Raw genomic sequence first — 112,268 nt, forward strand, 5'->3', positions numbered from 1 at the left:
GGTCGGGTGAATGGTGACGCTGCGTCGGTGCACAGCAGGGATGCACAGACCTGATGCAAAACAAGATGGCCCCAAGGGGCCACCTTGTTTTCAGGGGGACGGGAGCCTAGAGCTTGACCATGATATGCCGCGGCACCGTGTAGTCCTCCAGCGCATAAAGGGAGAGATCCTTGCCGTAACCGGACATCTTCATGCCGCCGTGGGGCATCTCCGAGGTGAGCATGAAGTGGGTGTTGATCCAGGTGCAGCCGTACTGCAGGTGGCTGGCCACCTTGCTGGCAAGGCCGAGATCCCGGGTCCAGACCGAGCTGGCGAGGCCGTAGTCGGAGTCGTTGGCCCACTGCACCACCTGTTCGGCGTCGGTGAAGCGGGTCACCGACACCACCGGGCCGAACACCTCCCGGCGCACGATTTCATCTTCCTGACGGGCGTGGGCGATCAGGGTCGGCTCGAAGAAGAAGCCGTTGCCGGGGCGGATCTTGCCCCCCGCCGTCACCTCCACGTGACCGCTGCTCTGGGCCCGCTCCACGAAGCTGGCCACCCGGTTGCGCTGCCGATCCGAGATGAGCGGCCCCATCTCCACCCCCTCCTCACGCGGACCGCCCACCTTGATGGAGGCGACCGCCTCCGTCATGGCGGCGACAAACTTGTCGTAGATCTTGCCCTGGGCATAGATGCGGCAGGCGGCGGTGCAATCCTGGCCGGCGTTGTAGAAGCCGAAGGTGCGAATGCCGGCCACCACGGCCTCCAGATCCGCATCGTCAAAGATGATGACCGGCGCCTTGCCCCCCAGCTCAAGATGGGTGCGCTTCATGGTGCGGGCGGCGCTCTGCAGGATCTTCTGGCCGGTGGCGATGTCACCGGTGAGCGACACCATGCGCACCAGCGGGTGCTCCACCAGCGGTGCCCCCACGCTCTCGCCCCGGCCGCAGACGATGTTGATGACGCCGCGCGGGAAGAGCTCGCTGGCGAGCTCCGCCAGGCGCAGGGCGGTGAGCGGGGTCTGCTCGGAGGGTTTGAGTACCACCGTATTGCCGGCGGCGAGCACGGGGGCCATCTTCCAGGCCGCCATCATCAGCGGATAGTTCCAGGGGGCGATACTGCCAACCACCCCGATGGGGTCGCGGCGGATCATGCTGGTGTGCCCCTCGATATACTCCCCCGCCAGTGGCCCCTGCAGGCAGCGGGCGGCGCCGGCGAAGAAGCGGAAGCAGTCCACCACCGCCGGCAGCTCGTCATTGAGCACCGCCAGATAGGGTTTGCCGCAGTTGAGGGATTCGAGCGCCGCAAACTCCTCGGCGTGGCGCTCGATGGCATCGGCCAGGCGCAGCAGCAGGGTACTGCGCTGGGCTGGCGTGGTGCGGCTCCACTGGGCGAAGGCGCGTTGGGCGCCGTTCACCGCCCGGTTCACCTGCTCGAACGAGGCTTCTGGCACCGAGGCGAGCAGCTCGCCGGTGGCCGGGTTGAGGATGGGCTCGGCCTGGCCGTCACCGGTGACGAACTGACCGTCGATCAAGAGTTGGGTAGAGAGTTTCATGGTTGCATCCTTGCGCACGCGTTGAGTCGTTATTTGCCACTGCCGGCGACGTCCTGGCCGTCGCGGGTGAGGTAGTAGGCAAGCAGAATGGGAATGGTGGTGAAGGCCACTATGATGAGCGCCACCACGTTGGTGACCGGCCTGTCCCGTGGCCGGATCAGCTCCTGATACATCCAGATCGGCAGCGTGGTCTGCTGGCCGGCGGTGAAGGTGGTGACGATCACCTCGTCAAAACTCAGCGCAAACGCCAACATGCCCCCCGCCAGCAGCGCGGTGGCGAGGTTGGGCAGGATCACGTAGCGCAGGGTCTGGAAGCCGTCGGCCCCGAGATCCATCGACGCCTCGATGAGGCTCTGGTTGGTGCGGCGAAAGCGAGCCAGCGCATTGTTGTAGACCACCACCACGCAGAAGGTGGCGTGACCGATGACGATGGTCCAGAAGCTGAAGGGGATCTCCATCACCCCGTAGGCGGAGCGCAGCGCGATGCCGGTGACGATGCCGGGCAGGGCGATGGGCAGCACCAGCAAGAGCGACACCACCTCCTGGCCGAAGAAGCGGCTGCGGGCGATGGCCCCCGCTGCCAGGGTGCCGAGCACCATGGCCACCAGGGTAGCGAGCCCGGCCACCTCCAGCGACAGCTGGATGGCGCGCCACACGTCGGGGCGGTTGAGGGTCACCTCGAACCACTTGAGGGTGAGCCCGGGGGGCGGGAACTGGTAGCTCTTGCTCTCGCTGGTGAAGGCGTAGAGGAAGATGAACAGGATCGGAAAGTGCAGGAACAGGAGGCCGCCGATGGCCGCGTACTTGAGCAGGCCGGAGGGCTGGCTGCCATGGTCCCGTTTCATGGAAGTATTAGAGCGCATCGAAGGCCCCCAAGCGTTTCGCGATGGTCAGGTAGATGGCGATGATGAGGATCGGCACCAGCGAGAAGGCGGCGGCGAAGGGCAGGTTGCCCGCCGTGCCCTGCTGCATGTAGACCACCTGACCTATGTACATGGTGGAGTTGCCTATGATGCCGGGGATGATGTAGTCCCCCAGCGTCAGGGAGAAGGTGAAGATGGAGCCCGCCACCACGCCGGGCAGGGCCAGCGGCAGGATCAGGGTGCGAAAGGTCTGGGCCGGGGTGGCGCCGAGATCGCCGCTCGCCTCCAGCAGGGAGCGCGGGATCCGCTCCACCGCTGCCTGGATAGGCAGGATCATGAAGGGCAGCCAGACGTAGACGAACACAATGAAGGTGCCGATGCGCGAAAATGACAGCGACGGCCCGCCGATCACAGGCAGCGAGAGGATGGCGTCCAGCAGCCAGTCCAGTCCCAGAGTATCTGCCAGCCAGCTGATGACCCCCTCCTTGGCCAGGATCAGCTTCCAGGCGTAGACCCGCACCAGATAGCTGGACCAGAGCGGCAGCATGATGCCGACGTAGAACAGGGCCCGGGTCTTGCCGCTGGTGTAGCGCGCCATGTAGTAGGCCACCGGAAAGCCGAGCAGGGCGCAGGCCAGGGTCACCAGCAGCGACATGCCGACGGTGCGCAGGATCACGTCCAGGTTCTCCGCCCGTAGCAGGGCGACGAAGTTCTGCAGCCCAAGCTCGTGGCGGATCTGGCCGCTGAACTCGTCCAGTCCGAAAAAGGCGTTGGAGAGCAGCATCAGCAGGGATCCGACATAGATGATGCCGAGCCAGAGCAGCGGTGGCCCCAGCAGGATGGCCAGCAGCAGGCCTGGCCGCCCGTAGAGCAGGGTGGAGAGGCGCCGCAGCGGCCGATAGGAGAGGGGGGCGGTGGGTTGGCTCATGGCAAGGCTCGCACTGTGGGGGGCACTCATGGTTGAGCTCCCTGAGGGGCGGTGTGCAGGCGATGGATCGCCTGCTCCGGCCAGCTGAGGCTGACCCGGGCGCCACGGGGCAGGCGGGCCTGGCCCTCGTTGGGGTGGTTGACGATAAGCTCGAGCTGCTCGCCGAGATCGACCCGGTAGCGCACGAAGGGGCCGAGGTACTCCACCTCACGCACCTCCCCTGACCAGCCCGGCGTGCCGGCCTCGGCGAGGCGGATCCGCTCCGGGCGCACCATCATCTGCTGAGCATCGCCGCACAGCCGGCGGGCCTGCTCCCCCTCGAACAGGTTGACGGTGCCGACGAAGCGGGCGACGAAGGGGGTGGCGGGGGCGTCATAGATGGTATCCGGCGCGGCGATCTGCTCGATCTTGCCCTGATTGAAGATGCAGATCCGGTCGCTCATGGAGAGCGCCTCCTGCTGGTCGTGGGTGACGAAGATGAAGGTGATGCCGAGCTGGCGCTGCAAGGCTTTCAGTTCGAGCTGCATCTGCTCGCGCAGCTTGAGGTCGAGGGCCCCGAGCGGTTCGTCCAGCAGCAGGATGCGCGGCTGGTTGATCAGTGCCCGGGCGATGGCGATGCGCTGGCGCTGGCCGCCGGAGAGCTGGCCCGGCTTGCGGTTGCCGACGCCGGGCAGGCGCACCAGTTCCAGCATCTCGTCCACCTTGCGGTAACGCTCCGCCTTGGCGACGCCCTTGAGCATCAGGCCATAGCCGATGTTGTCGCGCACATCCATGTTGGGAAACAGGGCGTAGTCCTGAAACACGGTATTGAGGTTGCGATCGTAGGGGGGCACGGTGGAGCAGGGCTCGCCGAACAGCCGGATCTCCCCCTCGCTCGGGTATTCGAAGCCCGCGATCATCCGCAGGCAGGTGGTCTTGCCAGAACCGCTCGGCCCCAGCAGGGTGAAAAACTCGCCGGCCGGGATCTGGAAGGAGATGTCATCGACCGCCTTCACCTCGCCATAGTGGCGGCTGACCCGGTCAAATTGTACGGCATTCATGGGGCGTCCTTGTCTGTGTGGGAAGCGGGCCGGACTCCTGTCCGGCCCCATATCGGCATTTACTGAGGCACCTCAGCGACCACCCAGGATGGCGATATAGTCCGAAACCCAGCGGTAGCACAGAGGACACGCAGGTCCCCTGCCGCTGGGATATGGCCTTGTTCTACCAGCATCAGCGGCCACCCAGAATAGCGATATAGTCCGAGACCCAGCGGTAATACGGCACGCAGGTTCCCTGGCTCTTGCACTGGGAGACGGGAGTTCGCCAGAAGTGCACGCGATCGAAGTTGTCGATGCCGTTGGTCTTGCACCCCTCTTTTCCGAGCAGGGCATTGCCCTCGCAGGCGGCCGGCACCACGGGTACGGAGCCGAACCAGGAGGCGAGATCCCCCTGCAACTTGTTGTTGAGGGAGTGCTCCAGCCACTGATAGGCACAGGTGAGGTTCTTCGCCTCGCTGTGCACCATGCTGGTGTCGGCCCAGCCGGTGACGCCCTCCTTGGGCACCGTCGTGGCGATGGGCTGCTTGTCGGCGATCAGGGTATTGGCCTGGAAGGGCCAGGAGCCAGAGGCCACTACCCCCTCGTTCTTGAAGTCGTCGATCTGGACGAAGGCATCGTGCCAGTAGCGTCCCACCAGCTTGCGCTGCTGGCGCAGGAGGTCGAGGGCGGCCTTGTACTGATCCTCGTTCAGCTCATAGGGATCCTTGATGCCGAGCGCGGGCTGGTGGCTCATCAGATAGAGGGCGGCATCGGCGATGTGGATGGGGCCGTCGAACGCTTGCACCCGACCCTTGTTGGACTTGCCGTCCGGCAGGGTCTGCTCCTCGAACACCACGTTCCAGGAGTCGGGTGCCTTGGGGAACACCTTGGTGTTGTACATCAAGATGTTGCCGCCCCACTGGTAGGGCACGCCATAGTGCTTGCCGTTCACCGTGTGCCAGGGGGCATTCTGCAGGCGGGGGTCTATCTTGCCGTAGCTCGGGATGAGCGCCAGGTTGAGTGCCTGCACCTTGCCGCCGGCGATGAGGCGCAGGCTGGCGTCGCCGGAGGCGGTCACCAGATCGAAGCCCCCCTCGTTCATCAGCGCCACCATCTCGTCCGAGGTGGCGGCCGTCTTGACGTTGACCTTGCAGCCGGTCTCTTTCTCGAAGCCGGTCACCCAGTCGTAGTTCTTGTCGGTCTCGCCGCGCTCCACGTAGCCGGCCCAGGCCACGATGTTGAGCTGGCCTTCACCCTTGCCGAGGGTAGTGGGGGCAGCCTGGACCTGGCTTGCCAGCAGGGCGGGGATCAGGGCCAGGGTGAGGGGGGTCAGTTTCATCTTGCTCTCCTTGCTGGGGCGGGCACGGTTGTGATGCCACGCTGACAATTAACATCCTGTTAACCAGCCATGAGCGTAGGAGAAGCCGTGAGCAATGAGAATTTCAATTTTTAACGCCAGAGGTATCTGCTAAATCGATATCGAGTGCAGATGAATCTGATTTTTTTGCCGGAGTCACGGCTGTTCAGGCTCAGTCCTAGCGGGGGAGGTGCTGGCGGGCCCGCAGCCGGCTCTGATCCCTGGCGATGTCGATGAACTCGCGTGCGGCCCAGTCAAGGCGCGAGCCGCGCCGCCACACCAGACCGATGTCGATGGCGGGGATGGGCTCCTTGATGGCGCGGGCCTCGACCCGCTCCTGCTCCAGGGACCAGGGACGGTAGGCAAAGTCCGGCAGCAGGGCGAGCCCGAGCTGGCTCGCCACTAGGCTGCGCACCGCTTCCACCGAGGCGGTCCGCAGCACGATGCGCGGCGCGATACCGTAGCGGCGCAGGCCGCCGCCGATGATCTGGTCCAGCTGGTCGGCGGTCAGCGAGATCATGGGCTCCTCGCCGAGCGCCTTGAGGGAGAGGGTCGACTCGGCGCAGAGGGGGTGGTTGGCGGCGAGCCAGACCCGCAGCGGCGAGCGGGTCAGCAGCTCGGTATCGAACGCCTCCTGGCGGATGGTGCGGTTGGTCATCAGGATCCCCACATCCACCTCGCCGTTGACGATCTGGTGTTCGAGATAGGGCTGCTCATCCTCCTTCACCTCGATCTGTACCGCCGGGAAGGCGCGGCGAAAGCGGCCGAGGGCCTCCGACAGGTAGTAGCCGGCCACCAGCGTGGTCACGCCTATGGTGAGCCGCCCCTGATCCTGCTGGGCCACCGCCTTGAGGGACTGGCCGGCTTCGGTCATGGCGCTTAGGATGCGACGGGCGTGCAGCAAAAACTGGTGACCCTGGGTGGTGAGGCTGACCCCGCGCGGATTGCGCTCGAACAGGGCGGCGCCGAGCTCGGTCTCCAGCTCGCGGATGGCGCTGGTGACCGCCGACTGGGAGATGTGCAGCTCGGCGGCTGCGCGGCTCACCGAGAAGCTGTCGGCCACCGCCACGAAATAGCGGATCTGGCGAAAGGTGAAGTTCATCTGGGCGTCCTGCCACGTGGGATCAAGGTGAGTGCCAGCTTAACCTCGAATCACGGCCAGACAAAAGGCGCCGTGATGGCGCCTTTGTCGTTGTTTTTACGGAAATTAGCGGGCTGTCACCGCCTCTGTGACCGGTACACGGTTCACTCCCTTGCCCAGATAGGCGAGGGTGATGGTCACAATGATGCAGGTGAAGCTGAGCCACATGTAGGGCAGGTAGTCGAGGGTCGCTACCCCGAGGACCCCGGCCATGAAGATGCCGTTGTCGCTCCAGGGCACCATGCCGCAGGTGAGGGTGCCGCCAAACTCGGCGTTGCGAGAGAGGTTCTTGCGCGCAAGCCCCAGCCGGTCGTAGTTCTTGGCCATGATCTTGGGGGTCAGGATCAGCGATACATACATGGCGGAACCGAACACGTTGGCCAGGAAGGCGGTGCCTATGGTGTGGCTGGTCAGGCTGCCGGCGCTGTTGATGCGCTTCTCGAAGGCGCTGGCGATCACTTCCAGGATGCCGACCTTCTCCAGCAGACCGCCGAAGCCCAAGCCGAAGATGATGACGGCCACTGAGCCCAGCATGGACTCCATACCGCCACGGCCCAGGATGTTGTCGATGAAATCGACGCCTGAGGTGATGGCAAAGGGGCTGTAGGCGGAGTGCATCGCCTTCACCGGATCCATGTCCTGGAAGACGATGGCCCAGACAAGACCCAGCAAGGCACCGAAGCTGATCACCGGGAAGGCGGGCTTGCGGTTGGCCAACAGGCCCAGCACCAGCACCACGGGCACTATGGCCATGGGGGTGATGTTGAACTGCTTGTCGAGGGCGTCCATCACCAGATTGACCTGCTCCAGGCTGACGTTGCCGGAGTACTGCATGCCGACCACGGTGAACAGGGCGGCGGTGATGACGTAGGAGAACAGACTGATGGGCAGCATCCCCTTGATGTGTTCCATCACGTCGACGTTGGACATGGTAGAGGCCAGCACCACGGAGTCGGAGAGCGGGGAGAGCTTGTCACCGAAGTAGACGCCGGAGAGCACGGCACCGGCTACCAGCGGCGCGGGTACCCCCAGGCTGTGACCTATGCCCATCATGGCGATGCCGGCGGTGGCCGCCGAGCCCCAGGAGGTGCCGGTGGCCAGCGAGGTGAGAGAGCAGATGATCAGGGTCGCCAGCAGGAAGATGGAGGGGTGTATCACCTTGAGGCCGAAGTAGATGATGCTGGGGACGATACCGCCGGCAATCCAGGTGCCCACCAGGGCACCGACGGAGATCAGTATCAGGATGGCCCCCATCCCCTTGGCGACGCCGTCGACTGCCGCCTGTTCCAGGGATTTGTAATCATGGCCGAGCTTGATGCCGAGCCCCATGATGACGAACCAGGCGATGAACAGTGCCAGCTGGATTGGCAGATCCAGCATGCTGGTGAAGGAGAAGGCCAGGGCCAGGAAAATGGCCAGGCAGGCAAATACTTGCGACATACCCGGCAATCGGATGTGGTGTTGTTGGTTTTGCATAGACGCTCCCTAAACTCTTGCTCGCCAAGGTCAGCCCCTCTCGTCCTGCGGATGCGTCGATCCCGAGAGGCTTACCAAAAGAGGGCGCAATCTACCATAAAGCGGAGGTGTAAAATCCCTGCTTATTCGGCAAAACAGCTTTAAAATTTTAAAATCCCACAAAATAGTTGATCTAATCGGCATTTTTCACTGTTCAATCGACACCGTTTGATAGCCGGAGATCCATAGGCAAGTTCGATTGCAGATGGCAACACCAAAGATGATAATGGTTATCATTAATGTTTTTTCGGACCAATGCCAATGAACTGGATAGCACGCGCTCTGCTCTTGGCCGCCCTTCTGGCGGTGCTGGTCTGGGGTCAGGAGAAGGAATACGGGTTCTGGAGCCTGGGATTCTTGCTGGCTGCCTGGGTCATGCTGGAACCCAGGCTGAGACCGGTGTTGATCCTGCTGCCGGTTGCGGGAATGACAGGGGTCGTCACTCTGCTCTGGCAGCAGGGCTGGCATTAAGCCTGGCGAGTGGGGACGGCCTGGATCTTGTCGTAGGCCTGGCGCAGGGAGGCGATGACCTTCTTCTCCATCTCGCTGCGTTCGGCGTCTGTCGTGAAGTAGATCATGTCGACATCGTGACGGATGTAGTGGGAAGGAAGCTGGTTGAGTGTCAGGCAGCAGAGGTCTGCCAGCTGATAGGGGGTCAATGTTCGAGCCAACCCCTGTTTTTCTATCTCCTTGAGCACCAGATGCTCATAGAAGTTGTGAATATCGGTATCCAGGATCATGGGAAAACCCCCGTGGTGGCGCAGCATCTTCAACAGCATAGCCATGGGGCATGAAAACACAAAAGGCCCGTTACTCTCGTAACAGGCCTTTGCAGAATGATGGTGCGAAGAGAGGGACTCGAACCCTCACATCCGTGGGACACTAACACCTGAAGCTAGCGCGTCTACCAATTCCGCCACCTTCGCACACTGATTTTCTCCAGCTGGTTTTTAAATGCGGTTGGAGCGCATTTTCTGTGTTTTACATGCCAGAAGCATGGTGCGAAGAGAGGGACTCGAACCCTCACACCCGGGGGGCACTAACACCTGAAGCTAGCGCGTCTACCAATTCCGCCACCTTCGCACATCGGGTTATCAGTCTGGATTTACATGCTGTCTGACAAAAGCATGGTGCGAAGAGAGGGACTCGAACCCTCACACCCGGGGGGCACTAACACCTGAAGCTAGCGCGTCTACCAATTCCGCCACCTTCGCACATCGGGTTATCAGTCTGAATTTACATGCCGTCTGATAAGAGCATGTTGCAGTATGGTGCGAAGAGAGGGACTCGAACCCTCACATCCGTGGGACACTAACACCTGAAGCTAGCGCGTCTACCAATTCCGCCACCTTCGCATCACTGCGGTGGGGGATTCTATAGAGTTTTGGGGGAGCGTCAACAGCCAAAGGGGACTTTTTTCGCTGTTGACGGATAAAGGCGTGCCAAGGGCACAAAACTTCAGCAATCGGCGTCAGACGGTGGCCAGCGCATCCTGATACATCTGTTCGTACAGGATGACGGAGTCTGCCCAGTCGAAGCGGGTGTTCATGGCGTGGTGCTGCACACGGGCAAAACGTGCCGGCTCCTGCAGATAATGGAGCAGGCTGCGGCGCATGGCATCGAGCAAGGTGCTGGCAGTGGGATCGTTGAAGCAGAAACCGGTCGCGTGCGTCGGGTCGGCATCCCAGTCCACGACGGTATCTTTCAATCCGCCGACGGCCCGCACCAGGGGCAGGGTGCCATAGGCCAGACTGTACATCTGGTTGAGCCCGCATGGCTCGAACAGAGAAGGCATCAGGAAGAAGTCGGCGCCGGCCTCCACCAGGTGGGCCAGACGGTCGTCATAGGCATTGATGAAGGCAAACTTGTCGGGATGCTGCTGGGCAATGCTTTGCAACTGGGCGGCGAGAGAGGGATCACCGGAGCCAACGATCACTACCTGAACCTGGTGCTGCAAGAATTTGTCCAGTGCAGGGATGAGCAGGTGTACTCCTTTCTGCTCGGTCAGTCGACACACCATGCCATAGATGGGGAGGTTGCCAACGGGGAGCCCCGTTTCCTGCTGCAGGATGCGCTTGCAGGTGTGTTTGCCATCCAGGTTGTCGGCATCATAGGTGGCGGGCAACAGGGGATCGAAGGCGGGATCCCAGTCCTGATAGTCACAGCCGTTGAGGATGCCACGCAGGTCAGCTGCCCGCTGCTGGAATACGCTGGCCATGCCGTGAGCGCCCAGGTGTGTCAGCAGCTCGCTGGCGTAGTTGGGGCTGACCGCATTGATCTTGTCTGCGTAGAGCACACCGCACTTGAGCAGATTGATGTGACCATAGTCGTAGTTGATGCGCTGCTCGTAGTCGTGGATTTCCGGCACGGCCCAGAACTGCTGGCGATCGAACACGCCCTGAAAGGCCGCGTTGTGAATGCTGATGACCGACCGGGTGCGCTGGAAGAAGGGGTTGTGGGCATGACGGGTTTTCAGCAGCAGCGGCAGCAGACCGGTGTGCCAGTCGTTGCAGTGGGCGATGTCGGGAGCGAAACCCAGCTGTTCGCACGCATGCAGGGCCGCCGCGGCCAGAAAGGCAAAGCGTTCACCGTTGTCGGGATAGGCCTGGTTGTTCTCGGCATAGAGCTGGGGGCGGTCGAAATAGTGCGGGCAATCGAGCAGATAGACGCAGATCCCGTCCAGTTCCAGCTGATGGATGCGATAGCTGATATCACTGCGATCCTGGGGGGTGGGGAGCCAGCGCGAGGCGAGGAGGGTGGCCTCGTCCCGGCGCTTGATGGTCTTGTAGAAGGGCATAATGATGCGCACATCGTGCCCCTGACGGGCGAGATGCTGCGGCAGGGCCTTGGCCACATCCGCCAGGCCCCCGGTCTTCACCAGCCCCTCAACCTCCGAGGCTACAAACAGGATTTTCAGTGGGTTAATAGCCAACTCTTGCTCCCTTAGGTACCACGACGATACCGCCTTCGGATACGGTAAACCGCTCTCTGTCATGGTCCAGATTCTCACCGATCACGGTGCCGGGTGCAATTTCAACGTTTTTGTCGATGATGGCGCGGCGAATGGAGCAACCTTCGCCGATTTTCACATCCCCCAGCAGCACGGATTCACTGATGTGGCTGCAGGGGCCTATGTTGCAGCGAAATCCCAGTATGGATCGCTGGATCTGGCTGCCCTGAATGAAGCAGCCACCGGAGATCAGGGAGTTGGCGATCTTGACCTTGCAGTCGTCGGTATCGATGAAGGTGGCGGGGGGCAGGGGCGGGTAATGAGTGTGCAGCGGCCACTTGCGATTGTAGAGAGAGAAGGGGGCATCGTCGGCCACCAGGTCCATGTGTGCCTGCCAGTAAGAGTCGAGCGTCCCCACATCGCGCCAGTAGACGTTGGGCTTCTCGCCCGGGATCACGTTGGTGCTGTAGTCGTAGACATAGACGGGGGCACGGGGGAACAGGCTGGGAATGATGTCCTTGCCGAAATCGTGACTGGAGTTCTCCTCGGCGGCATCCCGCTTGAGCTCCCGATAGAGGGCCTCGGTCTCGAAGATGTAGTTGCCCATGGAGACCAGGGCCTGGGTGGGGTCGCCGGGGATGTGTTTCGGGTGACGGGGCTTTTCTTCAAAGCCAATCATGCGCCCTTCCTGATCCACCTCGATCACCCCGAAGGCGCTTGCTTCCTCGATGGGCATGCGCAGGGCCGCGACGGTCAGGGCGGCCGCTTTCTGCTTGTGGAAGCTCACCATCTGGCTCACGTCCATCTTGTAGATGTGATCGGAGCCGAAGATACAGACGTGCTCGGGGTCGGAGATCTCGATGAAGCGCAGGTTCTGGTAAATGGCGTCTGCGGTGCCGTCATACCAGCGTTTGCCCATTCGCATCTGGGCCGGAATGGGGTCGATGAAGCGATCCGTGATGCCGACGATGTTCCAGCCCTTCTTCATGTGCAGATAAAGGGACTGGGACTTGAACTGGGTGAGTACATAGATGCGCAGGAAGTCGGCGTTGACGAAGTTGTTGAGCACGAAGTCGATCAACCGGTAACTGCCGCCAAAGGGTACGGAGGGTTTGCTGCGGGTGGTGGTCAGCGGTTGCAGTCGGGTACCTTCACCGCCTGCCAGTATCATGGTGAGTATGCCTGCCATCGTCGTTCTCTCCCTGAGATCATGATGTTGAAAAGGTTTTCATGTTGCTGCGAAAAAACACCCCTAAAGGGGTGGTAAACGTTTTCTTGGTACCTTAACAGATCCCGTCTGGCACTCTCTACTTGTTTTATTACAACCGTTGCACTTCTTTAAGCTTTGCTCAGATACACCTTGAATTTGGCATCGCCCGCGATCACCTCGGTCTGTTTGAAGTGCGCATCCAGTATAGGCTGGTATCGCAGGAAGGCATTGGCGACTATGGTCAGGGCGCCATTTGCGGTCAGGTGCTCAGGTGCCTTTGCCAGGAAGGTTTCGGTGGCGGCGTAGAAGGTCTTGAGCCCGGCATGGAAGGGGGGATTCGAGACAATCTGTTGGAATGTTTCGGCAATGTCGGAATAGACATCGGAGGCATGAACACGTCCCCTCAGACCGTTGACCGCCAGGGTTCGGCGGCTGGACTCCAGTGCCAGGGCATTGATATCCACCATGGTGACGGCCAGGGCCGGGTTGCGCTTGGCCAGCATGGAACCGATGACGCCGGCGCCGCAGCCAAAGTCGAGCAGCTTGCCCGTTACGGGGGGGAGGCTCGCCAGCAGCATCTGGGTGCCGAGATCCAGGCCGTCTGCACTGAAGACCCCGGGAAGGGCCATGACGGTCAGGGTGGTGTCGCCCGCCTGGCACTCATAGCGACTGAACCAGGCGTCCAGCTCGAAGGGAACGACCGGTTTGTCGAGCGTGCCGTGGTAGAGAGAGCAGCGGCGCGCAGAGTCGCGCTTGATCGGTTTCTCGCCATAAGGTGCCAGCAGCTTGTCTGCCCCGTTGATGCCGCCCCGGTTCTCGCCGGCGAGGAACAGGTCGGCCCCGCTTTCGAGCAGCGGCGTCATCATGGCCAGCAGGTATTGCGCCTCGGCCTTGGCCTTGGGCATCAGCAGCAGCAGGGCATCGAATCGGGGGGCGCCACCCAGCTGGTGATCGAACAGGATGGCGTCTCCCAGAACGGCCTGCTGGGTGCGGTAATAGCAGTAATCCGTGGTGAAGACGGTCAGGCTTTGTGCCAGCTCGGCCAGTTGACGAGGATAATCATCCTCCAGGGCACCGCACACCAACAGCCGCTTGCCGACAAAGAGGGCTTGGTTACGTTCCAGCATCTGACTGACGGCACTGACAGGACGGCTCATTGGGTCTCTCCACGCATTTTTGGGCGGCCATTATACATGGCCGCTTTCGCCTTGACATTTATGCCGTGTTCCCGAAATATGCCCAGACGCCTATTTACCCAGAGATGATGCAATGCGGTCATGCGTATCGAAACGAAAGCATAAACACAGCCTGACAATCGGGCCTGCTGGCGTGCGCGCGTAACCTCTCATCCCTGAGACGATTCAAGCCCCGGTAGCGACTCCCGTACCGGGGCTTTTTATTGACCAATCCATCTGTTTAGGAGAAGGAAATCCCATGTTTCAAGGTTCGATAGTTGCCCTGATCACCCCATTTCGACAGGGCCAGCTGGACGAGGCCGCACTGGCTCGCCTGGTGGAGTGGCACATAGAGCAGGGAACCCATGGCATAGTGCCGGTCGGCACGACCGGGGAGAGCCCGACCCTGACCCACGATGAGCATTGCCGCGTGGTGGAGCTGGTGGTCAAGCTGGTGGCCGGGCGCATTCCCGTGATCGCAGGTGCAGGCTCCAACAACCCGGTTGAAGCCATTGAATACACCCGCTATGCCGAGCAGATGGGAGCGGATGCCACCCTGCATGTGGCCGGTTACTACAACCGCCCCAATCAGGAAGGGCTCTACCACCACTTCAAGGCGGTGCACGACGCCACCACCAAACCCATCATCGTCTACAACATTCCGCCCCGCGCCATCGTTGACGTGCAGCCGGCGACCCTGGCCCGTCTGGCCGAGTTGCCGCGCATTGCCGGCGTGAAGGATGCCACCGGTGATCTGGCCCGCCCCTGGGTTGAACGCCAGCTCATCAAGAAGCCGTTTGCCTGGCTCTCCGGTGAAGATGCCACCGCCGTGGCCTACAACATCGGTGGTGGCCAGGGTTGCATCTCGGTGACGGCCAACGTGGCCCCCAAGCTGGTGGCCGAGGTGCAGAACCTAGCGCTGGCCGGTGAGTGGCAAGCTGCCCGCGAATTGCAGGACAAGCTCATTCCGCTGCACCAGGCCATGTTCGCCGAGCCGAGCCCCGCAGGGGCCAAGTATGCGGTCTCTCTGCTGGGTCTGTGCAGCGAAGAGTGCCGTCTGCCGGTGATGCCGCTCTCCGAGGCCACCCGCGAGCGCATCCGCAGTGCCATGCAGGCATTAAATCTGTTGTAAAAACTGGGCTCTGGATCTCGCTTTTGATTGCCCGGTCAATTAATGGCCGGGCTTTGCCGATATACTCGCTTGGATACAACCAAGGATGATTTGGCATGGAAGAATGGGATCCGGAGCACTTCACCAGTTTTGAACATCTCTGTGAAGTGACCTTGTCTGCGGTCAGGGAAAAAACAGAGGCTGAACAGATCTATCTGTGGCTGCGTGCTCCGACGCCCCAGCTCTATCACTATCGCCCGGAACAGGGTCTGCTCTGCCTGAGCGCTGACGTCCTCTCTTCCCTCGAGTTGCCCATCCTCTTCATCGAACGTTCCCTTGCGCTCGGCCAGTTGCTGGTGGAGCCCATCGCGCCGACCCGTGCCATCTGGGAGCGGGAGAGCGTCGAACCCGAGATCCCGCGCCTGCGCGCCAGCTTCCCCCTCAAGCGTCACAAGGGGCTGGAGGCTGTGGTCTATCTGGAAACCCGCCGTCGTCTCGATCGCCTGCCAAGACGCCAGCAGCAGAGTATCCAGCTGCTCATGCATTATCTCGCCGCCGAGCTCGAGAGTCGGCGACTCGCGGGACAGGTGGATCTGGAGCGGGATCAGCGGCTCCACACCCAGGCAGACCTCGTGCGCAGCCAGGCCCTGCAGGACTCTTTCCTCAGCATGCTGCAGGCGCTGCATCAGGTGGGGGTCAAGCTCTCCCGCTGCGAGAGCGAGGATCGTCTGCTGCACGACGCGGTGGCACTGGCCCGCCAGGAGTTGCAGTTCGATCGCATCGCCATCTTCCTGACTGACAGTGAATTCAAGACCATGCACGGTACCTGGGGGACCAACGAGGCGGGTGAGCTCATCGACGAGCGCCATTTCATCAGCCCCATTCCGGATCACCCCACGGTGCAGGAGGCGCTGCGTCGCAAGGACTATGTCCTGGTGCTGGAGGACACGCCTCTCTATTACGAGAAGCAGGAGGTGGGTCGCGGTTGGAACGCCATGGTGTCGCTCTGGGACGGGAGTACCCCCATCGGCTGGATTGCCGCCGACAACCTGCTCTGGCGGCGCCCCCTCAAGGCGTATCAGAGCGAGATCTTCAAGCAGTATGCCGCCGTGCTTTCCCAGTTGCTGATCCGCCAGCGCACCCAGGAGAAGCTTGAGCGCTTCAATCGGGAGCTGGAGCTGAGGGTGCAGGAGCGGACCCGGCAACTGGCCGATACCAACCGGGCGCTGGAGGAGGCCAACCGGCGCCTCTCCCTGCTGTCTCTGGAAGATCCCCTGACTGGCATCGCCAACCGCCGCCAATGGGACATCACCATGGAGCGGGAGTGGGAGCGGGCTCGCCGCCATCAGGGCGTGCTGGCGGTGCTGATGATCGATGTGGACGAGTTCAAGTCCTACAACGATCACTTCGGCCACGGCAAGGGGGATCAGTGCCTGCAGCGGGTGGCGGCACTGCTGCAGGACACCGAGCGGCGGCGTACCAACCTGGTGGCCCGCTATGGGGGGGAGGAGTTTGTCATCCTGCTGTGTTCACCGCAGCCGGGAGAGGCGGAGCGGCTGGCGGAGCAGATCCACCACGGCCTTGACGCCTTGCAAATTCCCCATCCGGCTTCCCGGGTGGCGGCGACACTCACCGTCAGCATCGGGTTCAGCTATCTGGTCCCGTCATCGGACAAGGAGTGGCAAACCCTGACCGAGCAGGCGGATCAGGCACTCTATCACGCCAAATCACAAGGGCGGGCCTGTACCCTGGCCTATCGCTGACACCTGCGTGGGGGCTGCCTGCCCGGCATCAGATCCATGCTGACCTGTATACGTGCGGGCTTTCAGATCCACGCCGCCCTGTATAAATGAGGTGGCAAGCGTTTCTCGCCATCTGGCGCATGGCGATGCGCCCGCGCTCTGGCTAGAATGGGGGCCCATTTTTCACAGACAGATCCTGCACCATGACCCTATCCGGATTTCAAGGCCTGGTTTTCGACCTCGACGGCACTCTGGTGGACTCCATGCCCTTGCACCTGGCCGCCTGGGAGCACACCGCCCGCGAGTTTGGCTTTCGGTTCGACGCCGACTGGTTTTATGAGCTGGGAGGCATGCCCAGCCGCAAGATAGCCCTGCTGGTGGCCGAAGTGCAGCAGATCGCGCTGGATCCCCTGGTGGTGACACGCTGCAAGACCGAACACTATGTCGCCAACCTGCACAAGGCCACCCCCTTCCCGGCCATGCTGGATCTGGTGGAACGCTATCACGGCCGGATCCCCATGGGCATAGGGACAGGCTCCCCCCGTATCAATGCCGAAGCGGTGCTGCGCAACACAGGGCTGGATCGGTATTTCCCCGTGGTGGTTACCGCCGACGACGTGGAGCTGCACAAACCCCATCCAGACACCTTCCTGCTGGTGGCGCGACGCCTGGGGGTCGAGCCCGGTCAATGTCTGGTGTTCGAGGACACGGGCATAGGCGCACAGGCCGGTGAAGCGGCCGGCATGCAGGTCTGCATGGTCAGAGAGGGAAAACCGGTCGGGTTGACCTGCTGAGTGACGAAGACGAGCGGGTCAACAACCGGCTCGGGAGAGAAGCCCCACTCTCATACGGGACAGGCGAAACATGAGAGTGGGGAGCAGATGTCACTGGCTGACGCAGCGACACCGTCAGGATGGGCGGGGGAGAGATTTACTGCTCGCTGCCACCACCCTGGTTGTCGTCATAACGGCTGGGGGCGCCATGGGGGCGCGGTGCCATGGAAACCCGTGGCTTGCGGGCCCGCTGGATGCTGACGGCAGGACGGCCGGAGTGCATGGCAATGGTGGAAATCTTGGCCTTGTAGACCAGTTGCTGATTGCCATGGGCATCGGTCAACAGCACGCTGTACTGGTCAAAACCGCTGATGGTCCCTTCTAGCTTGATGCCGCTCACCAGGAAGATGGCGACCTGGCTACGGTTTTTGCGCAACCAGTTGAGGGCAGAATCTTGCCCGTTCCCGAGGGAGAAGGCCTGCTCGATAGTGGAGTAGCTTGGGGATTCAGTTGTCATAAATTATTGTCCCGCGGAAAAAAAGTGGCGTTTGATTGTGCTAAATGGTCACTGCCTTGTCAAAGTCATTCTCACACCCGGGCAGGATGGACAACGACAGGGCTGGTCGGCAGGGGCCGCTGCTGCAATAATTGGCGGCTCTGGCCCCGTGGCGGGCCTCATGCTGGGGTCTTATCTTGCATCCGGTTTCACACCAACATCCACCCACCTATACCCATGACGCGACCGCCTGCGAAGAGTGTGACCTGCTGGTGCCGGCCACCGAGCTGGCCGTGGGGGAGACGAGCAGTTGTCCGCGCTGCGGCCATACCCTGACTCGTCATCTGCCTGAGCAGGAGCGCAGGCCCATCGCCTATGGCTTTGCGGCCATCATCATGTTCGTGCTCTCCAACGCCTTTACCTTCATGTCGTTCTCGGCCAAGGGGGTGGGGCAGGAGATGACCTTCCTGCAATGTATCACCACCCTGGTGGATCAAGGCTACCTGTTCCTCGGGGCCGTGCTGAGTATTACCCTGATCGGGTTGCCGCTGGTCTATATCGGCTCCATCATGCTGGTGCTGTGGCGCCTGGACAAGGATCTGCACAGCAAGGCCCTGCGCTCCCTTGGCCGCCTGCTGTGCCGGATCAAGCCCTGGCTGATGGTGGACGTCTTCCTCATCGGCGTGCTCATCTCTCTGGTGAAGCTGATGGGGATGGCCGACATCAAGATGGGGCTGTCGTTCTGGGCCTTCGTTGGCTACACCCTGCTGCTCATCAAGATGATCTCCTCCCTGGATCGGATGTGGCTGTGGCAGCGGCTGTTCGGCCCGACGGCGGCGAGGGAACTGGATCCCGAGGAGAGCGCCCTGTCGTGCGGTCTGGTGGGCTGTCACATCTGCGGCGCCCTGAACGAGCAGGATGCCCATAGTTGCGTTCGCTGCGGGGATCACCTGCACAGCCGCAAGCCGGGTGGTCTGAACCGCACCTGGGCCCTGCTGATCACTTCGGTGATCCTCTATGTCCCAGCCAACCTTTATCCCATCATGGACACCGTGTTCCTGGGGGATGACAGCCCCTCGACCATCATGGGCGGGGTGGTGCTGCTGTGGGCCATGGGCTCCTACCCCATTGCCGCCGTCATCTTCTTCGCGAGCGTGGTGGTGCCGCTGGTGAAGATCCTGGCGCTGCTGTGGCTCTGCTACGTGGTGCAGCGCGGCCAGGGGGCATCTCCCCTCGGCAAGCTCAAACTCTATCGCATGACCGAATTTGTGGGGCGCTGGTCGATGATCGACGTCTTCGTGGTGGCCATCCTGGCCGGTCTCATCCGGCTCGACAATCTGATGACCATCTACCCTGGCCCTGCGGCCGTCGCCTTTGCCGGGGTCGTACTGGTCACCATGGTGGCTGCCATGAGTTTCGATTCCCGCCTGATCTGGGATTTACAACAAGGAGAACGCGAACGTGAGTGAGCGTAAGACAAGGTGGAAACCGGGCTCTGATTTCATGAGTTCGGCTGCCGCTATCTGGATGGTGCCCTTGCTGGCCCTCTTCATCGGCGCCTGGATGCTGTTCCAGCACTGGTATTCACAAGGGCCGAGCTTCACCCTGACGGTGGCGACCGCCGAGGGCATAGTGGCGGGCAAGACGGTGATCCGTTCTCGTGAAGTGGAGGTGGGCCGTATCGAGACGGTGGAGCTCAGCGAGGATTACAGCCATGCCGTGCTCAAGGCTCGCCTGACCAATGCCGCCGCCGGCATGCTCAAGAAAGACAGCCAGTTCTGGGTGGTCAAGCCCAGGGTCGGGCGTGAGGGCGTTTCCGGTCTTGGCACCTTGCTCTCCGGTGCCTATATCGAGCTTTCTCCCGGCAAGAAGGGCAGGGCGCGAAGCGAATACGCCATGCTGGACAGGCCACCCCTGGCATCCCTGGATGCCAAGGGATTGCGGCTCTCCCTGTCCAGCCGGGATGCCAACGCGCTGGGTGCGGGCTCCCCCATCAGCTATCAGGGATTCACCATCGGCCAGGTCGAAGAGGCCAAGTTCCTGCCCGAGAAGAGCGAGATGCAGTACCAGCTCTTCATCAACGCGCCTTATGACGTCCTGGTGAGCAGCAACTCCCGGTTCTGGCTGACGCCCGGCTTCGAGGTCTCCATGAGCAGCGAGGGGATGAAGGTGAAGATGGACTCGCTGGAGAGCCTGATCAACGGCGGCATCACCATGGGGCTGCCTCCCGGCTGGTTGCCGGGGGAGCCGGTGAAACAGAACGACGAGTTCGTGCTGTTCAAGGACGAGGAGAGCGTGCTGGCCGGTAGCCTGGATCAGTTCATCGACTATGTCTTCCTGTTCGACAATGATGTGGGCGGGCTGCATCCCGGCGCGGCGGTACAGTATCGCGGCATCCGGGTCGGTACCGTCATCTCGGCTCCCTATCTTATCGACGACAAGGGCGTCCAGCTGTTCAAGAGCCGGCAGATCCCGGTGCTGGCGCGCATCGAGGTGCAGCGTCTCTCCCACCGTTATGCCAATGCGGAGAAGGAGCAGTGGCGGGCCCTGTTCAACAAGCAGTTCAAGGAAGGGCTGAGGGCCAGCCTCAAGACCGCCAGCCTGCTGACGGGGGGCAAGGTGATCGATCTGAACTTCTATCCGGATGCGCCTGTCTATCAGCCGCTCAAGATGGCGGGCTATCAGGTCTTCCCGACTGCCCAGGCCGGGCTGGATCAGATCGAACGCAAGGTGAACCTCATCCTCGACAAGTTCGTCGACATGGACATGGCCACCACCCTTACTCAGGTCAACAGCACCCTGATGACGCTGGACAAGACGCTCAAGCATGTCAGTGCCGTGAGTGCGAATCTGGAGCAGTTTACCGGCCAGCAGTCGACCCAGCAGTTGCCGGCCTCCCTCAACCAGAGCCTCAAGCAGTTGCAGGAGACGTTGCAGACCTATGATGCCGGTTCCCAGACCAATCAGGAGCTGCGTCAGTCGGTGCAATCCCTCAACCAGCTGATGAGCGAGTTGCAACCTCTGGTCCATTCACTGAACGAGCAGCCGAGTTCGCTGATCTTTGACCGCGCTCGTCCGCGGGATCCCGAGCCCAAGCGAGGAAAATGATGAAAAAACGGATGATGACGCTGGCCTTGCTGGGCCTGCTGGCGGGATGTGGCAGTGCACCGACGACGCTGCATTACTATTCGCTGGATGCCGACACGGCGCCGTCGAGTGTCACCACGGCGAAGCCGCAGCACCAGTTGGTGCTGCGCCCCGTCGCCCTGTCCGGTCAGCTTGACCGGATGAGCCTGGTCTATCAGCTGGAGGGAAAGGAGCTGCACTTTGCCGAGTACCATCGCTGGGCAGGTTCCCTCGATGCCCAGTTGAACCAGTTGACCCTCAATGGCCTCTCCAGCCGCTTGCCTGGCTGGGTGGTGCGTCAGGACGGGGCCCGCAAGGGGCCTGTGCTGAGCATCTCGGTCGAGCGTTTCCAGGGGCGGCACGACGGCCGCGCCCTGCTCAGCGGTCGCTGGCGCCTGCTGACGGAGGAGGGGGTCGTGTTGAGAGATGTTCCCTTCCAGCAGGAGCGGGTGCTGCCTGCCGATGGGTATGGCGCCCTGGTGAACGAGCTGGGACAGGGCTGGCAACTGTTGCTCGATCAGATTGCGGCGGATGTACGCACGCGCATCTGAGGAAGCATAAAAAAAGACGGGAGGCCATGGCCTCCCGTTTTGTTTGGGGTCGTCGTTATTGCTGTACTTCCGAGACGCCCTGTACCTTGACCTCTACCCGGCGATCCGGGGCCAGGCAGACGATCAGCTCGCGCTTGGATTTGCTGGTGCAGCTGTCGCCGGTGACGGGAGACTGCTTGCCACGCCCTTCCACATTGACCTTGCCGGCCGGCAGGCCCTTGCCAATCAGGTAATCGGCCACGGTCCGGGCACGCTGCTCGGACAACTTCTGGTTGTAGGCCTCGGAGCCGATGCGGTCGGTATAGCCGATGACGGTGGCCGACCCGTCTTTGGGCCTGGCCTCTTCAATCTGGCTGTAGAGGGTATCCAGCGCCTGCCCGGCCTGGGGCTTGAGGGTGGCCTTGTTGAAGTCAAACAGCACGTCCGAGCTCAGGGTGAACTGCTTGTCGACCATCACGGGCTCGGGCGCGGGGGCGGGAGCTGCGACCGGCAGAGCCGGTGCAACCTGACCGAAGCGATAGACGGCGGCCAGGGAGAGCAGGCCGTTGTCCATGCGCAGGCCGGTATCGTCACGGCTGCCATATGGGGTGCTGTACTGGTATTCGAGGCGGGCTGCCCAATCCAGGCTCAGGGCATACTCCGCACCGAGCGCGCCGACGAAGGTGAAGCGGCTGTCGTTTTCCAGCTGATCGCTGTCGGTCCAGCCATAGCCGCCCCCGACACGGCCGTAAAGGTCCAGATTGTCCGCAACCGGGAACCCCAGTTTCAGCGTGAGCTGGGCCAGCTGGGCTTGCACGGAGTCATTGAAGGCCGCGCCATTGCGGGTGCCGCTGTACTTGAGCTTGCCAAGGTAGTCATAACCGAGTTCGACACCCAGATTCTGGTTGATCTGGTAACCGGCGAAGGCACCGGCGCCGACTTCATCGTCGTCTTTGTCGGTGATGGCGATGGAATTGCTTTCATCGACACCGTAGAAGTTGGACCAACCCAGTTTGGCACCGCCATACCAGGTGTTGTCTTGTCCGGCTGCCTGGGCGTTGGCCGCAAGCAAGCCTGAAACCAGCAAGGTAATCAGTGTTTTGTTCATAGATGCCTCTGCAATCTTGTGTGTGGGGAGCGCGAATTCATGTCGCCTCGCCTCGTGGGTTGGGCCTGTGTTCGACCACAACACGTTTAAACGTAGCTCGCTTTTCTCGATCTACAAGCAACTGATATAAAACATATTGTGATATCCATCTGCATCATAGTGGAGACAGAAGACCGCCGGGGAACCGTGACTCGAATCTGTGATGGGTGTCATATGGATTGCTTGCCCTTGTCGGCAAGAGGGCCGGCTAGGCGCCGGCCCTGGCAGGATGGCCTCCGTTATCGAGGGAGGAATTCGTACTCCTGTTCGATGAAGGCGGCAGCCCGCTCGCTCAGGGCGGCGTGTACCACTGTGGTGGGGTGGACCTGGTCCCAGAACATCTTGCCTTCACAGTTCAGCTCGCCCGCACTGCGGCGCGCCATGGGCGTTGCGACGGCCTGAGCCAGCAGAGGGTTGCCGGCGATGGCAAGGCGCTCCTCGGGATTGAAGGGGGCCAGTCGACTGTCGGTGGCGGCGCTGCGGGAGGCAAAGGGCTTCCACACATAGCCGCCGCCATAGCAGGCGTGTTCGGTGTCGCTCAGGCCGAAGTTCTGCGGCTCGCGCAGCATCTCGGCGAACTGCTTGTCGATCTCGAACAATTTCACCATGCCGGTGGGAGCCAACTGGCGTGCCAGATTCAGCAGCAGCTGGTTGTGGTAGGCGGAGACATGGCTGGCTGCCTCGACCACTTTCTGGCTGCGGGCCGAGGGGTTCTGGCCCAGATCCGGCAGGTTGAACAGCAAGATCTGCCTGGCACCGTTCAATACCATGCGGCTGGCCGCATCGCTGATGGCGTCGCGCACCCGCTTGGCATCCTGCTCGGTGTTCCAGCCATAGGCCAGGTAGTCGTTGGCACCGACCCAGAGGATCACCAGATCGTCGGGCTTGAAGCCATCCTTTTGCAGGAACTGGGTCACCTCGTAGTCCAGGTTGTTGATGACCTGATACTTGGGGTTCCAGGAGATCTTGTTGTAGGCCACGGCAGTGGCGCCCCCTTCCGCCTCGTTGGCGATGGCGAGGCCCGGGAAGTGCTGGGTGAGCTGCTCCAGCCAGACCGGGCCGTTGGAGAAGCGGCCCTGATGGTAAGGCGGGCTGGAGGGGAGGTAACCGCGCATCTTGTCGTACATCTTGCCGGTATCGGAGAGGCTGTCGCCGAACATCACGATGCGGGAGAAGGGGGGACGCGTCTCGGCGGCATGGGCCGTGAGGGCGAAGAGACCCAATAAACACAAAAGCCATTTGTTCATGTAGCTGTTCTCATGGATGGGGCAGGGCGGGCCTGCGGGCTGTTCCTCGATGGCGGCGGGCTGGGAACCCGCATGGCCAGGTGAAAAGGTATCCACTCGAATACATTTTTGCAGCATGCCGTGGCCATTTAATCGCTTGCGATCACATCACTCCTCCCTGAATGGGGAGGCTTCACGTTTGTTTCACGCGCCCCCGGGCAAGATGCCCTCATACAGCAAAGACAGGAGCATGAAATGAACAACGCAAAAGCAATCGCCCTGGTGGCCCTGATGTCCGTCTCTTCCTTCGCCATGGCGGCCTACACCGGCCCCAAGGAGCAGAACAAGGTATCGGTCGCCCAGTTGAAAGACGTGGCCGATGATCAGTGGGTGACCCTGGAAGGCAAACTGGTCAAACACCTGGGTGGCGAAAACTACCTGTTCCGTGACGACAGCGGCGAGGTGGAAGTGGAGGTGGACGGTGACGTGTGGCGCGGTACCGAGGTAGGCCCTGACGATCTGATCCGCGTGCGCGGCGAGGTGGACCACAGCTGGAACAAGACCGAAGTCGAGGTGGAACACCTGGAGAAGGTGGGGGCTGCGCCCCTGAGCAAGGGTGGCTTCATCGCCAAGTAAGCTTTCTGGCCACAGTAAATGAGAAGGGCGCTCCAGGAGCGCCCTTCTTGCATGCCATCAGCCAGCCCGGCTTGCGACGGTTCGCTTGAACCCCTTCTCGGCCTGATTGACCTTGTAGAGATAGCGGCGAGCCTCTGCCTTGGGATGTTGTTCGGTCAGTACCTGATAGACGGCCTCGGGGGAGAGGCGGTTGATCATGCCGGGGGCCGCCTTGCGATCGTTGGAGAAGGTGTTGAGCACCCCTCCCGCACCACCGTTGTAGGCGGAGATCACCGCATAGCGGCGGGACTGGGGATCCTGGATATCCGCCAGATAGACGGTCTGCAGCAGGTGCAGGTAGGCGGTCCCCACATCGATGTTGTAGGCCGGATTGAACAGATCTTCCCTGGTCGGCTGGCCATCCTTGCCCTTGACCCTCACATAGACATCCCGCCCAGCGGTAGCCGGGATCACCTGCATCAGGCCATAGGCGTTGGCGTGGCTGACCGCATAGGGGTTGAAGCTGCTCTCGGTCTTGATCACCGCGTAGATGAGACTCTCGGCGACCCCGTACTTGCGGGAGGCATCGCGGATGATGCTGGCGTATTTGTAGCCGCGCCTGTCTTCGTGGTTGGCCACCATGGGAATGTCGATGAAGAAGATGTTGCGGATCCCGAGGGTGCGCTTCTTCATCGCGTTGGCGATCAGATAGTCGGCATAACGCTCTGCACGCCAGCTGGAGCGGATCGCTTGTCCCTGGTTGTCCAGCACCTGGCCATAGAGGAAGGGCTCGCCACCTGGCATGATCTCACGGTCGGAATAGAGGTCGACCTCTGCCGGATCGTCCGGGGTTAGCAGGGTTTCGATGATGGCGCGGCGCAGGTGGGCGCGGGGATCCAGACCCGAGACGGTTTCCACCATGATGTGACCACTGGAGAAATCGATGTGGGCGCGGCTCTTGTACTGATCCGTGTATTTGACGTAGTCAAACTTGCCCGCGAACAGCGCCTCGCGCCCCCATATCTCGTTCACGTTATGGGAGAGCGCACTGATCATGTGTTCAAAACCGCGCACGTCCTTGCCGTTGACCAGATCATCATCGCCACTCCCGCTGGTCTGGGGTGTGGATGAACAGGCAGAGAGAAACAGCAGGGCGCACAGCAGCCCAAAAAAACGACCCATAAGATCCTCAAACCGGGCGGTGGGGCCGCCCGTCACTGACTGGCCTGAGCCAGGATTGGTGTCACCCTGCGGCATGTCGACGACTCAGGGGGACGCTGGCCCTTTGACTCGATTCCCGCTCACTGGCTGGGAGGGGTGTAACCGTCGATCTGGACTTCACCCGCGTCGAACAGATAGCTGACCATCTCTTTTTCCAGCAACTGGCGGTGCTCGAGATTCATCATGTTCAGCTTCTTCTCGTTGATCAGCATGACCTGCTTCTTCTGCCACTCGGTCCAGGCTTCCTTGCTGATGTTGTCGAAGATCCGCTTGCCGAGTTCACCGGGGTAGAGTTGGAAATCGAGACCCGGCGCTTCTTTCTTCAGGCGCAGGCAAAATACGGTACGGCTCATGTTGACCTCTGTGGTTGCAAGTCTGGTTGTAAGTCCGGGTAGGCGAGCAGACGGGCCGTGGCCGCCGCCAATCCCACCTCGGCAGGATGGCGTAAGTTATACCAGAGTCGGGTATCCGCTTCCATGAGCAGGGGGGCGGGCGGAACAGCCATTTCGATCAGCAAAGGGCGAATATCGAGGTGGAAGTGACTGAAAGTGTGACGAAATCCAGCGAGCTCCTGATAGGCGGCATCCTCCAGCCCCAACTCCCGCAGTCGTCCGGTCACCTCGGTGAGGGATTCCACCTGCGGGAAGCAGTAGAGCCCGCCCCAGATCCCTTGCGGCGGACGCTTCTCCAGCAGCAGCTGATCGCCGTGGCGGATGATCAGCATAATGCCGTTGCGTGCCGGAATGCTCTTCTTCGGCTTGCTGTGAGGGTAAGCGGTGGGGTTGCCCTGCGACAGCCCCTGGCAATCGGCCTGCACCGGGCAGCGCTCGCAGGCGGGCTTGCTGCGGGTGCAGACGGTGGCCCCCATGTCCATCATGGCCTGGTTGTACTGGGCCACCCCGACGCGCGGGGTGAGGCGGGTCGCCAGCTCCCAGAGATCGTGCTCGACCTGCTTCTGGCCCGGCCAGCCCGCCAGCGCCAGCCAGCGGGTGAGTACCCGCTTCACGTTGCCATCCAGGATGGCGTGGGGCTGGCCCAGAGAGAGGGAGAGCACGGCCCCGGCGGTGGAGCGACCGATGCCGGGCAGAGCCATCACCTCTTCCAGTTGTTCCGGAAAGAGGCCGCCGTGCAGATCGCGGATCTGCTGGGCAGCCTTGTGCAGGTTGCGCGCGCGCGCGTAGTAGCCAAGCCCGGTCCAGTGATGCAGCACCTCGTCGATGGGGGCGTTGGCCAGGGCCAGCACGTCGGGGAAGCGGGCCATGAACCGCTCGTAATAAGGGATGACAGTGGCAACCTGGGTCTGTTGCAGCATGATCTCGGAGACCCAGACCCGGTAGGGGGTCTTGTCCTGCTGCCAGGGCAGGGTCTTGCGGCCGTGGATCTGGTACCAGTCCAGAATGCGGGTGGCGAAGGTGGTGTTGTCTGAGTGGCTCACAGTGTGCTCATGTTCTGATGATAAGTCCGCCCGCCATCAGGAGGGCGATCCCCGACCCGGCGCATGGCAAAGGTCGAGTGTAGGTTATTGATTAAAAAGGGGAGCTCTCGGGCTCCCTCAGAATGGGCAGTGACCCTCCCGGGGGAGGGCCACCGGATGCCGGCAGATCAGCCGCGCCAGTCTTGCAGCGCCTTGAGGCTGGCATACTGGCCGCCGACCTGCAGGACGATGTAGTCCTGGGCGATGGCTGCCAGGATGACACCGGGGGCTATTTCATTGCCCTCGCGCCACTCCCGTCCATTGAGCACGACGGCCCGCTTGGCCGGGTCGGAGGAGTAGTTGTGGGCACCATAGGTCAGGGACGGTACCTGCTGTTTCAGGGCCGGGGCCAGGGCGCCGAGGGGGATGGCACTGGTCTGGACCTGAGCCTGGGGCGCACTCTCTTCCACCAGCGGCGTGTTGTTGAGGGCGGCCATCAGCCGTTCTGCCAGACTCTGCCCCCCCTGGTTTGCGGTAGTCGCAGCCGGGGTTGCGGCAGGTCTTGGAGCGACCACGGGCTCCGGCAAGGGGGGCGGCAGCGGCCGGGTGATCATGGGCCTGGGTTCGACCCGCACGAAGGGGGGAGTCACCACTTCCTTCACTTCGACCTGCTGTTCCACGGGTTTGAGGTGATAGAGGTGCCAGCCATAGTTGGCGGCGGCGCCCATCACCAGGGCCAGGGGCACCAGGGCCCACCAGATCCAGCGGCGGTTGGGCTCCTCTTCCTGGCTCACGGGCAGACCCATGAGCGGCATATGGGGGGTGAACTGGGGCTGGTCGGCCCGGCGCAGGGCCTTGAGCAGGGTGGACATCAGGAGGCCTCCTCGACCATGGGATCCGTCTCATCATCCGCCACGCTGTCGAGATCGACCGGCGTGCTGGCTCGCAGGGATTCATCCTCCAGCCTGGGCATGGGTTCGCCGGAGGCCACATTCAGCCGCAGCAGGGTGTTGCTGCCGGCGATGCCGTCCGGGGTCAGTCCCTGCTCGCGCTGGAACTGTTGCAGCTTGTTCTTGAGGGTGGCATCGAAGCGGCTCACCTTGCGATCGGGTTGCTGCATGGCGCGGCTAAGGGCGTTGTCCAGCCACTGCACCTGGGCAGCCCCGGCATTGCTCGCTATCAGGGGCACGTTGCCCCTGGGCATGCGCCAGAGCAGGGTGTAGCTGCCGCCCCAGGCGTCGGAGAGCCACTGCCTGTCCACCTGCCAGCTCTGGTTGCCGATGAGCAGGGAAGCCTTGTCCGCCCCCAGGCTGACCAGGGTGGCGTAATAGAGGCCGCCGGTCTCGTCGGTGAGACTGATGAGGGCCGGGTATTGCAACGCCTGCAATTGCGCCAGGGAGGCTTCTCCCTCCTGGCAGCGCAGGCCCGCACGGGGGGCATTGTCGCAGGTTGCCTCCTCCAGCTCGGCCTGGTAGCCCCATACCTTGTAGAGATTCTGCATGGCGACGTCCGGCTCCAGCGCCTGATTGATGGCGCGGGTCAGCTGGGCTTGCTGCTCCGGCGTGTCATCCACCTTGACCGGTACCTCAACCTTGACCAGGGGGCGGGCTGGGAAGAATCCGAAGAATTGCCAGCCCCACCAGCCGGTGGCGACCAGCAGGGTGCCCACCAGGGCGACCGTGAGGCCGGATTGCCAGCTTCCCTCGTCGCGAATGCCGCTCACCTCATACGCGGACTGGCTGATGTCCCCGTGCACTATCTTGTGGCTGCCACGGGCGAAGGCGGCGATGAGGGCGCGGTCGCAGATGAGGTTGATGAGACGGGGAATGCCCCCGGAGAGGCGATGCAGGGTCTGGATGGCCCTGGGGGTGAAGATGGGCTGGACGCAGCCTGCCACCTGCAACCGGAAGCGGACATAGGCATCCACATCCTGGCGCGACAGCGGCAGCAGGTGATAGCGGGCGGTGATCCGCTGCGCCAGCTGGCGCAACAGGGGCTGGCGCAGCATCTGTTGCAGCTCGGGCTGGCCGATGAGCACCACCTGCAGCAGTTTCTTCTCGTCTGTCTCCAGATTGGTGAGCAGTCGCAACTGCTCCAGCACGCCGGGCAGCAGGTGCTGGGCTTCATCCACCAGCACCACGCTGCGCTTGCCTGCCGCCAGATTTGCCAGCAGATGATCCCGGATAAGGTCGAACAATTGCTTGAGGCTGGCCTCTTCGCCGTAGGGCAACTGGAATTCGTCGCAGATGGCGGCCAGCAGATCCCGCTCGGTCAGAGAGGGATTGAGGATGTAGGCGATCTCGGTGTCGGCGGGCAATTGCTGCAGCAGACAGCGGGAGACGGTGGTTTTTCCCGTACCCACTTCCCCGGTCAGCAGCACGAAGCCGCCACCGTCCTGCAACCCGTAGTTGAGGTGGGCGAGGGCCTCCCCGTGACGCTCGCTCATATAGAGGTATTTGGGATTGGGCGAGATGGAGAACGGGGGCTCCGACAGACCGAAGAACTGTGTGTACATAAGGATCCATTCCATTGTTATGGGCGGCAGGTTAAAGCCTCCCAAAAGGGAAGTCAAAGACCCGGATACCATAAGGGGAGCTGGCTCGAACCACGGGCTGAGTCGCTCGGGACGATAGCGGGAAGCAGCCGCCCGGCCGAGTGATGGCGAGCCTGGTGCGACGGGTGCACATCGTCTCTCTTGGCCAAAAGCGGTATCATCGGGGCAAGTTTATCGAGGGAGAGTGCGCGTGCAGATTTATCTGGTCGGAGGGGCGGTACGGGATCGCCTGTTGGGATTGCCCCAGGGTGACAGGGATCATCTGGTGGTCGGCGCCACGGTGGAGCAGATGCTGGGTCTCGGATTCACCCAGGTGGGCCGAGACTTTCCGGTCTTTCTTCACCCCAAAACCCAGCAGGAGTACGCCCTGGCGCGCACCGAGCGCAAGCAGGGGCAGGGTTACACCGGCTTCGTCTGCCATGCCTCCCCCGAGGTAACGCTGGAGCAGGATCTGCTGCGCCGGGATCTCACCATCAACGCCATCGCCGAAGATGAGGACGGGCAACTGCACGATCCCTACGGCGGCGTGCAGGATCTGGAGGCGCGGTTGCTGCGCCATGTCTCGCCGGCCTTTGCCGAGGATCCCCTGCGCATCCTGCGGGTGGCGCGCTTCGCCGCCCGTTTCCATGCCCAGGGGTTCGTGGTGGCCCCCGAGACGCTGGGGCTGATGCGCGAGATGACGGAGGCTGGGGAGCTGGCCCACCTGACCCCGGAGCGGGTCTGGAAGGAGCTGGAAAAAGTGCTGCTGGGGCCGACACCCCAGATCTTCTTCGAGGTGCTGCGCGAATGCGGCGCCCTCAAGGCGCTCTTCCCCGAGCTCGATGCCCTGTTCGGGGTGCCGGCCCCTGCCAGATGGCACCCGGAGATCGACACCGGCATCCATACCATGATGGTGCTGGCGCAGGCATGTCGTCTCTCCCCCGAACTGACCGTGCGCTTCGCGTCCCTCTGCCACGACTTTGGCAAGGGGCTGACTCCGCCCGCCTTCTGGCCGAGCCATCACGGCCATGGTCAGAAGGGGTTGCCGCTCATTCGGGATTTTTGCGAGCGCTTCCGGGTGCCGAACGAGTGTCGCGATTTGGCCCTGCTGGTGAGCGACCTGCACACCCATATCCACATTGCCTTCGAGCTCAAGCCCGCGACCCTGCTCAAGGTATTCGACAAGGCCGATGCCTGGCGCAGACCGGAGCGCTTTGCCCAGCTGCTCGATGCCTGTCGCGCCGACTTCCACGGTCGTACCGGCTTCGAAGAGAAGGTCTACAGTCAGCCGGACTATGTCGCTCAGGCCCTGGAGGCGGCGCAGGCTGTGCCGGTCAAGGAGATAGTGGCGGCCGGCTTCAAAGGGGAGGCAATCCGCGAGCAGCTTGCCAAGCGGCGGCTCGATGCCATCAGCCGGGTGCGCGACGAGTGGACCTTCATCGAGGAGTAAACGCCGCAGCCGATCGACGCTCAATCGACGGCGTAATATGGGCGAAGCATAAAAAAGCCCGGGTCAATGACCCGGGCTTTTTGTCGTGCGGCGTGGGCTGCTCAGGAGAAGCAGGCCTGCAGCACGTAGAAAATGGCGATGGCCAGGATGGCGCCCGCGGGCAGGGTGATGACCCAGGAGACCACGATGTTGCGCAGCACGCCCAGGTTCAGGGCCGCGATGCCCCGTGCCAGACCGACGCCCATGACGGCACCGACCAGGGTCTGGGTGGTGGAGATAGGCAGACCGGTGCCGGAGGCGATCACCACGGTGGCGGCGGTGGCCAGCTGGGCGGCGAAGCCACGGCTCGGGGTCAGGTGGGTGATGCCGGTGCCGACGGTCGCCATCACCTTCTCGCCCATGGTGGCCAGACCGATGACGATGCCGATGCCGCCAAGGGGCAGGATCCACCAGGCGATGTGGGAGCTGCCGCCGATCTCGCCGCCGGCCGCCACGATGGAGGCGACTGCAGAGAGCGGACCGATGGCGTTGGCCACGTCGTTGGAGCCGTGGGCGAAGGCCATGGCACAGGCGGTGATGATCATCAGGATGCCGAACACCTTCTCCACGTTGGCGAAGTGCATCTTGCTGTCATCTTTCGGGTTGTACTGCTGGCCGCGGATATAGATCCAGCCGGCAAACGCCACCGCGATGGAGATGGCGACGGAGAGCAGGACGCCCTCGCCATTGCTCAGGTGCAGACCGACGTGGGTCAGCCCCTTCTTGATGGTGACCAGGCAGATGACCAGGGACGTCAGGAACATGTAGAAGGGGACATAGCGCTTGGCGTTGTCCAGGGGGTTGTCCGTGTTGAAGATGAGCTTCTGCACGCTGATGAACATGAAGTAGGCGATGATGCCCGAGATGGCCGGCGTGATGATCCAAGAGCCGACGATGCCGCCAAACTTGTTCCACTGTACCGCTTCCGGACCGATGCTCACCACGGCGAAGCCCACGATGGCGCCGATGATGGAGTGGGTGGTGGAGACGGGCCAGCCGAAATAGGAGGCCAGGATCAGCCACAGACCCGCAGCCAGCAGGGAGGCGATCATGCCGAGCACGAGCAGATCCGGCGTGTCGGCAAAGGCGTTGCTGTCGATGATGCCGCTGCGGATGGTGGCCGTCACTTCGCCACCGGCCAGATAGGCACCGGCGAACTCGAAGATCATGGCGATGATGATCGCCTGACGGATGGTCAGGGACTTGGTGCCGACCGATGTGCCCATGGCGTTGGCGACGTCGTTCGCACCAATGCCCCAGGCCATCAAAAAGCCGAACAAGGCCGCCACGAGCACCAGGGTGGTGCCGTAATTTGCGATAATGTCCATTAGTAGTGTTTACCCAGTCAGTCGATTACGAACGAGCCAGCATCAATTCCAGACGGGCGCCAACGCGCTCTGCCTGATCAGCCAGGTCACCTACCCATTCGAGGATCTTGTAGAGGAACATAACGTCGATCGGATTGTATTTGTGCTCAACGGCTTGCAGCTGTTGGCGCAGTCCGATCTGCATGGTGTCAGTATCGTCCTCGATGAGATCCAGCTGGTGGATCATCTCGGCAACCATTTCAACTTCACGTCCTTTAAAGCCGGTTTCGAGCAGCTCATCGAGTTCTCCGATGGCTTTTTCGGCTTGGGCGGTCGCATCGATACAGCGTTTGAGATAGGCCATGAAATCGGCGCGCATCTCGGTGGGGAATTCCATCTTGCGGCCAAGCATGCGGCCGGAAATATCCTTGGCACGGTTGGCAATCTTGTCCTGCTGGGTCAAGAGCTCCAGCAGATCGGTACGGGCGACCGGCAGGAACAGGCCGCGGGGGAGTTTCAAGCGGATTTCGCGCTTGAGGATGTCCGCTTCTTTTTCCAGCTGGGCGATCTGTTGCCGGATCTTCTCGGCATCTTCCCAGCGGTCTTCGGCAACGGCATCAAAGAAGGGAATGAGCTGTTCGCAGCACACGTGAACCTTGACGATATGCTTCTGCAGCGGCTTGATGGGGGACTTGGCAAAAAGACCCAAAATAGTATTTACTGGCATGGCCAAACCTGTGTCGGTGAAAAAACACTCGATACGATTTTATGAGGGGCGCATGGTAACCGAACTGTGCCATCAATAAAACCGTGAATTAATCGTGAACTGTCGTTGGCATTATATCCTCGCGACCCTGAACATGCCCCCCAAAGTTGCCCGCCAGCCCGGAATGACTATGCAAACTGAGATCGAGATAAAGTTTTTCGTCACCAGCAATATTCAAGAATCCCTCTCCAACCTTCTGAATTCACTAGAGATTATCTCTTCCAATCAAGCCGCTCTTGGCAACGTCTATTTCGACACGCCCGATCAGGGTTTGCGTGGGCTCGAGATGGGGTTGCGCATTCGTCGCAGCGATGATTTTTCCGAGCAGACCATCAAGTGCCGGGGGCAGGTCGTGGGCGGATTGCACGCCAGACCCGAGTACAACGCCCCGGTGGAGGGCACCATTCCGACCCTGTCTGCCTTTCCTGCCGATATCTGGCCGAGTCTGGCGGTGCGCGATGAACTCCAGAGCCGTCTGGTGGCCCAGTTCAGCACCGATTTCCTGCGCCGCCACTGGCTGATCGCATTCGGAGATGCCGAGATCGAGCTGGCCTGGGATCAGGGGGAGATCGCCGGTGCCCTGGGGCGTACCGGGATCGACGAGCTGGAGCTGGAGCTGAAATCCGGCGATGCCCGCGCCCTGTTCACCCTAGCGAGCAAGCTGGCGGCGCTGGGAGGATTGCGGCTGGGTGCCCAGTCCAAGGCGCAGCGCGGATACAGGCTGGCTGGGCTTGGCAAGCCACTGGCCGTGCAGCCCCTGCAAAGGATTGAGGGCAAAGATCAGAAGGCCAGCATTACCCTGGGTCTGCAGCACTGGCAGTATCATGAGCAGCTCTGGCTCGAGAGTGACGATGCTGGCGAACAACAACGGGCGCTGCATGCCCTGCTCGAGGGGGTATCCCTGGTTGCCGAGGCAGCAGGCACGCTGACGGTGCCCCCCTCCTGGCTGGCCGACCTGCAGGCGCAACAGCGTCTGATGATGCAGGTGGCCGGGGATCGTGCATCACTGCATGCCCTGTTCCACCATGCCGACCTGGTGAGCCTGCAGCTGTCCATCGCGGCCTGGCTGCATCTGGGGGCGTGAATCCTCTGTAGTGCAGAGCGCAAAAAGGTGAGCCCGGGCTCACCTTTTTTATGGCAGTTGCACCTTGAACGGCGCTATCAGTTCACCACGGCCACGTTGATGGTGCCGTTGCCCTGGGTCATGCGGACCCGGGCACCAGGCACAAAGGTGGGGCTGGCCTTTTGTACTACCACGATGGATTCGCCGTTCTCTTTCTTGATCTCGAGCTCGACCCCGTCAACCTGGTTGAGTTTGTCCCCTGCCGCCTTGCCGGCCGCCGCACCCGCGATGGCGCCACCGGCTGCCGCGATGTCACTGCCACGACCGCCGCCTATGGTGCTGCCGAGCAGGCCGCCGACCACGGCGCCGCCAATGGTGCCGATCAGGGAGTTCTCATCGGCCTGGATCTTGACGGGGCGGGTGGAGAGGATGGTGCCATAGCTGACGGTCTGTACCTGCTTGGCGCGATCCTTGGTGTAGACATCGCCGGAGTAGACGTCGCTGTTGGCACAGCCGGTGATGGCGGTGGTGGCCGCCAGCAGGGTGACGAGAGCAATACGTTTGAACATGATGGGCCTCCTGGGCGGGCATCGGATTAATCTGGTGATGAATTGCACTTTACGCCAACCAGATTGCGCATTAAACCCGCAAAGTGTAACCAATTATGTGGCCGGAAGGCACCCGTGCCAGTGACGGATAGTCAGGTCAGGGCTTTTTCCAGCAGCAGGCGATCCTCGCCCGGCCCGAAGTAGCCTCTCTCTTCTGCCAACTGCTGATAACCCAGCCTGAAGTAGAGGCGCTGGGCCGGATTGGCGGGATCAACGGTCAGTCTGACCCGCTCAACTTCCAGTTTCAGCAGTCCCTGCTCCACCTGCAACATCATTTGCTCGGCCAGGCCGAAGCCGCGCGCTTCGGGACGCACCGCGAGGGAGAGCAGCCAGCCCTGCGACCGATCCTGACCAAGCCCCCCCAGGGCATAGCCCAGCAGCCGGCCTTCCCGTTCCGCGACGACCAGCAGTTCGGGCCACAGATCCATGGCCTGGCGAAAGAAGAAACCGGGGTAGACATCCTCGCCGAAGACATCGGCATCTATCTGCCAGATGGCGTGCATGTCGGCGTGGGTGGCAAGGCGCAATACGGGGGACGAGTGCATCGGGGCTCCTCTGATCGGGTCTCTGCTGCGGGGCAGCCAAAAAGGAGGCACAGGGTAGAAGGGGCGGGGAGTCGATGCAAGTGGGGGGGCATTTGTGGCATGCCGCGGATAAAGAAACAGGGCCCGCAGGCCCTGTGTCATCAGAGGAGGCTGGTCGCCTGCTCCAGCCAGGCGAGATCCTCGCCCTCCAGCAGCGGGCTCAGACGGCGGTAGACCTCCGCATGGTATTCGTTGATCCAGCGGAACTCCGCCGGACTCAGCAGGCTGCGATCGATGAGGCGGATGTCGAACGGCACATAGGTCAGTCGCTCGAAGCCCAGCATCGGCAGCTCGCCACGGGCCTCCTGTTCGGTCACCACCACCAGGTTTTCACAGCGGATGCCGAAGGCATCTTCCCGGTAGTAGCCCGGCTCGTTGGAGAGCACCATGCCCGGCTGCAGGGCCACCAGGCTGCCCTTGGGGGCGATGCGCTGCGGGCCTTCGTGCACGCTGAGGAAGTGGCCGACCCCGTGGCCGGTGCCGTGGTCGTAGTTGTAGCCGGCTTGCCACAGGGGCATGCGGGCCAGCACGTCGAGCTGGATGCCGGCAGTGCCGCGGGGGAAGCGGGCCTGATCCAGGGCAATGTGACCCTGCAGCACCCGGGTAAACATGGCCCTGTGCTCGTCGGTCACCTCACCCACCTTGACGGTGCGGGTGATGTCGGTGGTGCCGTCCAGGTACTGGGCGCCGGAGTCCACCAGATAGATGCTGTCCTGGCCGAAGGTGCGCGGGGTACCGTTGGTGTGGCGGTAGTGGCACATGGCGGCGTTGGGGCCGAGTGCCGAGATGGTGTCGAAGCTCGGCTCCACATAGTGCTCCTGCTCGTGGCGGAAGGCTTCCAGCTGGTCGGCCAGGGTGCCTTCGTCCACGCCGTCGAACTCGCCGCTGGCGATCAGGCGATCCAGCCAGGCCAGGAAGCGGGTGACGGCAACGCCGTCGCGCAGGTGGGCGGCACGCATGCCGGCCAGCTCCACGGGGTTCTTGCACGCCTTGGGCAGCATGGTGGGATCCTGGCCGGCCACCAGAATGGCGCCTGCCTCTTCCATCACGAGCTGGGTCCAGGCGTTGGCGGTGTTGGGGTCGGCCAGCACCTTCTGCTGATCCTCGCCGATGCGCTGCAACACGTCACCCAGCTTGTCGATGGGGTAGACGGAGACATCCTGCCCCACGTGCTGACTGAAGGCGAAGCAGTCGATCTTGTCGGTATCGACGAAGAAATCCATGGTGGCGTTGGCGTAGAGCACCGCAAAGCCCAGCACCACCGGCAGGCGTTCCACGTCGCGACCACGCAGGTTGAGCAGCCAGTTGATGGGCTCGGCCTGGGTCAGCAGTACCGCATCCAGCCCGCGCTTGCGCAGATCGCTGGCCAGCATTTCGCGCTTGGCCTGGCTGGACTGGCCCGCCAGCTCCTCGCTGTAGAGGATGACAGGGCTCTTGGTCGGAGCGGGACGATCGCTCCAGTGCAGATCGATGGGGTTCTCGTCGATGCGCACCAGCTCGATGCCGTGATCGGCCAGCACGGCGTTGGCGTTCTGATACCAGGCTAGGCTGTGCAGGCGGGCATCGAAACCGACCCGGGAGCTTGAGGGCAACTGCTCCGCCAGCCACTGCACGTGGGGGTCTTCATTGAGGTGGAGAAACTCGAACAGCTCGGCCGGCGCCTGCATGCGCGCCTGCACGGTATAACGACCGTCGATGAACAGGGCCGCCCGATGCGCCATGATGATGGCGAGCCCGGCGGAGCCGTTGAAACCCGTGATCCAGTCCAGCCGCTCGGCATAGGCGGGAATGTACTCCCCCAGATGCTCGTCGTCGTGGGGAACGATGAAGGCGTCCAGTTCCAGCGTGGCCAGTGTGGCCCTGACCTGGGCGACGCGGGTTTCAATAATCTCGAAATGGTTCATGTCGTTATTGCCAGCTTGTGGTGATGTGAGTGTTCATTGATGGTGGCCGCTTGCCAGGATCTGTCTGATCGATTGGCCTGCCGCCTCGATGTGTTGCTTGAGCAGTACCACTGCCTCGTGCTTGCGCCGGGCGCGGCACAGTTCAAGGAGTCGGGCGTGCTCCCGCTCGGCCTTGTCCACGCCGCCTTGGGCGAACAGCAGTTCGAAACGCACATAGCGGTCGCAGCTCAGATTGATCTGGGCGATCAGTTCCAGTGCCTGGGGGCGATTGGCTGCCTGGTAAAGGGTGGCGTGAAAGCGGTGATTCAACTCAGCCCAGTGTTCGATCTGGGTGCCAGACTCCAGCGCCAGATCAAACTGGGCGAGGATGGCTTGCGCCTGGGCGAAGGTCTCCTCCGTCATCAGGTCGACGGCGTGGAACAGGGTATCGGCTTCGAGCAGTGCCCGCAAATAAAAGAGCTCCTCGATGGCCGAGGCATCCAGCATGGTCACCACGGCGCCGCGATGGGCCTCGAACTTCACCAGCCCCTGAGCTTCCAGTTGCATCAGGGCTTCCCGCACCGGGATGCGGCTCACCGCCAGCTCCTTGGCGATGGCGTCCTGGCGCAGGGGGGCGCCCGCAGCAAACTCGCCACGCAATATCCGGCCGCGGAGGTTCTCCATCACCATCTGGGTTCGGGTCTTGTAAGGTGGGGTCATGCTGGGGTCACGGGCAGGTTGCAAAATTGTATATTGTATAAAGTTTGGCTGAATCTAACGCGCAAGGGCCGTCAAGGCAAGGCTTGGCGGGAGCCATATGCCGCGCATCGGCCAAAAAAATACCGGCCAGCAGGGCTGACCGGTACGGGATTGTGAGACGCGAGGCGCGTTTCTTACAACTGCGGGCCCGCCGCGACCAGGCGTTTGCCTTCGTCGTTGTCGGTGAAGCGCTCGAAGTTCTTGATGAAGCGCCCGGCCAGATCGACGGCCTTGGCATCCCACTCGGCCTGGTCGGCGTAAGTGTCTCGCGGATCCAGGATGGCGGGGTTGACGCCCGGCAGCTCGGTCGGCACTTCCAGGTTGAACACCGGCAGTACCTTGGTTGGCGCCTTCTCGATGGAACCATCCAGGATGGCGTCGATGATGCCACGGGTATCCTTGATGGAGATCCGCTTGCCGGTGCCGTTCCAGCCGGTGTTGACCAGATAGGCTTCAGCCCCTGCCGCTTCCATCCGTTTCACCAGCTCCTGGCCGTACTTGGTCGGGTGCAGGCTGAGGAAAGCCGCGCCGAAGCAGGAGGAGAAGGTCGGGGTCGGCTCTGTGATGCCGCGCTCGGTACCGGCCAGCTTGGCGGTAAAGCCGGACAGGAAGTGGTACTTGGTCTGCTCCTTGGTCAGCTTGGCGACCGGGGGCAGCACACCGAAGGCGTCTGCGGTCAGGAAGATCACCTTGGTGGCGTGACCCGCCTTGGAGACCGGCTTGACGATGTTGTCGATGTGATAGATGGGGTAGGAGACCCGGGTATTCTCGGTGCGGGAACCGTCGTCGAAGTCGATGGTGCCATCGGCGGCCACGGTCACGTTTTCCAGCAGCGCATCGCGGCGGATGGCGTGGTAGATGTCCGGCTCGGCCTCTTCGGAGAGCTTGATGGTCTTGGCGTAGCAGCCCCCTTCGAAGTTGAACACGCCGTGATCATCCCAGCCGTGCTCGTCATCGCCGATCAGCTGACGCTTGGGATCGGTGGAGAGGGTGGTCTTGCCGGTGCCGGAGAGGCCGAAGAAGATGGCCACGTCCCCATCCTTGCCCACGTTGGCGGAGCAGTGCATGGAGGCGATGCCGCGCAGGGGCAGGAAGTAGTTCATCATGGAGAACATGCCCTTCTTCATCTCGCCACCGTACCAGGTGCCGCCGATGAGTTGCATCTTCTCTGTCATGTTGAAGGCGACGAAGTTCTCGGAGTTGAGACCCTGCTCCTTCCAGTTCGGGTTGGTGCACTTGGCACCGTTCATCACCACGAAGTCCGGTTTGAAGGTCTTCAGCTCCTCTTCGCTCGGGCGGATGAACATGTTCTTCACGAAGTGCGCCTGCCAGGCCACCTCGGTGATGATGCGCACTGCCAGGCGGGTGTCCGGGTTGGCGCCGCAGAAGCCGTCCACCACGAACAGACGCTTGCCGGAGAGCTGTTTGGTGACCAGCCCTTTCAGATGTGACCACACTTCCGGGGTAATCGCCTTGTTATCGTTTTTACCCTGGTCAGACCACCACACAGTATCCTGGGTAGTGGCATCTTTGACGATATATTTATCTTTAGGGGAGCGGCCGGTGAAGATGCCGGTGTTGACGTTGACGGCGCCAAGCTCGGTGACGACGCCACGTTCGAAGCCCTCAAGGTCTGAGCGGGTCTCTTCAGCGAAAAGCTGCTCATAGGAGGGGTTGCGAACGATTTCCTGGCTGTTTTTGATACCGTATTGGTCCAGCTTCAGTTGTTGGGCCAGGGTGGGTTCTACCACGATTGTCATTGTATTCTCCTGGGTTCAGAGGTGTGTAGGGTTCTATCTGACGTTCATGCTACCACCTAGGTGGTAGTTTTTAGCGATCGCCATCAAACTTTATAAAATAGGGTATTTTTTTGTTATTTAAGTTAAAGGCGGGTTTTGCCCGCCTTTGATTAGTGTAACTGGTTTGCATCATTACCGGGAGCCCTGCTGAACAGGGTTTCGATGTCTATCCCGTCGAATTCGTAGTGGGCGCCGCAGTAATCGCAGTGCATGTCGATCTTGCCGAGCTCCTGCACCATGGATACCGCTTCCTCCTTGTCTATCTGCAGCAAGGCCCCTTCGCAACGGGCGCGGGAGCAGGTGCAGCGGAACTCGATGGCCTGGGGATCGAACACCCGTACCTTGTCCTGGTGGTAGAGGCGGTAGAGGATCTCTTCCGCGTCCAGACCGAACAGCTCTTCGTCCTTGATGGTGGTGGTGAGCTGGACCAGGTGGTCGAAATCTTCGCTGTGATCCTCGCTCTGGGCCGGCAGCTCCTGCAGCAGGATGCCCGCCGCACGGGGCTCGCCCTCGTGGTGGCCGGTGCGGATCCAGAGGCGGGTGGCCAGTTGTTCGGACTGGGCGAAGTAGTGCTCCAGACAGGCCGCCAGGGTGTCGGCCTCCAGGGCGATGATGCCCTGATAGCGCTCTCCCTGATCCGGAGTGATGGTGATGACCAGATGGCCGTTGCCGATCAGGCTTTGCAGCTTGCCGTCCGTCGGCAATTCCCCTTCATAGCGTGCCACGCCGCGCAATTGCTGGTTGTTGTCGCCGTTGATGACGGCCAGACGCACCGGACCGTCCCCCTGCAGCTGCACCGTGATGGAGCCTTCGAACTTGAGGGTGGCGGTCAGCAGGCTGGTGGCAACCAGCAGCTCGCCCAGCAGGTGCTGCACCTGTACCGGGTAGTTCTGGGCGTCGATGATGTGGCGGTAGGTACGATCCAGCTGGACCAGCTCCCCACGCACTTCGTACTCTTCGAACAGATAGCGATACAGGAGGTCTTGGTTACTCATCATGGTTTCCTAGGATGTTCTTGGGGAAAAATAAACACATTGTTAAACAGGTGGTTAGGAACTAATTCCTCCACCTGTCGTCATAAAGGGGCCACAGACGCGGATTAGGATTGCTTGACCCGGATAAGCTGGCGTCGCTCCTGCTTGTCGGGTCGGCGCTCCGGGCTTGGGGCAAACTGGCTGTTGAAGCGGCGGGCTTCGCTGTTTTCGGCCCGTTTCTTCAGGCTGGCCTCTGTCTCTTCATAGAGTTGCTGGGCCAGCGGGGCGGATTTGCGCTGCTCGCTCACCTCGAGCACCCGCACCTCCCGCTCGTCCTGGCCTTGCCAGAATCGCACCAGGGCGCCGACCTCGACCGCCTTGCCCGGCTTGGTGCGCTGGCCGTTGTAGTGCACCTTGCCGCCGTCGATCTGATCCCGCGCCAGACTGCGGGTCTTGTAAAAGCGGGCGGCCCACAGCCACTTGTCGAGACGGACCTGGGTGCTGCTTTGTGCTGGATTCGACATGGATCGGCTCCGGGATGGCTGAAAAGGTGCCTGATTATACCAGAGGCGGGCCCCGGGATAGAAACAGGGGGCATCCGGGTGTGACGGAAACTGAATTTTCACCCCTTGGTCCCATCCGGTCGGTTGTCTCTGGGTCCATTGCCGTACACAATAGCCAACCGACTTGGATGCCAGACAATTTTGAGAAAGATGACGCTACCGTTCAGGGATGATTTGTTGACTTCCCTTCTGGCTCGCTGCAAGGCCATGCCGCTCTCCCGTTTCAGCCAGCCCCTGTTCTGGCTTCTGCTGCTGTTGCTGGCTCAGCAGTGTGCCGTGCTCACCTGGCGCCTGTACGAACTGGCCCAGCCCGCTCCCCTGACCCCCTGGCAACCCTCGGTCCCCTCGGTGCAGGGGAGTGGTGGCGATCGCCTCGATCTTGGCAACCTCAGCCGCCTCTCTCTCTTTGGCAAGGCGCTGCAACCCCAGGCGGACAAGGCGGCAGAGACGGTGGCGGTGGATGCCCCGAAAACCCAGCTCAACGCCCAGCTCAACGGGGTGCTGGCAAGCTCGGATCCCGCCAAGTCCATCGCCATCATCGCCCACAACGGGACACAGAACTCTTACGGCATCGGGGACTACATCGACGGTACCCAGGCCAGGATACGCCAGGTGTTTGCCGATCGGGTCATCATCGCCCGGGACGGCCGTGACGAGACCCTGATGCTGGACGGGGAAGAGTATGGCAAGCCCCTGCCCAAACCGGCCCGCCAGGAGGGACTCTCCTCCGTGCGCAGCGAACTGCTGGGCAACCCGGGCAAGATCACCGATTACCTCAATATTTCTCCGGTCCGGGTGGACGGTCGCATGACCGGCTATCGCCTCAACCCGGGTCGCAATCCGGAACTGTTCAATCAACTCGGACTGGTCGCCAACGATCTGGCGGTCAGCATCAACGGCCTGGATCTGCGTGACAACGCCCAGGCCATGCAGGCGATGCAGCAGGTGGCGGGCGCCACGGAAATGACCGTCACCGTCGAGCGGCAAGGACAGCTCTACGACGTCTATGTCGGCTTGTCAGAATAATGAATTGGAGTAGCACCAAGAATGACAAATAAAGGGAAGGGCTGGCGTCTGGCCACCATGGCGGCAGCCTTGATGATGGCCGGTTCTGCCTGGGCCACCGAGTATTCCGCCAGTTTCAAGAACGCCGACATCGAGGAGTTCATCAACACGGTCGGCAAGAACCTGAACAAAACCATCATCATAGAGCCATCGGTACGCGGCAAGATCAACGTGCGCAGCTATGACCTGCTCAACGAGGATCAGTACTACCAGTTCTTCCTGAGCGTGCTCGACGTTTACGGCTTTGCCGTGGTGCCCATGAACAACGGCGTGCTCAAGGTAGTGCGCTCCAAGGATGCCAAGACCTCGGCCATCCCCGTGGTGGATGACACCAACCCCGGCGTGGGTGACGAGATGGTGACCCGGGTGGTACCGGTGCGCAATGTCTCGGTCCGTGAACTGGCCCCCCTGCTGCGTCAGCTCAACGACAACGCTGGCGGCGGCAACGTGGTCCACTATGAGCCCTCCAACGTGCTGCTCATCACCGGCCGCGCCGCAGTGGTCAACCGCCTGGTGGAGGTGGTTCGCCGGGTGGACAAGGCGGGGGATCAGGACATGGACGTCATCAAGCTCAAGTTCGCCTCCGCCGGCGAGATGGTGCGGCTGGTGACCAACCTCAACAAGGATGGCAGCAATCAGGGGGCCAACGCCTCGCTGCTGCTCTCCCCCAAGGTGGTGGCCGACGAGCGCACCAACTCCGTGGTCATCAGCGGCGAGCCCAAGGCCCGTGCCCGCATCATCCAGATGGTGCGCCAGCTCGACCGGGATCTGCAGAGCCAGGGCAACACCCGGGTCTTCTACCTGAAATATGGCAAGGCCAAGGATCTGGTTGACGTCCTCAAGGGGGTCAGCTCCAGCATCGCCGCCGACAAGAAGGGCGGGGCGGCTGCCACGGCCACGGGCGGCGCCAGCATCGGCGGCGGCCAGCTCGCCATCTCCGCCGACGAGACCACCAATGCCCTGGTGATCACCGCCCAGCCGGACGTGATGGCCGAGCTGGAGCAGGTCATCGCCAAGCTCGACATTCGCCGTGCCCAGGTGCTGGTGGAGGCCATCATCGTCGAGATATCGGATGGTGACGGCATGAACCTCGGGGTGCAGTGGGCCAACACCAATGGCGGCGGCACCCAGTTCACCGACACCGGTCTGCCCATCGGCTCCCTGGCCATCGCCGCCAAGGATTACAAAGACAACGGCAACACCGATGGCCTGTCATCCCTGGCGGGCAGCTTCAGCGGCATGGCGGCAGGCTTCTATCACGGGGACTGGGCGGCGCTGGTGACGGCGCTCTCCACCAACAGCAAGAACGATATTCTCTCCACCCCGAGCATCGTCACCATGGACAACAAGGAGGCCTCCTTCAACGTCGGTCAGGAAGTGCCGGTGCAGAGCGGCTCCCAGAGCTCCACCACCAGCGATCAGGTGTTCAACACCATAGAGCGCAAGACGGTGGGGACCAAGCTGGTGGTGACGCCCCAGATCAACGAAGGAGATTCCGTGCTGCTCAACATCGAGCAGGAGGTCTCCAGCGTGGCACAGAAGCAGGCGACCGGGACCGCCAACCTGGGCCCCACCTTCGATACCCGTACCGTGAAGAACGCCGTGCTGGTCAAGAGCGGCGAGACAGTGGTGCTGGGCGGCCTGATGGACGAACAGACCCAGGAGCAGATCTCCAAGGTGCCCCTGCTCGGGGACATTCCGGTACTGGGTTACCTGTTCCGTTCCTCCAAGACCTCCACCGCCAAGCGCAACCTGATGGTCTTCATCCGCCCGACCATATTGCGTGACGCCAATGTCTACTCCGGGGTCTCCAGCAACAAGTACACCCTGTTCAGGGCCGAACAGCTGAGCCGGGCTGCGGAAGAGGGCTATGCCACCTCGCCGGCTCGCCAGGTGCTGCCCGCCTATGGCCAGGACGTGATGATGTCCCCCGAGGTGCAGCAGCAGATCCAGAGAATGCAGGCCCAGCAGCAGGCGACCGCCACCGGCGTGCGCGCCCAGGTGCAGGAGCAGCCCTTCGTGCAGAGCAAGCCCTGATGGCCGCCTACCAGCTCGATGGCAGCGAGCTGCCGGCTCCCCTGCCGGAACTGCCGTTCGCGTTTGCCCGCAACTTCGGGGCCATCCTGACCGAGCGCCAGGGTGCCCCGGTGCTGCTCTGTCGTCAGGGGATCTCCCCCCAGACCCTGCTGGAGGTGCGACGGGTGGCGGGCTGTGCCTTCGCGGTGGAGCAGCTTGGCAACGACGAGTTCGAAACGCTCCTGATGGCCCACTATCAGCGTGACTCCTCCGAGGCGCGTCAGCTGATGGAGGATCTCGGCAACGAGATGGACTTCTTTGCCCTGGCCGAAGAGCTGCCCCAGAGCGAGGATCTGCTGGATGCCGACGACGACGCCCCCATCATTCGCCTCATCAATGCCATGTTGAGCGAGGCGATAAAAGAAGAGGCGTCCGACATCCACATCGAGACCTTCGAGCGGGCCCTGGTGATCCGTTTTCGCATCGATGGGGTGCTGCGGGAGATCCTGCGCCCCCATCGCAAGCTCGCCTCCTTGCTGGTGTCGCGCATCAAGGTCATGTCGCGCATGGACATCGCCGAGAAGCGGGTGCCCCAGGATGGCCGCATCTCACTGCGCATCGGCGGCCGCGCCGTGGACGTGCGGGTCTCCACCATGCCCTCCAGCTACGGCGAACGGGTGGTATTGCGACTGCTCGACAAGAACAACGTGCGCCTCGAGCTCAAGCAGCTCGGCATGACGCTGGCCAACCGCAACATCATCAGCGAACTCATTCGCAAGCCCCACGGCATCATCCTGGTGACGGGCCCGACCGGTTCGGGCAAGTCCACCACCCTCTATGCGGCCCTCTCGGAGATCAACTCCCGGGATCGCAACATCCTGACCGTCGAAGACCCCATCGAATATGACCTCGAAGGGGTGGGCCAGACCCAGGTCAACAGCAAGGTGGACATGACCTTCGCCCGGGGCCTGCGCGCCATTCTGCGCCAGGATCCGGACGTGGTGATGGTGGGGGAAATCCGTGACCTCGAGACCGCCCAGATCGCGGTGCAGGCATCCCTCACCGGTCACCTGGTGATGTCGACCCTGCACACCAACACCGCCATCGGCGCCATCACCCGGATGCGGGACATGGGGATCGAGCCCTTCCTGCTCTCCTCGTCGCTCCTGGCGGTACTGGCCCAGCGGCTGGTGCGCACCCTCTGCCCGGATTGCCGCGCACCGCACCCTGTCACCGAGCAGGAGCGTGTTGCCATGGGCATCGAGCTTGCGCCGGATCAGCAGATCTGGCGTCCGGTGGGCTGCGAGCAGTGCAACCACACCGGCTATCGCGGCCGGACCGGCATCCACGAGCTGGTGGTGGTGGACGAGGCGGTGCGCGAGGCGATCCACAGCGCCAGCGGCGAGCTCGCCATCGAGCGGCTGATCCGGGGTCACACCCCCAGCATCCGCCGCGACGGCATCGACAAGGTGCTCAAGGGGCAGACCAGCCTCGAAGAGGTGCTGCGCGTGACCCGGGAAGACTGAGATGGCGGCATTTGAATACAAGGCTCTCGACGGCAAGGGGCGCAACAAGAGCGGCGTGCTGGAAGGGGATTCCGCCCGCCAGGTGCGCCAGCTGCTGCGCGAGCAGGGGCTGACCCCCCTCGAGGTGAACGAGACCACCGAGAAGGCCAAGCGGGAGGCGAACCGCTTCGTGCTGTTTCGCCGTGGTGCCTCCACCGCAGAACTGGCCCTCATCACCCGCCAGCTGGCGACCCTGGTGGGGGCCGGTCTCACCATCGAAGAGGCCCTCAAGGCGGTCGCCGAGCAGTGCGAGAAGGCCCACCTGCGCAGCCTGGTGGCGACGGTGCGCAGCAAGGTGGTGGAGGGGTATTCCCTGGCCGATTCGCTGGGGGCCTTCCCCCATGTGTTCGACCAGCTGTTCCGCTCCATGGTGGCGGCCGGCGAGAAGTCCGGTCACCTGGAGAAGGTGCTCAACCGTCTCGCCGATTACACCGAGCAGCGCCAGCACATGCGCACCAAGCTGCTGCAGGCGATGATCTATCCCATCGTCCTCACCCTGGTGGCGGTGGGGGTCATCTCCATACTGCTCACCGCCGTGGTGCCCAAGGTGGTGGCCCAGTTCGAACACATGGGCCAGCAACTGCCGGGCACCACCCGTTTCCTCATCGGCACCAGCGAGCTGTTGCAGCACTATGGCCTCTGGTTCCTGCTGCTCCTTGGTATTGGCGGCCTGATCTGGCGCTGGTGGCTGACCGACGACAAGCGTCGTCGTCGCTGGCACCAGGTGATACTGCGCCTGCCGGTGATCGGTCGGGTCAGCCGCGGTCTCAACACCGCCCGCTTTGCCCGCACCCTGAGCATCCTCAACGCCAGCGCCGTCCCCCTGCTGGAGGGAATGAAGATCGCCGGCGAAGTGCTCTCCAACGACTATGCCCGCATGCGCATCGGTGAGGCCACCGAGCGGGTGCGGGAGGGGACCAGCCTGCGCAAGTCGCTGGATGAAACCAGAATTTTTCCGCCCATGATGCTGCACATGATCGCCTCGGGCGAGCAGAGCGGCGAGCTCGACAGCATGCTGGAGCGGGCGGCGGACAACCAGGACAGGGAGTTCGAAACCCAGGTGAACATCGCCCTCGGGGTGTTCGAACCCATGCTGGTGGTCTCCATGGCCGGGGTGGTGCTGTTTATCGTGATGTCGATCCTGCAGCCGATCCTGGAGCTCAACAACATGGTGAATCTGTGAGGGTCGGGTGCCCGAATAGGCTTCGCCATTCGAACCTGCAAATTCAATCGAACGATCGTGGTTTAACAGTTAATCGTTGATGGCTCATGCCATCTCATTTCGTTAGGGAGTCAGTCATGCAAAAGCGTCGTCAATCGGGTTTTACCCTGCTGGAAGTGATGGTGGTCATCGTGATCCTGGGGATCCTGGCCAGCCTGGTGGTGCCCAACCTGATGGGCAACAAGGAGAAGGCGGATCAGCAAAAAGCGGTCTCCGACATAGTGGCGCTGGAAAACGCCCTCGACATGTACAAGCTGGACAACAACCGCTACCCGACCACCGAGCAAGGGCTGGATGCCCTGGTCCACAAGCCGACCGCATCCCCTGAGCCGCGCAGCTACCGTGAAGGGGGCTACATCAAGCGCCTGCCGCAGGATCCCTGGGGCAACCAGTACCAGCTGCTGAGCCCGGGCCAGTTCGGCAAGATCGACATCTTCTCCATGGGGATGGACGGCGAAGCCGGGACCGATGACGACATCGGCAACTGGAACCTGAAGGACTTCCAATAAGTGATTCCGCCGCGTCGTGCTCACTGCGCCACCCCGGGGCTGCCTGCATGAAGGTGGCCTCTTCTGCCCGTCACCAGGCCGGTTTTACCCTGCTGGAAGTGTTGCTGGTCGCCATGTTGATGGGACTGGTGGCGACCGCCGTCACCCTCAGCATGGGGGGCGCCAGGGGGGATCGGGAGCTCGACAAGCAGGCGCGCCGCTTCATGGCGACCCTGCAGCAGGCCCAGGAGTATTCGGTGATGGATGGCAGGCTGCTGGGGCTGCGGGTCGAGGAGAACGGCTGGCAGTTTATGTCCCGGGATCCCAAGGATCGCAAGTGGCGCGCCCTGACCGGTGACAAGTTGCTGGGGCCGGTGACGTTGCCGGAGGGGATGACCCTGGCGGTGGAGCTGGAAGGTTTCAACTGGCGTACTGCGTCGGACGAACGCCAGGAGCAGGGTCGGGACGAGCGCGAGCGGACACCCCAGATCCTGGTCTTTCCGGGGGGAGAGCTCTCTCCCTTCGTGCTGACCCTGAGCCAGCAGGACGAGGATCTGCACTACCTGCGCACCGTCAGGGGGGACGAGTTCGGTCGTCTCTCCCTGTTGCAGGATGAAGAGGAAGAAGAGTGAGGAGCACCAGGCCCGCAGGGGGCGCTCTAGCGCGTCGCACCGCTCTGTCGGGCGGCCCCGCCCAGGTGCGCGGCATGACGCTGCTGGAGGTCATGGTGGCCCTGGCGGTGTTTGCCATCGCCGGGCTGGCGGTGATGAAGACCGCGAGCGAACACCTGGCCGGCCTCAATTATCTGGAGCAGAAGACCCTGGCGACCTGGGTGGTGGAGAATCAGCTGGTGCAGCAGAAGCTCGAAGGCAAGTGGCCGGGAGACAGCTGGGTGGAAGGGGACGAGGAGATGGCCGGGCAGACCTGGTACTGGCGCTATCGCGGCGTCGCCACGGCGGACAGCAACTTCAGGGCGCTGGACATGGAAGTGCGCACCGCGCCCAAGGCCGAGAGCCCGGTGGCCATGATCCGGACCTATCTCAGCCGATGAACATTCATCAACGTGCGTCCATGATCCGGAGCCGGTGTCAGCCGATGATCCAGAGCAACACCCACCCATCGCACCACCGCGGCTTTACCCTGCTTGAGATGCTGGTGGCCATCGCCATCTTCGCCACCCTGAGCCTGGGTGCCTATCAGGTGCTGCAAGGGGTGCTGACCAGCGACGAGGTGGCCAAGCGCAAGGAGGCCCGCCTCTCGGAACTGCAGCTCGCCTTCAGCCTGCTGGAGCGGGACGTCACCCAGATGGTGCCGCGCAGCGGTCGCATCGACGGCGAGAACAACAAGGTGCTGCTGGCGGCGTCTCGCTTCGGCCAGCAGAGCGACGACTGGGGCATGGCCTTCATTCGCGGCGGCTGGCTCAATCCGGACGGCATATTGCCGCGCTCCGGCCTGCAACGGGTGGGTTGGCGTCTCAAGGGGCAGACCCTGGAGCGGTTGAGCTACCTCTATCCGGATCCGGCCATTGGCACCGAGCCGCGCATTCAGCCCGTGCTGACCGGCGTGACGGCGCTGCGCCTCTATTTCTACGACAAGGGACAGTGGAAGGAGGAGTGGACCCAGCGCGACCTGCTGCCCTACGGGCTGGCGGTGGAGCTGGAGCTTGAAGACTACGGCACCATCCGTCGCCAGTTCCTGATCGGAGCCGGTGGCCAGAGGGCAGAGAATGGTAACTGATCGCCGTTTTCCCCTGTCCGTCACGGAGGATGACGGCACTATTCGAGGTCGCCAGTTCCTGATCGGTGCTGGTGGCCAGAGGGCAGAGAATGGTAACTGATCGTCGTTTTCCCCTGTCCGTCACGGAGGATGACGGCACTATTCGACGTCGCCAGTTCCTGATCTGTGCTGGTGGCCAGAGGGCGGACAATGGCAATTAAGCGCCCCCGCCCTCCTTTGGCCCCCGGCAGACAGCGGGGCATGGCCCTGCTGGTGGTGTTGCTCATCCTCGCGGTGATGGTGATCGTCGCCAGCAACATGAGCGGCCGCCTGCAACTGGAGCTGCGTCGCACCGCCAACCTCACCCTGGGCAAGCAGGCCTGGTGGTATGCCATGTCGGCGGAGGCCCTGGTGATCAAGGTGCTGAACCAGGACTTCAAGGATGACCCGGATCGGGTGAGTCTGGGACAGAACTGGGCGCGGGAGGACGGGGTCTTCCCGGTGGAGGATGGCACTCTCTCGGGCCGGGTACGGGATCTGCAATCCTGCTTCAACCTCAACAGCCTGAGCGTGCCCCTCAAGGAGGGGGAGAACGGCGACGATCTCGACGCCCAGCCTTACCAGTTCAAGGTGTTCCGGGCCCTGCTCGCCCAGCTCGAGGTGGATGATTACGAAGCGGTGCAGCTGACGGACGCCATCCGCGACTGGACCGACAAGGATACCCAGTTGGTCTCGAGCAACGGGGCCGAGGATGCCTACTACGAGGGACTCAATCCTCCCTACCTGGTGGCTAACCAGCGGATGCTGGGCACCGACGAATTGCGGGCAGTGCGCGGGGTGAGCGCCAGCCTGTACGCCCGGTTGGCCCCCTATGTGTGCTCCCTGCCCAATGACAAGCTGGTGGTGAACATCAACACCATCCGGCCGGAGCAGGCGGCCCTGCTGGTGGGGCTCTACCAGGGGAAGATCGGGCTGGACGATGCCAAGCGGGTGCTGACCAGCCGCCCCAAGAAGGGGTGGAAGAACAAACAGGAGATGACGGAGCAGTTGCAGGTTCAGCCGGGTGCCATCACCGGGCTGGATGGCGCCCTGGACATCAAGAGCAGCTTCTTCGAAGCCCGCCTGCTGGCGGAGGTGGGGGAGACCCGCGCCAGGCTTGAGACCGTCTTCCAGCGTGGCAAGGACAACAAGCTGGTGATGCTGCGTCGCCTGAGCGGCGGCGCCGAATAACAAGGGGGCGTGGGGCGGTTCAGCTACCCTGCGCATCCCCCGATTGGACTGCAACCCATGGCTGTGCGCTCGCCCCCCTGAGGGAGGAGCGGGCATGGCAGGAGAGACATTAGTGAGCGAGAGTCTGGTCATCCGTCTGGGGACCAATGCGCAGCAGCCAGTGCACTGGCTGGTCTGGTCGGCGCAGGAGCAGGAGATCATCGCCTCCGGCATCCTGGCCTCGGCGCACGCCCTCGGCGAGCTGCAGGAGCGTGCCGGTGGTCGCCCCGTGGTGACCCTGGTGCCCGGCAGCGATCTTATCTTCCGGCGGGTCAATCTGCCGGGCAAATACAGCCGCCAGAGTGCGGCGGCCCTGCCCTATCTGCTGGAGGAGCAGATCGCCTCAGACGTGGACGATCTGCACCTGGTGGTGCTCGGCCATCAGGGCCGCGAGGTGGATCTGATGGCGGTGGACAAGGGGAAGATGCACTCCTGGCTCGGTTGGCTGGAGCAGGCAGGGCTCAAGACCCTGCACCTGCTGCCCGACGTGCTGGCGCTGCCGCTCGCCGCCGATGGCTGGTCAGCCCTGCAGCTGGGGGAGGAGTGGCTGGTCCGCCAGGGCCCCCGTCAGGGCATAGTGGCGGAGGAATCCCTGCTGGCCATGCTGCTGGCAGCGCAGACCGAACCCGTCACCCTTCACTGCCATACTCCCATCCCCGCCATGGCGGCGGGCAACTGGCAGGGGGCTGACCCGGAACTGCCCATGCTGTTGCTGGCGAAAGGGGCGCTGACCTGCCAGGCCAACCTGTTGCAGGGGCCCTATCGTCCCCAGACCGAATACGCCCGCTACTGGTTGCAGTGGCGCAAGGTGGCGGTGCTGGCAGGCGTATTGTTGCTGGTGGCCCTGGTGCAGCGCGGTGTGCATCTGCACCAGCTGGCGGAACAGGACAAGGCCCTCAAGGCGGAGATCCGGCAGGTCTACACCCGGATCTTCCCGGGAGAGACGCGGATCGTCAACGTGCGCAGCCAGATGACCCAGCACCTCCAGCAGTTGGGGCAGGCTCCCCAGGATGGCGTCCTGTTGCTCCTGACCGAGCTGGCCCCGGTGTTTGCCGAGGTGCCCGGCCTCAAGCCCGAGGTGCTGCGCTTCGATGCAGCCCGGGGCGAGCTGAGGTTGCAGGTGACGGCCCCCGGCTTCACCGAGATCGAACGTTTCCGCGAGCTGGCGGGCAAGCGCTTCGAGGTGCAGCAGGGTGAGGTGCGAAGCACCGAAGGCAAGGTCGAAGGGGCGCTGGTGCTCAAGGGGAGGTCGTCATGATGGACAAACTGCAGAGCTGGTGGCGCGGCATCAGTGCCCGCGAGCAGCGGCTGGTGGCGGTGGGGGGCAGCGTGCTGCTCATCGGGCTCTTCTACTGGGCGATCTGGCAGCCGGTGGCAAATCGCATTGCCGAGCGCGAGCGGCAGGTGGTGAACCAGCAGCAGACCCTGGCCTGGCTCAAGGAGAAGGGACAGGAGGTGCTGGCGATGCAGGGGGGACAGGGGCGCCAGATCGATACCGGCGGTACCCTGGACGGCGTGGTGAACCGCACCGCCTTCAACCAGAAGATCAAGATTGCCCGCTTGCAGCCCCAGGGTCAGGAGCTGCAGGTCTGGATAGACACGGTGCCGTTCGATGATCTGCTGATCTGGCTTGCGACCCTCTCGGATCAATACGGCGTCCAGGTGCAGATCATCGAGCTGGCCCGCGAGGGGCTGGCCCCCGGGCTGGTCAAGGTCAGACGTTTGCAGTTGAGTCGTTCCCAATGAAGCGAAAAATAGTGATCGCCAGTCTCTTCCTGCTGGCCTATCTCGGTTTCCTGCTGGCCCAGTTGCCAGCATCCCTGGTGGTGCGCCATCTGCCGCTGCCCCCCAATCTGGTGCGGTTGGAGGGGGTGAGCGGCACCCTCTGGAGCGGTCAGGCCGCCCGGGTGCAATATGCCAGCGAGTCCCTCACCCAGTTGCGCTGGGATCTCGATGGCTGGTCTCTGCTGCGGCTGGCGCCCGAGGTGTCGGTGCGCTTTGGCGAGCGCAGCGGACTCAACGGGCAGGGGATCCTGGGTTGGAACGGTGCCGCTTTCGGGCGCGACATCACCCTGAATGCGCCTGCCCCCTGGGTGCTGGAGCGGGTGCCGATGAGACCCCCCTTCCCGCTGACGGCGGCGGGCCAGTTGCAGCTCAAGATCGACCAGTTTGCCCAGGGCAATCCCTGGTGCGACAACCTTTACGGGGAGCTTCACTGGTATGACGCACAGGCGGATACCCCGGCGGGCAAGCTGGCCCTGGGGGATCCCGAGATCACGCTCACCTGTCTCGACTCCCGGCTGGTGGCCGAGATCAAGCAGGGCTCGGAGGCGGTGCAGGTGCTGGGCAAGCTGGAGTTGCAGGCCAATCGCCAGTACCTGTTCCAGGGCACCCTGAAACCGGGTCCCGAGTTGCCGGACCAGATGAAACAGGGGCTCCCCTTCCTCGGCCAGCCCGATGGGCAGGGGCGCTTCCCGCTGCGTTATCAGGGCCGCATCTGACGGCGTTGCCCATGGTTTGAACCACCCCGCCCCGGCGGGGTGGTGTCGTTATGGGGGCGCGCCGGCTGGCGCCGTGATGAGGTGATTGAGGAAGAAGCTGAACAGCTCGGCCCGGGAGTGCAGGTTCAACTTGGCGTAGAGGTGCTTGCGGTGATTCTTCACCGTGCCGCTGCCGATGCCGAGTGCATCGGCAATGGCCTCGGTATCCAGCCCCTGCAACAGCAAACCCGCCACCTGGCGCTCCCGCCGGGTTAGCTGATCTCCCCCCACACTGGCGATAGCCTGCTCCACCGCCCCCTTGAGGTCAGTGCCATCTGACCTGGCCGGGCTGCGAGCCAGGCGGGGTGTCTCTTCCCGCCAGTGCTGGCGACACAGGGAGTGCACCAGCGGGAACAGTGCCTCCAGCCTGGCCAGCTCGTCACGGCTGAGGGAGCTGCGCTTGTCGAGGCGGCCCAGAAACAGCATCAGGGTGAGGCCGCCGCGCACCGGCAGGATCAGCCCCACCTCCTCCTGCCAGCCGGTGGCCTGATAGAAGTGGTGGCGATACTCGGGGTCGAGCCGCCCCCGTGACACCTGCGCCAGGGTCCAGACCCCGGCACCCAGCCCCTGCTCCAGCGCCTGCATGAAGGGATCCTGACTGAAGTGGCGGGTGAGGTAGCGGTCGAACAATAGGGCCCGCTGATGATGCAGGTTGTCGTAGAGGTAGACGGGGCGCAGCCCCACCCCGAGCAGCAGGGCACAGTCGAATGCCACCTGTTGCTGGATGAGGCGCACCAGGGCTGCCGGGAAGCCGCTGCCGTGCAGGGCATCGACGGCGGCGGTCAGGCTCAGGGTATCCGTGGCAGGAGACGGGGGCATGGCGATGGGCTCCGGGTCAGGGAATGGCTTCCCCACGATGGCAGGATGCTAGCACGGGAGTGGCAAAACTGTCCCCTGGGGGACATATCTGCCAGCACTGCAAACGGCGAGGATGGCCCTCTTTCTCTTTCTGTTGGAGCCCTCCATGACAAATCCTCACTTGCTCGATGAGCTGACCCAGCGCGGCCTGGTGGCCCAGAATTCCGACCCGGTGGCGCTGGCCGACCATCTTGCCACCCCGCGCACCGTCTACTGCGGCTTCGATCCCACCGCTGGCAGCCTGCACATCGGCCACCTGGTGCCACTGCTGATGCTGCGCCGCTTCCAGCTGGCGGGCCACACCCCGGTGGCTCTGGTGGGCGGGGCCACCGGCCTGATCGGCGATCCCAGCTTCAAGGCAAGCGAGCGCACCCTCAACAGCGCCGAGACGGTGCAGGGCTGGGTCGCCAGCCTGTCGGCCCAGATAAGCGCCCTGCTGCCAGCGAGCGACGGGCTGGCGGCGCCGCTGCTGGTCAACAACGCCGACTGGATGGGGCAGATGTCCGCCCTCGATTTTCTGCGGGACATCGGCAAGCACTTCTCGGTCAACGCCATGCTGGCCCGCGAATCGGTGCGCCAGCGCCTGGTCCGCCCGGATCAGGGCATCTCGTTCACCGAGTTCTCCTACACCCTGCTGCAATCCCAGGACTTCGCCGTGCTCAACCAGCGCCTCGGCTGCACCCTGCAGATCGGCGGCAACGACCAGTGGGGCAACATCACCAGCGGCATGGACCTCACTAGGCGGCTGCATCAGACACAGGTCTATGGCATGACGCTGCCGCTCATCACCAAGGCCGATGGCACCAAGTTCGGCAAGACCGAGGGTGGCGCTATCTGGCTCGACCCGGCGCTCACCTCCCCTTACGCCTTCTACCAGTTCTGGCTCGGTACCGCAGACGAGGATGTCTACCGATTCCTGCGCTACTACAGCTTTATGCCGCTGGCCGAGATTGAGGCGCTGGAAGCGGAGGATGCGAAGCGGCAGGGGCGCAAGCTGGCCCAACAGGTGCTGGCGGACGAGCTGACCGAACTGGTACACGGCAAGGGGGCGCTGGCGGCGGCGCAGCGCATCAGCGAATCGTTGTTCAGTGGCGAGGTAGCGCGCCTTGGGGAGAGCGATCTGGCCCAGCTGGCCCAGGATGGCATGCCAAGCAGCCCGATCAAGGGGGAAACGGATCTGGTGACCCTGCTGGTGGAGTGCGGCCTGGCCAACTCGAAGCGGATCGCCCGCGAGCTGCTGGCGGCGGGGGCCGTCAGCGTCAACGGTGCGATCCGCCGGGATGAGCCGCTCACCGCCGACGATCGGTTGTTCGGCCACTACCTGCTGCTGCGCCGGGGCAAGAAGCAGTACCACCTGGTGATCCGCTCATGAAGGGGTGAGCGCCTCGATGACGTAGTCGAGGAAGTGGCCGACCAGGGCCGACTCGGCCCGGCGCTGGGTATAGAGGGCGTAGAAATGGGCCCCCTTGGGGCGATAGTCCGGCAGCACTTCGCGCACCACCCCCTCGGCCAGCTCGGCCGCCACCAGGTAGCGCGGCAGGCGGGCTATCCCCAGTCCCTGGCGCATCCCCTGGTGAATCGCCTTCTTGCTGCTGAAGGCCAGTTCGCCCACTACCTCGAGAGGGATCTCGCGCCCCTGGGCAAGCAGGGGCCAGCGCTCGTGGCGGCCGTACTCCTGGCTGCGGGTGATGAGGCTGTGCTGGTGCAGATCCTGCGGTGTGGTGAGGGGCGGGTGGCGGTCCAGGTAGTCGGCGCTGGCGCAGAGCACCAGATCGTCCACCGCGATGGGGCGCGCCAGGTAGGGCTGGGTGCCGAGCTCAGTGCTGCGAAACGCCACGTGCAGATTGTCGCGCAGCAGGTCGGCCGGGGTATTGCTGAAGTCGGCGATGATCCGCACCTCCGGGTGGTCGGCGCGAAAGCGCAGCAGCACCGGAGTCAGCACCACTTCTCCCCAGAGATCCGGCGCCGTGATGCGCAGCTCCCCGCACAGTGCCGAGCGGCGGCGCTGCAGGCCGTCCAGCAACTGCTCGTGGAGGGCGATCATCTGGTCAGCCTGGCGGTAGGCGAGCTCTCCTGCGTCGGTCAGTTGCACCCGGCGGGTGGTGCGGCTCAGGAGCACGCTGCCGAGGCTCTGCTCCAGGTGGCGCAGATCTTTTGACGCCTTGCTCGGGGTGATGCCGAGCTGGGCCGCCGCCGCGGCGAAGGATCCACAGCGGACGATGGCGACCAGCAGGCGCATCAGGTAGAGGGTGTCGAGCTTGTGGTGACGCATGAGGGGTGGCCTATTGTGTCTTGCTGGGAATGAATGTCTTGCTTGTGCGCCTGATTATATCCTGGTGGCCCGGGTTTATAGTGGCCGCCATGCCATTGCGATCCCGTGAGAGGACGATGAACAAGACATTGGGCGACAGCTTCCACTTCGAGCGAGCCGGATTGCGGCTCAAGAACCGGGCCGTGCTGGCCCCTTTGACCCACAACATGAGCGGCGCAGGCGGTGATCCCGGCCAGGCCGAGCTCGACTGGCTGGCGCGCTGCGCCCGTGGCGGCTTCGGCCTGCTCATCGCCGCCGCCACCCAGGTGCAGTCCGGCGGGCGCTGCTGGGCGGGGCAGCCTGCCCTGATGACGGACGCTCAGCAGCAGGCCTTCACGGCCCTGGCCGACAGTGCGCGGCAGGCCGGGGCGCTGGCGGTGGTGCAACTGCATCACGGCGGGATGCGGGCTCTGCCCGAGCTGAACGACGGGGTGCCGGTCGGCCCGTGCGCGCTGGCGCCGGGCGGGCGTTACCCCCTCGGGGTCAAGGGGCTGAGCGAGGAGGAGATTCTGACGCTGATTGACGCCTTTGTGAGCGCCGCCGAACGGGCCCATGGTGCCGGCCTGCACGGGGTCGAGCTGCACGCAGCCCACCACTTCCTGCTCTGCAACTTCCTCAACCCCCTGCACAACCGGCGCACCGACCGCTGGGGGGGCAGCCTCGCCAACCGGGCGCGGATCCTAGTGGAGATAGTGCGCGGCATTCGCGCCCGTCTACCTCGGGGCTTCCTGGTCGGGGTGCGTCTCTCCCCCGAGAGCTATGCCCATATCCAGGGCATCGAACTGGCCCATCAGCTGGCGGTGGCGCGCCTGCTGGCGGACGAGGGGATCGACTACCTGCACTTCTCCATGGGGGACAGCTTCAAGGCGGTGGCGGGGGATCCCGACGGCGGCGCCCTGCTGGAGGCGGTAAGGGTCGGGTTGGCCGGGCGGGTGCCGCTCATGGTGGCGGGCAAGATTAGCGACGCAGATTCGGCGGAGCGGGCTCTGGCCGGCGGCGCCGATCTGGTGGCGGTGGGCACGGCGGCCCTTGGCAATCCGGACTGGATGGAACGGGTGAGCCGCGGCCTGCCTCTGCATGCAGCCCCTTTCACGGCGGCGCACCTCACGGAGGTTGGCTTCACCCCAAGCGCCCTCGACTACCTGGCCAGCATGGGGGTGCTGGCCCCGCGCGATGCGGCATGAGGGCTTTCATGAACGGGATGCGCTCGGCAGGCTGTTGAGCTGATGTGACAAGGCCCTCGTGAAGAGGGCCTTGTGCGTGTCAGGCGCCGAGAGGGAGCAGGTCGGCGTAGTCGTCGAGCGCCGGGAAGTGCTGGAAGGTGAGCGGCGGCATCTGGCTGTCGGGGTGACGGATGCCGAGCTGGTGGGCGATGCCGAACTCGGCCGAGGCGGCCAGGATCCGCTCGCTGTCATCCACGAAGAGGGTGCGGGCCGGGTCGAACGCCAGCCGCTCGGCCAGTGCCTGCCAGCAGTGCTGGCTCTCCTTCGACCACCCGAGCTCATGGGTGCTCACCATCAGATCGAGGTGCTGGGCGAGGCCGAGGCGTGCATCCTTCACCGACAGACTGGCGGGATGGGCATTGGTGAAGAGTACCACCTGCTTGCCGGCGGCCTTGAGTGCGGCCAGGAAGGGAATGACGTTGGGGCGCCACTGGATCTTCTCCAGGATCTCCTGTTTGAGGGCGCGGATGTCGAGCCCGAGCGTCCGGGTCCAGTAATCCACGCAGTACCAGTCGAGGGTGCCGTTGACCGCATGATAGTGGGTGTCTATCTGCGCCTTCGCCTCGGCCAGCGGCAGGCCGAGTCGCTCGGCGTAGCGCGCCGGCACCAGGGTTTGCCACAGGTGGCTGTCAAAATGGAGATCGATCAGGGTGCCATCCATGTCGAGCAACACGGTATCAATCTGGTGCCAGGGCAGGGGAGTCGACATGGGGCCTCGCGATGTCTGTGGTGATGGGAAAAACGGGGCGCATTATAACGGATTTTTCAGGCATCTTTCCCCTCTTTGCCCCGTGGTGTTCGGCAGGGGAGTCGTTTACTCTTGAAACACGATTTTTTAACGAGCAGTCAGCCCCCGATGAGCGATCCCCACAAGCGCAATCCCGTCCACCTCAGTGTCGAGACCATGGCCCATGACAAGAGCAAGCCGGAGATCCTCAAGGCCGAGATCGTGGCCGAGAGCCGGCTGTTCAAGGTGGAGTCCCTTCACCTGAAATTCTCCAACGGCGAGGAGCGGGTCTACGAGCGGATGCGCGGCGGCAACCGGGGTGCCGTCATGGTGGTGCCCCTGTTCGATGCCCACACCCTGCTGCTGGTGCGCGAGTACGCGGCGGGCACCCACTCCTACGAGCTGGGTTTCCCCAAGGGATTGATAGACCCCGGTGAAAATGCCTTCGAGGCGGGCAACCGGGAGCTGATGGAGGAGGCGGGCTTCGGGGCGAGCAGCCTGACCCTGCTCAAGCAGGTGTCGCTGGCGCCGGGGTATTTCTCCAGCCGGATGGACATCTTGCTGGCGCGGGATCTCTACCCCGAGCAGCGGGTCGGTGACGAGCCCGAGCCTCTCGAGGTGATCCCCTGGCCCCTCAACCGGATCGACGAGTTGCTGGCACGACCGGACTTCACCGAGTCGCGCAGCATCAGTGCCCTGCTGCTGGCCAGCAAATGGCTGGCGGAGCAGGGAAATTAGCCCGCAGAGGGTCTGTTTGGCAATCAGAGGCAGAGGTAAGCACCATGCAGGAGTTGTTGGCCTGGATACCCGAGGTCAAGGAGATCGCCCGTGAGGCGGGCAGGATCCTTCACGAGATCTATCGCGGCGGTCAGTTCGAACGCCAGTTGAAGGAGGATGCGACCCCGGTCACCAGTGCCGATCTTGCTGCCGATGCCTACCTCAAACAGGCGCTGGCAGCGCTCACTCCCCATGTCCCCGTGCTGACCGAAGAGGCGGCCGACATCCCCTTCAGCCAGCGTGCGAACTGGCGCCAGTACTGGCTGGTGGACCCGCTGGACGGCACTGGTGAGTTCATCGCAGGCAGCGGCGACTTCGCTACCCTGATCGCCCTGGTGCGGGACAATGTCCCGGTGCTCGGGGTCATCTATGCCCCCGAATCCGATCTGCTCTACTGGGCGGTGCGTGGTCACGGCGCCTTCAAGGAGGCGAACGGCGAGAGCCGTCCCATCAGCGCCATCCATCATGAACACGATCAGCCAGACTCCCTGGTGGTGGCCATCAGCCGCCGCCAGAAACTGGAGAACCTGACCCGTCGCCTCAACCCGGCCATCCACTACGAGCTGATCCCGCTCGGCTCCAGCTCCCTCAAGTCCTGCCTGGTGGCGGAAGGCGTGGCGGATTGCTACGTGCGCCTGGGCCCCACCGGGGAGTGGGATACCGCTGCCGCCCAGTGCATCGTGGAGGCGGCAGGGGGGCGCATCCTCAGCCTGGCGCTGCAACCGCTGAGCTACAACGAGACCGAGTCGCTGGAGAACCCGGACTTCATCGTGATGGGGGACCCGGATCTCGCCTGGGGTCGCATTCTGGCCCACTGAGGGGTCGACCAGCTCGCAGGGAATGCAATCAGGCGACCACAGGGTCGCCTGATTGCATTGGTGTGATCCACTGGCTGGTTACGGGGATTTCAGGGAGATTCGCTAGTTATGGCGATAACGGCAGTGGATCATCACATCCAATCTGGCTGCACTGGCATAAATTTCATTTAATTCTGAAAACATGCATTTCATCGAAACAAAAAATCGACGTCGGTTTTAATTTTGGTTTTATATTCCTAACTTTTGGTTAATGTCAGGATTAATCGAATAATCCGGGGTGAAATTTCCTCCCAATCTCACTGGTGGAACAGGGCTTTGCCAGTGAGATCTGCCAGTCTCCCTTTTTGAGAATTAAATGCTAAAGGAGCACAATCTTTTTAGATTTTAATACTACGTAAAAGTGATTTATCGATGAGTTTATCTGCAGACGTCTCACGGGAGCTGTCCGGTTCCCCCTCCACCATGGCCAGCACCGGCTGGCGTCGCCACGACACCCACTGGGTCATCAGCCTGTTCGGCACCGCCGTCGGCGCCGGCATTCTGTTCCTGCCCATCAACCTGGGTCTGGGGGGGATCTGGCCCCTCGTCATCGTCGCCGTGCTGGCCGGTCCCATGACCTTCCTGGCCCACCGCGGGCTGGCGCGTTTCGTGCTCTCGTCGTCGCGCCCCCAGGCCGACTTCACCGAGGTGGCCGAGGAGCATTTCGGCAAGATGGCCGGGCGCCTCATCTCGGCGCTCTATTTCCTCTCCATCTTCCCGATCCTGCTCATCTACGGCGTCGGGCTGACCAACACGGTGGAGAGCTTCATGGTCAACCAGCTCGGTCTGGCCTCCCCGGATCGGGTGATGCTCTCCGGCGTGCTGGTGTTCGCCATGATCGCCGTGATGTTGGCCGGCGAGAAGGCGATGCTGCGGGCCTTCGCCGTCATGGTCTACCCGCTGGCGGCGATCCTGCTGGCCCTCTCCTGCTACCTCATTCCCCAGTGGCAGTGGCCGGAAGTGACCGCCTTTGAAGGCACGAGCTTCCTCAACACCGTCTGGCTGGCGCTGCCGGTCACCGTGTTCGCCTTCAGCCATGCCGCCGCCATCTCGGGCTTTGCCAACGTGCAGCGCCGGGAATACGGGGAGCAGGCCGAAACCAAGAGCGGCCTGATCCTGCGCAACACCACCGTCATGCTGGTGGGCTTCGTGCTCTTCTTCGTCTTCTCCTGCGTGCTGAGCCTCTCCCCGGCCCAGCTGGCCGAGGCCAAGGCCCAGAACGTCTCCGTGCTCTCCTATCTCGCCAACATCACCGACAACCCGGTGATCGTGACCCTGGGGCCGCTCATCGCCTTCATCGCCATCAGCTCCTCCTTCCTCGGCCACTTCCTCGGTGCCCGCGAGAGCCTGAAAAGCCTGATCGCCAAGCCCACCGGCCTGCCGCTGGCGAAGGCGGACAAGCTCGGCATCGCCCTGATGTTCTTCGCCATCTGGGGCGCCGCCATCATCAACCCGGGCATTCTGGGGTTGATGGAGACCCTCTCCGGCCCCGTCATCGCCATGATCCTCTTCATCATGCCGGTGGTGGCCATCTACAAGGTGGAGGCGCTGGCCCGCTTCCGTCACCGTTGGGTCAACGGCTTCATCCTGCTGACCGGTGCCCTGGCGGTCTCGGCCCTGCTGTTCAGCCTGCTGAAATAAGCCAGGCCGTCAGCATCAAACAAGAGAGGCGACCCGGGGGTCGCCTCTCTTGCTTCTGCTCTCTGGTTGCCTTGCCGTCGTCTCACCCCAGCTTGGCGCCGTTCTCCACCGCCTGCTCGGGGATGGCGATCACCACGGCGCCATCCGGGCGATAGAAGCCGGTCAGCAGAAACTCCGACTGGATGGGGCCTATCTGCTTGGGGGGAAAGTTCACCACGGCGACGATCTGGCGGCCCACCAGATCCTCCGGTCGATAGAGGTCGGTGATCTGGGCGCTGCTCTTGCGCACCCCGAGCTCGGGGCCGAAATCCGCCCACACCTTGTAGGCGGGGCGGCGCGCCTCGGGGAAGGGCTCGACCCGCACCAGGGTGCCCACCCTGAGCTCCACCATCTCGAAATCCTGCCAGCTTATGGTCTGCATCTTGGCTCCTCGTTGCTCATACCTTGCATGAGCCTCAGCATGCCTCGAATGCCCGGGGATTGTCTTCGGCAAAGAGCCGACCGATTACGGCAGGCAGCCGTTTTGCCGGCGCCAGAGGGAAGGGGTCAGTCCGGTCTCGGCCAGGAAGCGCTCGGCAAAGGCTCCCTGGTTCTGGTAGCCGCAGCGGCTGGCCACCTCGCCTATGGGCAGGGCGGTCTGGGCCAGCAGGGTGCGGGCCAGCGCCATGCGCCGCATCCTGAGGTAGTGGGAGACGCTCGTGCCCACCTGCTGGCGAAAGGCGTGTTTGAACTGGCTCAGGCCGAGGCAGGCGATGGCGGCGAGTTCCTCGTTGGTGAGGGGGTCTGCGAGGTGGGCTTCCATATGACGCTGCACCTTGGCGATACGAGGGGCTATGCGGGGAGCGACGGCGGGGCCCATGCCGCGTCCCTCGGTCAGCAGCCCGAGCCACACCTGATCCATGCCGGCCACGTGGCGCCCCTCGGCCACCATGCGGTGCAGGAAGGCGAGGTAGTGGCGCTGAGCCTCATCCAGCTCGACGAAGGGGTGGTCCCCCAGGGCTGCTGGCAGCCAGTGGCTCTCCTGCACCAGAAACACGTGCGCCGGGTCGGCGGCGTAGTCGTGGCGAAGGCCAGGGGCGATGATGCAGGCAAAACCGGGGGCGAGGCGACATCCCCGGCCCTGCACCTCGATCTCGAGGGGGCCGACGAGGGGGATCACCAGCTGGGCGTGGTCATGACTGTGGCTCTGTATGTCGCTCTGGTAGTGACGCAGGCTGAAGGGGGAGGTGGCAGATAAGCATGACGCGGCACCGGGCCGCGTCATTGAAAGGGATGCATCGTTTGCCATGGGCAGCCGCATTACTCGGCGTCGAAGTCTTCGATCTCTTTGCCAAGGGCTTCCATGATGGCGCGGGCCTCAGCGGGGACGCTGTCCGGGTGATCCTTGCGCAGGTCGTCGTCACAGGGCAGCGGCTGGCCGGTGAAGGCGTGCAGGAAGGCTTCGCAGAGCAGCTCGCTGTTGGTCGCATGACGCAGGTTGTTCACCTGGCGACGGGTGCGCTCATCGGTCAACACCTTCAGCACCTTGAGCGGGATCGAGACGGTTATCTTCTTGACCTGTTCGCTCTTCTTGCCGTGCTCTGCATAGGGGCTGACGTAGTCGCCGTTCCACTCTGTACCCATGTTCCACCTGTAGTCGTTTGGCCGTGAGCGCGGATTTTAACCCTTAAGGAATTCAATGGCAATCCAACAGCAAAGCCATTTAGACGTCTAGAAGTGTTGACGGCTTTTTTAAGGTGGCGTAGTGTGGTGCACCATGGGCCGGCAGTCCGGCCAGCGAAAATGAGAGCGGGGCTGGACGACCCACGAGGCGGACCGGCTCCGGCAACCCATCAAGGAGAGTGACATGACCCACAAGGCCACCCTGGCGGTACGCACCGGGATTGAGACAGACACGCAGCACGGTGCCGTGGTGCCCCCCATCTACCTCTCCAGCAACTACACCTTTGCCGACTTTGGCGAGCCCCGTCAATACGACTATGCCCGCTCCGGCAACCCGACCCGCACCAATCTGGCAGATGCCCTGGCGGCCCTGGAAGGGGGGGCCGGCGCCGTGGTGACCGGCACCGGCATGGGGGCCGTTCACCTGGTGACCACGGCTCTGCTCAAGGCGGGGGATCTGCTGATCGCCCCCCACGACTGCTACGGCGGTACCTGGCGCCTGTTCGAGTATCTGGCGGCCAAGGGCCACTACCAGGTGCAGTTCGTGGATCAGGGAGACGAGGGGGCGCTGGCCGCCGCGCTGGCCCAGAAACCCGCACTGGTGTGGGTGGAGACCCCCTCCAACCCGCTGCTGCGGGTGGTGGACATCGCCGCCATCGCCGAGGCCTCCCACGGGGTGGGGGCCCAGGTGGTGGTGGACAACACCTTCCTCTCCCCCTTGCTGCAACAGCCCCTGGCCCTTGGTGCCGACGTGGTGGTCCACTCCACCACCAAGTACATCAACGGCCACTCCGACGTGGTAGGGGGTGTTGCGATCGCCAAGGATCAGGCTCTGGCCGACTCCCTGGTGTGGTGGGCCAACTGCCTGGGGCTCACTTCCGGTGCCTTTGATTCCTACCTCACCCTGCGGGGTCTGCGTACCCTGGCCCCGCGCCTGCGCACCCATCAGGAGAACACGGATCGCATCCTCGCCTTCTTGCAGCAGCAGCCGCTGGTCAAGCGTATCTATCACCCCAGCCTGCCGAGCCATCCGGGCCACGACATTGCGCGCCGTCAACAGTCCGGCTTTGGCGCCATGCTAAGTTTTGAGCTCGATTGCAACGAGACGGGGCTGCGCGCCTTCCTCGCGGGGCTGCGCCTCTTCTCGGTGGCGGAGTCCCTCGGCGGGGTGGAGAGTCTGGTGGCCCATCCGGCCAGCATGACCCACAGGGCCATGACCCCTGCGGCCCAGCAGGCGGCGGGTATCAGTGCCCAGTTGCTGCGCCTGTCGGTGGGGATCGAACACGGTGAGGATCTGGTGGCCGATCTGGCCCAGGGGTTTGAACAGGCGCAGTTGGCACAACAGGCAGAGCAGGTGAAGTAATGGAACAACAACAAGGAGAGTGTGTGGTGGCAACAGAGGCAGTCTTCAAGCGGCGCCATGTACACAAGTTCGGCGGCAGCAGCCTGGCGGATCCGGTCTGTTATCGCCGGGTCGCCAGCATTGTCGAGCAACAGGTGGGGGGCAACGAGCTGGTGGTTGTCTCCGCCGCGGGCAAGACCACCAACCGGCTGATCCAGCTGGTGGAGCTGGCGGAAGCGGGGGATGAGGCCGCAGGCGAAGCCATCACCGCCCTGCACGCCTATCAGCAGAGCCTGATCGACGGCCTGCTGGAAGGGGAGCTTCACCTCGATCTGAGTCAGCAACTGACGGACGACATGCAGCTGATCGCCAAGACCCTGGAGGGACAGTTTGACCGCTTCGAGCGCAACGGCCTGCTCGCCTTTGGCGAGGTGTGGTCCGCCCGCCTGCTGGCTGCCCTGCTCACCAGCCGGGGTGAGGCGGCCGCCTGGCTCGATGCTCGCAGCTTCCTGCGCGCAGAAGACGGCGCCCTCATCAAGGTGGATACCGCCCTCTCCAGCGAGCTGCTCAAGGCCCGCCTGGCCGAGCACGCCGGTCGCATCGTGGTGACCGGCTTCATCGCCGCCGACATGGAGGGGCGTTCCCTGCTGCTGGGGCGCAACGGCTCCGACTACAGTGCCAGCCTCCTGGCGGCGCTGGCGGACGGCGAGTCCACCACCATCTGGAGCGACGTGGCCGGGGTCTACAGTGCCGACCCGCGCCGGGTGAAAGAGGCGCGTCTGCTGGAGCGCCTGAGCTTGGCCGAGGCCAACGAGCTGGCGCGCCTGGGCTCCTCGGTTCTGCATTCGCGTACCCTGCAGCCGGTGGCCGACAGCCGCCAGCGCCTCACCCTGCGCTGCAGCTACAATCCGGACGAAGGCTGCACCCACATCCTGCGCCGTGCGCCCCGCTCCGGCGGTGCCCGCATCGTCTCCTCGGTGGATCAGATCGCTCTCATCGAGCTCAAGGTGCTGCCGCAGACGGACTTTGAGCAGACAGTGGCGGCCATCGAGGCCCATCTGGCCCGCCATCGCCTCCATCCGCTCACCCTGCAGCGCCAGCCGGATCGACGGGTCCTGCGTCTGGCCTACACCCTGGAGGTGGCACAAGGGGCCTTTGAGGTGCTCCGTGACTTCCAGTTGCAGGGCAACTTTACCGGCCTCATCCAGAAGGAGGGGTTCAGCCTGGTCGCCCTGGTGGGGGCCGGCGTTACCGACAACGCCGAGCAGTGCCACCGCTTCTATCAGCTGCTGGCGGATCAGCCTCTGGAGTTCGTGCAGGTGGCCAAAGACGGCCTGAGCCTGGTGGCCGTGCTGCGCCAGATCGTGCTGGAGCCGCTGCTCATCGCTCTGCACAGTGCCCTGTTCAGCCGCCCGACCCGGGTCGGGCTGGTGGTGTTCGGCAAAGGCAATATCGGCGGTCACTGGCTGGGGCTCTATGCCCGCGAGAAGGCGCGCCTCGAGCACGAGCTCAATCTGGCGCTCACCCTCTACGGGGTCTTCGACTCCAAGGGCGGGCTGCTGGACGAGGAGGGGCTGGATCCCCTCAAGGTACAGGACAACTTCCATCCCAAGCCGCTCATCTGGCCGGAGCTGCTCTCCCAGCTGGAGCAGCACAGTTTTGACTCCCTGATCGCGCTCGACATGACCGCCAGCGAGACGGTGAGCCGCTACTACCCGGACTTTGCCCAGCTCGGCATCCACATCATCGCCGCCAACAAGTTTGCCGGTGCCGCCGACAGCGAGTTTTACCAGCGCATCAAGCAGACCTGTCGCGACCACCAGGTGCAGTGGCGCTACAACGCCACCGTGGGGGCCGGGCTGCCCATCCAGTCCAGCATCCAGATGCTGCGCCAGAGCGGTGACCGCATCCAGGGGGTTTCCGGCATCTTCTCCGGCACCCTCTCCTGGCTGTTCCAGCAGTATGACGGCACTCGCCCCTTCTCCGAACTGGTGGACGAGGCGTGGCAACACGGCCTGACCGAGCCGGATCCCCGGGAGGATCTCTCCGGTCAGGATGTGCGCCGCAAGCTGCTCATCCTGGCGCGGGAGGCGGGCTTCGAACTCGACTCCGCCGACATCGAGCTGGAGAACCTGGTGCCGGTGGTCCTGCGCAAGGTGAGTGCGGATCAGTTCATGGACAGGCTCAAGGAGCTGGATGACCCTATCCAGACCGCCTTCGAGGGGGCGCGCCGGGTCGGCAAGGTGCTGCGTTATGTCGCCCGCTTCGAGCACGACGGCAAGGCCCGCGTCGGGCTGGAGGCGCTGGAGCCCCATCACCCGTTTGCCAACCTCTTGCCCTGCGACAACGTGTTCGCCATCGAGAGCGACAGCTATCGCACCAACCCCCTGGTGATCCAGGGGCCGGGAGCGGGCCGGGAAGTGACGGCCGCCGCCATCCAGTACGATCTCTGGCAGATCTGCGCCAGTCTCTGAGGCTGCGTGACACGATGCAATGAGAAGAGGCGCCCCAGGGCGCCTCTTCTGTTATCGGGTGGCGGTGTTACCAGAACAGCCTGCCCAGAAGGGGGGCGAGCAGCACGGTGGCCATGCCGGCGATCATCATCACCATGCTGGAGACCACCCCCTCCTCGTTGCCCATCTGATAGGCCCTGGCTGTCCCGGCCCCGTGGGCCGAGGCACCAAAGCCCGCGCCCTTGCCAAGGCGGCTGCGGATGGCGAGCACGGTGAGCACGCTTTCTCCCACCGCCATGCCGATGACGCCGGTCAGCACCACGAACAGGGCGGTGAGATCGGCGTTGCCACCCACGGAACGGGTCGCCTCCACCGCGAAGGGGGTGGTGATGGATCTCATGGCCATGCTGCGTTGCAACAGCTCGGAGAGGTTGAGCCAGCGGGCCAGCAGCACTGTGCTGCCCACCGCCATCACCACGGACGCCACGACCCCGACCGAGAGGGAGAGCCAGTGGCGGCGCATCAGCTGGCGATTCTCGTAGACGGGCACCGCGAAGGCGACGGTGGCAGGGCCCAGCAGCCAGAGCAGCCAGTGGGATTCGGCCATGTAGTCCCGGTAGGGAATGTGGAACAACATCACCACGGCCACCAGCAGGGTGGGGGCCAGCAGCAGCGGCATCAGGGGCAGGATGCGCTTTTTGCCATAGAGCCACTTGCTGGCGTAGTAGAAGAGCAGGGTCAGGGCGAAGCAGAGCAGGCCGAGCAGGGTGTCAGACATGGCGGCGACTCCGGCGGGCCAGCTTAAGCTCGAGGCGATAGACCCTGTCCACCACCAGCGCCGTGGTGCCGAGCACCAGCACGGTGCTGACGATCAGGACCACCATGATGCGCCACCCCTCCTGCAGCAGCAGCTCCTGATAGTTGACCACGGCCACCACGGCAGGGACGAAGAAGAGCAGCATCTCCGCCAGCAGCCAGCGGGCCCCGGCACTGAACCACTGGGCCTTGACCACCCCGAGCAGGATGCAGACCAGCAGCAGCAACATGCCGGTGAGGTTGGCGGGCAGGGGCAGGTGCAAGGTGCGCACTGCGATGTCGGCCAGCAACCAGATGGCCGCCAGCAGGGCGATTTGGAAGAGGGTTTGCAACCAGCGAAGGCAGAGGGTTTTCATGGCGAGCGTCTTTCTGTGAACCTGCTCACAGTATAGAGAGGGACCAAACCTGCAAAAAATGAATTTAAATTATCAAAATCATGCCAAAGAGGCATGATTTAGCCAGCCATCCCCGTCAAGAGAGCACCATGGATATTCGAGCCCTGCGTTACTTCGTCGAGCTGGTGCGGGAGCAGAGCTTCACCCGCGCCTCCGAAAAGCTGTTCGTCACCCAGCCCACCATCAGCAAAATGATCCGCAACATGGAAGAGGAGCTGGGCCAGCCCCTGCTGAGCCGGGTCGGCCGCCGCTTCACCCTGACCGACAGCGGCCAGGTGCTGTTCAATCGGGCCCAGACCATCCTGGTGGAGATGCAGCAGCTGGAGGCGGAGCTGGCGGATCTGCAGAGCCTGCAATCCGGGCGTCTTGCCCTCGGCATCCCGCCCATGGTGGGCCATGTCTATGCGGATCTCATCCGTACCTATCGCAGCCGCTACCCCGGTGTGGAGCTCTCCATCGTCGAATATGGCGGGCGGCGCATCGAGCAGGCGGTGCTGGCGGGGGAGCTGGATCTCGCCATCACCATGCTGCCGACCAGGGAAGAGGGGGCCCTCTGCGCCCTAGAGCTGGACAGTTACCCCATCCGGGTGGTGCTACCGGACCTGCCCCGCTGGCGCGAGGGGGGCGAGATCCGGCTGGAGGCTCTGCGGGACGAACCCTTCCTGCTCTATACCCAGGCCTTCACCCTGAGCGAGCGGCTGGAGCAGGCCTGCGAGCAAGCCGGGTTCGTGCCCCAGGTGGCGGCCCGCAGCAGCCAGTGGGACTTTCTCACCGCCATGGTGCGAAGCGGCATGGGGGTCGCCTTCCTGCCGGAGCCCATCTGCCGGCGGCTGACGCCGGATGGGCTGGTGTTGCGCCCTCTGGCCCCGGCGCTGAGCTGGCGGCTCGGGGTGATCTGGCCAGGGGATCGCTACCTCTCCCGCACCGCCGAGGCCTGGCTTGCCCTGTGCCGCGAACAGGGCTGAAGAGAGGGTCTGGGGTTAGGGGGTCCCCTGTGACGCCATGCCTGTGACGAAGCGGGCATAGGCTGCGGAGTGTCGCACCTCCTCAATCTCGTCCCACACCTGTTGGCTGAGATCGGGGTGGGCTTGATGGAAGGGGTGGGAGAAGATGAGGTAGTAGGGTTTTTCGACCAGGGGAGGGGTGATCCGCTCGAGTGTGGCCTGCAACTGCGGGTGGGCGGCCAGGGTCCGTTCTGCGACCCCGGTTTGCAGGGCGGCGGCAACGGCGCGCTGCATCGCGACCTTCTTGAGCAGGATCAGTGGTTCCCTGCTGGAGTCATCCACCCTGACACCGCTCTCCTGCAGCTGGGCGACGATGGAGAAACCGGACTGCGCCGCAATGACGCCAGGGGCGACGAGCTGCCGGCCATCCCAGCGAACCTGTCCGCCTTTTGGCTGGTAGAGGCTGTAGCTCTCGGTGAGCAGGCGCTTGGCGGGATCAGGTGCCCCCTGTCGCATGGGATAGACCCCTATGGTGCGAGCACGCTCTTCGCTGTAGCTCAGCTTGACGGCGGCATCGAGCTGGCCCTGGCTGACGAGGGAGAGGCAGCGTTTCCAGGGAAGGGGGGTGAGAATGATGGGATGCCCGATCCGGTTTGCCACCTCCTTGAGGTGGAACTGCACTATCCCCTCGCCGGACATCAGCAACCAGGGAGGCGAATCACTGTTCTCCATGCAGGCACGAATGCTGCCGGGAGCGGCCATGACGCAGGTCGGCAGCAACCAGAGCAGCAGCGCCAGGCAGAGAGTGCGCAAGGGGAGCCTGCCTGACAGGGGAGAACCGGCGAGCCAGTCAGGGAGCGATACCAAAGTCATCCCTCATCGGGTCATAGAGATAGGCGCGGTAGTCGGTGCTCTCGTCGGGCAACTGCGGGTTGGTCAGCCGGAAGATCTGGCGTGAATCGAGTCGGGCAAAGACCAGGGAAGGCTGGAAATGTTGGCGCCAGAGGCGCTGCAGGGAGCCATCTTTCCAGGCCAGTTGCAGGCCGCGCAAAAGGCGCTCGCGCTCCTTGCTGTAGGTGGCGTGGCTGTAGAGGGAGTGGATGAGCGGATAGAAGAGGGCGACATGGCTATCCACGGTCAGCCCCGGCAGGCCGGGTCTGTGGTTTTTCCACTCGCTCAATATCTCGTTGGCACCACGGCAGAAGAGATCGATCCGGCCACGGGCCACCAGGCGAAACAGTGACTCATAGTTATCCACCTCCTGCACCCTGAAGCCGTTGTAGCGCAGGATGTCGGCATCCCGCCAGCCTGTGCCCACCCCTTGCGTGAACTGCTGCAACTGGGACAGGGTGTGAACCCCGGCCAGGGCCTGGGCACGGGCGCTGCCGACAAAACAGACCCGGTAGCCGAGCACGCCCAGATCGATGGGGAAGGGGACCAGGGTGACACCGGGTTGAGGGATCTCCTGGGGCCAGCTGTCGACGATGAAGAGGGCATTCTTGCCCGGCGTTTGCACTTCGAGCCGCATCCTCGCCTTGTTCATCCTGATGGCGTCGAGCAGTTCATAGTCGCCGTAATCGGGCCGTGTTTTCTCCAGCGCCAGCCGCATCGCCGCCCGGTAATAATTCATGCGGACATCCTGTTGGGTCTCCCCGGTGATCAGGGTGAAGCGGGTGGCCGCCATCGTGAGGGACGGGAGGGAGAGGGCGAGCAAAAGGAGCAGGATTCGATGCATCTTGACCGGGTTCGGCAACGGGATTGTGCCCAGTATAGACGGGCCATTCCCGTCGACACAGCGCTATCAGGCTCTGGCAGATCTGACCTCTTGAGAAGGGGGTCATGCGGATTTCATCAAGAGACCCAGGCGACGACAGAGTTGGCGCAGCGTCTGGTTGTCGAGGCAGCCGAAGCCGAGCAGCCACCCCTCCAGTGTCGGCGGGCCCAGGTAGAACTGGCCCAGATGGCGCAGCCCCAACCCGCAGGTATTGGCGGCATTGGTCCAGCGCGCCTCGCCACCGGGGGGCAGCAGCACGGCGCACTGCAGGCCGGCGCCGCTGTGGATGGGGGTGAGCCCCGGGCAGTGCTCGGCCAGTTCCGCCAGCAGCAGATCCCGTCTGCTCTGGTAGAGGAGGCGGCTCTGGCGCAGGTGGGTGGCGAAGTGCCCGCCCCGGATGAAGTCTGCCGTGACCGCTTGCTGCAACTGGTTGCTGTGGCCGTCGACGGCGGCCCTGGCGCGGCAGAAGGAGTCCATCAGCGGCCTGGGCAGCACCAGGTAGGCGAGGCGCAGCGAGCCGAACAGCACCTTGCTGAAGGTGCCCACATAGATCACCCGCCCCTGGCCGTCGAGCCCCTGCAGGGCGGGCAGCGGACGCTGATCATACTGGTACTCCCCGTCGTAATCGTCTTCCAGGATCCAGGCGCCGTGACGCTCTGCCTCGGCCAGCAGCGCCATGCGGCGGGGCAGGCTCATGGGGACGCCAAGGGGATACTGGTGTGCCGGGGTGCAGTAGATGAGGCGCGGTGCAGGATGATCCCCATGAGGGTTGAGCCCCTCTTCATCCACCGGCACCGGATGCACCCGGGCACCGGCGCTCTCCATGGCGGTGCGAGCCCCGGGATAACCGGGGTCTTCCACCCAGACGGTGTCACCGGCATCGATGAGCAACTGGGTCGCCAGCAGGATCCCCTGCTGGGAGCTGGTGAGGATCAGGATCTGATCCGGCTCGCACACCACGCCGCGTGATTGCACCAGATAGCTGCTGATGGCGGCGCGAAGTTCCCCAAGCCCCTGGGGATCCCCGTAGTTCATCCAGTCGCTGGCGCGCTGGCGCCACTGTTGCTGCATCAGCCGACCCCAGAGTGCCTGGGGGAAGAGACGGGGATCCGGCTGGCTGGAAGCAAAGGTGGTGCCCACCTCGGGCACGTCGTGACAGGCGCCACCCAGGGCCATCTCCTGGCCGCGGCGGGAGAGGCCAGCCGCTGACTGGGGCGGGCGCGGCGTGGGGCGCACCGCCGCCAGGGCGACAAAGCTGCCGGCGCCCACCTTGCGCACCAGATACCCCTCCGCCTCGAGCCGGCCATAGGCCAGTTCCACCGTGCTGCGGGAGATCCCGAGATCCCGGGCCAGGAGACGGCTGGCGGGCAGGCGGCTGTGCAGGGGCAGGTGGCCCGCCAGGATGGCCTCGCGCAGGGTGCGCACCAGTTGTTCGTGCAGGGGCAGATCCCCTTGCTGCTGGCTGGCGAAGAGCGTTGGCAGAACGGTCATGATGCGCTCCCGTTGGCGCGGGGGTTGCGCCCCTTTCGAGGCAGGGATCCTGCCCGCAGGGCATGGCGCGGCTGTGGGGCTGGCGACCGACGGGCAGAGCGGGTGGGGTGGATGGTCATGGTGGCGGCTCGATGAAATTGGTCTGCCCATATTGGCAAAATTGGTCGGCGTGGCAAGGCCATTTTGTCGCTACATTGGTGGTCACAGGGTGGCGCCAGCGGGCGGCACGGATTGGCAACACAAGGAGTCTGCATGTCGGAATACAGTGCCACCATCAGTTGGCAGCGGGGGGAGCACGAGCCCTTCGTCGATCAGCGTTACAGCCGGGCCCATGAGTGGGCGTTTGATGGCGGGGTCAGGGTGCCGGCCTCCTCCTCTCCCCATGTGGTGCCGCTGCCCTACTCGGTGGCGGAACATGTGGACCCGGAAGAGGCGTTTGTGGCGGCCCTCTCCAGTTGCCACATGCTCACCTTCCTCTGGTTGGCGGCGAAGGCGGGCTATCGGGTAGAGAGCTACCGGGACGACGCGGTCGGCATCATGGCGAAAAACGGGCAAGGTCGCCTCGCCATGACCCGGGTCACGCTGCGTCCCAGGGTGATCTTCGGGGGAGAGCAGGAGCCCGCTCTGGCGGATCTGGAGCAGTTGCACCACCAGGCCCATGAGGAGTGCTTCATCGCCAACTCGGTCAACACCGTCGTCACCACAGAGATCGTCATCTAGTCATCAGGAGCGTTCAGGATGAGTCATGTATTGAGCACAGGGGTGGCAGGGGCCGCCGAAGCCAGCGCCTTTTTCGAGGCCCAACTGAAGTTTCGTACCGATCCGGCGGATCTGGCCGCCGATCTGCTGGCCGGGGTGGCGGGGATCGTGGTCATCGATACCCGCTCCCCCGCACACTATGCCGAGGGGCACATTCCCGGCGCCATCTCCTTCCCCCACAGGACCATGACGGCGTCGACCACGGCGGTACTGGACCGGAACCTGGTGTATGTCTGCTATTGCGACGGCATCGGCTGCAACGGTTCGACCCAGGGGGCCTACAAGCTGGCGTCCCTCGGGTTTGAGGTCAAGGAGTTGATAGGGGGTCTGCACTGGTGGCGTCAGGACGGTTTCGCCGTCGCCACGGGCAGCGAGCCCGGAGTGCTGCTGGAAGGGGGAATTGCCTGTGCCTGTTGAACGTTGCAATGAGGGAGGCGCCGCCCTTTTCAACGACTTTGGGCAGCCTCTGGGGCGTGCGCTGCCAGAATGGCGCGGCGCCGAGTTCCCTCCCCACCGCGCCCTGCATGGCTGGGGCTGTCGTCTCGAGCCCCTTGATCCCGAGCGCCACCTGGGGGATCTGTGGCAGGCGTTCGGTGCCGACAGCGGGGCCATGTGGACCTACCTGACCAGCGGCCCTTTCGCGGACGAGGCCGCCATGGGGGTCTGGCTGCGGGAGGTGGCCACCAAGCGGGATCCCCAGTTCTACGGCATCATCGACGAGGGGAGCGGACGGGCGCTGGGACTGGCGAGCTACCTGCGCATCGATCCCCTGGCGGGCAGCATCGAGGTGGGCTGGCTGCACTTCTCCCCCGCCATGCAGCAGTCACGGCTGGCGACGGCGGCCATGGTGTTGATGATGGCCAATGCCTTTGCTCTGGGATACCGGCGCTACGAGTGGAAGTGCAATGCCCTGAACCTGCCTTCGCGCCAGGCGGCCCTGCGCCTGGGCTTTCACTATGAGGGGACCTTCCGTCAGGCGCGGGTGGACAAGGGACACAACCGGGATACGGCCTGGTTCTCCGTTATCGACAGCGAGTGGCCCGCCCTGAAAGGGTGCTTCGAGCGCTGGCTGGAGGACGGTAACTTCGACCATGCCGGGCGTCAGCGTCGCCGGCTTTCCGAACTGACCGCCGCCTGCCGCTCTGCGGCGTGTTGAGGGCGGCAGATCACCCGCCGGGACGGGGCGGTTTCCGGTGCCGGGGCTTTGGGTATCCTTCGCACACAAGGTGCCAGATCCGACATCCAGACGCAAGAGGCGCCAGTCATGGCGCCTCTTTTGTTTGTTCAGTCGTGGTGATCGCCGATGGGGGCCGCAATCCAGTTCATCAGCCGGACCATGTCCCCGGGGGCCACGCCGACCGAGAGCCCCCGCTTGCCACCGCTCACCAGGATCTCGTCGAAGGCCATGGCGGAGTCGTCCAGCACGGTGGGCAGCAGCTTCTTCTGGGCCAGGGGACTGATGCCGCCCACCTTGTAGCCGGTCAGCTTTTCGGCTTCCGCCGGCTTCATCATCTCCACCTTCTTGAGCCCGGTGGCCTTGGCGAGCTGCTTGAGGCTGCACATGCCCGAGGAGGGCACGATGGCCACCACCGCCTGCTTGTCGTGATGGGCGAGCAGGGTCTTGAACACCTGCGCCTCGGGCAGACCCAGCTGGGTGGCGGCATGCTTGCCGAAGTCGTCGTGGGCTTCACACTCGTAGGGGTAGAGCCTGTGGGGGATCTTGAGCTTTTTCAGCAAGTTGATGGCGGGTGTCATGGGGTCTCCTCGAACCGTGGCAAGGCCAGACAGTCTGCGCTCGGGAGCCGGATGTGGCAAGAACCAGTCTTCACACCCAATCGGGGCCTGTGTTAGCGTAACCGGGTGCCGGATCCTATGATTTGGGCACTTGTCCCCGCATTCCAATGCAATGCGCCGGCGATCGAAAGGAATCGTAGCCATGAATACCACAGCACTTTGCGCTCGCGATATCGACGCGATGGATCGATATGAGACCCTTGCCAGGCTGACCGCCCTTGATCGGGCCTATGGCATGGTCGAGTTCGATCTCGATGGTCGCATGGTGTCAGTCAACCCCCTGTTTTGCGACATGCTGGGCTATCCCCCCGAAGCGCTGGTGGGCCAGTCCCATCTCATGCTGTTGCCGCCGGATCTGCAGGCGGAGCATGATCTCTTCTGGCAGAAGGTATTGGGTGGCGAGATCCAGTCGGGGGAGTTTCGCCGGGTCAGGCAAGGTGGCAGCCCCCTCTGGCTCCATGCTACCTACATGCCCGTGAGCGACGAGGCCGGCACCCTGCTGGGGGTGGTCAAGCTGGCGCACGACATTACCTCGGCGGTGATGGCCAAGCAGCGGGTCGAGCAGCAGAGCCAGCTGTTTGACATCGTGGTGGCCGCGCACCAGAGTTTTCTGCTCGATCGCAATCTCGGCTCCGCCTGCGACACCGTCTTCGAGCGGCTGCTGAGCGTGAGCGAGAGCTCCTATGGTTTCATCGGCATCATCCAGTACGAGGATGGTCGCCCCAGTCTCTATGTCCCCTCCATCTCCAATGTCTCCTGGGACGAGGCGACCCACGCCTGGTATGAGCAGCAGCGCCAGAGTCGGGGCGGGCTCATCTTCAGCAAGCTCGACAACCTGTTTGGGCACGTGGTGACCCACAATACCCTGGTGTGCTGCAACGATCTGCCGAGCCATCCAGCCAGTCGCGGTGTCTCCCCCCGTGGTCATCCGCACCTGGAGAGCTTCCTCGGCATTCCCATCCGCCATAAGGGAGAGGCGATCGGCATGATTGCTCTGGCCAACCGCCCGGGTGGCTTTGACGAGACCCATGTCAGCCTGCTCGAGCCCCTCACCACGGCCCTTGGCACCCTTATCCACGCCCGCAACCTGGAGGACGAACGCAGCCGCATGGAGCGGGTGCTGCGCTTCAACGCCGAGCACGACTTCTTGACCAAGCTGCCCAACCGCAGCAGCTTCTTCCAGCAGGCCAACGTGTTGCTGGATCACGTCCAGCACCATCCCGCCGAAGGGGAGGCCTGCTGCCTGGCCTTGATAGATATCGACTTCTTCAAACAAATCAATGATGTATATGGACACCTTGCCGGAGATGCCGTGCTGGCGTCGCTGGCGGGGCTCCTGATGCAGGCGGTGCGCAGCAAGGATCTGGTGGCGCGATTTGGCGGGGAGGAGTTCATCCTGCTGCTGCGGGGCACGACCCTGGAGGAGGCCCACACCATCATGGAGCGCATCCGGCGCCAGGTGGAGCAGCACACCTTCCTGTACCAGCACCAGGCGATCACCGTCACCATCAGCGTGGGGCTCACACCCTATCAGATGAGTTACAGGCGCATGGATGACTGGCTTCAATGCGTGGACCAGCGACTTTACGAGGCAAAACGTCGGGGTCGCAACCAGGTCTCCTGATGAAAGCCTATATCGCGAAATAAAACAGGGCGCCATCATGGCGCCCTGTTTGTTGTGGATGCTTTTTTCCCTTAGAGGGGGCTGTGCTGGCGGCAATGTCGGGATCCCCGTGCCCGGCAGAGACGAAAAAGGGCGCCGGGGCGCCCTTGTTTGCAACGGTCCGGGATCAGCCGGTGTTGCGCATGCCGGCGGCGATGCCGGCGATGGTGACCATCAGCGCCTGATCCAGCTCGGGGTGCAGGGTCTCCGGGTGGTTGCGGGAGCGATTGAGCAGCTCGGCCTGCAGCACGTTGAGCGGGTCTGTGTAGGGGTTGCGCAGCTTGATGGACTCCTTGATCCAGGGCTGATCGTCCAGCAGGTCGCCCTGCGGGCGCAGTTTCAGCACCACTTCGATGGAGTCGGCAAGCTCCTGACGCAGCTGCTTGCCGAGTGCCCACAGGTTCTCCGGCACCAGGCGGGTGTCATAGTATTCCGCCAGCCAGAGGTCGGCCTTGAGGAACACCATCTCCAGCATCTCGAGACGGGTGCGGAAGAAGGGCCACTGGCGGCTCATCTCGTCCAGCACGCTCTTCTGGCCGTCGTCGATGGCCTGTTGCAATCCCTTGTGGGCGCCGAGCCAGGCCGGCAGCATCAGCCGGTTCTGGGTCCAGGCGAAGATCCAGGGGATGGCGCGCAGGCTCTCGACACCGCCGTTGGGCTTGCGCTTGGCGGGGCGGGAACCGAGCGGCAGCTTGCCGAGCTCCATCTCCGGGGTGGCGGCGCGGAAGTAAGGCACGAAGTCCGGGTGACCGCGCACGATACTGCGGTAGTGATCGCAGGAGACAGACGCCAGCTGCTCCATCACGGCGCGCCAGCTCTCTTTCGGCTTGGGCGGCGGCAGCAGGTTCCCCTCCAGCACAGCGCTGGTGTAGAGGTTCAGGCTCTGGATGGCCACCTTCGGCAGGCCGAACTTGAAGCGGATCATCTCCCCCTGTTCGGTGACCCGCAGGCCGCCGCGCAGGGATCCCGGGGGTTGCGACAGGATCGCCTGATGGGCGGGGGCGCCGCCACGGCCGACGGTACCGCCGCGGCCATGGAACAGGGTGAGGCGGATGTTGTTGGCTTCAGCCAGCGCCACCAGGGATTCCATGGCGGCGTACTGGGCCCAGCCAGCGGCCATCATGCCCGCATCCTTGGCGGAGTCGGAGTAGCCGATCATCACGTACTGACGGCCCTGGATGTAACCGCGATACCAGTCCACCGACAGCAGGCGTTCCATCACGGCGGTGCCCGCCATCAGGTCTTCCTGGGTCTCGAACAGCGGGGCAACCGGCATGCGGAACTTGCAGCCAGCTTCCTTCAGCAACAGCTGGACCGCCAAGACATCGGACGGGGCACCGGCCATGGAGATGATATAGATGCCGAACGCATCGGGGTCGTGCTGGGCGATGACGCGACAGGTGTCGATGGTCTCGCGGGTCTCGGCACTGGGATCCCAGTCGCTCGGGATGAGGGGGCGGCGGGAGTTCAGCTCGCGCAGCAGGAAGGCCTGCTTGTCCTCTTCGCTCCACTCGGCGTAGTCGCCCACACCCAGGTAGCGGGTTAGCTCGGAGAAGACCTGGCCGTGACGCTCGCCATCCTGACGGATGTCCAGCTTGACCAGGTGGATGCCGAAGCAGGCCAGCTTGCGCAGCACGTCCAGCAGCATGCCGTCGGCGATGTTGCCCATGCCGCAGGCGTGCAGGGAGTGGTAGCAGAGCTCCAGGGGCTCGCGCAGCTGGGCGGTGCTCTTGACCAGATCCCGGCTCTCGCTCGCCTGGCCCTGTACCTTGGCAGTCAGGTACTCCTGGGTCTCGCGCAGCTGCTCGCGCAGCTCACGCACCAGGGCGCGATAGGGCTCGGGATTGTCGCCGACCCGGGCACGCACGGCGTCGGTGCAATCGGCCATGGAGAGCTCGGAGGTAAGCTCCTTGATGTCCTTGTAGAACAGGCTCACCGCCATCCAGCGGCCCAGCTCCAGCACTTCGGCGGTCACCTTGGCGGTGACGAAGGGGTTGCCGTCGCGGTCACCGCCCATCCAGGAGGTGAACTTGACCGGCGCGGCGTCCAGCGGCAGCCGCACACCCAGATGGTGTTGCAGGCGCTCGTCCAGATTGCGCATGAATTCGGGGATGGCTGGCCACAGGCTGTTTTCCACCACGGCGAAGCCCCACTTGGCTTCGTCCACCGGGGTCGGGCGCTGTTCGCGGATCTCGTTGGTGTGCCAGGCCTGGTTGACCAGTTGCTCGATGCGACTCTGGATCTTGTCCCGCTCGCGGGGCAGCAGATCGGAGAGTTCCAGGGCCTCGAGGCAGTCGTTGAGCTGCACGTGCTTGTGGATCAGGGTACGACGGGTCACCTCGGTGGGGTGAGCGGTCAGCACCAGATCGATGTCCAGCTCGCGCACGGCCTGGATGATGGCCTCCTGGGACAGGTTGGAGGCTTTCAGCTTGTCGAACATCTGCTCCAGCGGGTCCGGGGTGCAGACCTGCTCTTCGCAGCGACGGGAGATGGTGTGGAACTGCTCCGCCACGTTCGCCAGGTTGAGGAACTGGCTGAAGGCACGGGCCACGGGCAGCAGTTCGTCATCGGAGAGGGTACGCAGGGTGTCGAGCAGGCGCTCTCTGTCAGCCTCGTTTCCCTTGCGGGAAGACTTGGCCAGTTGGCGAATGGTCTCAATCTTGTCGAGGAAGGCCTGCCCTTGATGATCCTTGATGGATTTACCCAGCAGTTGGCCCAACATGCCTACGTTGGCCCGTAGTGCGGCGTACTTTTCGTTCATTCCACATCCTTATTTTGTTGGTGCCTCCTGACCTTCCAGGCGGGAGGCGACCTCACTTATTGTTGTGCGATTACAACATATGCTCCGTCATCTTAGGGGGACAATCTACCCAGATTGTCTGCGCAAGGTCAAATAACAAGCCGATTCAGAACATGTATTTCCCTCACCTGTCCCAAGGCGCCTGTCATGTAACTTACTTACATCCCTATTTGGCTAGACGCAGAAGCGCCGGATCAGGTGCTGCAGCACCGCCGTGGTCGGTTTGACGAACGACAGATCCAGGTATTCATCGGGCTGGTGGGCCTGGGTGATATGGCCTGGACCCATCACTATGGTCTCGCAACCCAGCTGCTGGATAAAGGGGGCTTCGGTGCAATAGTTCACGGACTCGGCGGCCCGGCCGCTCGCCTTTTCCGCCTCCCGCACCAGCTCGGAGTCATCCTGGCAGGCATAGGCCGGAATGGGTTCGTGCAGGTGCTGCAGGTGCAAGCAGCCGGGCTGGTGGATCTCGATGGGGGAGAGCGCCTCTTTCAGCATGCCCATCAGCTCGTCGGGTCCCACCTGCGGGGTGGGACGCATGTCGATGTGCAGCTCGCAGCAGCCGCAGATGCGGTTCGGGCTGTCGCCCCCCTGGATGTAGCCGAGGTTCAGGGTGGGCTGGGGCACGGCGAAGCGGTGATCCGCGTACTTTTCCTTCAGATCCTGCTGGAGCCTGAGCACCTGACCCATGGCCTTGTGCATGATCTCCATGGCGTTGACGCCGTTGGCGGGATCCGAACTGTGGCCGCTTCGGCCTGTGATGCGAATGGCTTCCGACATGTGGCCCTTGTGGGCCACCACGGGCACCAGCCCGGTGGGTTCGCCGATCACCGCGTAGTCGGGTTTGAGTTCGGCTGCGGCGGCGATGGCGCGGGCCCCGGCCATGGTGGTCTCTTCATCGGCGGTGGCCAGGATGCGCAGCGGCTTGCTCAGGGTCTTGAGGTCGACCTCCTTGAGCGCTTCCACGATAAAGGCGAAGAAGCCCTTCATGTCGATGGTGCCGAGCCCGTACAGGCGGTTGCCCTCTTCGGTCACCTTGAAGGGGTCTTTGGTCCAGGCTCCTTCATCGAAGGGAACCGTATCCGTGTGGCCCGCCAGCAGCAGCCCCCCTTCTCCCTGACCATAGGTCGCCACCAGGTTGAACTTGCCCGGCAGATCCGGCAGGGCCGTCACCTCGCACTGGAATCCAAGCTGGCCGAACCAGTCGGCCAGCAGCCGGATCACCGCCTCGTTGCTCTGATCCCAGCGAGTATCCGTGCTGCTGATAGAGGGAATCGCAATAATATTCTTATAAAGTGAAAAAAAATCCAGTTTGGCCATCAGCTCCTCCTTGCGTCCCCGGAGTGTTTCTGTTAGAAAATACAAATGCAAAGTGAGTGCATGAATATTCTGTTCGAGTGCTCATCGACAAGGCCTCTAGTTGTAAGGGAAAGTTAATGTTCTGTCACCTGATCTGTAACCGACGACGCATATCCGCCTGAATTGCCCCTCCGCACTCGTTGCATCAAAGGGGCGATAGCCGACCCCTTGCACCGCAGCACCATGCTGTGAATTTCGAACCCAGACTTGGAATACTCAAACATGCTTAAGACCGTTATCGTCGGTGCCAGTGGCTACGCGGGGGCCGAACTGGCCGCTCTGGTCCAGAACCATCCACAACTCGAGCTGTTCGGCCTCTATGTTTCCGCCGGCAGCCAGGACGCCCACAAGCGCTTCTCTTCCCTGCATCCCCAGTGGGTGGGCAAGCTGGATCAGCCGCTGCTGCCCCTGGACGAAGACGGCATGACCCGGATCCTGACCCAGGCCGATCTGGTGGTGCTGGCTACTGCTCACGAGGTGAGTGCGGAACTCGCGCCCAAGTTCCTGGCCAAGGGGTTGCCGGTGTTCGATCTCTCCGGTGCCTTCCGGGTCAACGATCAGCAGTTCTACTCCTCCTTCTACGGCTTCACCCACGAGAATGAGCAGTGGCTGGAGCAGGCCGCCTACGGTCTGGCCGAGTGGAATGCCGATGCCGTCAAGGCCGCCCAGCTGATTGCCGTGCCGGGATGCTACCCGACCGCCTCCCTGTGCGCCCTCAAGCCGCTGCAACAGGCCGGGCTGATTGCCCAGGGGTGGCAGCCCATCATCAATGCGGTTTCCGGCGTCTCCGGGGCTGGTCGCAAGGCCGCCATCAACACCAGTTTCTGCGAAGTGAGCCTCAATCCCTACGGCACCTTCAATCACAGGCACCAGCCGGAGATCAGCCACCACCTCGGCAAGGAGGTGCTGTTCCAGCCCCACCTCGGCAACTATGTGCGGGGCATCCTGGCCACCATCTATGTGCAACTGGCGGAAGGGGTGACGCCGACCCAGGTGGATCAGGCCTACCTCAAGGCCTACGAAGGCAAGCCCCTGGTACGCCTCACCGGCCAGATGCCCTCCATCCGTGGCGTGGCGAGCACGCCCTACTGCGACATCGCCTGGCAGCAGCAGGGCAACATGCTGGTGGTGGTTTCTGCCATCGACAACCTGCTCAAGGGGGCCGCCTCGCAAGCCATGCAGTGCATAAATATCAAGTTTGGTTTTGAACCGGCCACCGGCCTGATTTAACGCTTTAAGAAAGGATCGAGAAGATGGACAAGCAGACGCTGGTAATCAAGTTGGGTGGTGCCCTGATCGAGAACGACGAGGCCCTGACCGCCCTGTTCGCCACCCTGAAGACCTTCCTGGATGATCAGCACCGTCCTCTGGTGCTGGTGCACGGTGGTGGCTGCCTGGTGGATGACCTGCTCAAGGGGCTGGGCATGACCTCCACCAAGAAGAACGGCCTGCGGGTGACCCCGTTCGAGCAGATCCCCGTGATTGCCGGTGCCCTGGCCGGGACCGCCAACAAGATGATGATGGCCAAGGCCATCTCCACCGGCATTCCTGCTGTGGGTCTGTGCCTCGCCGACGGCGGTCTGTGCCAGGTGACCCAGCTCGATCCGGATCTCGGTGCGGTCGGTGACTGCAAACCGGGCAACCCGGCGCTGGTGGCCGGCATCCTGGGGCAGGGCTTCCTGCCGGTGGTGAGCTCCATCGGCATTACCGCCGACGGACAGATGATGAACGTCAATGCGGATCAGGCGGCCACCGCCATCGCCGAAGCGCTGGGCGCCGATCTGGTGATGCTGTCGGATGTGAGCGGCATTCTGGATGGTAAGGGCAAGCTGGTGCCGCAACTGGACAAGCAGAGCGCGCTGGACCTGATGGAGAAGGGCGTTATCACGGACGGCATGGCCGTCAAGGTGAAAGCCGCCCTGCACGCCGCCGAAACCCTGGGCAAGCCGGTCTGTGTCGCCAGCTGGCGCTACCCGGATCAGCTGCTCAAGCTGCTGGCTGGCGGCGCGGTCGGCACCCAGGTCACCCTCTGATCTCCACCGGGAAAAGGACAATTCGATGCAACATCTTCTGAAAGACAGTGATTTAAGCAAGGCCCAGATCGAGGCGCTGCTGGCGCTTGGCAAGGCGGTCAAGGCCGATCCGAAGAAATACAGCCAGGCCCTGGCGGGCAAGAGCGTGGTCACCCTGTTCGAGAAGCCCTCCCTGCGTACCCGGGTCACCTTCGACATCGGCATCGCCAAACTGGGTGGTCACAGCGTCTATCTGGATCAGCAGAACGGGGCGCTCGGCAAGCGGGAGTCGGTGAAGGATTTCGCCAGCAACCTGTCCCGCTGGTGTGACGCCATCGTCGCCCGGGTGTTCGATCACCAGACCCTGGTCGAGCTGGCCGAGTTCGGCTCGGTGCCTGTGGTCAACAGCCTGTGCAACCTCTACCACCCCTGCCAGGGGCTGGCGGATTTCATGACCATCAGCGAGCACTACAGCGACCTGTCCAAGGTGAAGCTGGCCTATCTCGGCGATGGCAACAACGTGAGCCACTCCCTGCTGCTGCTGGGGGCGACCCTCGGTACCGATGTGACCCTGGTCTGCCCGAAAGGCCATGGCCCGGATACCCAGATCTTCCTGCAGGCCCAGGCGCTGGCAGCTCAATCTGGCGCGACCATACATATCAGCGATGATGTCGCGGATATCGAAGGCTTTGACGTGGTTTATACCGATACCTGGGTTTCCATGGGTGACAACACACCAATGGAGCAGGTAAAAGATATCTTCATGCCTTATCAGATCAACCAGGCCCTGCTCGATCGGACCGGCATCCAGCACGTGCTGCACTGCCAGCCGGCCCACCGGGAGCTGGAGATCACCTCGGAGGTCATGGACGGCCCAGCCTCCCTCATCATGGATGAGGCAGAAAACCGGATGCATATCCAGAACGCCGTGCTGCTGACCCTGTTCGGACAGGGCCAGAAGTAATCCGGCAACCGACCCGGAATCACCCCTTTTTATCGAATCATCACGGAGAGAAGTAAATGAGCGGAATCAACAAGATCGTACTGGCTTACTCGGGCGGACTGGATACCTCGGCCATCATTCCCTGGCTGAAGGAGCACTATGACGCTGAAATCATCGCCTTCGTCGCCGACGTGGGCCAGGAGCGTGACGATCTGGAAGGGATCGAGCAGAAGGCCATCGCCTCCGGCGCGGTCAAGTGCATCGTCAAGGATCTGCGGGAAGAGTTCGTCAAAGAGTATGTCTACCCGACCCTGAAGACCGGCGCCGTCTATGAAGGCACCTACCTGCTGGGCACCTCCATGGCCCGTCCGGTGATCGCCAAGGCGATGGTCGAGGCTGCCCTGGCAGAAGGGGCTGATGCCATCTCCCACGGTTGCACCGGCAAGGGCAACGACCAGGTTCGGTTCGAAGGGGCGGTGGCTGCTCTGGCGCCCCAGCTGAAAGTGATCGCCCCCTGGCGGTTGTGGGACATGCGTTCCCGGGAAGATCTGCTGGCCTATCTGGAAGCCCGCAACATCCCCTGCAAGGCGACCCTGAAGAAGATCTACAGCCGCGACGCCAACGCCTGGCACATCTCCACCGAGGGTGGCGAGTTGGAGAGCACCTGGAACGAGCCGTCCGAAGCCGTCTGGCAGTGGACCGTCTCTGCAGAGGATGCCCCGAACGAGCCGGAATACGTCAAGCTGACCGTGGCCAAGGGCGAAGTGGTCGCCGTTGACGACCAGCCGCTCAGCCCGCACCAGATCCTGACCACCCTGAACGAGCGTGCCGGCAAGCACGGTGTGGGCCGGATCGACATCACCGAGAACCGGATGGTGGGCATGAAGTCCCGTGGCTGCTACGAGACCCCGGGTGGTACCGTGATGGTTGCCGCACTGCGCGCCGTGGAAGAGCTGGTACTGGACAGACCGACCCGCGCCTGGCGGGAAAAACTCGGCGCCGAGTTCTCCCACCTGGTGTATGACGGTCGCTGGTTCACCCCGCTGTGCAAGGCCATTGTCGCCTCCGCCAACGCCATCGCCGAGGAGCTCGACGGTGAAGTGGTGCTGAAGATGTACAAGGGTCAGGTCACCGCGGTGCAGAAGAAGTCGCCGAACAGCCTCTATTCCGAAGACTTCGCCACCTTCGGTGCCGACGAAGTGTACGACCAGAGCCATGCCGAAGGCTTCATCCGTCTCTACACCCTGGCGAGCCGGATCCGCGCCATGAAGGAGCAGCATCAAGCCATCGGTGGCGACCATACCCACGGCTAAACAAGCGCTATCACCCGTTGATTCGAGGGGGCATGGCCCCCTCTTTTACAGGCAGAGAGGCCCTTTGCCATCCTCATCGGGTGTGACAAGAGCGGCTGCGCCCTGGCCGCTTCTGTGAGATAACAGGCTCGCAGAAAAACAGGGCAAGATTTCAAGTTCGACGGCGCAAGGCGCCGCCGACAACGCATTCAAGGAGAGCAGTATGGCACTTTGGGGTGGACGCTTCAGTCAGGGAGCCGATAGCCGGTTCAAGCAGTTCAACGATTCGCTGCGGTTCGACTACCGTCTGGCGGAGCAGGATATTCAAGGCTCCATGGCCTGGGCCAAAGCGCTGGTCAAGGTGGGCGTGTTGACCGCCGATGAGCAGGCTCAGTTGCAGCAGGCGATGGAGGTGCTCCTCGCCTCCGTGCAGCAGGATCCCCAGCAGATCCTGAACTCGGACGCCGAAGACATCCACTCCTGGGTCGAGAGCCAGCTCATCGACGCCGTCGGCGCCCTTGGCAAGAAGCTGCACACCGGTCGCTCGCGCAACGATCAGGTCGCCACCGACCTCAAGCTCTGGTGCAAGGCACAGGGTGAACTGCTGCTCGGCTCCATTACCGCCCTGCAACAAGGGTTGGTGGCCTCCGCCCGTGCCAACCAGGCCGCGGTGCTGCCCGGTTACACCCACCTGCAGCGGGCCCAGCCGGTCACTTACGCCCACTGGGCCCTGGCCTATGTGGAGATGCTGGAGCGGGACCATTCCCGTCTGCAGGATGCCCTCAAGCGCCTCGACACCAGCCCCCTCGGCTGCGGCGCCCTGGCGGGCACCGCCTATGCCATCGACCGCGAAGCCCTGGCGCTCGACATGGGCTTTAGCGGCGCGACCCGCAACAGCCTGGATTCGGTGTCCGATCGGGATCACGTGGTGGAGCTGATGCACGTGGCGTCCCTCTCCATGACCCACCTGTCGCGGTTTGCCGAAGACCTTATCTTCTACAACACAGGTGAAGCCGGTTTTGTGGAGCTCTCCGATGCGGTGACCTCAGGTTCCTCTCTGATGCCCCAGAAGAAGAACCCGGACGCGCTGGAGCTCATTCGTGGCAAGACCGGCCGGGTGGTCGGCGCCCAGATGGGCATGTTGATGAGCCTCAAGGCGTTGCCGCTGGCCTACAACAAGGACATGCAGGAAGACAAAGAGGGGCTGTTCGACGCCCTCGACACCTGGCACGACTGCCTCGACATGGCGGCCCTGGTGCTGATCGATCTGAAGGTCAATGGCGAGCGTACCAAGGCGGCGGCCCAGGGCGGCTACGCCAACGCCACCGAGCTGGCGGACTATCTGGTGGCCAAGGGCATCCCGTTCCGTGAGGCGCACCATATCGTCGGCGAGACGGTGGTCTATGCGATCCAGGTGAAAAAGCCCCTGGAAGAGCTCTCCCTCCCCGAGTTCCAGCGCTTCAGCCCCGTGGTGGGGGAAGATGTTTACCCGAACCTAGAGCTGGAAGCGACCCTGGCCAAGCGGGTCGCCAAAGGCGGCGTCGCCCGCGAGCAGATCGAGGGCGCATTGGTCGCCGCCGAAGCCTGGCTGAGCAAGCGGGCGGGTTAAGCCAACCGGCTTGCCATGGGAGTAAGAAGGCAGAACGGCAACCCCAGGGTTGCCGTTTTTTTATGGGCACGCCTCGGCGCCGTGAGGCGCGTTGACCAGGCGCTGTCAGCCCCTGTGTCCGGCGCTGGCCTGATGCACGGCGTCCGTGAGCAGCCGTTGCAACTGGCATCTGGCCTCGTCGGCTTCATGGCTGGCAGTGAGCAGCACCACCCCCAGGGTACCCGGTGAGGGCAGCACGCCGCCGAGGAGGGTGAGACTGGCCGGCATGCCGATGGGGGAACGCACCGTGATCCCGAGCCCAGCCTGCACGGCGGCCCAGATCCCGCCCAGGCTCTGGCTGGTGAAGGCGATCCGCCAGGGGATCCCGGCATCGTCGAGGGCGCGGATGGCCCGCGCCCGCATCAGGCAGGGGGCATCGAAGAGCACCAGGGGCAGGGGCTCCCCGCGCGCGAGCAAAGGGGCGAGGTCCCACTCGGGGTGGGCAATCCAGGCCAGTTGCACCACCTCGATGAGGGGAAGATCCTCCCGCTCTCCCTGTGGCTGCCAGGCGAGAGCCATGTCGAGGGTGCCTTCCCTGATCCCCTGCACCAGGGCCCCGTTGCGAGCGATGCGGGTCGTCATGCGCAGGGCCGGGTGCTGGCGACAGAGGGGTCCCAGCACGGCGGGGAGCAAAGATTCACCGAAGTCCTCCTGCACCCCGAGCCGGATCTCCCCTTGTAGCAGTTCCCCTTTGAGGGCGAGTACGGCTTCGTCATTAAGCGCCAGCAGCCGCTTGGCGTAGCCCAGCAGGCGCTCACCGCTGGCCGTCGGCACCAGGTGACGTCCCTGCTTCATGACCAGATCGGTGCCGCACTGCTGTTCGAGTTTTTTCAACTGGGCGCTGACCGCCGAGGTGGAGCGGCACAGCCGCTGCGCCGCCAGCGCAAAGCTGCCGCACTCCAGCCCCAGCACATAGCTGCGCAGGGCATCGAGATCCAGGCTGGGGGGAAGGGGTGACATAACTATCCTTATAATCGGGATGATTGGTCTTGAATATTTCGATTTTTTAAATTGTAGCAGTGAGGGAGAGTGGCTTCATCTACCAAGGAGATTGCCATGACACCTGATGTTCCCGATCGCGCCGCCCTGGCGCAGCTTGCCCCCCGACTCGCCCGACTGGCGGAAGAGACGCTGTTTGGCGATATCTGGCAGCGCCCCACCCTCTCGGCACGCGAGCGCAGCCTGATCACCCTGGCCATCCTGGCGTCCCTGGGCCGGGTGCAACAACTGCCCTGGCATATTGCATTCGCCCGGCAAAACGGCCTGTCCCGGGATGAGCTGGAAGAGCTGTTCACCCATCTTGCCTTCTACGCCGGTTTGCCCGCCGCAGTGACGGCCGTGGGCTATCTGCCCCCCCGCGAGGAGGTGACCCCATGCCGCTGACCCGCATCACCCTGTGCGAGGGGATGAGCGACGCACACCTGCAGCAACTCAGCGCCCTCTACCACCAGACCCTGGTGGAGGTGTTCGAGGTGCCGCCGAAGGATAAATTCCAGATCCTCGAGATCTTGCCTGCCAGTGCGCTCATCTATGACCCCCACTACCAGACCGGCCGCCGGGACCAGGGTTTCATCCTCTTCCAGATCCTGGCGGGCAAGGTGCGCAGCACCGCGACCAGGGAGCGGCTTTATGCACGTCTCGCCGAGCGCCTTGAGGCCGAGCTTGGGATCCACCCCGACAACCTCATGGTGGTGATCCAGCAGACCGATGCCGAGGCGTGGAGTTTCGGCCAGGGCCGGATGTTCAGACAGGAGGTGGCCTCATGATCGCCATGCACTACCGATTCACCCTGCCCGCAGACTACGACATGGCGCTGATCGAGCAGCGGATCGCCAGCAATGGCGCCAGACTGGACGGCTTTCCCGGTCTGTTGTTCAAGGCCTATCTCTACAGCCGTCAGGACGATGGGGCCCTGCCGGGGCAGGAGAACCGCTATGCCCCCTTCTATGTGTGGCACAGCGCCGAGGCGATGCACCGATTCCTGGCAAGCGAGGGATTCGCGGCGCTCACCCGGCATTTCGGCTGGCCCCGCATCGAGACCTGGCATCTGCTGCGGGCGCCGGATCCGGCCTCCCTCGACGGGGCTTGCATGGCCAGGCTGCGGCGCACCAAGGTCGCTTCCCACGACCAGCTGGCCGACCTGCACGGCGAGGCCATGGTGAGCGGCTGGGATCTCACCCGATGGGAATGGCTGGAGGCGGATTTTCTCCCGTCCCCCTCATCGCCCTTGCCTGGCGGGGGCGAGATCTACCGTATCGGCTATCTGGCGAAGGGGGGCGGGGTGTAAAGCGGAATTATCTTTGTCATTGATGTTGTTTTTCCATTCACTTGGGCTGTGAAAGTGATATTCGCATCGTGAACATAGGGTGTTATATCGCGCTTGTGGATGATGATGTGGCATTGCGGCCACCTGCGGCAATGAACTGGCTCAGTGGGACACATTCAGGGTGACGGCCCGCGCCGGGCAGGGCATGATCCCGCTGCAATGCGTATGGACGCGTCAACCGGATCAAGGAGTTCCCATGTACCTGCCACCCCATTTCGCCGTTACCGACCCCGAGGCGCTGCACCAGCTGATGCAGGCGCACCCCCTGGGGGCCCTGATCACCTGTGGTGAAGGGGGCTGGATGCCAACCACCTGCCGTTCGAGTTCGATGGGGAGCAGGGGGCCCACGGTGTGCTGCGGGCCCATGTGGCCCGCAACAACCCACTCTGGCAGGAGGTGAAAGAGGGCGACGAGGTGCTGGTGATCTTCCGCGCCGCCGAGGGTTATATCTCTCCCAGCTGGTATCCGGGCAAGCAGGTGCATCATCAGCAGGTGCCCACCTGGAACTATGCCGTGGTGCACGCCCATGGCCGTATCCGGGTGAGGGACGATGCCCGCTTCGTGCGTCGCCTGCTCGCGACCCTGACCCGTACCCACGAGGCGGGAGAGTCCATTCCCTGGAAGATGGCGGATGCTCCGAGAGACTATCTCGAGACCATGGTGCAGGCCGTGGTGGGCATAGAGATCGAGATTGAGCGGCTGGTCGGCAAGTTCAAGCTGGGTCAGAACAAAGAGGCGGCGGATCGCCTGGGAGCGGCCAATGCCCTGCAGGAGCGCGGGCAGACCGCACTGGCCGGCGCCATGCTGAGCCCGCCTCCTTCACAGCCCTAGCGTGACACCTTGAGATCCGGCCCGACAAAAACGGCAACCGTCTGGTTGCCGTTTTTCATGGTTCCACTCCCGCTCACGCGCTGGCATTAAGCAGTTTGCCGACGCCTTCCCCCGGGCCCTGGGGCAGGGTCTGCTTGAAGGCGTAGAGCAGCTGATCGAGGTTGAGGTCGCTGTTGCCGAGGGAGCCCTTGAGGGTGTCGAGCTCGCTCTGCAGCGCGTCGAGGCGGGTGCTCTGGGTGCCGTCTGCCAACTGGGTGCGGGCGGCATCGATGGCCTGGGGCAGGGGCTGGCCCGAGGATTCCTGACCCAGGGTCTGCATCAGCGCCCCCATGAAGTGGTTGATGGCGGGGCGGTTCTGCTCGCAGTCAGCCTCCTGGATGCCGAGGCGCTGGAACAGGCTCTGCACCGTGGGGGCAAGGTGCTCTTCCTGCACGACAGGCTCGGTCTGGGCGGGCGGCGTGCTGTCGCCCAGCAGCTTGCTGCCCAGCTTGAGGGCAAGGGAGGCGAGGGGAAGCAGGGTGCCGATGGCGATCATGATGTCACTCTCCGTACGACTGATGTCATGACGGAGCAGGGATCGGGCCAGCTTGGCGAACATTCAACCGAAAAATGGCAGGGGATTGATCCTGCTGTGAATTTCGTTTTTGCCAGGCGGAGGACGGGCGGGGGCGGCGGCAAACCCTTGCAGCCCGGGGGCTGGCCGGTTTGCCGCCCGGCTTGCCGGATCAGAGCTCCTTGAACGGGCGGCGCTTCTCCTCCTCGATGACGATGGCCTCCAGATTGGCGATGCGCTCCTGCAACTCCCTGATGATGAGATCCTGTTTGCCGAGGCGATCCGTGATGCGGGCATCCCCCATCTGGTAGCGGGCGCGTTTGGTGAGATAGCTGAACGACACGCTGATAAAGACGATCAGGACGATACCTGTCCACATGGTCATGAATGACTCCTTTCAAGATTTGAACGAGAGGATCTGTCTCCCGCGCTGTCGTTGTCTCATACCCGACCTTGGGCGGCAATGCCCGCCTGGTTGTCTTCGGTACGCGCCGGTCTGCCCGAGGGGGCCACTCTCCGTCAAGGAGGATGCCTGAATGTGATGGCTCCTCTGTCATGCGGTCGTGACTGGACAGGGCGTGTGTTGGCGATGATGTTGGTTATTTGCCGCGTGTAAAGATGAATGCATGGTCGCGAAAAGTGTGCGTTCGATCATTCATGCACATTATTCAGTATGTTATTGATGGAGTCCTCTTTTAATAAATGCCTGTCACCTGATATCGATGATGCATATCAGGCCGGGCATCAGCATGAGGTCATCCAATGGAAATAAAAAGACTGACGCGTGGTGACGAAAATATCTGGTTCAAGGCATTATCCATACTGCTTGCTGAAACAGGTGAGGGGGCAGAAAAAGCCTCTCTGGAGGATATTGCCGCCGCTATTTCCGATGAGCGCTGTTATCTGCTGGTTGCCTTGCATGACGATGAGCCTGTCGGGCTGCTCAGTGCGTACCGTTTCCCCGACGTGAGAACCGGGGGGCACCTGGCGTATCTTTATGATATTGAGGTGTTGGATGAAAAAAGAGGGCGTGGCATAGGAAAAGGGTTGGTCAATACCCTGATTGCCTGCTGCACGCGCGATGGCGTCAGACTGGTTTGGGCCGGGACCGATATGGGAAATAAAGCCGCACGACAGACCTTTGTGACGACCGGCGGAAAGGTAGAAGGCAGCGCTTATGTTGAATATGAGTGGGATAGGCTGGATGACGCCATGTCACCGGAATGTCCGTCTGCTTCACCGGTCTACGCCTTGACCGAACCATCGCCGTAATGACCCGTTGCAATAAAGGGCTGGGTATTGCCTTTTGCCAGGATGAGTGAACTGCTTCCTCGAGTGCTGACCGGGCTGGCAACAATATGGATCCGTTCTAACGATGGGGAGGTCTCGGGGGTGGAATCCTCTGAGCCACCACTACAACCCAATAATAAAAATGAAAAAAGCAGGGCGACATATGACCGTAATATCTTTGTCATAGGTAAAGTCCTCCAAGTTTATATTTCTGGCGCAAGCCTTGAGGGCTCGCATGAATTTATGAGCGTCGAGACAGTCAGGCTGGAAATCATGTTTTTGATGGGGGTGCTTATAAGCCCAGTCAGAACATACGATTTCAATCAGAGCGGCGTTAATCGCCAGGTGTTGGTTGGCGGATGGTGGCCGCCAGTAATCTATTCACTGTCGAGACGTTTATTTACTGGGGGCGCAGGACGTTGCTGTGTTGCAGATGCCCTGGCGCACGGATATAGCTGGCGCTTGCGCGCCAGCAACAGGTTAAAGGCTAAATGTCCTTACGAACGCAAGTTACGTTGTATTCACTGTTGATGCTGGCGTAGTTGGTGTTGCCGCTACCCATGTGTTTGCTGTGGTGACTGAGTATCCCCGTTGTATTGCGGGCCCAGGTCCAGTAGTAGCTGGTAGTACCACCACACTGATGGGGATTGCCCAGGGGCCACCCGTGAACACTACACATCTCTGAATTGGGCTGACCGGTAGCCGTGGCAGAAGTGCTCTGAATAAATAGATTTTCCAGCTCGTTTATGGTTGGCAGGCGATATGCGGGGTTCAGTCCTTTACAATAGGCATCGGCATTCCGCAAATTACGCTTGATGGTGTCAGGAGTTGTGAAAAACGGTAAAAGAGCCACCTCTTCTACTTCTATTTCTGCGGTGGCGCTGAAATGTTGGCCATTGACCTCACCGGAGGCGGTAATGGTCACAGTCCCGGCAGACACGCCGATCACCATGCCTTTGTCGGCGCCACTGCTGCTGATGGTGGCTACAGCCTGGTTGCTGGAACTCCAGCTCACAGCGTTATCCGCAGTAACATCGAGTACCTTGCCATCAGAGAGTATGGCTTCCCCTTTGAGCAGTTCACTCAAGCCTACAGGCAGGGTGGAAATGGTGGAGGAGATTTGAACTTGGGTCACGACGGCATGGGTAATGGTCACCTCGGCGGTGGCGCTGAAGGGCTGGCCGTTGACCTCACCGGAGGCGGTGATGGTGACGTTGCCCGCCGATACGCCGGTGACCATGCCTTTGTCTGGACCACTGCTGCTGATGGTGGCGATGGCCGGGTTGCTGGAACTCCAGCTCACGGCGATATCAGTGGTGAAGTCGAATACCTGGCCATCTGAGAACAGGGCTTCTCCTTTGAGTTGTTCACTCAAGCCTGCAGGCAGGGCGGAAACGGTGGGGGTGATTAGAACCTGGGTCAAGACGGCGTGGGTGATGGTCACCTCGGCGGTGGCGCTAAAGTGCTGACCATTGGCCTCACCGGAGGCGGTGATGGTGACAGTGCCCGTCGATACGCCGGTCACCACGCCTTTGTCGGGACCACTGCTGCTGATGGTGGCAACGGCCGGGTTGCTGGAGCTCCAGCTCACGGCATCGTCAGTGGTGACATCCAGCAGCAGCATCGACTGATGGCCATCGTACAGAAGGGCTTCTCCTTTGAGTTGTTTACTCAAGCCAATCGGCAAGGAGGAAACGGCGGGGGTGATCTGTACCTGGGTCACGACGAGACTGGTAATGGTCACCTCGGCCGTCGCGCTAAAGTGTTGGCCATTGGCCTCACCGGAGGCGGTAATGGTGACGGTCCCTGGGGACACGCCGGTCACCATGCCTTTGTCGGGACCACTGCTATGGATAGTGGCGATGGCAGGATCGCTGGAGTGCCAGCTCACGGCGTCGTCAGCGGTGACATCCAGCACCTGACCATTGGACAGAGTGACTTTCCCTGTGAGCCGTTCACTCCAGCCTGCTGGCAGGGTGGAGACGGTGGGGGTGATTTGTACTTCCGCCACAACTGCCTTGGTAATGGTCACTTTGGCAGTCGCGCTGAAGGACTGGCCATTTGCCTTGCCGGCGGCGGTGATGGTGACAGTCCCTGGGGACACGCCGGTCACCCTGCCTTTGTCGGCACCACTGCTGCTGATGGTGGCGACGGCCGGGTCGCTGGAGTGCCAGCTCACCACGTCGTCAGCGGTGACATCCAGCACCTGGCCATCGGACAGAAGGGCTTCCCCTGTGAGTTGTTCACTCAAACCAACGGGCAGAGAGGAAACGGCGGGGGTGATCTGTACCTGGGTCACGACGGCATGGGTGATGGTCACTTCGGCCGTTGCGCTGAAGTGCTGGCCATTGGCCTCACCGGAGGCGGTGATGGTGACGGTTCCTGCGGAGACACCGGTCACCCTGCCTTTGTCGGCGCCACTGTTGCTGACGGTGGCAACGGCCGGGTCGCTGGAGCGCCAGCTCACCACGTCGTCAGCGGTGACATCCTGCACCTGACCATCGGAAAGAAGGGCTTCCCCTGTGAGTTGTTCACTCAAGCCAACGGGCAGAGAGGTAACGGCGGGGGTGATCTGCACCTGGGTCACGACGGCATGGGTGATGGTCACTTCGGCGGTGGCGCTGAAGTGCTGGCCATTGGCCTCACCGGAGGCGGTGATGGTGACGGTTCCTGCGGAGACGCCAGTCACCCTGCCTTTGTCGGCGCCACTGTTGCTGACGGTGGCAACGGCCGGGTCGCTGGAGCGCCAGCTCACCACGTCGTCAGTCGTGACATCCAGCACCTGACCATCAGACAGAATGGCCTCCCCTGTGAGCTGTTCACTCAAGCCAACGGGCAGAGAGGAAACGGCGGGGGTGATCTGTAGTTGGGCCACAACGGCATGGGTGATGGTCACCTCGGCCGTCGCGCTGAAGGATTGGCCATTGGCTTCACCGGAGGCAGTGATGGTGACGGTTCCTGCGGAGACGCCGGTCACCCTGCCTTTGTCGGTGCCACTGTTGCTGACGGTGGCAACGGCCGGGTCGCTGGAACGCCAGCTCACGGCATCGTCAGCGGTGACATCCAGCACCTGGCCATCGGACAGAATGACTTCCCCTTTGAGTTGTTCACTCAAGCCAACCGGCAGGGAGGAAACGGCGGGGGTGATCTGCAATCCGGATATGGAGATATCTGGTGGTATTACAGTGGATGAGTCATTGTTATTACCATTACAACCCAGTAATAAAAATGAGAAGAGTAGGGCGACATATGACCGTAACATCTTTGTCATAAGCAAGGTCCTCTATATTTATATTTTTGGAGCAAGCCAGAGGGCTTGGGCAATCATAAACAGGGGCGAGCTACAGCTATGCAAGGATGTGGGAAAGTACGAACAAAAAAGTATGTACGACGATCTTTAAGGCGGCTATGGTTGGTAACTCTGTAATGTGATTGAATAATAACCTGAGATATTAATCACGACCAGCATTTTAAAAAATGTACTTTTGTTATTCCTTTTTGTTTGCTTTCAGTATGAATGAACTCTGAATGGAATTAGTTATATTTTCGCCTGAAATATCCTGTAACAAATTATATTGTGCGATGCATTCAACGTGCTTTTTGTTTAACTGGTTTTGATGAACTAACTCTGAATGAATTTTGCTAAATTCCCCTCAGACATATTTTGATACAATTTTTATGGGGGCCATTTTCAATCGGCTATTCATGTTTTGTGTCCTCCATATGGATGGGGGTCGTACGAAGAGCCGTATTCAATTGGCATGGTGTGCGGGGGGATGGGCGCGGCGCCTTTCCTAGCATGACATGCAGATCCCGATTCATCTTGCTTGCATTGCCTGTCGTGGAGGGGCGATTGTGCAGCGCCCCTGTCTGCCCCGTGGGCGACTGGGCTGACAGGGGCATTGTCAGCGCGTCGGCTCAGAGCCCCTGCCAGAGCGGCCAGCCGAGCCAGATCCCGAGCAGCAGCAACTGCCCCCAGACGATGGCCCAGAACCGCAGGCGGTAGCTCCCTTTCTGGGTCTTGTGGCGCAGCCACTGGCGGGCGACCAGGGCGCCGGGCCAGCCGCCGCACAGCTCAAGCAGATGCAGGCGGGCCTCGGGCACGCGCCAGCCGCCACGAATGGCCTGGCGTTTGTCCCAGGCGTAGACGACCAGGGTCAGCAGGCTCATCAGCAGGATCAGGGCCAGCGGCCACCAGTTGGCATCGTGCGCGCCGAGCCAGCCTGCCCAACCCAAAGGCAGCAGGGCAAGGGCCATCATGACAGGCACGCCTGATCCCGAGTCTCGCCCGGTTGTAGCGTGCGGATCACCCGGGCCGGATTGCCCACCGCCAGGGAGTCCGCCGGGATGTCCCGGGTGACCACGGCGCCAGCCCCTATGATGGAGCGGGGCCCTATGGTGACGCCTGGGCAGATGATGGCCCCGCCGCCGATCCAGCAGTCATCGCCGATCCGCACCGGCTTGTTGTAGGCGGTCCAGTTGCGTCGCTCCAGATAGTCCATGGTGTGGGTGGCGGTGTAGATCTGCACGTTGGGGGCCAGCAGCACATGGTTGCCGATATGCACCTCGCCCACGTCGAGTATGGTGACGTTGAAGTTGAAGAAGGTCTTCTCGCCGATGTGGATGTTGCGGCCGAATTCGCAGATGAAGGGGGTGCTGATCCAGCAGGAGTCGGGACAGTGGGCGAAGAGGTCGCGGCAGATCTGCTGGCGCAGGACGTGATCCCCCGCCGGTGAGGCGTTGAGTCGGCTCAGCAGCGCCTGGCCGCGAATGCGGTCGTTCGCTATCTCCTCGCTCTGGCTGTCCAGGGCGCCCCCCGCCAGTACCTTGTCCCAGTCGCTTGCCATGGTCATCTCCTCCTGCTGCAAGAGGGGGCAGTATACGCGACAAGGGGAGGGGGTGTCAGAGTGCTGGGCCCGTCAGGTGATCCCCGTCATCCTGTCATCAGGACAAGGGGCAGGATGAGCAGGATGGAGACGAGGTAGGGGAGCAAGACCCGCCGCCCCAGGCTGCGTCCGCCAATCACCAGTGCCAGCACCCCTTTCACCAGGGAGTTGACCAGCCCGGCGAGCAGTATGCCCCTGGCGGCTACCTCCAGGGCCAGCTCCTTCTGGGCGAGCTGGGAGAGGGAGAGGGTGATGGCGTCCACGTCCGTGATGCCGGAGACCAGCGACAGCAGATAGACCCCGGAGTTGCCCACCTTGCTTTGCAGCAGGGTGGCCATGAAGCCGATGAGGGCGAGCAGCAGACCGAACTTGATGGCGGTGGCGAGATCCAGCGGGTTGCGGGTTTCGGGCTGTACCGGGCCGTCCGGCATCTCTTCCCGCTGGCGCCAGAACCAGAACGCAAAGCCGTAGACGATGGCCGCCAGCAGCAGCAGGGGGGCGGCCAGACGCAGCGCCAGCTCCCCGTGGATGATCAGCACCAGTGCCAGCAACCTGAGCCACATGGTGGCCCCCGCCAGCAGGATGCCGGTGGCCAGCAGCCGCTCCAGCCCTCCTTGCTCCTTGTTGAGGCGGGCAAATTGCAGGGTGAGGGCGGTGGAGGAAGCGAGCCCCGCCAGCATGCTGGTGAGCACCAGCCCGGAGCGGGTGCCGAGCAGGCGCACCGCGAAGTGACCACAGAACGAGATGCCAGCGATCACCACCACCATGAGCCAGATCTTGAAGGGATTGAAGGCATTGAGGGGACCCATCTCGGTATCGGGGAGCACCGGCAGCAGCACCAGGGAGATGAGCAGAAAACGCAGGGTGGCGTGAAACTCCATTTCGCTCAAGAACAGCATCCCCTGCTGGATCTTGCCCTTGAGCCCCATCAGGAGGGCCGCCAGCACGGCGCAGGCCACCGCCTCGCTCGGGCTCTGCAGCACCGACATCAGCCCCAGCAGGTAGGTGAGCACCATGGCTACCGAGCTGGTGAGGCCGAACTCCCCCTGCCAGCGCTGGGCCAGCCAGACCGAGAGGCCGCACCCCGTCACCACGGTCAGCAGACCGAGCAGGGCCAGCCAGGCGCCCAGGGTGGGCAGCAGCAGGGCGCAGACCCCGCCGAGCAGACCGATGAGGCCATAGGTGCGCATCCCGGCGATGCGCTGGTTGTCTCCGAGCTGGCGCACCTGCCAGCCCCGCTCCAGCCCGATGATGAGCCCGATGGCCAGGGACACCAGGGCGCCGTAGACGGGCTCGGCCTCTATCCACATGGGTTTCTCCTCCCGCTGCCGTTTCAGTGAGGATGGCACAGGGCATCCCGGGGCAGGGGGAGCTGGCTCACAGAGCGGGTGTCCCGCCTGCCGGGGTCTTGCAAACAAAAAAAAGGCGCCACCTGGAGGGGGCGCCTGGAAAGGTCAAACCTTGCGGTTTGCAGACCAACGGAACCAAAGATCACACACTTCACACTCAGCACTGCTGTGGGGGCAGGGCTCAACCCTGCCACTTGCCTCCTTCCACTATCACGTCGTTGGGATCGGTATCGGCGCTCAGCTTGTCGCGCACATACTGGTCGTAGAGTTTGAGCAGGTACTTCTCTTCCCCCAGCTTGGCGAGACGGTCGTTGACCCAGTCACGCAGCTCGATATTGCCCTTCTTCACCGCCGGCGCGATGGGGTCTTCCGAGCCCAGCTTCTCGGGCAGCACCCGATAGCCCGGGTTCTCCTTGGCCCAGCTGAACAAGACCAGGTTGTCCTGGGCATAGGCATCGCCACGGCCCTGGGCCAGCGCCTGCAGGGATTCGGTGTTCTTCTCGAACTTGAGCACCTTCCAGTCCGGGTGGTTGCGGGTCAGCCAGATGTCGGCCGTGGTGCCGGTAGTGACGATAAGCCGCTTGCCGGCCAGATCGTCGAGCTTCTTGGCGTCGCTGCCTTCCGGCACCAGCACCTGCACCGCGACCTTGAGGTTCGGGTTGGTGAAGTCCACCACCTGCCGCCGCTCCGGGGTCACAGTCATGTTGGCGAGGATGAGATCCACCTTGTCGCTCTGCAGGAAGGGGATGCGGCTGGCGGGCTCCACCGCCACGAACTCGACCTTGTTCTCGTCCCCCAGCAGATCCTTGGCGAAGCGGCGGCCGAGATCGGTGTCAAAGCCGACGTAGTTTCCTTTCTCGTCCACATAGCCAAACGGCGGCTTGTCGGTGAAGACGCCGACGATGAGCTTGTCACGGGCCTTGATCTTGGCGAGGGAACCGTCTTCTGCCTGGGCGGCGCCGCTGGCGAGGCCCAGGCCGATGAGGGCGCTAAACAGGACCGAGGTAATTATCTTCATGCTGACTCCTTTCGTTTGCTGACAGTTGTATAAGAAAACTTGGCGAGGAACTGGCGGGCACGCTGGCTGCGCGGGCTCTCGAAAAACTGATGGGGCGCGGCCTGCTCCAGGATGTGGCCGCCGTCCATGAAGACGATGCGATCCGCCACCGCCTGGGCGAACGCCAGCTCGTGGGTGACGATGAGCAGGGTCATGCCGCTGCCGGCGAGATCCCGGATCACCTCCAGCACCTCCTGCACCATCTCGGGATCCAGCGCAGCGGTCACCTCGTCAAACAGCATCACCTGCGGGTTCATGCACAGGGCCCGCACGATGGCGATGCGCTGCTGCTGGCCGCCGGAGAGCTGGCGTGGATAGTCGTGGCGCCGCGCCCACAGGCCGATGCGAGTCAGCAGCTGTTCCGCCTGCAGCAGGGCCTCGGCCCGCTCCCGTTTTTGCACCTGAAGGGGGCCGAGCAGCACGTTCTCCAGCACCGTCAGGTTGGGGAAGAGGTGATAGCTCTGGAACACCATGCCGATGCGCTGGCGCAGCCGCTGCCAGTCGGTGCTGGCATCCAGCCTCTCTCCATCGAAGCGAATATCGCCCCCCTGAATGGGTTCGAGCCCGTTGAGGGTGCGTAGCAAGGTGCTCTTGCCGCAGCCGCTCGGCCCCAGGATGACGATCACTTCCCCTGGGTTCACCGTGAGGCTGACCTCGTCCAGTACCCGGTTTTGGCCGAATTGTTTGCTGACAGCATTGAGCTCAAGCAGAGGTGTCATACCGCATTACCCCATTGTTGCTCCAGCCGGCGCGAGGCGAGCGAGAGCGGATAGCAGACCAGAAAAAAGAACAGGAACAGCAGACCGTAGATAAGCAGCGAGCCATAGGTGCGCTCGATGATCTGCTGGCCCACCTTGATCACCTCCACCACCCCGATCAGCACCGCCAGCGAGCTGGTCTTGATGATGCGGGTGTAGATGTTGATGGTGGGCGGCGTCAGCCGTTGCAGCGCCTGGGGCAGCAGCACGTGGCGATAGAGCTGCCAGCGGGAGAGCCCGAGCGCCAGGCCGGCCTCCTGCTGGCCGCGGGCGAGGGAGTTGAGGCCGCCGCGCACCACTTCCCCCACCTCGCTGGCGCCCCACAGGGCCAGCACCAGCACGGCGCACCAGAAGGCCGGGATGTCTACGCCGAAGAAGATCGGCAGCCCGAAGAAGAAGAGGTAGAGCCAGACCAGCACGGGCACCACCCGAAACAGCTCCAGATAGACCCGCAGAGCTCCCCGAGTCAGCCTTCCCCCTTGCTGGGCCAGCACGCCGTAACCGACCCCGCCCAGGGTGGCGAACAGGATGGCGAGCAGGGAGATGGCGAGGGTCTGACCCGCGCCCACCGCCAGCAGCGGCAGCGCCTGCGCCAACTGCTCAGTGACCGGACTGGCCATAGCGAGCCCTCCTTCTTTGTGCATGGGTGGCGAGTGACGGCGGCAGCAGGACAATAGCTGTCTGCATCAGTTGCTCAATGACCGAACTGACCATGTTGCAGCCTCCTTTCAACGACGCGCAGGGCAAGGGAGAGCGGCAGAAAGATCAGCACGCACATCAAGGTCAGCACCGCCAGCATCTCGTAGGTCTTGTAGTAGAGGGCGATGTAGTTCCTGGTGGTGTAGAGCAGCTCGGGCACCGCCACTGCCGAGGCCACCGTGGTCTCTTTGAGCAGAAAGATGAAGTTGGCAAACAGCGCCGGCAGGCTGGCGAGCCAGGCCTGGGGCAGCTGGACGTGGCGCAGCAGCTGCCAGCGGGAGAGGCCGATGGCCCGGCCCGCTTCCAGCTGGCTGGGGGGGATTGCCTGAACGCCTGCCCGCAGCGCCTCGGTGAGGTAACCGCCGCCGAGGAAGGTCATGGCGATCACCGCCGTGGCAAAGCCGGAGAGCGAGATGCCGAGCGCCGGCAGCCCGAAGTAGAGAAAGAACAGCTGGATCAAGAGCGGCGTGTTGCGGGCCAGCTCCACATAGGCGCGGAGCAGCCCGTTCAGCCAGGGCTTGTGCAGGCTTTGCAGCGTCACATTGAGCAGCGCCACGACGAGCGAGGTGAGGATCACTAGGATGCCGAGCTGCAAGGTGACCCAGACCGATTGGCCGAACGCCGGCAGGGTGGTGAGAACAAAGGACCAGTCGAAGCTCATGCCGGGATCCTCCCGTCACGGCGCAGCCGCTGGGGCACGACCGTGATGGCGTCAGGGTACTTGATGCCGGCGCCGGTGTTGAGCACCACCACCCGCTCGCCCCCCCGTATCCAGCCCGCTTCCCGCAGCTGGCGGGCGGCGGCGAAGGCGGCCGCCCCTTCCGGGCAGACGAAGCTGCCTTCGCGTGCGGCGAGCTGGCGGATCTCGCGCTGGATGGCGCTATCGTCCACCGCGACGGCGCACCCCTCGGTGCGATAGAGGGCGTCCAGCACCAGAAAGTCCCCCAGCGCCTTGGGCACGTTGATGCCAAAGGCCAAGGTCTGGGAATCGGGCCAGAAGCGCGATTCGCGCTCCCCCTGCTGCCACGCCTGGACGATGGGGGCGCAGCCGCTCGCCTGCACCGCCACCAGTCGCGGCAGAGGCCCCTTGACCCAGCCCAGCTCCTGCAACTCCCGCAGCGCCTTGTAGATGCCGATGAGACCGACTCCGCCGCCGGTGGGGTAGAGGATGACGTCCGGCAGGGTCCAGCCGAGCTGCTCGGCGATCTCCAGCCCCATGGTCTTCTTGCCCTCGATGCGATAGGGCTCCTTGAGGGTGGAGGCATCGAACAGCCCCTGCTCGGCCACCGCCTCGGCCACCTGGCGACCGGCGTCGCTGATGAGGCCGTCCACCAGATAGAGGCGGGCACCGGCCAGCGAGGTCTCCAGTCTTGTGATGGCGGGGGCCGCCTGGGGCATGACTATGGTGCTGCGCAGCCCGGCGCGGGCGCCGTAAAGCGCCCAGGCGGCCCCGGCGTTGCCGTTGGTGGGCATGGCGAAGTGGGTGACGCCGAGTTCCCGGGCGCGGGAGACGCCGACCGCGGCGCCGCGGGCCTTGAAAGAACCGGTGGGGATGATGCTCTCATCCTTCATCCAGAGATCCGGAATGCCGATCTGCTTGCCGAAAGTGGGCAGGGGCAGCAGAGGGGTGAAGCCTTCCCCCAGGGTGATCACCTGGGCGGGGTCGCGCACCGGCAGCAGCTCGTGGTAGCGCCACAGGCTGGCGGGGCGGCCCAGCAGAGCGGCCGGGTGCCAGGCCTGTTTCAGGGCCTCGAGGTCGTAGCTGGCCAGCAAGGGGGCACCGACCGGGCTCAACTGCTGGGGCTGATCGGCATCCACTATCTCGCCGGTTTTGCTGCAACGCAGATGTGATAGGTAGCTGTACGGCATGCTTTATCCTGAATGGCTCACGTTGGCTGGTGTCTTATTCCATCCTGTGACCCAGGGGCCGGATAACAAACAAAATAAAGCGGCAAACTTAAGCGAAAAAATTCATATGGCTCCCCCGTGCCGACGGGCCACCCTCTGCCACCGGTCGGGGGGTTGGGCCATCCGGCGCGCTTTGTTAACCTGCCCGCTCACTCAAACTGCAGGGAGCCGCCTCGATGCGAGCCATTGTCAGCCTGCTGGCCCTGTCACTGCTCTGTGCGTGCAGCGGCCAGCCAACCAGAGAGGATGCCATGTCAGGGAATACGCGCCTTCACTACCCCGTCACCCGCCAGGGTGAGCAGGTGGATCACTACTTCGGCCAGGCCGTGGCCGACCCCTATCGCTGGCTGGAGGATGATCGCAGCCCCGAAACCGAGGCCTGGGTCAAGGCCCAGAACGCCGTGACTCAGGGTTACCTGGCGCAGATCCCGTATCGCGCCGCCATCAAGGAGAAGCTGGCCGCCTCCTGGAACTACGCCAAGGAGGGGGCACCGTTTCGCGAGGGGCGCTACCACTACTTCTTCAAGAACGACGGTCTGCAGAACCAGAACGTGCTGTGGCGCCAGCTGGAGGGCAAGCCGGCCGAGGTGTTCCTCGATCCCAATACCCTCAGCCCCGACGGCACCACGGCGCTGGATCAGCTGAGCTTCTCCCGCGATGGCCGCATCCTGGCCTACTCCTTGTCGCTGGCCGGCAGCGACTGGCGCGAGATCCACCTGATGGACGTACAGAGCAAGCAGCCGCTGGAGGCGCCCCTCAAGGACGTGAAGTTCAGCGGTATCAGCTGGCTCGGCAACGAGGGCTTCTTCTACTCGAGCTACGACAAGCCGGATGGCAGCGAGCTGTCGGCCAGGACCGATCAGCACAAGGTCTATTTCCACCGGCTCGGCACGGCGCAGGAGGATGACCGGCTGGTGTTCGGCGCCATCCCGGCCCAGCACCACCGCTACGTGGGGGCGACCGTCACCGAAGATGACCGCTTCCTGCTCATCTCGGCGGCGAACTCCACCTCCGGCAACCGCCTCTATGTGAAGGATCTGAGCCAGGAGAACGCGCCGCTGCTGACGGTGCAGGGGGATCTGGATGCGGACGTGAGCCTGGTGGACAACCAGGGCGGCACCCTTTACCTGCTGACCAATCGGGACGCCCCCAACGGCCGGCTGGTGACGGTGGATGCTGCCAACCCGGGGCCGGCCCACTGGCGGGATCTCATCCCCGAGCGTCAGCAGGTGCTGACGGTACACAGCGGCAGCGGCTATCTGTTTGCCGAGTACATGGTGGATGCCACCGCCCGGGTCGAGCAGTTCGACTACGAAGGCAAGCGGGTGCGCGAGGTGGCGCTGCCCGGCCTTGGCAGCGTCAGTGGCTTCAACGGCAAGCACGACGACCCCGCCCTCTACTTCGGCTTCGAGCACTATGCCCAGCCGCCCACTCTTTACCAGTTCGAGCCAAAGAGCGGCGCCATCAGCCTCTATCGCGCCTCGGCGGCGCCGTTCAAACCGGAGGATTACATCTCCGAGCAGCGCTTCTACCAGAGCAAGGACGGCACCCGGGTGCCGCTCATCATCAGCTACCGCAAGGGGCTCAAGCTTGATGGCAGCAACCCGACCATCCTCTACGGCTACGGCGGTTTCGACGTGAGCCTGACCCCGAGCTTCAGCGTGTCGGTGGCCAACTGGCTGGATCTGGGGGGCGTCTATGCGGTGGCCAACCTGCGCGGGGGCGGCGAGTACGGCCAGGCCTGGCATCTGGCGGGCACCAGGATGAACAAGCAGAACGTGTTCGACGACTTCATCGCGGCGGCCGAGTACCTCAAAGCCGAGGGCTACACCCGCACCGATCGGCTGGCGATCCGCGGTGGCTCCAACGGCGGTCTGCTGGTGGGGGCCGTGATGACCCAGCGGCCTGATCTGATGCGGGTCGCCCTGCCGGCGGTGGGGGTGCTCGACATGCTGCGCTACCACACCTTCACCGCCGGGGCGGGCTGGGCCTATGACTATGGCACCAGCGCCGACAGCGAGGCGATGTTCGACTACCTGAAGGGCTACTCGCCGCTGCACAACGTCCGGGCCGGGGTCAGCTACCCCTCGACCCTGGTGACCACGGCGGATCACGACGATCGGGTGGTGCCGGCCCACTCCTTCAAGTTTGCCGCCACCCTGCAGGCCGACAATGCCGGCCCCCATCCCCAGCTCATCCGCATCGAGACCAATGCCGGGCACGGGGCGGGCACGCCGGTGGCCAAGCTTATCGAGCAGAGTGCGGACATCTATGCCTTCACCCTGTACGAGATGGGCTATCAGCAGTTGCCGCGTCAGCCTTGATCCGGGCGAGGCGGGCGCCAGCCATCCACTATCATCAGGGCCCTGCGGGGCCCTTTTTATTGCCGCGCGTTTGAACGTGGGCCTGCGACTATCCCTGTCTCGCCGCTGGCCCCTTTTGGCAGACGGGCCCCATCTGTCATCCCCCCGGTGGTATAGTCAGCCACAAGATCCGCATTCAAGGAGTCCATCGTGAAGAAGATCATCTACATCCTGCTGGGGTTGGCGCTGGCGGCCGTGGTGGCCATCGCCGCCCTGGTGTCTCTCATCGATCCCAACCAGTTCAAGCCCCAGCTGGCGGAGCAGGTGCGCAAGAGCACCGGCCGCGAGCTGGTGATACAAGGGGATATCGGCTGGCGTTTCTGGCCGAGCCTCGGCCTCTCCCTCGAGCAGGTGGCGCTGCGCAACCCCGCCGGTTTCGCCGAGCCCGACCTGGTGCGATTCGAGCAGGGTGAGGCCTCGGTAGGCTTGCTGCCGCTGCTCTCCCACCGGCTTGAGATCGGCAAGGTGACCCTGAGCGGCGCCCATCTCTTTATCCAGACCAAGGCTGACGGCAGTTCCAACCTGAGGGATCTGCTCAAGGCCTCCGCCGACCCCAAGGGGGAGGCGACGACCTCCGAGCCCGCCGCAACGACGCCCCCAGCCGCCAGTGACAAACAGCCCTGGCAGATCAGCCTGCAAGGCATCGCGCTGGTGGATGCCAGCGCCTTGGTGCGGGACGACCGCAGCGGTACCGTCTCCCGGCTCGACAGGCTGGATCTCGATCTGGGGCAGTTGACCCCGGGGGAGTGGGTACCGGTGACCCTGGCGGCCAAGGGGGCACAGGGGGATCTGGCGTTTGATCTCAAAGGGTCGGCCCAGCTCAAGCTGGCGTCCGATGCCAGCCGCAGCGAGCTGAAAGATGTCGCACTGGCGGGGAGCCTGAGCGAACCGACCCAGCGGCTGGATGCTTTCTCCCTCAAGGCCGATCGGCTGGCATTGGGGGAGTGGAGCAGTCTGAGCCTTAGCCTCAGCGGGGCACAGGGGGCGGCAGACAAGCCGACCCTGGCCGGTACGCTGGAGGGGACCCTCAAGGCGCGCCTCGATGAAAACCGGCAACTGCTGGAGATATCGGATGCCGTGCTGGCCGCCAAGCTGAGCGGTGATGCCCTGCCGCGCCCGCAGATGCAGCTCAAGCTCGCTGGCTTTGCCCGCGCGGAGCTCGACAAGCAGAGCGTCGCCCTCAGCAACCTGGTGCTGGGAGCGGACGATACCCTGCTGAGCGGCAGCGGCGCCGTTCGTCTGGGGGCCGTACCCAAAGTGGACTTTGACCTCAAGGGGGACAAGCTCGATCTCGACGCCTGGCTCGGTCAACCGGCCAAGGCTGCACCTGTGGCCGCCACCTCGGGAGCGGCTGCACCGGCCGGAGCAAAGGAGCAGGCTGCGGCGCCTGCCAACAGGGCGCTCTCCACGGTAGAGCCTGATCTGACCGCCCTCAAGGCGGTGGACCTGGCTGGCCGCCTGCAACTGGGCAGCCTGCGCCTCAAGGGGCTGGATCTGAGCGCCGTCGATCTGCAACTGGCCCTGGCCGGTGGTCAGCTCACCCTCAAGCAGTTCAGTGCCGGGGTGGCCGGCGGCCAGGTGACCGCCAGCGGCGTGCTCGATGCCCGTCAGCAGCCGGCCCGCTATCAGGTGCACAAGCGGGTGCAGGGGGTCGATGTGCGGCCCCTGCTGCAGACCCTGGCCCAGACCGACCTGCTGGAAGGCAAGGGGGATCTGGAGGTCGAGGTGCAGGGTAGCGGTCTTTCCGAGCAGGCGCTGCGCAGCCGGATGCAGGGCCAGGTGAAGCTCAAGTTGAACGATGGCGCCCTGCACGGCATCAACCTGGCGGAGATGATCCGTGAGGCGCGGGCCACCCTGACCGGCAAGGGGGCGGATCAGGTGAAGGAGGTGCGCAAGACCGATTTCAGCGCCCTCACCGCCAGCTTCCAGATTGCCAACGGGATTGCCAGGAGCGACGACATCCAGCTCTTTGCCCCCGCCCTGCGAGTGAAGGGGCAGGGCCAGACTGCTCTGGTGCCGGAGACCCTCGACTTCCTGTTCCTCACCTCCGTGGTGGAGAGCAGCAAGGGGCAGGGGGGCAAGACGGTGGACGAGCTCAAGGACATCACCATACCGGTGCGCATCGGCGGCCACTGGCAGGCGCCGAGCTACAAGCTTGACGTGAAGGAGCTGCTCAGCAACAACAAGGTGCTAGAGGAGAAGGCCCGCAAGGAGGCCGAGCGCGGTCTCAAGAAGCTGCTGGGTGACAAGGCCGACAACGAAGGGGTGAAGGGGGTGGCGGACCAGCTGCTCAAGGGCCTGTTCAAATAGCCAGCCTCCCGTTGTTGTCATCAAGAGCCCGCCCCGTGCGGGCTCTTTGCTGTGGTGCCGGGCGTTACGGAACGAGGTGTGGTCGGCAACATGAGGTACTATGCGAAACAGTCTTCGAAACCGGGAGCCAGGAGGGTTCATGAACAAACGGGTGCTGATCACCGGCGGTGGCAGAGGTATCGGGGCCGCGACAGCCCGCTATCTGGCGGCGCAGGGTTACCATCTCTGTCTCAACTATCGTCAGGACAGGGCGTCCGCCGAGGCGGTGGTGGCCGAGATCCTGGCCACCCATCCGGTCGAGTGCATCGCGGTGCAGGCCGATGTCAGCGTGGAGGCCGAGGTGGTGCGCCTGTTCGGGGAGATGGACGCGCGGCTCGGCCCCGTCACTCATCTGGTGAACAACGCCGGCAGGTTGCAGCCCCAGATGCGGGTGCTGGAGATGAGCGCCGAGCGCATCAACCAGACCCTGACCACCAATGTCACCAGCTGCTTTCTCTGCTGCCGCGAGGCGGTGCGCCGCATGACGGCGGGGGGCGCCATCGTCAACGTCTCTTCCGCCGCTGCCAGGCTGGGCTCCCCCGGGGAGTACGTGGATTATGCCGCCGCCAAGGGGGCCGTCGACGTGCTGACCAAGGGGCTGTCGCTGGAGCTGGCGGCTCAGGGGATCCGGGTCAACGGGGTGCGCCCGGGTTTCATCTACACCGACATGCATGCCGACGGCGGCGAGCCCGGCCGGGTGGACAGGATCAAGGGGGCCATTCCGCTGCAACGGGGCGGCGAACCCCGTGAGGTGGCGGCCGCCATCGCCTGGCTGCTGTCGGACGAGGCCTCCTATGCCACCGGCACCTTTATCGATGTGGCAGGCGGGCGCTAGGTCATCTTCAACAAGCCTTTCGTCAACGAGAAGGGGCGCCATGGCGCCCCTTCTGTTTATTCTCCCAGCAGCTGTTGCCAGACCGCCAGCACATGGCCCCGCTCTCGCGGCAACTGATCGTCCCCCACCTTGCGGGAGATCTCCGAGAGGTTGAGGCGATGGCCGAGGTTGCGGATCTCCAGATAGGCCTGCTTGAGCCCCTCTGCCTGCTCCAGTGTGAGCACTCCCGCCATCACGCACTCATCGAAGATGCGCACATTGTCTGACCAGCGGGTGAGGGCGTCCGGCTCACCGCAGGCATGGGCCAGCACCAGGTACTGGGCGATGAACTCGATGTCCACCATGCCACCGGGGGACTGCTTGAGATCGAACTCTCCCTCTCCCGCCTTGAGCAGGTGATCCCGCATCTTCTGGCGCATCTCCCGCACTTCGCGGGCCAGGGTGGGCAGATCCCGCTCCTTGGCCAGCACGTCGCGGCGGATGCGGGCAAATTCGGCGACCACGGCATCATCGCCATAGATGGGACGGGCTCGCACCAGAGCCTGATGCTCCCAGGTCCAGGCTTCCTGCTGCTGGTACTGCTCATAGGCCGACAGCGATGAGACCAGCAGGCCTGAGTCGCCGGAGGGGCGCAGCCGCATGTCGATCTCGTAGAGGATGCCGGACGGAGTGCGGGTGCTGAACAGATGCAGGATCCGCTGGGCCAGGCGCAGGTAGAACTGGCGGCTGTCGATGGGCTTGCGGCCATCGGTGTAACTATTGGGGTCGCCGCCGTGCAGGAACACCAGATCGAGATCCGAGCCGTAGCCGAGTTCGATGCCCCCCAGCTTGCCGTAGGCCACCACCGCAAAGCCGCGCTGGCCGCTCACCGCCACCTCGGGCGGCACCCCGTAGCGTTCGCTCATCTGGGCCCACGCCTGATTGACCACCTCCTCGGTGATCGCCTCCGCCAGCCAGGTGAGGTGGTCGCTCACCTTCATCAGCGGCAGGGCGCCGGCGATGTCGGCGGCGACGATGCGCAGGAGCTGCACCTGCTTGAACTGGCGCAGCGCCTCCATCTGCTGCTCCACGTCCTCCTCGGGGATGCGCAGCAGGAACTGGCGCAGCTGGGGCTTGTACTGATCCAGCGGGGTGGGGTGGTAGAGGTGCTGGGGATCCAGCAGCTCGTCCAGCAGGATGGGGTAGCGGGCCAGCTGCTCGCTCACCAGGTTGCTCTCGTCACACAGGCGCACCAGCTGGCGCAGGGCGGCGGGGTTTTCCGCCAGCAGTTGCAGATAGGCGCTGCGGGTGAAGATGCGGGTCAGCAGGGTGCAGACCCGCTCGAACAGGCGGGCGGGCTCGCGGCTCGCCACCACCAGCCGCAGCAGCTCCGGCATCAGCCAGTCCAGGGCGATGCGCCCCTGGGGCCCTACCTGACGGCGCTTGTACTCCTCCTTGAAACGCAGCAGAGCGGCGCAGAGGGGGGCGGGCTCCACCACTCCCTGCGTGGTCAGCAGTTTTTCCAGCTCGGCGGCGTCGAGCTCGGTGCGCCAGAGATCGAGCCAGAGCTGTTCCAGGTGGGCGGGGGCCTCCTTCTCTTCCCCCACCACGGCGACGAACTCCTGATGGACGGCGGCCATCTCCTCATCGAGGTGGGCCATGAAGGCGTCCCAGTCGGTAAAGCCGAGGGTGGCGATGAGCCGCTGGCGATCCCGCTCCTCGGTGGGCAGGGTCTGGGTCTGCTGATCGCCGATCTCCTGCAAGATGTTTTCCACCCGGCGCAGGAAGCGATAGGCGGTGAGCAGGCGTTCGCACTGGCTCCCCTCCAGGGCACCCCCCTGGGCGATGGCGGCCAGCGCCTCGGGCAGGTGGCGTACCCGCAGGGCGGGCTCGCGCCCGCCACGGATGAGTTGCAGCGCCTGGGCGATGAACTCCACCTCGCGAATGCCCCCGGCCCCCAGCTTGATGTTGCCCTCCAGTCCCTTGCGGCGCACCTCGGCGGCGATCATCGCCTTCATCTGGCGCAGGCCGTCGATGACGCCGAAGTCGATATAGCGGCGGAACACGAAGGGGCGCAGCAGTTCGGTCAGGGCCATGGCGTGTTCGCACTGGGGGCCCAGCACCCGTGCCTTGACCATGGCGTAGCGCTCCCAGTTGCGGCCGTGATGCTGGTAGTAGTCCTCCATGGCGGCGAAGGAGATGGCGAGCGGCCCCGCATCGCCAAAGGGGCGCAGCCGCATGTCGACCCGGAACACCTGACCATCCTGGGTGGGCTGGTGGAGGGCGTTGATGAGACGCTGCCCCAGCTTGATGAAGAACTGCTGGTTGGCGAGCTCCCGCCGCCCGCCAACGGTGTAGCCGTTCTCGGGGAAGGTGAAGATAAGGTCGATGTCCGAGGAGAAGTTGAGCTCGCCGCCGCCGAGCTTGCCCATCCCGAGGATGAGCAGCGGCTGGGGGTTGCCATCGCCGTCCATGGGGGTGCCCAGCTCGCTGCACTGTTTGGCGTAGAGCCAGTCGCGGGCTCCACAGATGAGGGCATCCGCCAGCTTGGTGAGATGGATGAAGCTCTCTTCGACCTCGGACTCCCCGAGCAGCTCGCGCCAGGCTATCACCAGCATGCGGCTGCGGCGGAACTGGCGCAGGATGCGCTTGAGCGCCTCCTCGTCCGCGACCTCGGCGAGCAGGGCTGCGAGTTCAGGTTCATAGGCGGGCCAGCGCTCGGCCCGGGTCAGTGCGTCCGATGCCAAGGTCTCGGCCAGCAGCCCCGGTTGCTTGATGAGGGAGTCAGCGACAAAGTCGGAGAGGCCGAGCAGGGTCAGCAGGGTCTGGCGGGTGGGCTCGGGCAGTGCGTCATACTGGGGCGCCAGGGCGAGCAGCCGCTGCCAGTGGCGCAGGGCCTGCTCCTGCAACAAGGGAGAGAAGGCGGAGAAAGAGGGAGAGTGCTGGGCCACGGTTGCCATCCTTGTGGTTGACGAGTCTGCAGGGAGAGTGAAATGCCGGCTGCCAATCTAGCACTCCCGGGCGCTGGCGTCACAGCGCCGCTGCCCGGAAGGTGATCCGGCGACGGATCTGGCGATCGGCCGGGCTCAGGGACGCCGGTAGATCTCGGGGTCGTAGATTTCCATCAGGCTGCCGGGGCTTCTCGGCGGAACAAAACCGAAGCCGGCGTAGAGGCCGTGGGCATCGGAGGTGGCGAGAGAGAGACGGCGCAGCCCTTGCAGCTCCGGGTGGGCGAGGATGGCTGCCACCAGGGCCTTGCTGTGGCCGCGCCCGCGATGTTCGGGCAGCACGAAGACGTCGGCGAGATAACCGAAGGTGGCCTTGTCGGTGATGACCCGGGCGAAGGCGACCTGCTGGCCGTCGAGATAGGCTCCGAAGCACAGGGAGTGGTTGATGGCCCGCTGCAGGGTGGCGAGGGGAATGCCGAGGCACCAGTAGGCCTCTTCACTGAGGAAACGGTGAATGAGCGGGACGTCGAGGCGCCCCTTGTCGTCGCTTATCTCAAGCGCACGTTCTGTGGTCTGCATCCTGGCTCCTTGCCGTGATGAAAAAAGAAAGGCCCCTAAGGGGGCCTTCCAGTGTACTCAAATCACGACCTCAGGCCAGCCTGAAGGTTTGACGATGGGCGCCAGCATCAGGCCAGCTTGAAGGCCTGGATATGGCTGTCCAGCGTCTGGCTGTGGTGTTCCACCAGTTCGGAGGCATCTTTCAGCTCCCGCAGCACCACGACGGAGCCTTCCACCACCTGTTTGACCTGCTCCAGGTTGGCATTCATCTCCTCGGCCACCGAGCTCTGCTGCTCGGAGGCGGCGGCGATCTGGCGGTTCATGTCGGCCACTCCCTGCACCCGCTGCACTATGGTGTCGAGCTGGGTACCTGCCTGGGTCACCTGCTCCACCCCCTTGTCCGCCTGCTGCACGCTCTCGGCCATCAGGCCGACGGCCTGGCGGGCGTTGCCCTGAAGCTGCTCGATCATCTTCTGGATCTCGACGGTGGCCGCCTGGGCACGGTTCGCGAGTTCGCGCACCTCGGAGGCGACCACGGCAAAACCGCGACCCGCCTCACCGGCGCGGGCGGCCTCGATGGCGGCGTTCAGGGCCAGCAGGTTGGTCTGCTCGGAGATGCTGCGGATGGTGTCCACCACGGAGCCGATGCGATCGACCCCGTGCTCCACTTCGTTGACCACGGTGGAGGAGCGCTGGATGTTGCCGGAGAGAGTGTCGATGGTGTTGACGGTAG

Annotated in this window: 102 protein-coding genes, 4 tRNA genes and 4 pseudogenes (1 of these 110 only partly in view); 49 read left to right on the forward strand and 61 right to left on the reverse strand. The window is 63.4% G+C overall.

Going from position 1 to position 112,268, the window contains the following annotated elements; all coding sequences use genetic code 11:
* Nucleotides 1-106 precede the first annotated feature (106 nt).
* The 7 genes from AB5Y80_RS20135 to nhaC all read right to left on the reverse strand — a co-directional run bounded on the left by AB5Y80_RS20135 (nt 107) and on the right by nhaC (nt 8,321).
* Complete coding sequence (locus tag AB5Y80_RS20135; protein ID WP_041204954.1) at nt 107-1,537, reverse strand: gamma-aminobutyraldehyde dehydrogenase; 1,431 nt, start codon at nt 1,535-1,537, stop codon at nt 107-109.
* 29 nt (nt 1,538-1,566) lie between these two features.
* Entirely contained in the window at nt 1,567-2,382 is an 816-nt protein-coding gene (locus tag AB5Y80_RS20140) for an ABC transporter permease (RefSeq protein WP_010636002.1), read from the reverse strand.
* A gap of 7 nt (nt 2,383-2,389) precedes the next feature.
* Nucleotides 2,390-3,358, reverse strand: a complete 969-nt coding sequence (locus tag AB5Y80_RS20145; RefSeq protein ID WP_024944801.1) for an ABC transporter permease — start codon at nt 3,356-3,358, stop codon at nt 2,390-2,392.
* On the reverse strand, nt 3,355-4,368 hold the full coding sequence (locus AB5Y80_RS20150) for an ABC transporter ATP-binding protein (protein WP_041216935.1): 1,014 nt from the start codon (nt 4,366-4,368) through the stop codon (nt 3,355-3,357). The genes AB5Y80_RS20145 and AB5Y80_RS20150 overlap by 4 nt, the downstream gene beginning before the upstream one ends.
* Nucleotides 4,369-4,540: 172 nt before the next feature.
* Nucleotides 4,541-5,686: an ABC transporter substrate-binding protein gene (locus AB5Y80_RS20155; RefSeq protein WP_368173453.1), complete on the reverse strand. Its 1,146-nt coding sequence runs from the start codon at nt 5,684-5,686 to the stop codon at nt 4,541-4,543.
* Between the two features lie 196 nt (nt 5,687-5,882).
* Complete coding sequence (locus tag AB5Y80_RS20160) at nt 5,883-6,806, reverse strand: LysR family transcriptional regulator (RefSeq protein WP_069651945.1); 924 nt, start codon at nt 6,804-6,806, stop codon at nt 5,883-5,885.
* A 105-nt stretch (nt 6,807-6,911) separates the two neighbouring features.
* Nucleotides 6,912-8,321: a Na+/H+ antiporter NhaC gene (nhaC, locus tag AB5Y80_RS20165; protein WP_041211734.1), complete on the reverse strand. Its 1,410-nt coding sequence runs from the start codon at nt 8,319-8,321 to the stop codon at nt 6,912-6,914.
* Between the two features lie 300 nt (nt 8,322-8,621).
* Here nhaC and AB5Y80_RS20170 point away from each other — a divergent pair, with 300 nt between their 5' ends.
* The gene (locus tag AB5Y80_RS20170) at nt 8,622-8,831 is read left to right on the forward strand and encodes a hypothetical protein (RefSeq protein ID WP_010675758.1); all 210 of its coding nucleotides are present in this window, start codon (nt 8,622-8,624) and stop codon (nt 8,829-8,831) included.
* On the opposite strand, the gene AB5Y80_RS20175 is transcribed toward AB5Y80_RS20170, so the two are convergent.
* From AB5Y80_RS20175 to rsmC, 8 genes and pseudogenes are all read right to left on the reverse strand, one after another.
* Complete coding sequence (locus AB5Y80_RS20175) at nt 8,828-9,100, reverse strand: late competence development ComFB family protein (RefSeq protein WP_029314828.1); 273 nt, start codon at nt 9,098-9,100, stop codon at nt 8,828-8,830. The genes AB5Y80_RS20170 and AB5Y80_RS20175 overlap by 4 nt on opposite strands.
* Before the next feature lie 100 nt (nt 9,101-9,200).
* Nucleotides 9,201-9,286: transfer RNA gene (locus AB5Y80_RS20180), tRNA-Leu, on the reverse strand.
* A 71-nt stretch (nt 9,287-9,357) separates the two neighbouring features.
* Nucleotides 9,358-9,443 (reverse strand) — tRNA-Leu (locus tag AB5Y80_RS20185).
* 45 nt (nt 9,444-9,488) lie between these two features.
* Nucleotides 9,489-9,574, reverse strand: a tRNA-Leu gene (locus AB5Y80_RS20190).
* 55 nt (nt 9,575-9,629) lie between these two features.
* Nucleotides 9,630-9,715: transfer RNA gene (locus AB5Y80_RS20195), tRNA-Leu, on the reverse strand.
* Nucleotides 9,716-9,831: 116 nt separating this feature from the next.
* Nucleotides 9,832-11,292 carry a glycogen synthase GlgA gene (gene glgA / locus AB5Y80_RS20200; protein ID WP_039040607.1) on the reverse strand — a complete coding sequence of 487 codons (1,461 nt, stop codon included), beginning with the start codon at nt 11,290-11,292 and terminating at the stop codon, nt 9,832-9,834.
* Nucleotides 11,282-12,502 (reverse strand): annotated as a pseudogene (glgC, locus tag AB5Y80_RS20205) (glucose-1-phosphate adenylyltransferase); the annotation flags it as partial. The gene glgA and the pseudogene glgC, both read right to left, overlap by 11 nt.
* A gap of 146 nt (nt 12,503-12,648) precedes the next feature.
* Nucleotides 12,649-13,677, reverse strand: a complete 1,029-nt coding sequence (gene rsmC, locus AB5Y80_RS20210) for a 16S rRNA (guanine(1207)-N(2))-methyltransferase RsmC (protein WP_368173454.1) — start codon at nt 13,675-13,677, stop codon at nt 12,649-12,651.
* 277 nt (nt 13,678-13,954) lie between these two features.
* On the opposite strand from rsmC, the gene dapA reads away from it, so the two are divergent.
* From dapA to AB5Y80_RS20225, 3 genes are all read left to right on the forward strand, one after another.
* Entirely contained in the window at nt 13,955-14,827 is an 873-nt protein-coding gene (gene dapA, locus AB5Y80_RS20215; RefSeq protein ID WP_039040606.1) for a 4-hydroxy-tetrahydrodipicolinate synthase, read from the forward strand.
* A gap of 95 nt (nt 14,828-14,922) precedes the next feature.
* Nucleotides 14,923-16,569, forward strand: coding sequence for a diguanylate cyclase (locus AB5Y80_RS20220; protein ID WP_041213957.1), 1,647 nt, complete (start codon nt 14,923-14,925; stop codon nt 16,567-16,569).
* A 182-nt stretch (nt 16,570-16,751) separates the two neighbouring features.
* Complete coding sequence (locus AB5Y80_RS20225) at nt 16,752-17,342, forward strand: HAD family phosphatase (protein ID WP_043152842.1); 591 nt, start codon at nt 16,752-16,754, stop codon at nt 17,340-17,342.
* 136 nt (nt 17,343-17,478) lie between these two features.
* Here the strand turns inward: AB5Y80_RS20225 and hfq are convergent, their stop codons facing one another.
* Nucleotides 17,479-17,838 carry an RNA chaperone Hfq gene (hfq, locus tag AB5Y80_RS20230; protein WP_039040603.1) on the reverse strand — a complete coding sequence of 120 codons (360 nt, stop codon included), beginning with the start codon at nt 17,836-17,838 and terminating at the stop codon, nt 17,479-17,481.
* A gap of 176 nt (nt 17,839-18,014) precedes the next feature.
* Between hfq and AB5Y80_RS20235 the strand changes: the two genes are divergently transcribed.
* From AB5Y80_RS20235 to AB5Y80_RS20245, 3 genes are read left to right on the forward strand one after another with little or no spacing between them, the layout of a single operon-like run.
* On the forward strand, nt 18,015-19,286 hold the full coding sequence (locus tag AB5Y80_RS20235; protein ID WP_041211730.1) for a paraquat-inducible protein A: 1,272 nt from the start codon (nt 18,015-18,017) through the stop codon (nt 19,284-19,286).
* Nucleotides 19,279-20,925, forward strand: a complete 1,647-nt coding sequence (gene pqiB, locus AB5Y80_RS20240; RefSeq protein ID WP_069651939.1) for an intermembrane transport protein PqiB — start codon at nt 19,279-19,281, stop codon at nt 20,923-20,925. The genes AB5Y80_RS20235 and pqiB overlap by 8 nt, the downstream gene beginning before the upstream one ends.
* A complete protein-coding gene (locus tag AB5Y80_RS20245; RefSeq protein WP_042864902.1) occupies nt 20,925-21,494 on the forward strand; it encodes a membrane integrity-associated transporter subunit PqiC in 570 nt (189 codons plus the stop codon). The genes pqiB and AB5Y80_RS20245 overlap by 1 nt, the downstream gene beginning before the upstream one ends.
* Nucleotides 21,495-21,549: 55 nt before the next feature.
* On the opposite strand, the gene ompA is transcribed toward AB5Y80_RS20245, so the two are convergent.
* Both ompA and AB5Y80_RS20255 read right to left on the reverse strand, forming a co-directional pair.
* Entirely contained in the window at nt 21,550-22,581 is a 1,032-nt protein-coding gene (gene ompA / locus AB5Y80_RS20250; protein WP_041211729.1) for a porin OmpA, read from the reverse strand.
* Between the two features lie 278 nt (nt 22,582-22,859).
* On the reverse strand, nt 22,860-23,867 hold the full coding sequence (locus AB5Y80_RS20255) for an SGNH/GDSL hydrolase family protein (protein WP_324045493.1): 1,008 nt from the start codon (nt 23,865-23,867) through the stop codon (nt 22,860-22,862).
* Nucleotides 23,868-24,101: 234 nt separating this feature from the next.
* On the opposite strand from AB5Y80_RS20255, the gene AB5Y80_RS20260 reads away from it, so the two are divergent.
* Nucleotides 24,102-24,482 (forward strand): YgiW/YdeI family stress tolerance OB fold protein, encoded by a 381-nt coding sequence (locus AB5Y80_RS20260; RefSeq protein ID WP_039040598.1) that lies wholly within the window; start codon nt 24,102-24,104, stop codon nt 24,480-24,482.
* Nucleotides 24,483-24,539: 57 nt separating this feature from the next.
* On the opposite strand, the gene mltC is transcribed toward AB5Y80_RS20260, so the two are convergent.
* The 5 genes from mltC to AB5Y80_RS20285 form a co-directional block, all read right to left on the reverse strand.
* Nucleotides 24,540-25,643: a membrane-bound lytic murein transglycosylase MltC gene (gene mltC / locus AB5Y80_RS20265; RefSeq protein ID WP_010675743.1), complete on the reverse strand. Its 1,104-nt coding sequence runs from the start codon at nt 25,641-25,643 to the stop codon at nt 24,540-24,542.
* A gap of 119 nt (nt 25,644-25,762) precedes the next feature.
* On the reverse strand, nt 25,763-26,035 hold the full coding sequence (locus tag AB5Y80_RS20270; protein WP_010675742.1) for an oxidative damage protection protein: 273 nt from the start codon (nt 26,033-26,035) through the stop codon (nt 25,763-25,765).
* On the reverse strand, nt 26,032-27,117 hold the full coding sequence (gene mutY / locus AB5Y80_RS20275) for an A/G-specific adenine glycosylase (protein ID WP_042014850.1): 1,086 nt from the start codon (nt 27,115-27,117) through the stop codon (nt 26,032-26,034). Before mutY ends, AB5Y80_RS20270 begins: the two co-directional genes overlap by 4 nt.
* Before the next feature lie 167 nt (nt 27,118-27,284).
* Nucleotides 27,285-27,968, reverse strand: a complete 684-nt coding sequence (gene exeB, locus AB5Y80_RS20280) for a GspB family T2SS assembly factor variant ExeB (protein ID WP_010675740.1) — start codon at nt 27,966-27,968, stop codon at nt 27,285-27,287.
* Entirely contained in the window at nt 27,968-29,611 is a 1,644-nt protein-coding gene (locus AB5Y80_RS20285; RefSeq protein ID WP_368173455.1) for an ExeA family protein, read from the reverse strand. The genes exeB and AB5Y80_RS20285 overlap by 1 nt, the downstream gene beginning before the upstream one ends.
* A gap of 229 nt (nt 29,612-29,840) precedes the next feature.
* Here AB5Y80_RS20285 and AB5Y80_RS20290 point away from each other — a divergent pair, with 229 nt between their 5' ends.
* Nucleotides 29,841-31,079 (forward strand): multifunctional CCA addition/repair protein, encoded by a 1,239-nt coding sequence (locus AB5Y80_RS20290; RefSeq protein WP_041211726.1) that lies wholly within the window; start codon nt 29,841-29,843, stop codon nt 31,077-31,079.
* A 101-nt stretch (nt 31,080-31,180) separates the two neighbouring features.
* Here the strand turns inward: AB5Y80_RS20290 and AB5Y80_RS20295 are convergent, their stop codons facing one another.
* Nucleotides 31,181-32,446: an inorganic phosphate transporter gene (locus AB5Y80_RS20295; RefSeq protein WP_010675737.1), complete on the reverse strand. Its 1,266-nt coding sequence runs from the start codon at nt 32,444-32,446 to the stop codon at nt 31,181-31,183.
* A gap of 25 nt (nt 32,447-32,471) precedes the next feature.
* Nucleotides 32,472-33,152, reverse strand: a complete 681-nt coding sequence (locus AB5Y80_RS20300; protein WP_010675736.1) for a TIGR00153 family protein — start codon at nt 33,150-33,152, stop codon at nt 32,472-32,474.
* Nucleotides 33,153-33,321: 169 nt separating this feature from the next.
* On the opposite strand from AB5Y80_RS20300, the gene AB5Y80_RS20305 reads away from it, so the two are divergent.
* Complete coding sequence (locus AB5Y80_RS20305) at nt 33,322-34,275, forward strand: CYTH domain-containing protein (protein ID WP_323888312.1); 954 nt, start codon at nt 33,322-33,324, stop codon at nt 34,273-34,275.
* A gap of 77 nt (nt 34,276-34,352) precedes the next feature.
* Here the strand turns inward: AB5Y80_RS20305 and AB5Y80_RS20310 are convergent, their stop codons facing one another.
* The 7 genes from AB5Y80_RS20310 to hslR form a co-directional block, all read right to left on the reverse strand.
* Entirely contained in the window at nt 34,353-34,823 is a 471-nt protein-coding gene (locus AB5Y80_RS20310; RefSeq protein WP_010675734.1) for a glycine zipper 2TM domain-containing protein, read from the reverse strand.
* A 131-nt stretch (nt 34,824-34,954) separates the two neighbouring features.
* A complete protein-coding gene (locus AB5Y80_RS20315) occupies nt 34,955-35,407 on the reverse strand; it encodes an N-acetyltransferase (RefSeq protein WP_042014844.1) in 453 nt (150 codons plus the stop codon).
* 140 nt (nt 35,408-35,547) lie between these two features.
* Nucleotides 35,548-37,350, reverse strand: a complete 1,803-nt coding sequence (locus tag AB5Y80_RS20320) for an aminopeptidase P family protein (protein ID WP_368173456.1) — start codon at nt 37,348-37,350, stop codon at nt 35,548-35,550.
* 33 nt (nt 37,351-37,383) lie between these two features.
* Nucleotides 37,384-38,049 carry a GntR family transcriptional regulator gene (locus AB5Y80_RS20325; protein WP_029314822.1) on the reverse strand — a complete coding sequence of 222 codons (666 nt, stop codon included), beginning with the start codon at nt 38,047-38,049 and terminating at the stop codon, nt 37,384-37,386.
* Between the two features lie 173 nt (nt 38,050-38,222).
* Nucleotides 38,223-39,848: a phosphoenolpyruvate carboxykinase (ATP) gene (gene pckA / locus AB5Y80_RS20330; protein ID WP_219604395.1), complete on the reverse strand. Its 1,626-nt coding sequence runs from the start codon at nt 39,846-39,848 to the stop codon at nt 38,223-38,225.
* A gap of 149 nt (nt 39,849-39,997) precedes the next feature.
* Nucleotides 39,998-40,882 (reverse strand): Hsp33 family molecular chaperone HslO, encoded by an 885-nt coding sequence (hslO, locus tag AB5Y80_RS20335; RefSeq protein ID WP_010675729.1) that lies wholly within the window; start codon nt 40,880-40,882, stop codon nt 39,998-40,000.
* Nucleotides 40,883-40,986: 104 nt separating this feature from the next.
* Complete coding sequence (gene hslR / locus AB5Y80_RS20340; protein ID WP_010675728.1) at nt 40,987-41,385, reverse strand: ribosome-associated heat shock protein Hsp15; 399 nt, start codon at nt 41,383-41,385, stop codon at nt 40,987-40,989.
* Nucleotides 41,386-41,598: 213 nt separating this feature from the next.
* Between hslR and exeC the strand changes: the two genes are divergently transcribed.
* From exeC to exeN, 14 genes and pseudogenes are all read left to right on the forward strand, one after another.
* Nucleotides 41,599-42,450, forward strand: a complete 852-nt coding sequence (gene exeC / locus AB5Y80_RS20345) for a GspC family type II secretion system variant ExeC (RefSeq protein WP_272941405.1) — start codon at nt 41,599-41,601, stop codon at nt 42,448-42,450.
* A 21-nt stretch (nt 42,451-42,471) separates the two neighbouring features.
* Entirely contained in the window at nt 42,472-44,526 is a 2,055-nt protein-coding gene (exeD, locus tag AB5Y80_RS20350) for a GspD family T2SS secretin variant ExeD (protein ID WP_010675726.1), read from the forward strand.
* A complete protein-coding gene (exeE, locus tag AB5Y80_RS20355) occupies nt 44,526-46,031 on the forward strand; it encodes a GspE family T2SS ATPase variant ExeE (protein WP_042014784.1) in 1,506 nt (501 codons plus the stop codon). The genes exeD and exeE overlap by 1 nt, the downstream gene beginning before the upstream one ends.
* A gap of 1 nt (nt 46,032) precedes the next feature.
* The gene (exeF, locus tag AB5Y80_RS20360; protein ID WP_039040588.1) at nt 46,033-47,253 is read left to right on the forward strand and encodes a GspF family T2SS innner membrane protein variant ExeF; all 1,221 of its coding nucleotides are present in this window, start codon (nt 46,033-46,035) and stop codon (nt 47,251-47,253) included.
* A gap of 116 nt (nt 47,254-47,369) precedes the next feature.
* The gene (exeG, locus tag AB5Y80_RS20365; protein ID WP_368173457.1) at nt 47,370-47,801 is read left to right on the forward strand and encodes a GspG family T2SS major pseudopilin variant ExeG; all 432 of its coding nucleotides are present in this window, start codon (nt 47,370-47,372) and stop codon (nt 47,799-47,801) included.
* Between the two features lie 47 nt (nt 47,802-47,848).
* The gene (gene exeH, locus AB5Y80_RS20370) at nt 47,849-48,412 is read left to right on the forward strand and encodes a GspH family T2SS minor pseudopilin variant ExeH (RefSeq protein ID WP_010675722.1); all 564 of its coding nucleotides are present in this window, start codon (nt 47,849-47,851) and stop codon (nt 48,410-48,412) included.
* A gap of 74 nt (nt 48,413-48,486) precedes the next feature.
* Entirely contained in the window at nt 48,487-48,831 is a 345-nt protein-coding gene (exeI, locus tag AB5Y80_RS20375; protein ID WP_039040586.1) for a GspI family T2SS minor pseudopilin variant ExeI, read from the forward strand.
* 44 nt (nt 48,832-48,875) lie between these two features.
* Nucleotides 48,876-49,517, forward strand: coding sequence for a GspJ family T2SS minor pseudopilin variant ExeJ (gene exeJ, locus AB5Y80_RS20380; protein ID WP_041211717.1), 642 nt, complete (start codon nt 48,876-48,878; stop codon nt 49,515-49,517).
* Nucleotides 49,518-49,542: 25 nt separating this feature from the next.
* Nucleotides 49,543-49,617: pseudogene (locus AB5Y80_RS20385) on the forward strand (type II secretion system protein GspJ); the annotation flags it as partial.
* A 25-nt stretch (nt 49,618-49,642) separates the two neighbouring features.
* Nucleotides 49,643-49,717 (forward strand): annotated as a pseudogene (locus AB5Y80_RS20390) (type II secretion system protein GspJ); the annotation flags it as partial.
* Nucleotides 49,707-50,726 (forward strand): GspK family T2SS minor pseudopilin variant ExeK, encoded by a 1,020-nt coding sequence (gene exeK, locus AB5Y80_RS20395; protein WP_041211861.1) that lies wholly within the window; start codon nt 49,707-49,709, stop codon nt 50,724-50,726. The pseudogene AB5Y80_RS20390 and the gene exeK, both read left to right, overlap by 11 nt.
* 112 nt (nt 50,727-50,838) lie before the next feature.
* The gene (gene exeL / locus AB5Y80_RS20400) at nt 50,839-52,023 is read left to right on the forward strand and encodes a GspL family type II secretion system protein ExeL (RefSeq protein ID WP_080767872.1); all 1,185 of its coding nucleotides are present in this window, start codon (nt 50,839-50,841) and stop codon (nt 52,021-52,023) included.
* Nucleotides 52,020-52,511: a GspM family type II secretion system protein ExeM gene (gene exeM, locus AB5Y80_RS20405; RefSeq protein ID WP_010675717.1), complete on the forward strand. Its 492-nt coding sequence runs from the start codon at nt 52,020-52,022 to the stop codon at nt 52,509-52,511. The genes exeL and exeM overlap by 4 nt, the downstream gene beginning before the upstream one ends.
* Nucleotides 52,508-53,266: a GspN family type II secretion system protein ExeN gene (gene exeN, locus AB5Y80_RS20410; RefSeq protein WP_368173458.1), complete on the forward strand. Its 759-nt coding sequence runs from the start codon at nt 52,508-52,510 to the stop codon at nt 53,264-53,266. The genes exeM and exeN overlap by 4 nt, the downstream gene beginning before the upstream one ends.
* 48 nt (nt 53,267-53,314) lie before the next feature.
* Here the strand turns inward: exeN and AB5Y80_RS20415 are convergent, their stop codons facing one another.
* The gene (locus AB5Y80_RS20415) at nt 53,315-54,124 is read right to left on the reverse strand and encodes a helix-turn-helix transcriptional regulator (RefSeq protein WP_010675715.1); all 810 of its coding nucleotides are present in this window, start codon (nt 54,122-54,124) and stop codon (nt 53,315-53,317) included.
* A gap of 145 nt (nt 54,125-54,269) precedes the next feature.
* On the opposite strand from AB5Y80_RS20415, the gene tyrS reads away from it, so the two are divergent.
* Complete coding sequence (gene tyrS, locus AB5Y80_RS20420; RefSeq protein ID WP_368173459.1) at nt 54,270-55,535, forward strand: tyrosine--tRNA ligase; 1,266 nt, start codon at nt 54,270-54,272, stop codon at nt 55,533-55,535.
* Here tyrS and AB5Y80_RS20425 read toward each other — a convergent pair.
* On the reverse strand, nt 55,530-56,435 hold the full coding sequence (locus tag AB5Y80_RS20425) for a LysR family transcriptional regulator (protein ID WP_323880227.1): 906 nt from the start codon (nt 56,433-56,435) through the stop codon (nt 55,530-55,532). The two genes, tyrS and AB5Y80_RS20425, sit on opposite strands and share 6 nt — an antisense overlap.
* 116 nt (nt 56,436-56,551) lie before the next feature.
* Here AB5Y80_RS20425 and AB5Y80_RS20430 point away from each other — a divergent pair, with 116 nt between their 5' ends.
* On the forward strand, nt 56,552-57,658 hold the full coding sequence (locus AB5Y80_RS20430; RefSeq protein WP_368173460.1) for an NADH:flavin oxidoreductase: 1,107 nt from the start codon (nt 56,552-56,554) through the stop codon (nt 57,656-57,658).
* A 79-nt stretch (nt 57,659-57,737) separates the two neighbouring features.
* Here AB5Y80_RS20430 and yrfG read toward each other — a convergent pair whose 3' ends face one another.
* Nucleotides 57,738-58,406, reverse strand: coding sequence for a GMP/IMP nucleotidase (yrfG, locus tag AB5Y80_RS20435; protein ID WP_041211711.1), 669 nt, complete (start codon nt 58,404-58,406; stop codon nt 57,738-57,740).
* Between the two features lie 147 nt (nt 58,407-58,553).
* On the opposite strand from yrfG, the gene nudE reads away from it, so the two are divergent.
* The 3 genes from nudE (at nt 58,554) to AB5Y80_RS20450 (ending at nt 61,699) form a co-directional block, all read left to right on the forward strand.
* Entirely contained in the window at nt 58,554-59,162 is a 609-nt protein-coding gene (gene nudE / locus AB5Y80_RS20440; RefSeq protein ID WP_039040577.1) for an ADP compounds hydrolase NudE, read from the forward strand.
* 44 nt (nt 59,163-59,206) lie between these two features.
* Nucleotides 59,207-60,019, forward strand: a complete 813-nt coding sequence (gene cysQ / locus AB5Y80_RS20445) for a 3'(2'),5'-bisphosphate nucleotidase CysQ (protein ID WP_010675709.1) — start codon at nt 59,207-59,209, stop codon at nt 60,017-60,019.
* Nucleotides 60,020-60,430: 411 nt separating this feature from the next.
* Complete coding sequence (locus tag AB5Y80_RS20450; protein ID WP_124812922.1) at nt 60,431-61,699, forward strand: aromatic amino acid transport family protein; 1,269 nt, start codon at nt 60,431-60,433, stop codon at nt 61,697-61,699.
* A gap of 82 nt (nt 61,700-61,781) precedes the next feature.
* Here the strand turns inward: AB5Y80_RS20450 and AB5Y80_RS20455 are convergent, their stop codons facing one another.
* The 3 genes from AB5Y80_RS20455 to metJ all read right to left on the reverse strand — a co-directional run bounded on the left by AB5Y80_RS20455 (nt 61,782) and on the right by metJ (nt 63,322).
* Entirely contained in the window at nt 61,782-62,120 is a 339-nt protein-coding gene (locus AB5Y80_RS20455; protein ID WP_010675707.1) for a tRNA-binding protein, read from the reverse strand.
* Between the two features lie 84 nt (nt 62,121-62,204).
* Nucleotides 62,205-62,963, reverse strand: a complete 759-nt coding sequence (locus tag AB5Y80_RS20460; protein WP_368173491.1) for a helix-turn-helix domain-containing protein — start codon at nt 62,961-62,963, stop codon at nt 62,205-62,207.
* Nucleotides 62,964-62,998: 35 nt separating this feature from the next.
* Nucleotides 62,999-63,322, reverse strand: a complete 324-nt coding sequence (gene metJ, locus AB5Y80_RS20465) for a met regulon transcriptional regulator MetJ (protein WP_005327165.1) — start codon at nt 63,320-63,322, stop codon at nt 62,999-63,001.
* Nucleotides 63,323-63,545: 223 nt separating this feature from the next.
* On the opposite strand from metJ, the gene metB reads away from it, so the two are divergent.
* The gene (gene metB, locus AB5Y80_RS20470) at nt 63,546-64,724 is read left to right on the forward strand and encodes a cystathionine gamma-synthase (RefSeq protein WP_069651922.1); all 1,179 of its coding nucleotides are present in this window, start codon (nt 63,546-63,548) and stop codon (nt 64,722-64,724) included.
* Nucleotides 64,724-67,177: a bifunctional aspartate kinase/homoserine dehydrogenase II gene (locus AB5Y80_RS20475; protein ID WP_039040575.1), complete on the forward strand. Its 2,454-nt coding sequence runs from the start codon at nt 64,724-64,726 to the stop codon at nt 67,175-67,177. The genes metB and AB5Y80_RS20475 overlap by 1 nt, the downstream gene beginning before the upstream one ends.
* A 67-nt stretch (nt 67,178-67,244) precedes the next feature.
* Here AB5Y80_RS20475 and AB5Y80_RS20480 read toward each other — a convergent pair whose 3' ends face one another.
* Together AB5Y80_RS20480 and AB5Y80_RS20485 are read right to left on the reverse strand one after the other, a co-directional pair.
* Nucleotides 67,245-67,934, reverse strand: a complete 690-nt coding sequence (locus AB5Y80_RS20480) for an LrgB family protein (RefSeq protein ID WP_010675703.1) — start codon at nt 67,932-67,934, stop codon at nt 67,245-67,247.
* Nucleotides 67,927-68,328 carry a CidA/LrgA family protein gene (locus AB5Y80_RS20485; RefSeq protein WP_368173461.1) on the reverse strand — a complete coding sequence of 134 codons (402 nt, stop codon included), beginning with the start codon at nt 68,326-68,328 and terminating at the stop codon, nt 67,927-67,929. The genes AB5Y80_RS20480 and AB5Y80_RS20485 overlap by 8 nt, the downstream gene beginning before the upstream one ends.
* 128 nt (nt 68,329-68,456) lie before the next feature.
* Between AB5Y80_RS20485 and AB5Y80_RS20490 the strand changes: the two genes are divergently transcribed.
* Nucleotides 68,457-69,332: a LysR substrate-binding domain-containing protein gene (locus tag AB5Y80_RS20490; RefSeq protein WP_368173462.1), complete on the forward strand. Its 876-nt coding sequence runs from the start codon at nt 68,457-68,459 to the stop codon at nt 69,330-69,332.
* A gap of 15 nt (nt 69,333-69,347) precedes the next feature.
* Here the strand turns inward: AB5Y80_RS20490 and AB5Y80_RS20495 are convergent, their stop codons facing one another.
* The 3 genes from AB5Y80_RS20495 to AB5Y80_RS20505 form a co-directional block, all read right to left on the reverse strand.
* Complete coding sequence (locus AB5Y80_RS20495) at nt 69,348-70,184, reverse strand: ABC transporter substrate-binding protein (protein WP_236758488.1); 837 nt, start codon at nt 70,182-70,184, stop codon at nt 69,348-69,350.
* Nucleotides 70,162-71,046 (reverse strand): hypothetical protein, encoded by an 885-nt coding sequence (locus AB5Y80_RS20500; protein ID WP_258057302.1) that lies wholly within the window; start codon nt 71,044-71,046, stop codon nt 70,162-70,164. The genes AB5Y80_RS20495 and AB5Y80_RS20500 overlap by 23 nt, the downstream gene beginning before the upstream one ends.
* Before the next feature lie 102 nt (nt 71,047-71,148).
* Nucleotides 71,149-72,576, reverse strand: coding sequence for a PLP-dependent aminotransferase family protein (locus AB5Y80_RS20505; protein WP_368173463.1), 1,428 nt, complete (start codon nt 72,574-72,576; stop codon nt 71,149-71,151).
* A gap of 252 nt (nt 72,577-72,828) precedes the next feature.
* On the opposite strand from AB5Y80_RS20505, the gene AB5Y80_RS20510 reads away from it, so the two are divergent.
* The 3 genes from AB5Y80_RS20510 to AB5Y80_RS20520 are packed head-to-tail and all read left to right on the forward strand — an operon-like array spanning nt 72,829 to nt 74,491.
* Entirely contained in the window at nt 72,829-73,296 is a 468-nt protein-coding gene (locus AB5Y80_RS20510; protein ID WP_041211705.1) for an OsmC family protein, read from the forward strand.
* A gap of 18 nt (nt 73,297-73,314) precedes the next feature.
* Entirely contained in the window at nt 73,315-73,752 is a 438-nt protein-coding gene (locus tag AB5Y80_RS20515) for a rhodanese-like domain-containing protein (RefSeq protein ID WP_069651919.1), read from the forward strand.
* Nucleotides 73,742-74,491, forward strand: coding sequence for a GNAT family N-acetyltransferase (locus AB5Y80_RS20520; protein ID WP_368173464.1), 750 nt, complete (start codon nt 73,742-73,744; stop codon nt 74,489-74,491). The genes AB5Y80_RS20515 and AB5Y80_RS20520 overlap by 11 nt, the downstream gene beginning before the upstream one ends.
* A gap of 128 nt (nt 74,492-74,619) precedes the next feature.
* On the opposite strand, the gene ybaK is transcribed toward AB5Y80_RS20520, so the two are convergent.
* Nucleotides 74,620-75,090, reverse strand: coding sequence for a Cys-tRNA(Pro) deacylase (ybaK, locus tag AB5Y80_RS20525; protein WP_010675694.1), 471 nt, complete (start codon nt 75,088-75,090; stop codon nt 74,620-74,622).
* A gap of 181 nt (nt 75,091-75,271) precedes the next feature.
* Between ybaK and AB5Y80_RS20530 the strand changes: the two genes are divergently transcribed.
* Nucleotides 75,272-76,753, forward strand: a complete 1,482-nt coding sequence (locus AB5Y80_RS20530; RefSeq protein ID WP_042014802.1) for a sensor domain-containing diguanylate cyclase — start codon at nt 75,272-75,274, stop codon at nt 76,751-76,753.
* A 166-nt stretch (nt 76,754-76,919) separates the two neighbouring features.
* Here AB5Y80_RS20530 and ppc read toward each other — a convergent pair whose 3' ends face one another.
* Nucleotides 76,920-79,553 carry a phosphoenolpyruvate carboxylase gene (gene ppc, locus AB5Y80_RS20535; protein ID WP_010675692.1) on the reverse strand — a complete coding sequence of 878 codons (2,634 nt, stop codon included), beginning with the start codon at nt 79,551-79,553 and terminating at the stop codon, nt 76,920-76,922.
* 213 nt (nt 79,554-79,766) lie between these two features.
* Entirely contained in the window at nt 79,767-80,912 is a 1,146-nt protein-coding gene (gene argE, locus AB5Y80_RS20540; protein ID WP_039040568.1) for an acetylornithine deacetylase, read from the reverse strand.
* Nucleotides 80,913-81,173: 261 nt separating this feature from the next.
* Here argE and argC point away from each other — a divergent pair, with 261 nt between their 5' ends.
* The 5 genes from argC (at nt 81,174) to argH (ending at nt 86,807) form a co-directional block, all read left to right on the forward strand.
* Entirely contained in the window at nt 81,174-82,181 is a 1,008-nt protein-coding gene (argC, locus tag AB5Y80_RS20545) for an N-acetyl-gamma-glutamyl-phosphate reductase (RefSeq protein WP_010675690.1), read from the forward strand.
* A gap of 23 nt (nt 82,182-82,204) precedes the next feature.
* Entirely contained in the window at nt 82,205-82,984 is a 780-nt protein-coding gene (argB, locus tag AB5Y80_RS20550; RefSeq protein WP_010675689.1) for an acetylglutamate kinase, read from the forward strand.
* 25 nt (nt 82,985-83,009) lie between these two features.
* Entirely contained in the window at nt 83,010-83,927 is a 918-nt protein-coding gene (locus tag AB5Y80_RS20555) for an ornithine carbamoyltransferase (protein WP_010675688.1), read from the forward strand.
* Between the two features lie 56 nt (nt 83,928-83,983).
* On the forward strand, nt 83,984-85,219 hold the full coding sequence (locus tag AB5Y80_RS20560; RefSeq protein WP_010675687.1) for an argininosuccinate synthase: 1,236 nt from the start codon (nt 83,984-83,986) through the stop codon (nt 85,217-85,219).
* A gap of 202 nt (nt 85,220-85,421) precedes the next feature.
* Entirely contained in the window at nt 85,422-86,807 is a 1,386-nt protein-coding gene (argH, locus tag AB5Y80_RS20565; protein ID WP_201890328.1) for an argininosuccinate lyase, read from the forward strand.
* Nucleotides 86,808-86,912: 105 nt separating this feature from the next.
* On the opposite strand, the gene AB5Y80_RS20570 is transcribed toward argH, so the two are convergent.
* A complete protein-coding gene (locus AB5Y80_RS20570) occupies nt 86,913-87,806 on the reverse strand; it encodes a LysR substrate-binding domain-containing protein (RefSeq protein WP_201890327.1) in 894 nt (297 codons plus the stop codon).
* 96 nt (nt 87,807-87,902) lie between these two features.
* On the opposite strand from AB5Y80_RS20570, the gene AB5Y80_RS20575 reads away from it, so the two are divergent.
* The 4 genes and pseudogenes from AB5Y80_RS20575 (at nt 87,903) to AB5Y80_RS20590 (ending at nt 90,003) form a co-directional block, all read left to right on the forward strand.
* Nucleotides 87,903-88,229 (forward strand): carboxymuconolactone decarboxylase family protein, encoded by a 327-nt coding sequence (locus AB5Y80_RS20575; RefSeq protein WP_045522042.1) that lies wholly within the window; start codon nt 87,903-87,905, stop codon nt 88,227-88,229.
* Nucleotides 88,220-88,612 (forward strand): tautomerase family protein, encoded by a 393-nt coding sequence (locus tag AB5Y80_RS20580; RefSeq protein WP_010675683.1) that lies wholly within the window; start codon nt 88,220-88,222, stop codon nt 88,610-88,612. The genes AB5Y80_RS20575 and AB5Y80_RS20580 overlap by 10 nt, the downstream gene beginning before the upstream one ends.
* On the forward strand, nt 88,609-89,133 hold the full coding sequence (locus AB5Y80_RS20585; RefSeq protein ID WP_201890326.1) for a DUF4865 family protein: 525 nt from the start codon (nt 88,609-88,611) through the stop codon (nt 89,131-89,133). Before AB5Y80_RS20580 ends, AB5Y80_RS20585 begins: the two co-directional genes overlap by 4 nt.
* A gap of 235 nt (nt 89,134-89,368) precedes the next feature.
* A pseudogene (locus AB5Y80_RS20590) lies at nt 89,369-90,003 on the forward strand (FMN-binding negative transcriptional regulator).
* Nucleotides 90,004-90,076: 73 nt separating this feature from the next.
* Here the strand turns inward: AB5Y80_RS20590 and AB5Y80_RS20595 are convergent.
* Nucleotides 90,077-90,538: a hypothetical protein gene (locus AB5Y80_RS20595; RefSeq protein WP_277856602.1), complete on the reverse strand. Its 462-nt coding sequence runs from the start codon at nt 90,536-90,538 to the stop codon at nt 90,077-90,079.
* 190 nt (nt 90,539-90,728) lie between these two features.
* On the reverse strand, nt 90,729-90,941 hold the full coding sequence (locus AB5Y80_RS20600; protein ID WP_104452260.1) for a hypothetical protein: 213 nt from the start codon (nt 90,939-90,941) through the stop codon (nt 90,729-90,731).
* Between the two features lie 377 nt (nt 90,942-91,318).
* Here AB5Y80_RS20600 and AB5Y80_RS20605 point away from each other — a divergent pair, with 377 nt between their 5' ends.
* Complete coding sequence (locus tag AB5Y80_RS20605; RefSeq protein WP_368173465.1) at nt 91,319-91,828, forward strand: GNAT family N-acetyltransferase; 510 nt, start codon at nt 91,319-91,321, stop codon at nt 91,826-91,828.
* Nucleotides 91,829-92,333: 505 nt separating this feature from the next.
* Here the strand turns inward: AB5Y80_RS20605 and AB5Y80_RS20610 are convergent.
* The 9 genes from AB5Y80_RS20610 to AB5Y80_RS20650 form a co-directional block, all read right to left on the reverse strand.
* Entirely contained in the window at nt 92,334-95,117 is a 2,784-nt protein-coding gene (locus tag AB5Y80_RS20610; protein ID WP_368173466.1) for an Ig-like domain-containing protein, read from the reverse strand.
* A gap of 647 nt (nt 95,118-95,764) precedes the next feature.
* Entirely contained in the window at nt 95,765-96,106 is a 342-nt protein-coding gene (locus tag AB5Y80_RS20615; protein WP_139739468.1) for a DUF1294 domain-containing protein, read from the reverse strand.
* Nucleotides 96,103-96,693 (reverse strand): sugar O-acetyltransferase, encoded by a 591-nt coding sequence (locus AB5Y80_RS20620; RefSeq protein WP_277856603.1) that lies wholly within the window; start codon nt 96,691-96,693, stop codon nt 96,103-96,105. Before AB5Y80_RS20620 ends, AB5Y80_RS20615 begins: the two co-directional genes overlap by 4 nt.
* An 86-nt stretch (nt 96,694-96,779) precedes the next feature.
* The gene (locus AB5Y80_RS20625; RefSeq protein ID WP_368173467.1) at nt 96,780-98,042 is read right to left on the reverse strand and encodes an MgtC/SapB family protein; all 1,263 of its coding nucleotides are present in this window, start codon (nt 98,040-98,042) and stop codon (nt 96,780-96,782) included.
* A gap of 220 nt (nt 98,043-98,262) precedes the next feature.
* Entirely contained in the window at nt 98,263-99,099 is an 837-nt protein-coding gene (locus AB5Y80_RS20630) for a transporter substrate-binding domain-containing protein (protein ID WP_039040560.1), read from the reverse strand.
* Nucleotides 99,096-99,857, reverse strand: coding sequence for an amino acid ABC transporter ATP-binding protein (locus AB5Y80_RS20635; protein WP_368173468.1), 762 nt, complete (start codon nt 99,855-99,857; stop codon nt 99,096-99,098). The genes AB5Y80_RS20630 and AB5Y80_RS20635 overlap by 4 nt, the downstream gene beginning before the upstream one ends.
* Entirely contained in the window at nt 99,854-100,516 is a 663-nt protein-coding gene (locus tag AB5Y80_RS20640; protein WP_368173469.1) for an amino acid ABC transporter permease, read from the reverse strand. Before AB5Y80_RS20640 ends, AB5Y80_RS20635 begins: the two co-directional genes overlap by 4 nt.
* A 74-nt stretch (nt 100,517-100,590) precedes the next feature.
* Nucleotides 100,591-101,256 carry an amino acid ABC transporter permease gene (locus tag AB5Y80_RS20645; protein WP_368173470.1) on the reverse strand — a complete coding sequence of 222 codons (666 nt, stop codon included), beginning with the start codon at nt 101,254-101,256 and terminating at the stop codon, nt 100,591-100,593.
* Nucleotides 101,253-102,464: a threonine synthase gene (locus AB5Y80_RS20650; RefSeq protein WP_368173471.1), complete on the reverse strand. Its 1,212-nt coding sequence runs from the start codon at nt 102,462-102,464 to the stop codon at nt 101,253-101,255. Before AB5Y80_RS20650 ends, AB5Y80_RS20645 begins: the two co-directional genes overlap by 4 nt.
* 215 nt (nt 102,465-102,679) lie before the next feature.
* Here AB5Y80_RS20650 and AB5Y80_RS20655 point away from each other — a divergent pair, with 215 nt between their 5' ends.
* From AB5Y80_RS20655 to AB5Y80_RS20665, 3 genes are all read left to right on the forward strand, one after another.
* Nucleotides 102,680-104,827 carry a prolyl oligopeptidase family protein gene (locus tag AB5Y80_RS20655; RefSeq protein ID WP_277856609.1) on the forward strand — a complete coding sequence of 716 codons (2,148 nt, stop codon included), beginning with the start codon at nt 102,680-102,682 and terminating at the stop codon, nt 104,825-104,827.
* Between the two features lie 189 nt (nt 104,828-105,016).
* Nucleotides 105,017-107,176 carry an AsmA family protein gene (locus AB5Y80_RS20660; protein WP_277856610.1) on the forward strand — a complete coding sequence of 720 codons (2,160 nt, stop codon included), beginning with the start codon at nt 105,017-105,019 and terminating at the stop codon, nt 107,174-107,176.
* A 139-nt stretch (nt 107,177-107,315) separates the two neighbouring features.
* Nucleotides 107,316-108,050 carry an SDR family oxidoreductase gene (locus AB5Y80_RS20665; protein WP_274799090.1) on the forward strand — a complete coding sequence of 245 codons (735 nt, stop codon included), beginning with the start codon at nt 107,316-107,318 and terminating at the stop codon, nt 108,048-108,050.
* 56 nt (nt 108,051-108,106) lie between these two features.
* Here AB5Y80_RS20665 and glnE read toward each other — a convergent pair whose 3' ends face one another.
* From glnE to AB5Y80_RS20680, 3 genes are all read right to left on the reverse strand, one after another.
* On the reverse strand, nt 108,107-110,980 hold the full coding sequence (gene glnE, locus AB5Y80_RS20670; RefSeq protein ID WP_254052362.1) for a bifunctional [glutamate--ammonia ligase]-adenylyl-L-tyrosine phosphorylase/[glutamate--ammonia-ligase] adenylyltransferase: 2,874 nt from the start codon (nt 110,978-110,980) through the stop codon (nt 108,107-108,109).
* A gap of 135 nt (nt 110,981-111,115) precedes the next feature.
* Nucleotides 111,116-111,556, reverse strand: a complete 441-nt coding sequence (locus AB5Y80_RS20675) for a GNAT family N-acetyltransferase (protein WP_010675667.1) — start codon at nt 111,554-111,556, stop codon at nt 111,116-111,118.
* A 107-nt stretch (nt 111,557-111,663) separates the two neighbouring features.
* On the reverse strand, nt 111,664-112,268 hold the final stretch of the coding sequence (locus AB5Y80_RS20680; protein WP_010675666.1) for a methyl-accepting chemotaxis protein. Its footprint extends 646 nt past the window's final position; only the last 605 of its 1,251 coding nucleotides appear in the window; its start codon lies beyond the right edge, outside the window; it ends in the stop codon at nt 111,664-111,666.

The organism is Aeromonas sp. R2-1 (assembly GCF_040908425.1).
Taxonomy (GTDB): domain Bacteria; phylum Pseudomonadota; class Gammaproteobacteria; order Enterobacterales; family Aeromonadaceae; genus Aeromonas; species Aeromonas caviae.

Bases quoted from the DNA above. Each gene is read 5' to 3' on its own strand.
- AB5Y80_RS20135 (WP_041204954.1), bottom strand. From the start codon at position 1,537: ATGAAACTCTCTACCCAACTCTTGATCGACGGTCAGTTCGTCACCGGT.
- AB5Y80_RS20140 (WP_010636002.1), bottom strand. From the start codon at position 2,382: ATGAAACGGGACCATGGCAGCCAGCCCTCCGGCCTGCTCAAGTACGCG.
- AB5Y80_RS20145 (WP_024944801.1), bottom strand. From the start codon at position 3,358: ATGAGTGCCCCCCACAGTGCGAGCCTTGCCATGAGCCAACCCACCGCC.
- AB5Y80_RS20150 (WP_041216935.1), bottom strand. From the start codon at position 4,368: ATGAATGCCGTACAATTTGACCGGGTCAGCCGCCACTATGGCGAGGTG.
- AB5Y80_RS20155 (WP_368173453.1), bottom strand. From the start codon at position 5,686: ATGAAACTGACCCCCCTCACCCTGGCCCTGATCCCCGCCCTGCTGGCA.
- AB5Y80_RS20160 (WP_069651945.1), bottom strand. From the start codon at position 6,806: ATGAACTTCACCTTTCGCCAGATCCGCTATTTCGTGGCGGTGGCCGAC.
- nhaC (WP_041211734.1), bottom strand. From the start codon at position 8,321: ATGCAAAACCAACAACACCACATCCGATTGCCGGGTATGTCGCAAGTA.
- AB5Y80_RS20170 (WP_010675758.1), top strand. From the start codon at position 8,622: ATGAACTGGATAGCACGCGCTCTGCTCTTGGCCGCCCTTCTGGCGGTG.
- AB5Y80_RS20175 (WP_029314828.1), bottom strand. From the start codon at position 9,100: ATGATCCTGGATACCGATATTCACAACTTCTATGAGCATCTGGTGCTC.
- rsmC (WP_368173454.1), bottom strand. From the start codon at position 13,677: ATGAGCCGTCCTGTCAGTGCCGTCAGTCAGATGCTGGAACGTAACCAA.
- dapA (WP_039040606.1), top strand. From the start codon at position 13,955: ATGTTTCAAGGTTCGATAGTTGCCCTGATCACCCCATTTCGACAGGGC.
- AB5Y80_RS20220 (WP_041213957.1), top strand. From the start codon at position 14,923: ATGGAAGAATGGGATCCGGAGCACTTCACCAGTTTTGAACATCTCTGT.
- AB5Y80_RS20225 (WP_043152842.1), top strand. From the start codon at position 16,752: ATGACCCTATCCGGATTTCAAGGCCTGGTTTTCGACCTCGACGGCACT.
- hfq (WP_039040603.1), bottom strand. From the start codon at position 17,838: ATGACAACTGAATCCCCAAGCTACTCCACTATCGAGCAGGCCTTCTCC.
- AB5Y80_RS20245 (WP_042864902.1), top strand. From the start codon at position 20,925: ATGAAAAAACGGATGATGACGCTGGCCTTGCTGGGCCTGCTGGCGGGA.
- ompA (WP_041211729.1), bottom strand. From the start codon at position 22,581: ATGAACAAAACACTGATTACCTTGCTGGTTTCAGGCTTGCTTGCGGCC.
- AB5Y80_RS20255 (WP_324045493.1), bottom strand. From the start codon at position 23,867: ATGAACAAATGGCTTTTGTGTTTATTGGGTCTCTTCGCCCTCACGGCC.
- AB5Y80_RS20260 (WP_039040598.1), top strand. From the start codon at position 24,102: ATGAACAACGCAAAAGCAATCGCCCTGGTGGCCCTGATGTCCGTCTCT.
- mltC (WP_010675743.1), bottom strand. From the start codon at position 25,643: ATGGGTCGTTTTTTTGGGCTGCTGTGCGCCCTGCTGTTTCTCTCTGCC.
- AB5Y80_RS20270 (WP_010675742.1), bottom strand. From the start codon at position 26,035: ATGAGCCGTACCGTATTTTGCCTGCGCCTGAAGAAAGAAGCGCCGGGT.
- exeB (WP_010675740.1), bottom strand. From the start codon at position 27,968: ATGTCCACCCTGCTCAAGGCCCTGCGCCGGGCCGACCAGCCCCAGTTC.
- AB5Y80_RS20285 (WP_368173455.1), bottom strand. From the start codon at position 29,611: ATGTACACACAGTTCTTCGGTCTGTCGGAGCCCCCGTTCTCCATCTCG.
- AB5Y80_RS20295 (WP_010675737.1), bottom strand. From the start codon at position 32,446: ATGGACATTATCGCAAATTACGGCACCACCCTGGTGCTCGTGGCGGCC.
- AB5Y80_RS20300 (WP_010675736.1), bottom strand. From the start codon at position 33,152: ATGCCAGTAAATACTATTTTGGGTCTTTTTGCCAAGTCCCCCATCAAG.
- AB5Y80_RS20305 (WP_323888312.1), top strand. From the start codon at position 33,322: ATGCAAACTGAGATCGAGATAAAGTTTTTCGTCACCAGCAATATTCAA.
- AB5Y80_RS20310 (WP_010675734.1), bottom strand. From the start codon at position 34,823: ATGTTCAAACGTATTGCTCTCGTCACCCTGCTGGCGGCCACCACCGCC.
- AB5Y80_RS20315 (WP_042014844.1), bottom strand. From the start codon at position 35,407: ATGCACTCGTCCCCCGTATTGCGCCTTGCCACCCACGCCGACATGCAC.
- AB5Y80_RS20320 (WP_368173456.1), bottom strand. From the start codon at position 37,350: ATGAACCATTTCGAGATTATTGAAACCCGCGTCGCCCAGGTCAGGGCC.
- AB5Y80_RS20325 (WP_029314822.1), bottom strand. From the start codon at position 38,049: ATGACCCCACCTTACAAGACCCGAACCCAGATGGTGATGGAGAACCTC.
- pckA (WP_219604395.1), bottom strand. From the start codon at position 39,848: ATGACAATCGTGGTAGAACCCACCCTGGCCCAACAACTGAAGCTGGAC.
- hslO (WP_010675729.1), bottom strand. From the start codon at position 40,882: ATGAGTAACCAAGACCTCCTGTATCGCTATCTGTTCGAAGAGTACGAA.
- hslR (WP_010675728.1), bottom strand. From the start codon at position 41,385: ATGTCGAATCCAGCACAAAGCAGCACCCAGGTCCGTCTCGACAAGTGG.
- exeD (WP_010675726.1), top strand. From the start codon at position 42,472: ATGACAAATAAAGGGAAGGGCTGGCGTCTGGCCACCATGGCGGCAGCC.
- exeE (WP_042014784.1), top strand. From the start codon at position 44,526: ATGGCCGCCTACCAGCTCGATGGCAGCGAGCTGCCGGCTCCCCTGCCG.
- exeF (WP_039040588.1), top strand. From the start codon at position 46,033: ATGGCGGCATTTGAATACAAGGCTCTCGACGGCAAGGGGCGCAACAAG.
- exeG (WP_368173457.1), top strand. From the start codon at position 47,370: ATGCAAAAGCGTCGTCAATCGGGTTTTACCCTGCTGGAAGTGATGGTG.
- exeH (WP_010675722.1), top strand. From the start codon at position 47,849: ATGAAGGTGGCCTCTTCTGCCCGTCACCAGGCCGGTTTTACCCTGCTG.
- exeI (WP_039040586.1), top strand. From the start codon at position 48,487: ATGACGCTGCTGGAGGTCATGGTGGCCCTGGCGGTGTTTGCCATCGCC.
- exeJ (WP_041211717.1), top strand. From the start codon at position 48,876: ATGATCCAGAGCAACACCCACCCATCGCACCACCGCGGCTTTACCCTG.
- exeK (WP_041211861.1), top strand. From the start codon at position 49,707: ATGGCAATTAAGCGCCCCCGCCCTCCTTTGGCCCCCGGCAGACAGCGG.
- exeM (WP_010675717.1), top strand. From the start codon at position 52,020: ATGATGGACAAACTGCAGAGCTGGTGGCGCGGCATCAGTGCCCGCGAG.
- exeN (WP_368173458.1), top strand. From the start codon at position 52,508: ATGAAGCGAAAAATAGTGATCGCCAGTCTCTTCCTGCTGGCCTATCTC.
- AB5Y80_RS20415 (WP_010675715.1), bottom strand. From the start codon at position 54,124: ATGCCCCCGTCTCCTGCCACGGATACCCTGAGCCTGACCGCCGCCGTC.
- tyrS (WP_368173459.1), top strand. From the start codon at position 54,270: ATGACAAATCCTCACTTGCTCGATGAGCTGACCCAGCGCGGCCTGGTG.
- AB5Y80_RS20425 (WP_323880227.1), bottom strand. From the start codon at position 56,435: ATGCGTCACCACAAGCTCGACACCCTCTACCTGATGCGCCTGCTGGTC.
- AB5Y80_RS20430 (WP_368173460.1), top strand. From the start codon at position 56,552: ATGAACAAGACATTGGGCGACAGCTTCCACTTCGAGCGAGCCGGATTG.
- yrfG (WP_041211711.1), bottom strand. From the start codon at position 58,406: ATGTCGACTCCCCTGCCCTGGCACCAGATTGATACCGTGTTGCTCGAC.
- nudE (WP_039040577.1), top strand. From the start codon at position 58,554: ATGAGCGATCCCCACAAGCGCAATCCCGTCCACCTCAGTGTCGAGACC.
- cysQ (WP_010675709.1), top strand. From the start codon at position 59,207: ATGCAGGAGTTGTTGGCCTGGATACCCGAGGTCAAGGAGATCGCCCGT.
- AB5Y80_RS20450 (WP_124812922.1), top strand. From the start codon at position 60,431: ATGAGTTTATCTGCAGACGTCTCACGGGAGCTGTCCGGTTCCCCCTCC.
- AB5Y80_RS20455 (WP_010675707.1), bottom strand. From the start codon at position 62,120: ATGCAGACCATAAGCTGGCAGGATTTCGAGATGGTGGAGCTCAGGGTG.
- AB5Y80_RS20460 (WP_368173491.1), bottom strand. From the start codon at position 62,963: ATGACGCGGCCCGGTGCCGCGTCATGCTTATCTGCCACCTCCCCCTTC.
- metJ (WP_005327165.1), bottom strand. From the start codon at position 63,322: ATGGGTACAGAGTGGAACGGCGACTACGTCAGCCCCTATGCAGAGCAC.
- metB (WP_069651922.1), top strand. From the start codon at position 63,546: ATGACCCACAAGGCCACCCTGGCGGTACGCACCGGGATTGAGACAGAC.
- AB5Y80_RS20475 (WP_039040575.1), top strand. From the start codon at position 64,724: ATGGAACAACAACAAGGAGAGTGTGTGGTGGCAACAGAGGCAGTCTTC.
- AB5Y80_RS20480 (WP_010675703.1), bottom strand. From the start codon at position 67,934: ATGTCTGACACCCTGCTCGGCCTGCTCTGCTTCGCCCTGACCCTGCTC.
- AB5Y80_RS20485 (WP_368173461.1), bottom strand. From the start codon at position 68,328: ATGAAAACCCTCTGCCTTCGCTGGTTGCAAACCCTCTTCCAAATCGCC.
- AB5Y80_RS20490 (WP_368173462.1), top strand. From the start codon at position 68,457: ATGGATATTCGAGCCCTGCGTTACTTCGTCGAGCTGGTGCGGGAGCAG.
- AB5Y80_RS20495 (WP_236758488.1), bottom strand. From the start codon at position 70,184: ATGACTTTGGTATCGCTCCCTGACTGGCTCGCCGGTTCTCCCCTGTCA.
- AB5Y80_RS20500 (WP_258057302.1), bottom strand. From the start codon at position 71,046: ATGCATCGAATCCTGCTCCTTTTGCTCGCCCTCTCCCTCCCGTCCCTC.
- AB5Y80_RS20505 (WP_368173463.1), bottom strand. From the start codon at position 72,576: ATGACCGTTCTGCCAACGCTCTTCGCCAGCCAGCAGCAAGGGGATCTG.
- AB5Y80_RS20510 (WP_041211705.1), top strand. From the start codon at position 72,829: ATGTCGGAATACAGTGCCACCATCAGTTGGCAGCGGGGGGAGCACGAG.
- AB5Y80_RS20515 (WP_069651919.1), top strand. From the start codon at position 73,315: ATGAGTCATGTATTGAGCACAGGGGTGGCAGGGGCCGCCGAAGCCAGC.
- ybaK (WP_010675694.1), bottom strand. From the start codon at position 75,090: ATGACACCCGCCATCAACTTGCTGAAAAAGCTCAAGATCCCCCACAGG.
- AB5Y80_RS20530 (WP_042014802.1), top strand. From the start codon at position 75,272: ATGAATACCACAGCACTTTGCGCTCGCGATATCGACGCGATGGATCGA.
- ppc (WP_010675692.1), bottom strand. From the start codon at position 79,553: ATGAACGAAAAGTACGCCGCACTACGGGCCAACGTAGGCATGTTGGGC.
- argE (WP_039040568.1), bottom strand. From the start codon at position 80,912: ATGGCCAAACTGGATTTTTTTTCACTTTATAAGAATATTATTGCGATT.
- argC (WP_010675690.1), top strand. From the start codon at position 81,174: ATGCTTAAGACCGTTATCGTCGGTGCCAGTGGCTACGCGGGGGCCGAA.
- argB (WP_010675689.1), top strand. From the start codon at position 82,205: ATGGACAAGCAGACGCTGGTAATCAAGTTGGGTGGTGCCCTGATCGAG.
- AB5Y80_RS20555 (WP_010675688.1), top strand. From the start codon at position 83,010: ATGCAACATCTTCTGAAAGACAGTGATTTAAGCAAGGCCCAGATCGAG.
- AB5Y80_RS20560 (WP_010675687.1), top strand. From the start codon at position 83,984: ATGAGCGGAATCAACAAGATCGTACTGGCTTACTCGGGCGGACTGGAT.
- argH (WP_201890328.1), top strand. From the start codon at position 85,422: ATGGCACTTTGGGGTGGACGCTTCAGTCAGGGAGCCGATAGCCGGTTC.
- AB5Y80_RS20570 (WP_201890327.1), bottom strand. From the start codon at position 87,806: ATGTCACCCCTTCCCCCCAGCCTGGATCTCGATGCCCTGCGCAGCTAT.
- AB5Y80_RS20575 (WP_045522042.1), top strand. From the start codon at position 87,903: ATGACACCTGATGTTCCCGATCGCGCCGCCCTGGCGCAGCTTGCCCCC.
- AB5Y80_RS20580 (WP_010675683.1), top strand. From the start codon at position 88,220: ATGCCGCTGACCCGCATCACCCTGTGCGAGGGGATGAGCGACGCACAC.
- AB5Y80_RS20585 (WP_201890326.1), top strand. From the start codon at position 88,609: ATGATCGCCATGCACTACCGATTCACCCTGCCCGCAGACTACGACATG.
- AB5Y80_RS20595 (WP_277856602.1), bottom strand. From the start codon at position 90,538: ATGATCGCCATCGGCACCCTGCTTCCCCTCGCCTCCCTTGCCCTCAAG.
- AB5Y80_RS20600 (WP_104452260.1), bottom strand. From the start codon at position 90,941: ATGACCATGTGGACAGGTATCGTCCTGATCGTCTTTATCAGCGTGTCG.
- AB5Y80_RS20605 (WP_368173465.1), top strand. From the start codon at position 91,319: ATGGAAATAAAAAGACTGACGCGTGGTGACGAAAATATCTGGTTCAAG.
- AB5Y80_RS20610 (WP_368173466.1), bottom strand. From the start codon at position 95,117: ATGACAAAGATGTTACGGTCATATGTCGCCCTACTCTTCTCATTTTTA.
- AB5Y80_RS20615 (WP_139739468.1), bottom strand. From the start codon at position 96,106: ATGATGGCCCTTGCCCTGCTGCCTTTGGGTTGGGCAGGCTGGCTCGGC.
- AB5Y80_RS20620 (WP_277856603.1), bottom strand. From the start codon at position 96,693: ATGGCAAGCGACTGGGACAAGGTACTGGCGGGGGGCGCCCTGGACAGC.
- AB5Y80_RS20625 (WP_368173467.1), bottom strand. From the start codon at position 98,042: ATGTGGATAGAGGCCGAGCCCGTCTACGGCGCCCTGGTGTCCCTGGCC.
- AB5Y80_RS20630 (WP_039040560.1), bottom strand. From the start codon at position 99,099: ATGAAGATAATTACCTCGGTCCTGTTTAGCGCCCTCATCGGCCTGGGC.
- AB5Y80_RS20635 (WP_368173468.1), bottom strand. From the start codon at position 99,857: ATGACACCTCTGCTTGAGCTCAATGCTGTCAGCAAACAATTCGGCCAA.
- AB5Y80_RS20640 (WP_368173469.1), bottom strand. From the start codon at position 100,516: ATGGCCAGTCCGGTCACTGAGCAGTTGGCGCAGGCGCTGCCGCTGCTG.
- AB5Y80_RS20645 (WP_368173470.1), bottom strand. From the start codon at position 101,256: ATGAGCTTCGACTGGTCCTTTGTTCTCACCACCCTGCCGGCGTTCGGC.
- AB5Y80_RS20650 (WP_368173471.1), bottom strand. From the start codon at position 102,464: ATGCCGTACAGCTACCTATCACATCTGCGTTGCAGCAAAACCGGCGAG.
- AB5Y80_RS20655 (WP_277856609.1), top strand. From the start codon at position 102,680: ATGCGAGCCATTGTCAGCCTGCTGGCCCTGTCACTGCTCTGTGCGTGC.
- AB5Y80_RS20665 (WP_274799090.1), top strand. From the start codon at position 107,316: ATGAACAAACGGGTGCTGATCACCGGCGGTGGCAGAGGTATCGGGGCC.
- AB5Y80_RS20675 (WP_010675667.1), bottom strand. From the start codon at position 111,556: ATGCAGACCACAGAACGTGCGCTTGAGATAAGCGACGACAAGGGGCGC.